The sequence below is a fragment of the Burkholderia gladioli genome, from assembly GCF_000959725.1.
Lineage (GTDB): Bacteria > Pseudomonadota > Gammaproteobacteria > Burkholderiales > Burkholderiaceae > Burkholderia > Burkholderia gladioli.
Map to the genome: position 1 here is coordinate 3,780,007 of NZ_CP009322.1, position 114,091 is coordinate 3,894,097.

General features: G+C 68.5%; 93 protein-coding genes, 2 tRNA genes and 3 rRNA genes (2 of these 98 running past the window's edge). 65 read left to right on the forward strand and 33 right to left on the reverse strand.

The annotated features are described in order from the left end of the window. A protein-coding gene (locus tag BM43_RS16250; protein ID WP_017919684.1) for an aminotransferase-like domain-containing protein crosses the window boundary here: on the reverse strand, positions 1-1,188 show its 5' portion. It extends 225 nt beyond the left edge of the window; only the first 1,188 of its 1,413 coding nucleotides appear in the window; it begins with the start codon at positions 1,186-1,188; the stop codon falls past the left edge of the window. A 168-nt stretch (positions 1,189-1,356) separates the two neighbouring features. On the opposite strand from BM43_RS16250, the gene BM43_RS16255 reads away from it, so the two are divergent. The 3 genes from BM43_RS16255 to BM43_RS16265 all read left to right on the forward strand — a co-directional run bounded on the left by BM43_RS16255 (position 1,357) and on the right by BM43_RS16265 (position 4,665). Further along, positions 1,357-2,640 carry a hydroxymethylglutaryl-CoA reductase, degradative gene (locus tag BM43_RS16255; RefSeq protein ID WP_013689226.1) on the forward strand — a complete coding sequence of 428 codons (1,284 nt, stop codon included), beginning with the start codon at positions 1,357-1,359 and terminating at the stop codon, positions 2,638-2,640. A gap of 97 nt (positions 2,641-2,737) precedes the next feature. Continuing rightward, positions 2,738-3,289, forward strand: coding sequence for a hypothetical protein (locus BM43_RS16260; protein WP_230676366.1), 552 nt, complete (start codon positions 2,738-2,740; stop codon positions 3,287-3,289). Continuing rightward, positions 3,286-4,665, forward strand: coding sequence for a tripartite tricarboxylate transporter permease (locus BM43_RS16265; RefSeq protein WP_036054660.1), 1,380 nt, complete (start codon positions 3,286-3,288; stop codon positions 4,663-4,665). The genes BM43_RS16260 and BM43_RS16265 overlap by 4 nt, the downstream gene beginning before the upstream one ends. Before the next feature lie 113 nt (positions 4,666-4,778). On the opposite strand, the gene BM43_RS16270 is transcribed toward BM43_RS16265, so the two are convergent. Both BM43_RS16270 and BM43_RS16275 read right to left on the reverse strand, forming a co-directional pair. Next, positions 4,779-5,771: an alpha/beta fold hydrolase gene (locus BM43_RS16270; protein ID WP_036054658.1), complete on the reverse strand. Its 993-nt coding sequence runs from the start codon at positions 5,769-5,771 to the stop codon at positions 4,779-4,781. 351 nt (positions 5,772-6,122) lie between these two features. Next, positions 6,123-6,728: a TonB C-terminal domain-containing protein gene (locus tag BM43_RS16275; protein WP_036054656.1), complete on the reverse strand. Its 606-nt coding sequence runs from the start codon at positions 6,726-6,728 to the stop codon at positions 6,123-6,125. Between the two features lie 192 nt (positions 6,729-6,920). On the opposite strand from BM43_RS16275, the gene BM43_RS16280 reads away from it, so the two are divergent. From BM43_RS16280 to BM43_RS16300, 5 genes are all read left to right on the forward strand, one after another. Further along, positions 6,921-7,823, forward strand: coding sequence for a LysR substrate-binding domain-containing protein (locus tag BM43_RS16280; RefSeq protein WP_036054654.1), 903 nt, complete (start codon positions 6,921-6,923; stop codon positions 7,821-7,823). Positions 7,824-8,049: 226 nt separating this feature from the next. Continuing rightward, positions 8,050-9,363 (forward strand): dicarboxylate/amino acid:cation symporter, encoded by a 1,314-nt coding sequence (locus BM43_RS16285; protein ID WP_036054652.1) that lies wholly within the window; start codon positions 8,050-8,052, stop codon positions 9,361-9,363. After that, positions 9,360-10,862, forward strand: a complete 1,503-nt coding sequence (cuyB, locus tag BM43_RS16290) for a cysteate racemase (protein WP_036054650.1) — start codon at positions 9,360-9,362, stop codon at positions 10,860-10,862. Before BM43_RS16285 ends, cuyB begins: the two co-directional genes overlap by 4 nt. Positions 10,863-11,004: 142 nt before the next feature. Next, positions 11,005-11,439 (forward strand): VOC family protein, encoded by a 435-nt coding sequence (locus tag BM43_RS16295; RefSeq protein ID WP_013689232.1) that lies wholly within the window; start codon positions 11,005-11,007, stop codon positions 11,437-11,439. A 47-nt stretch (positions 11,440-11,486) separates the two neighbouring features. Further along, positions 11,487-12,500 (forward strand): homoserine dehydrogenase, encoded by a 1,014-nt coding sequence (locus BM43_RS16300; protein WP_036054648.1) that lies wholly within the window; start codon positions 11,487-11,489, stop codon positions 12,498-12,500. A 60-nt stretch (positions 12,501-12,560) separates the two neighbouring features. Here BM43_RS16300 and BM43_RS16305 read toward each other — a convergent pair whose 3' ends face one another. The 3 genes from BM43_RS16305 to BM43_RS16320 all read right to left on the reverse strand — a co-directional run bounded on the left by BM43_RS16305 (position 12,561) and on the right by BM43_RS16320 (position 17,128). Continuing rightward, the gene (locus BM43_RS16305) at positions 12,561-13,670 is read right to left on the reverse strand and encodes an aromatic ring-hydroxylating oxygenase subunit alpha (RefSeq protein ID WP_013689234.1); all 1,110 of its coding nucleotides are present in this window, start codon (positions 13,668-13,670) and stop codon (positions 12,561-12,563) included. Between the two features lie 586 nt (positions 13,671-14,256). Further along, a complete protein-coding gene (locus BM43_RS16315; RefSeq protein WP_036054645.1) occupies positions 14,257-15,558 on the reverse strand; it encodes an MFS transporter in 1,302 nt (433 codons plus the stop codon). 97 nt (positions 15,559-15,655) lie between these two features. Next, the gene (locus tag BM43_RS16320) at positions 15,656-17,128 is read right to left on the reverse strand and encodes a M20 family metallopeptidase (protein ID WP_080742048.1); all 1,473 of its coding nucleotides are present in this window, start codon (positions 17,126-17,128) and stop codon (positions 15,656-15,658) included. Positions 17,129-17,265: 137 nt separating this feature from the next. Here BM43_RS16320 and BM43_RS16325 point away from each other — a divergent pair, with 137 nt between their 5' ends. Further along, complete coding sequence (locus BM43_RS16325; protein ID WP_036054643.1) at positions 17,266-18,162, forward strand: LysR family transcriptional regulator; 897 nt, start codon at positions 17,266-17,268, stop codon at positions 18,160-18,162. A 54-nt stretch (positions 18,163-18,216) separates the two neighbouring features. Here BM43_RS16325 and BM43_RS16330 read toward each other — a convergent pair whose 3' ends face one another. Next, positions 18,217-19,566, reverse strand: coding sequence for an MFS transporter (locus BM43_RS16330; protein ID WP_036054640.1), 1,350 nt, complete (start codon positions 19,564-19,566; stop codon positions 18,217-18,219). Between the two features lie 89 nt (positions 19,567-19,655). Continuing rightward, positions 19,656-20,597, reverse strand: coding sequence for a 2-hydroxyacid dehydrogenase (locus tag BM43_RS16335; RefSeq protein WP_036054638.1), 942 nt, complete (start codon positions 20,595-20,597; stop codon positions 19,656-19,658). A gap of 209 nt (positions 20,598-20,806) precedes the next feature. On the opposite strand from BM43_RS16335, the gene BM43_RS16340 reads away from it, so the two are divergent. Both BM43_RS16340 and BM43_RS16345 read left to right on the forward strand, forming a co-directional pair. Beyond that, complete coding sequence (locus BM43_RS16340; RefSeq protein WP_036054637.1) at positions 20,807-21,709, forward strand: LysR family transcriptional regulator; 903 nt, start codon at positions 20,807-20,809, stop codon at positions 21,707-21,709. A 194-nt stretch (positions 21,710-21,903) separates the two neighbouring features. Continuing rightward, positions 21,904-22,458 carry a hypothetical protein gene (locus tag BM43_RS16345; RefSeq protein WP_036054635.1) on the forward strand — a complete coding sequence of 185 codons (555 nt, stop codon included), beginning with the start codon at positions 21,904-21,906 and terminating at the stop codon, positions 22,456-22,458. 145 nt (positions 22,459-22,603) lie between these two features. Here the strand turns inward: BM43_RS16345 and BM43_RS16350 are convergent, their stop codons facing one another. Beyond that, positions 22,604-23,995 carry an aminotransferase-like domain-containing protein gene (locus BM43_RS16350; RefSeq protein ID WP_042286645.1) on the reverse strand — a complete coding sequence of 464 codons (1,392 nt, stop codon included), beginning with the start codon at positions 23,993-23,995 and terminating at the stop codon, positions 22,604-22,606. A gap of 175 nt (positions 23,996-24,170) precedes the next feature. On the opposite strand from BM43_RS16350, the gene cyoA reads away from it, so the two are divergent. From cyoA to cyoD, 4 genes are read left to right on the forward strand one after another with little or no spacing between them, the layout of a single operon-like run. Beyond that, entirely contained in the window at positions 24,171-25,262 is a 1,092-nt protein-coding gene (gene cyoA, locus BM43_RS16355; RefSeq protein WP_013689244.1) for a ubiquinol oxidase subunit II, read from the forward strand. A gap of 5 nt (positions 25,263-25,267) precedes the next feature. Continuing rightward, positions 25,268-27,277: a cytochrome o ubiquinol oxidase subunit I gene (cyoB, locus tag BM43_RS16360; RefSeq protein WP_036054634.1), complete on the forward strand. Its 2,010-nt coding sequence runs from the start codon at positions 25,268-25,270 to the stop codon at positions 27,275-27,277. Continuing rightward, positions 27,274-27,879 (forward strand): cytochrome o ubiquinol oxidase subunit III, encoded by a 606-nt coding sequence (gene cyoC / locus BM43_RS16365; protein ID WP_013689246.1) that lies wholly within the window; start codon positions 27,274-27,276, stop codon positions 27,877-27,879. The genes cyoB and cyoC overlap by 4 nt, the downstream gene beginning before the upstream one ends. Continuing rightward, complete coding sequence (cyoD, locus tag BM43_RS16370) at positions 27,876-28,256, forward strand: cytochrome o ubiquinol oxidase subunit IV (protein WP_036054633.1); 381 nt, start codon at positions 27,876-27,878, stop codon at positions 28,254-28,256. The genes cyoC and cyoD overlap by 4 nt, the downstream gene beginning before the upstream one ends. A 78-nt stretch (positions 28,257-28,334) precedes the next feature. On the opposite strand, the gene BM43_RS16375 is transcribed toward cyoD, so the two are convergent. Further along, positions 28,335-29,726 carry an aminotransferase-like domain-containing protein gene (locus BM43_RS16375; protein ID WP_036054631.1) on the reverse strand — a complete coding sequence of 464 codons (1,392 nt, stop codon included), beginning with the start codon at positions 29,724-29,726 and terminating at the stop codon, positions 28,335-28,337. Between the two features lie 381 nt (positions 29,727-30,107). Between BM43_RS16375 and BM43_RS16380 the strand changes: the two genes are divergently transcribed. The 9 genes from BM43_RS16380 (at position 30,108) to BM43_RS16420 (ending at position 38,377) form a co-directional block, all read left to right on the forward strand. Next, on the forward strand, positions 30,108-30,590 hold the full coding sequence (locus BM43_RS16380) for an MSMEG_0572/Sll0783 family nitrogen starvation response protein (RefSeq protein WP_013689249.1): 483 nt from the start codon (positions 30,108-30,110) through the stop codon (positions 30,588-30,590). Positions 30,591-30,609: 19 nt separating this feature from the next. Next, positions 30,610-31,623, forward strand: coding sequence for a Nit6803 family nitrilase (locus BM43_RS16385; RefSeq protein WP_036033006.1), 1,014 nt, complete (start codon positions 30,610-30,612; stop codon positions 31,621-31,623). Beyond that, positions 31,574-32,686, forward strand: a complete 1,113-nt coding sequence (locus BM43_RS16390) for an MSMEG_0568 family radical SAM protein (RefSeq protein WP_017921106.1) — start codon at positions 31,574-31,576, stop codon at positions 32,684-32,686. Before BM43_RS16385 ends, BM43_RS16390 begins: the two co-directional genes overlap by 50 nt. Positions 32,687-32,688: 2 nt before the next feature. After that, positions 32,689-33,249, forward strand: a complete 561-nt coding sequence (locus BM43_RS16395; RefSeq protein WP_013689252.1) for an MSMEG_0567/Sll0786 family nitrogen starvation N-acetyltransferase — start codon at positions 32,689-32,691, stop codon at positions 33,247-33,249. Then, complete coding sequence (locus BM43_RS16400; protein WP_036054630.1) at positions 33,246-34,232, forward strand: sll0787 family AIR synthase-like protein; 987 nt, start codon at positions 33,246-33,248, stop codon at positions 34,230-34,232. Before BM43_RS16395 ends, BM43_RS16400 begins: the two co-directional genes overlap by 4 nt. Next, entirely contained in the window at positions 34,229-35,467 is a 1,239-nt protein-coding gene (locus BM43_RS16405) for an MSMEG_0565 family glycosyltransferase (protein ID WP_036054628.1), read from the forward strand. Before BM43_RS16400 ends, BM43_RS16405 begins: the two co-directional genes overlap by 4 nt. A 2-nt stretch (positions 35,468-35,469) precedes the next feature. Then, positions 35,470-35,754 carry an MSMEG_0570 family nitrogen starvation response protein gene (locus BM43_RS16410; protein ID WP_013689255.1) on the forward strand — a complete coding sequence of 95 codons (285 nt, stop codon included), beginning with the start codon at positions 35,470-35,472 and terminating at the stop codon, positions 35,752-35,754. Positions 35,755-35,805: 51 nt separating this feature from the next. Continuing rightward, positions 35,806-37,128: an MSMEG_0569 family flavin-dependent oxidoreductase gene (locus BM43_RS16415; RefSeq protein WP_036054625.1), complete on the forward strand. Its 1,323-nt coding sequence runs from the start codon at positions 35,806-35,808 to the stop codon at positions 37,126-37,128. Positions 37,129-37,276: 148 nt separating this feature from the next. Next, the gene (locus BM43_RS16420) at positions 37,277-38,377 is read left to right on the forward strand and encodes an alpha/beta hydrolase family protein (RefSeq protein ID WP_036054623.1); all 1,101 of its coding nucleotides are present in this window, start codon (positions 37,277-37,279) and stop codon (positions 38,375-38,377) included. A gap of 34 nt (positions 38,378-38,411) precedes the next feature. On the opposite strand, the gene BM43_RS16425 is transcribed toward BM43_RS16420, so the two are convergent. Next, on the reverse strand, positions 38,412-38,858 hold the full coding sequence (locus BM43_RS16425; RefSeq protein ID WP_036054622.1) for a DUF934 domain-containing protein: 447 nt from the start codon (positions 38,856-38,858) through the stop codon (positions 38,412-38,414). Then, positions 38,855-40,663, reverse strand: a complete 1,809-nt coding sequence (locus BM43_RS16430) for a nitrite/sulfite reductase (protein WP_036054621.1) — start codon at positions 40,661-40,663, stop codon at positions 38,855-38,857. Before BM43_RS16430 ends, BM43_RS16425 begins: the two co-directional genes overlap by 4 nt. Positions 40,664-41,199: 536 nt before the next feature. Here BM43_RS16430 and BM43_RS16435 point away from each other — a divergent pair. Further along, complete coding sequence (locus BM43_RS16435; protein ID WP_036054618.1) at positions 41,200-42,075, forward strand: alpha/beta fold hydrolase; 876 nt, start codon at positions 41,200-41,202, stop codon at positions 42,073-42,075. A 175-nt stretch (positions 42,076-42,250) separates the two neighbouring features. Here BM43_RS16435 and BM43_RS16440 read toward each other — a convergent pair whose 3' ends face one another. Further along, positions 42,251-43,192, reverse strand: coding sequence for a LysR substrate-binding domain-containing protein (locus BM43_RS16440; protein ID WP_036054616.1), 942 nt, complete (start codon positions 43,190-43,192; stop codon positions 42,251-42,253). A 180-nt stretch (positions 43,193-43,372) separates the two neighbouring features. Here BM43_RS16440 and BM43_RS16445 point away from each other — a divergent pair, with 180 nt between their 5' ends. From BM43_RS16445 to BM43_RS16455, 3 genes are all read left to right on the forward strand, one after another. After that, positions 43,373-44,575 carry a branched-chain amino acid ABC transporter substrate-binding protein gene (locus BM43_RS16445; protein ID WP_036054615.1) on the forward strand — a complete coding sequence of 401 codons (1,203 nt, stop codon included), beginning with the start codon at positions 43,373-43,375 and terminating at the stop codon, positions 44,573-44,575. A 193-nt stretch (positions 44,576-44,768) separates the two neighbouring features. Beyond that, positions 44,769-45,317, forward strand: coding sequence for an L-2-amino-thiazoline-4-carboxylic acid hydrolase (locus BM43_RS16450; protein ID WP_036032993.1), 549 nt, complete (start codon positions 44,769-44,771; stop codon positions 45,315-45,317). Then, on the forward strand, positions 45,307-46,569 hold the full coding sequence (locus tag BM43_RS16455) for a Zn-dependent hydrolase (RefSeq protein ID WP_036054614.1): 1,263 nt from the start codon (positions 45,307-45,309) through the stop codon (positions 46,567-46,569). The genes BM43_RS16450 and BM43_RS16455 overlap by 11 nt, the downstream gene beginning before the upstream one ends. A 148-nt stretch (positions 46,570-46,717) precedes the next feature. Here BM43_RS16455 and BM43_RS16460 read toward each other — a convergent pair whose 3' ends face one another. The 3 genes from BM43_RS16460 to BM43_RS16470 all read right to left on the reverse strand — a co-directional run bounded on the left by BM43_RS16460 (position 46,718) and on the right by BM43_RS16470 (position 50,407). Beyond that, positions 46,718-47,002, reverse strand: coding sequence for a hypothetical protein (locus BM43_RS16460; RefSeq protein ID WP_013689265.1), 285 nt, complete (start codon positions 47,000-47,002; stop codon positions 46,718-46,720). Between the two features lie 406 nt (positions 47,003-47,408). After that, complete coding sequence (locus BM43_RS16465) at positions 47,409-49,211, reverse strand: cobaltochelatase CobT-related protein (protein ID WP_036054611.1); 1,803 nt, start codon at positions 49,209-49,211, stop codon at positions 47,409-47,411. Next, entirely contained in the window at positions 49,208-50,407 is a 1,200-nt protein-coding gene (locus tag BM43_RS16470; protein ID WP_036054610.1) for an AAA family ATPase, read from the reverse strand. The genes BM43_RS16465 and BM43_RS16470 overlap by 4 nt, the downstream gene beginning before the upstream one ends. Positions 50,408-50,618: 211 nt before the next feature. Here BM43_RS16470 and BM43_RS16475 point away from each other — a divergent pair, with 211 nt between their 5' ends. Then, positions 50,619-51,293, forward strand: a complete 675-nt coding sequence (locus BM43_RS16475; protein ID WP_036054608.1) for an alpha/beta hydrolase — start codon at positions 50,619-50,621, stop codon at positions 51,291-51,293. A gap of 92 nt (positions 51,294-51,385) precedes the next feature. After that, complete coding sequence (locus BM43_RS16480) at positions 51,386-52,147, forward strand: 3-oxoacyl-ACP reductase (protein ID WP_013689269.1); 762 nt, start codon at positions 51,386-51,388, stop codon at positions 52,145-52,147. Between the two features lie 75 nt (positions 52,148-52,222). On the opposite strand, the gene BM43_RS16485 is transcribed toward BM43_RS16480, so the two are convergent. Together BM43_RS16485 and BM43_RS16490 are read right to left on the reverse strand one after the other, a co-directional pair. Continuing rightward, positions 52,223-53,893, reverse strand: coding sequence for a lectin (locus BM43_RS16485; RefSeq protein ID WP_036054605.1), 1,671 nt, complete (start codon positions 53,891-53,893; stop codon positions 52,223-52,225). A gap of 279 nt (positions 53,894-54,172) precedes the next feature. Beyond that, positions 54,173-55,162: a LysR family transcriptional regulator gene (locus BM43_RS16490; RefSeq protein ID WP_036054602.1), complete on the reverse strand. Its 990-nt coding sequence runs from the start codon at positions 55,160-55,162 to the stop codon at positions 54,173-54,175. 102 nt (positions 55,163-55,264) lie between these two features. Between BM43_RS16490 and BM43_RS16495 the strand changes: the two genes are divergently transcribed. From BM43_RS16495 to rrf, 7 genes are all read left to right on the forward strand, one after another. Continuing rightward, a complete protein-coding gene (locus tag BM43_RS16495; RefSeq protein ID WP_230676365.1) occupies positions 55,265-56,554 on the forward strand; it encodes an MFS transporter in 1,290 nt (429 codons plus the stop codon). A gap of 143 nt (positions 56,555-56,697) precedes the next feature. Beyond that, positions 56,698-58,392, forward strand: a complete 1,695-nt coding sequence (locus tag BM43_RS16500) for a S10 family peptidase (RefSeq protein WP_036054600.1) — start codon at positions 56,698-56,700, stop codon at positions 58,390-58,392. Between the two features lie 566 nt (positions 58,393-58,958). After that, positions 58,959-60,491, forward strand: a 16S ribosomal RNA gene (locus tag BM43_RS16505). A gap of 64 nt (positions 60,492-60,555) precedes the next feature. Next, positions 60,556-60,632, forward strand: a tRNA-Ile gene (locus tag BM43_RS16510). Between the two features lie 36 nt (positions 60,633-60,668). After that, positions 60,669-60,744: transfer RNA gene (locus BM43_RS16515), tRNA-Ala, on the forward strand. Between the two features lie 295 nt (positions 60,745-61,039). Continuing rightward, positions 61,040-63,919: ribosomal RNA gene (locus tag BM43_RS16520) — 23S ribosomal RNA — on the forward strand. A 185-nt stretch (positions 63,920-64,104) separates the two neighbouring features. Further along, positions 64,105-64,218 (forward strand): 5S ribosomal RNA (gene rrf / locus BM43_RS16525). The 16S, 23S and 5S rRNA genes sit together here with 2 tRNA genes alongside, the layout of an rRNA operon. 67 nt (positions 64,219-64,285) lie before the next feature. Here rrf and BM43_RS16530 read toward each other — a convergent pair. Beyond that, a complete protein-coding gene (locus BM43_RS16530) occupies positions 64,286-65,164 on the reverse strand; it encodes a LysR family transcriptional regulator (RefSeq protein WP_042287191.1) in 879 nt (292 codons plus the stop codon). Positions 65,165-65,274: 110 nt separating this feature from the next. On the opposite strand from BM43_RS16530, the gene BM43_RS16535 reads away from it, so the two are divergent. Beyond that, complete coding sequence (locus tag BM43_RS16535; protein ID WP_036054596.1) at positions 65,275-66,129, forward strand: alpha/beta fold hydrolase; 855 nt, start codon at positions 65,275-65,277, stop codon at positions 66,127-66,129. A gap of 90 nt (positions 66,130-66,219) precedes the next feature. Here BM43_RS16535 and BM43_RS16540 read toward each other — a convergent pair whose 3' ends face one another. Together BM43_RS16540 and BM43_RS16545 are read right to left on the reverse strand one after the other, a co-directional pair. Then, positions 66,220-67,539 carry a PQQ-dependent sugar dehydrogenase gene (locus BM43_RS16540; RefSeq protein WP_036054594.1) on the reverse strand — a complete coding sequence of 440 codons (1,320 nt, stop codon included), beginning with the start codon at positions 67,537-67,539 and terminating at the stop codon, positions 66,220-66,222. Beyond that, entirely contained in the window at positions 67,532-67,975 is a 444-nt protein-coding gene (locus tag BM43_RS16545; protein ID WP_025101974.1) for a DUF2231 domain-containing protein, read from the reverse strand. Before BM43_RS16545 ends, BM43_RS16540 begins: the two co-directional genes overlap by 8 nt. A 569-nt stretch (positions 67,976-68,544) precedes the next feature. Between BM43_RS16545 and BM43_RS16550 the strand changes: the two genes are divergently transcribed. From BM43_RS16550 to BM43_RS16570, 5 genes are read left to right on the forward strand one after another with little or no spacing between them, the layout of a single operon-like run. Then, positions 68,545-69,546: a LysR family transcriptional regulator gene (locus BM43_RS16550; RefSeq protein ID WP_036054591.1), complete on the forward strand. Its 1,002-nt coding sequence runs from the start codon at positions 68,545-68,547 to the stop codon at positions 69,544-69,546. Positions 69,547-69,599: 53 nt separating this feature from the next. After that, positions 69,600-70,055 carry a (2Fe-2S)-binding protein gene (locus BM43_RS16555; protein ID WP_013689279.1) on the forward strand — a complete coding sequence of 152 codons (456 nt, stop codon included), beginning with the start codon at positions 69,600-69,602 and terminating at the stop codon, positions 70,053-70,055. Positions 70,056-70,057: 2 nt separating this feature from the next. Beyond that, positions 70,058-72,313, forward strand: a complete 2,256-nt coding sequence (locus BM43_RS16560; protein ID WP_036054588.1) for a xanthine dehydrogenase family protein molybdopterin-binding subunit — start codon at positions 70,058-70,060, stop codon at positions 72,311-72,313. Next, positions 72,310-73,638 carry a c-type cytochrome gene (locus BM43_RS16565; protein WP_036054586.1) on the forward strand — a complete coding sequence of 443 codons (1,329 nt, stop codon included), beginning with the start codon at positions 72,310-72,312 and terminating at the stop codon, positions 73,636-73,638. The genes BM43_RS16560 and BM43_RS16565 overlap by 4 nt, the downstream gene beginning before the upstream one ends. Beyond that, positions 73,638-74,633, forward strand: coding sequence for an XdhC family protein (locus tag BM43_RS16570; RefSeq protein ID WP_036054584.1), 996 nt, complete (start codon positions 73,638-73,640; stop codon positions 74,631-74,633). Before BM43_RS16565 ends, BM43_RS16570 begins: the two co-directional genes overlap by 1 nt. Positions 74,634-74,732: 99 nt before the next feature. Here the strand turns inward: BM43_RS16570 and BM43_RS16575 are convergent, their stop codons facing one another. Continuing rightward, on the reverse strand, positions 74,733-75,626 hold the full coding sequence (locus BM43_RS16575) for a LysR family transcriptional regulator (protein WP_013689283.1): 894 nt from the start codon (positions 75,624-75,626) through the stop codon (positions 74,733-74,735). 477 nt (positions 75,627-76,103) lie between these two features. Here BM43_RS16575 and BM43_RS16580 point away from each other — a divergent pair, with 477 nt between their 5' ends. From BM43_RS16580 to BM43_RS37565, 6 genes are all read left to right on the forward strand, one after another. Further along, positions 76,104-76,373 (forward strand): DUF4148 domain-containing protein, encoded by a 270-nt coding sequence (locus tag BM43_RS16580; RefSeq protein WP_036054581.1) that lies wholly within the window; start codon positions 76,104-76,106, stop codon positions 76,371-76,373. A gap of 401 nt (positions 76,374-76,774) precedes the next feature. Then, positions 76,775-78,028, forward strand: a complete 1,254-nt coding sequence (locus BM43_RS16585) for an efflux RND transporter periplasmic adaptor subunit (protein ID WP_036054578.1) — start codon at positions 76,775-76,777, stop codon at positions 78,026-78,028. Positions 78,029-78,041: 13 nt separating this feature from the next. Continuing rightward, positions 78,042-81,227: an efflux RND transporter permease subunit gene (locus BM43_RS16590; RefSeq protein ID WP_036054576.1), complete on the forward strand. Its 3,186-nt coding sequence runs from the start codon at positions 78,042-78,044 to the stop codon at positions 81,225-81,227. Between the two features lie 5 nt (positions 81,228-81,232). Then, complete coding sequence (locus tag BM43_RS16595) at positions 81,233-82,756, forward strand: efflux transporter outer membrane subunit (protein WP_036056979.1); 1,524 nt, start codon at positions 81,233-81,235, stop codon at positions 82,754-82,756. A 350-nt stretch (positions 82,757-83,106) separates the two neighbouring features. After that, a complete protein-coding gene (glyA, locus tag BM43_RS16600) occupies positions 83,107-84,363 on the forward strand; it encodes a serine hydroxymethyltransferase (RefSeq protein ID WP_036054574.1) in 1,257 nt (418 codons plus the stop codon). 211 nt (positions 84,364-84,574) lie between these two features. Then, positions 84,575-85,189, forward strand: coding sequence for a dimethylsulfonioproprionate lyase family protein (locus BM43_RS37565; protein ID WP_157693243.1), 615 nt, complete (start codon positions 84,575-84,577; stop codon positions 85,187-85,189). 16 nt (positions 85,190-85,205) lie between these two features. Here BM43_RS37565 and BM43_RS16610 read toward each other — a convergent pair whose 3' ends face one another. Continuing rightward, complete coding sequence (locus tag BM43_RS16610) at positions 85,206-86,111, reverse strand: LysR family transcriptional regulator (protein ID WP_013689290.1); 906 nt, start codon at positions 86,109-86,111, stop codon at positions 85,206-85,208. A gap of 94 nt (positions 86,112-86,205) precedes the next feature. Here BM43_RS16610 and BM43_RS16615 point away from each other — a divergent pair, with 94 nt between their 5' ends. The 4 genes from BM43_RS16615 to BM43_RS37570 all read left to right on the forward strand — a co-directional run bounded on the left by BM43_RS16615 (position 86,206) and on the right by BM43_RS37570 (position 91,006). After that, positions 86,206-87,078 carry an aldo/keto reductase family oxidoreductase gene (locus BM43_RS16615; RefSeq protein WP_036054573.1) on the forward strand — a complete coding sequence of 291 codons (873 nt, stop codon included), beginning with the start codon at positions 86,206-86,208 and terminating at the stop codon, positions 87,076-87,078. Positions 87,079-87,388: 310 nt separating this feature from the next. Then, on the forward strand, positions 87,389-88,489 hold the full coding sequence (locus BM43_RS16620) for a branched-chain amino acid aminotransferase (protein WP_036054572.1): 1,101 nt from the start codon (positions 87,389-87,391) through the stop codon (positions 88,487-88,489). A 292-nt stretch (positions 88,490-88,781) separates the two neighbouring features. Continuing rightward, positions 88,782-89,453, forward strand: a complete 672-nt coding sequence (locus BM43_RS16625; protein ID WP_036054571.1) for a hypothetical protein — start codon at positions 88,782-88,784, stop codon at positions 89,451-89,453. Beyond that, entirely contained in the window at positions 89,450-91,006 is a 1,557-nt protein-coding gene (locus BM43_RS37570; RefSeq protein WP_052409265.1) for a lysozyme inhibitor LprI family protein, read from the forward strand. Before BM43_RS16625 ends, BM43_RS37570 begins: the two co-directional genes overlap by 4 nt. A gap of 53 nt (positions 91,007-91,059) precedes the next feature. Here BM43_RS37570 and BM43_RS16635 read toward each other — a convergent pair whose 3' ends face one another. Continuing rightward, on the reverse strand, positions 91,060-91,848 hold the full coding sequence (locus tag BM43_RS16635) for an IclR family transcriptional regulator (RefSeq protein WP_036054569.1): 789 nt from the start codon (positions 91,846-91,848) through the stop codon (positions 91,060-91,062). A 223-nt stretch (positions 91,849-92,071) separates the two neighbouring features. On the opposite strand from BM43_RS16635, the gene pcaF reads away from it, so the two are divergent. After that, positions 92,072-93,274, forward strand: a complete 1,203-nt coding sequence (gene pcaF / locus BM43_RS16640; RefSeq protein WP_013689294.1) for a 3-oxoadipyl-CoA thiolase — start codon at positions 92,072-92,074, stop codon at positions 93,272-93,274. 64 nt (positions 93,275-93,338) lie between these two features. On the opposite strand, the gene BM43_RS16645 is transcribed toward pcaF, so the two are convergent. Both BM43_RS16645 and BM43_RS16650 read right to left on the reverse strand, forming a co-directional pair. Beyond that, positions 93,339-93,911, reverse strand: coding sequence for a GNAT family N-acetyltransferase (locus BM43_RS16645; RefSeq protein ID WP_036054566.1), 573 nt, complete (start codon positions 93,909-93,911; stop codon positions 93,339-93,341). Next, complete coding sequence (locus BM43_RS16650) at positions 93,908-94,765, reverse strand: class I SAM-dependent methyltransferase (RefSeq protein WP_036054565.1); 858 nt, start codon at positions 94,763-94,765, stop codon at positions 93,908-93,910. The genes BM43_RS16645 and BM43_RS16650 overlap by 4 nt, the downstream gene beginning before the upstream one ends. A gap of 294 nt (positions 94,766-95,059) precedes the next feature. On the opposite strand from BM43_RS16650, the gene BM43_RS16655 reads away from it, so the two are divergent. Both BM43_RS16655 and BM43_RS16660 read left to right on the forward strand, forming a co-directional pair. Then, positions 95,060-96,604 (forward strand): methyl-accepting chemotaxis protein, encoded by a 1,545-nt coding sequence (locus BM43_RS16655; RefSeq protein WP_036054564.1) that lies wholly within the window; start codon positions 95,060-95,062, stop codon positions 96,602-96,604. Between the two features lie 91 nt (positions 96,605-96,695). Beyond that, positions 96,696-96,896: a hypothetical protein gene (locus BM43_RS16660; RefSeq protein ID WP_025101906.1), complete on the forward strand. Its 201-nt coding sequence runs from the start codon at positions 96,696-96,698 to the stop codon at positions 96,894-96,896. 109 nt (positions 96,897-97,005) lie between these two features. Here BM43_RS16660 and gabD read toward each other — a convergent pair whose 3' ends face one another. Both gabD and gabT read right to left on the reverse strand, forming a co-directional pair. Continuing rightward, entirely contained in the window at positions 97,006-98,472 is a 1,467-nt protein-coding gene (gabD, locus tag BM43_RS16665) for an NADP-dependent succinate-semialdehyde dehydrogenase (protein ID WP_036054562.1), read from the reverse strand. 95 nt (positions 98,473-98,567) lie between these two features. After that, positions 98,568-99,851 carry a 4-aminobutyrate--2-oxoglutarate transaminase gene (gabT, locus tag BM43_RS16670; RefSeq protein ID WP_013689299.1) on the reverse strand — a complete coding sequence of 428 codons (1,284 nt, stop codon included), beginning with the start codon at positions 99,849-99,851 and terminating at the stop codon, positions 98,568-98,570. 135 nt (positions 99,852-99,986) lie between these two features. Here gabT and pdxR point away from each other — a divergent pair, with 135 nt between their 5' ends. The 3 genes from pdxR (at position 99,987) to BM43_RS16685 (ending at position 103,412) form a co-directional block, all read left to right on the forward strand. After that, positions 99,987-101,624, forward strand: coding sequence for a MocR-like pyridoxine biosynthesis transcription factor PdxR (gene pdxR / locus BM43_RS16675; RefSeq protein ID WP_036054559.1), 1,638 nt, complete (start codon positions 99,987-99,989; stop codon positions 101,622-101,624). A gap of 185 nt (positions 101,625-101,809) precedes the next feature. Further along, the gene (locus BM43_RS16680; protein WP_167547494.1) at positions 101,810-102,937 is read left to right on the forward strand and encodes an ABC transporter substrate-binding protein; all 1,128 of its coding nucleotides are present in this window, start codon (positions 101,810-101,812) and stop codon (positions 102,935-102,937) included. Between the two features lie 148 nt (positions 102,938-103,085). Continuing rightward, positions 103,086-103,412 carry a hypothetical protein gene (locus BM43_RS16685; RefSeq protein WP_036054555.1) on the forward strand — a complete coding sequence of 109 codons (327 nt, stop codon included), beginning with the start codon at positions 103,086-103,088 and terminating at the stop codon, positions 103,410-103,412. Between the two features lie 57 nt (positions 103,413-103,469). Here the strand turns inward: BM43_RS16685 and BM43_RS16690 are convergent, their stop codons facing one another. From BM43_RS16690 to BM43_RS16700, 3 genes are all read right to left on the reverse strand, one after another. Then, positions 103,470-103,754, reverse strand: coding sequence for an addiction module antidote protein (locus BM43_RS16690; protein ID WP_036030606.1), 285 nt, complete (start codon positions 103,752-103,754; stop codon positions 103,470-103,472). 3 nt (positions 103,755-103,757) lie between these two features. After that, the gene (locus BM43_RS16695; RefSeq protein ID WP_036054553.1) at positions 103,758-104,045 is read right to left on the reverse strand and encodes a type II toxin-antitoxin system RelE/ParE family toxin; all 288 of its coding nucleotides are present in this window, start codon (positions 104,043-104,045) and stop codon (positions 103,758-103,760) included. A gap of 132 nt (positions 104,046-104,177) precedes the next feature. Further along, positions 104,178-105,116: a ketopantoate reductase family protein gene (locus tag BM43_RS16700; RefSeq protein WP_036054551.1), complete on the reverse strand. Its 939-nt coding sequence runs from the start codon at positions 105,114-105,116 to the stop codon at positions 104,178-104,180. Positions 105,117-105,272: 156 nt separating this feature from the next. On the opposite strand from BM43_RS16700, the gene BM43_RS16705 reads away from it, so the two are divergent. After that, positions 105,273-105,743: an Lrp/AsnC family transcriptional regulator gene (locus tag BM43_RS16705; RefSeq protein ID WP_013689305.1), complete on the forward strand. Its 471-nt coding sequence runs from the start codon at positions 105,273-105,275 to the stop codon at positions 105,741-105,743. Between the two features lie 43 nt (positions 105,744-105,786). Here BM43_RS16705 and BM43_RS16710 read toward each other — a convergent pair whose 3' ends face one another. Continuing rightward, on the reverse strand, positions 105,787-106,623 hold the full coding sequence (locus tag BM43_RS16710) for a DMT family transporter (RefSeq protein ID WP_036054549.1): 837 nt from the start codon (positions 106,621-106,623) through the stop codon (positions 105,787-105,789). 244 nt (positions 106,624-106,867) lie between these two features. Between BM43_RS16710 and selD the strand changes: the two genes are divergently transcribed. Both selD and BM43_RS16720 read left to right on the forward strand, forming a co-directional pair. After that, complete coding sequence (selD, locus tag BM43_RS16715; RefSeq protein WP_013689307.1) at positions 106,868-107,929, forward strand: selenide, water dikinase SelD; 1,062 nt, start codon at positions 106,868-106,870, stop codon at positions 107,927-107,929. A 392-nt stretch (positions 107,930-108,321) separates the two neighbouring features. Then, positions 108,322-109,398, forward strand: coding sequence for a purine-nucleoside phosphorylase (locus BM43_RS16720; protein WP_036054547.1), 1,077 nt, complete (start codon positions 108,322-108,324; stop codon positions 109,396-109,398). Positions 109,399-109,723: 325 nt separating this feature from the next. On the opposite strand, the gene BM43_RS16725 is transcribed toward BM43_RS16720, so the two are convergent. Continuing rightward, the gene (locus tag BM43_RS16725) at positions 109,724-110,032 is read right to left on the reverse strand and encodes a DUF4148 domain-containing protein (protein WP_036054544.1); all 309 of its coding nucleotides are present in this window, start codon (positions 110,030-110,032) and stop codon (positions 109,724-109,726) included. Positions 110,033-110,607: 575 nt separating this feature from the next. Between BM43_RS16725 and BM43_RS16730 the strand changes: the two genes are divergently transcribed. The 3 genes from BM43_RS16730 to BM43_RS16740 form a co-directional block, all read left to right on the forward strand. Continuing rightward, positions 110,608-111,528: a dihydrodipicolinate synthase family protein gene (locus tag BM43_RS16730; RefSeq protein ID WP_013689310.1), complete on the forward strand. Its 921-nt coding sequence runs from the start codon at positions 110,608-110,610 to the stop codon at positions 111,526-111,528. 268 nt (positions 111,529-111,796) lie between these two features. Continuing rightward, positions 111,797-113,359 carry an APC family permease gene (locus BM43_RS16735; RefSeq protein ID WP_036054541.1) on the forward strand — a complete coding sequence of 521 codons (1,563 nt, stop codon included), beginning with the start codon at positions 111,797-111,799 and terminating at the stop codon, positions 113,357-113,359. A gap of 166 nt (positions 113,360-113,525) precedes the next feature. After that, a protein-coding gene (locus BM43_RS16740; RefSeq protein WP_036054539.1) for an Ldh family oxidoreductase crosses the window boundary here: on the forward strand, positions 113,526-114,091 show its 5' portion. 457 nt of this gene lie beyond the right edge of the window; 566 of the gene's 1,023 nt are visible here — the first part of the coding sequence; its start codon is at positions 113,526-113,528; the stop codon falls past the right edge of the window.

The following is a 114,091-nucleotide window of genomic DNA, read 5'->3' on the forward strand; positions in this document are numbered from 1 at the left end:
GCCCAGCCGGCGCAGCGCCAGGATGCCGGCCTCGGTGGCGCGCCGCAGCTTGTCCTGCAGGAAATTCGTATGACGAAGGAAATGGCCGTCGCTGACGATCGCGTCGAGCGTGCGCTCGCAGTATTCCGAGCTGCTCACGTGCATCAGCATCTTGACGTCGGCCAGGTCGCTGGCGAGGCCCGCCTCGCAGGCCAGGAAGCCCACCCGCAGCGCGGCCGACACCGATTTCGCGAAGCTGCCCACGTAGATGGTGCGGCGCAACTGGTCCAGCGTGGCGATGCGCGTGAGCGTGCGCGGCTTCAGGTCGGCCAGCGCGTCGTCCTCCACCAGCATCAGGTCGTGCGCCTCGGCCAGTTGCAGGATGCGATGCGCCTTGGCGGCGCTGGTGTCGGTGGCGGTGGGGTTGTGGCCCACCGACTGCGTGAAGAACAGCCGCGGGCGATGCTCGGCGAGCGCCGCTTCGAGCGCGGCGATCGAGGGGCCGTCGGTCTCGCGCGGGATCCCGACGATGCGTGCGCCGCTCAGCTTGAGCTTGCCGAACAATGGGTAGTAGCCGGGATCGTCGACCAGCACCGCATCGCCGGGCCGCACGAAGTAGCGCAGCACGATGTCGATGGCCTGGTTGGCGCCGTGCGTCAGCACGATCTGCGCGGGCTGCGCGTCGATCTCGTAGCCGGCCAGCTTCTGCTGCAGCGACTGGCGCAGCGGCAGGTAGCCGTAGCGGCTGCCGTAGCGGAACAGCGAGGCCACGCCGGTGCGCACCACGCGCTGGTGGTAAAGGTCCAGGCGCGTCTTGGCGAGCCAGTCGACGGGCGGGAAACCCTCGCCCAGGTTCAGCACGTTGGCGCTCTCGTGCAACTGCTCGCGCATCAGCCAGACCACGTCCATCGCGCGGTCCAGGGTGGTGGCGCCGCCCTCGCTCTCGGCGATGGCCGCGGCCGCAGCGCCGCTGCCGCCGCCGGGCCGCCGGCAGACGAAGAAGCCCGAGCCGCGCCGCGGTTCGATCAGGCCGTTGGCGGTCAGGATGTCGAAGGCGCTGACCACCGTGTTCTTCGAGCAGCCCGAGGCATCGGCGTATTCCCTGATCGAGGGCAGCTTGCTGCCGGCCGGCAGGATGCCTTCCTCGATCTGTCTGGCGAGATTGTCCGCGATCCCCTCGGACAAGGTGGTTCCTGCACGCCGTATCATCGCGTCCGCTCCATCGGGCCGGCGCACTGTGCCAGGTACAGTGCATCGAGTGTTGTGGGGAACTGTACCTTTCATTAAGGTACAGCGCGCCTATTATTCGTCCATTCGAAGCGGCCCCGCAACACCGGAAAACGCGAGGCCGCGCCACCCGACATGGAGACGCCCGCGATGCCCATCGATTCCGCCCTGCCCGATTTCCGTTCCCTGACTCCCGCCGAGCGCCTGGCTCGCATCGCCGCGGCCGCCGGCCTCGACGACGCGCAGCACGCGCTGCTGGCCAAGCCCGGCGCGCTGCCGATCGAGGTGGCCAACGGCATGATCGAGAACGTGATCGGCACCTTCGAGCTGCCGCTGGCGGTGGCCGGTTACTTCCGCATCAACGGCGAGGACGTGCTGGTGCCGATGGCGGTGGAGGAGCCCTCGATCGTCGCGGCCGCCTCCTTCATGGCCAAGCTGGCGCGCGAGGCGGGCGGTTTCCGCACCTCCAGCACCGGGCCGCTGATGCGCGCCCAGGTGCAGGTGCTCGGCATCGACGATCCCTATGGCGCGCGCCAGACCATCCTGGCCGCCAGGGACGAGCTGATCGAGCTGGCCAATGCGCGCGACGCGGTGCTGGTGAAGCTCGGCGGCGGCTGCCGCGACATCGAGGTGCAGGTGTTCCCCGACACGCCGCGCGGCGCGATGGTGGTCGCGCACCTGATCGTCGACGTGCGCGACGCGATGGGCGCCAATACCGTCAACACCATGGCCGAGGCGGTGGCGGGGCGCATCGAGGCGCTCACCGGCGGCACCGTGCGGCTGCGCATCCTGTCGAACCTGGCCGACCTGCGGCTGGCCCGCGCGCACGTGCGCTACTCGGCGGCCACGCTGGCCACGCGCGAGTATTCGGGCGAGGCGGTGATCGACGGCGTGATCGACGCCTACCTGCTGGCCGCCGTCGATCCCTATCGCGCGGCCACCCACAACAAGGGCATCATGAACGGCATCGATCCGGTGATCGTCGCCACCGGCAACGACTGGCGCGCGGTGGAGGCGGGCGCGCATGCCTATGCCAGCCGCGGCGGACGCTACACCTCGCTGACCACCTGGGAGAAGGCGGCCAACGGCGACCTGGTCGGCACCATCGAGCTGCCGATGCCGGTCGGGCTGGTGGGCGGCGCCACGCGCACCCATCCGCTGGCGCGCGCGGCGCTGCGGATCCTCGGCGTGCAGAGCGCGCAGCGGCTCGGCGAGATCGCCGCGGCGGTCGGCCTGGCGCAGAACATGGGCGCGCTGCGCGCGCTCGCCACCGAAGGCATCCAGCGCGGCCACATGGCGCTGCACGCGCGCAATATCGCGATCGCGGCCGGCGCGAGCGGCGCCGACATCGACTGGGTCGCGCGCAAGATGGCGGCCGCCAGGGACGTGCGCACCGATCGCGCGCTGGAGTTGCTGGCCGGCCCGCGCGACTGAGCGGCGGCCCGTCGTCGGAAGGCGCGGGCACATAACCAGGCGGACCGGGGATCCACCCCGGCCGCGACGGCAGCTTGCCTGCCGAAGGAGGAGACGCATGAACGAGATGGGTGGCAATTCCGCCGCGCTGGCGGCCGTGTCCGCGCGGCGCGGGGTGGCGGCCGAGACGGCGGCCGCGGCGCCGCTGGCCGAGGTGTGGGGCGACACGGTCGACCTGCGCCATCTGGGCTGGTCGGTGGCGATCGGCGTGGGCGTGGCGCTGGGCGCCTTCCTCGCGGGACGCGCGCTGTTGGCGCCGCTGGTCGCCGATCCGCAGATCGCGCGCGCCTACGCGATGCTGGTCGGCCTGGGCGGCTGCCTGGCGGCCGGCGTGATCTGCGCGAAGCTGTTCGCGCCCAAGCGCGTGGTGGTCGAGCAGGTGGTGGACGAGGCGGCGCGCCTGCGCGTGCTGGCCCAGCTCGATGCCGAATCGGGCGGCCTCGGCTCGCTCGAGGACCTGAGCCCGGCCGCGCGCGCCGAGATGGACGAGCTGGGCCTGACTGCCGTGTTCGCCGCCTACGAGCGAGGCGCGGGCCGCGTCGCCGCCGAGGCGGGCGCCGCAGCCGCCGGCGATGCCGCTGCCACCGTCGAGCCGGGAGCCCGCTCATGACCCCGCTGCTGTCCGACTTCTCCGTGGCGCTGGCGATGGGCCTGCTCGGCGCGATCGCCTTTGCCGCGATCGGTCTGGTCTCCGGCACCGACGAGACCACCACCATCGCGCCGCTGACCCTGCTGGTGGCCCTGCTCGGCGTGCCGCCGGCGGGCGTGTTCACCTTCTTCCTGGCCGGCGCGGTGGCCAAGCACATGACGCACGCGATCCCCACCGCGCTGCTCGGCATTCCCGGCGACACCATGGCCGCGCCGCTGCTGCAGCAGGCCACCGCCTTGCGCGCGCTCGGCGTGCCGCATATCGCGCTGCGCAAGATGATCTCGGGCGCGATCGTTGCGGCCTGCGTGGCGGTACCGCTGGCGGTGCTGTTCGCGGTGCTGCTGGCGCCGTTCGGCGGCGCGATCGCGAAGGCCGCGCCCTGGGTGTTCCTGGCCGCCGCCTGCGTGATCGCCTACGCCTCGGCCGGGCGCTGGGCCTGCGTGCTGCTGCTGGTGCCCTTCGTGCTGCTGATCGTGGCGCTGCAGACGCTGACCGGCAAGTACGGCGTGAAGCTCTCGGTCAGCTACTTCCTCGGCATCGCGATCGGCCCGCTGATCGCCGACCTGTTCGCGATCCTCTCGCCGCCGGCGCGCCGCGCAATGCGGCGCGAGGGGCTGGCCACCTTCTCGCTGGCGCCGGACCTGAAGGGCTGGCGCGGCTGGTTCCCGAACCCGCTGCGCATCCTCGATCGCAGCCAGGCCGGCTGGACGCTGGGCACCGCCGCGCTGTCGAGCGCGACCTTCGTGTTCAGCCCGGTGGCGATGACGGTGGTGGCCGGCGAGATCGTCGGCGCGCGCGTCAAGCATGCCTATCCGCGCCTGACCACGGTGATCGCCGCGCGCAACGGCGTGACCGAGGCCACCTATATCGCCGAGGCGCTGATCCCGCTGATCGCCTTCGGGCTGCCGCTGAGCCCGGTGGCGGCGGGGCCGGCCGCGCCGCTGTTCAATGCGCCGCCGCGCTTCTTCGTCGACACGGCCGGCGGGCAGGTCCACAACCTGCACACGCTGATGTCGGCCTGGGCCTTCCTCGGCTACGGGTTGCTCGCGGTGCTGCTGGCCGCGCTGATCGCCTATCCGCTGGCGATGAACTACGCGCATCGCGCGGCGTCGTTCGTGGCGCGCAAGCTCTCGCACGAGGCCATCATCGCCACCTTCTCGGGGCTGATCGTGGTGATCGGCGTGTGGGAGGGCGGCCTGGCGGGGCTGGCCGTGATCCTCACGGTGGGGCTGGTGGGCGGCGTGCTGTCGAGGCTGTTCGGCTTCAATACCGGCGTGCAGTTCATGGGCTACTACGCGGCCGTGCTCGGCGTGCCGGCCTTGATGAAGCTGGTGTAGGGCGCCGTGTCGCGTGCACGGCGCTGGGCGGTGGTGCCGCGCGCGCGGGATTCGCGGCGGCACCGTCGCCCGGAACATGCCGTCGCGGCCCGGTTTTGCCGGCGGCAAGCCGCTCAGCGCGTGGCGGGCACGTTGCGTTTGAGGAACGCGCGCATCAGCCGGCCGATCTCGGCGCCATCCTCCTCCAGCGCGAAATGGCCGGTATCGAACAGGTGCAGCTCCGCCTTGGGCAGGTCGCGCAGATAGGCGCGCGCGCCGACCGGCGGGAAGGCCTTGTCGTTCTTGCCCCAGACGATCAGCATCGGCGGCTGGTACTCGCGGAAATAGGCCTGCCATTGCGCGTATTGCGCCACGTTGCTGCCGTAGCTGTAGAACAGGTCCAGCTGGATCTCCTGGTTGCCGGGGCGATCGAGATAGGCCTGGTCGAGCGTCCAGGTGCCGGGATCCAGGTGGCTGAGCTCGCGCGTCCCGTCCACGTAGTGCCAGCGCGTCACCTTCAACTGCAGCAGTTGGCGCAGGCGCTCGGCATTGGCCTCCGAACGATCGGCCCAGTAGGCCTTCAGCGGCTTCCAGAAATCGCCGGCGATGCCCTCCTCGTAGGCGTTGCCGTTCTGCACGACGATCGCGGTGATGCGCTCGGGATGCGCCGCGGCGATCCGATAGCCGACCGGCGCGCCGTAATCCTGCACGTACAGCGCGTAGCGCGTCAGGCCGAGGGTTTCGGTGAACCCGTCGATCACCTTGGCGAGATTGTCGAAGGTATAGCTGAAGCGATCCGGCGCCGGCATGTCGCTCTGGCCGAAACCGGGGTAGTCCGGCGCGATCACGTGGTAGCGGTCGGCCAGCTGCGGCATCAGGTTGCGGAACATCTGCGACGAGGTCGGGAAGCCGTGGAGCAGCAGCACGGTGGGGGCGTTCTTCGGGCCGGCCTCGCGATAGAAGATCTTCACGCCGTTCACATCGACGGTGTGATAGCTGACGGCATCTGCGCTTGCCGCGGGGGCGCCGGTCGACGCGACGGTGCCGGCGGCCTGGGCGGCGGGCGAGAGCGTGGCGAACGTGAGGGCGCAAGCGGTAGCCAGGCCGGCGAGGGTCGGGAATTTCATCGTGAAGGCTCCAGGGGCGATGTGATGGAAAGAAAAGTCGTGTCGAGTTCGATTGGCATGACGAACTATTGATCCGTCATGCTGGCCGCTGAAGGTGGTCCGTATCAGCGTCGATCGTGTGCCCGATATCGTGCCGGCCATTAGGTCGTCACGAAAAATGGATGCGGGGACAACGAACGAGGCTGAAGCGCCATGATTTCCTCAGGACCGCGCGATCCAGGGATCGGATCGCATGGAGAGGAAGTCTAGGGGCGCGAAGGACTGGCAGGAATACGCCGGGGAGCGAATGGATCGTTCGCGAAACGCGAAGAATGGCGGCGGGGTGCCGATCACCCCGCGCGGGACCGGTGCTCAGTCGGCGGGGCCGGTGCAGCTTTTGGCGCCGGCGGCCATGACCGTGCAATGCTCCACGCTCCAGTGGCTGCTGCTCGACAGGCCGGCGCCGCCGGTCAGGCCCGCCAGCTTCCAGCGCGGGCTGAAATGCAGGTCGATGCGCGCGGTCTGGTTGGGCGTGCCCAGCGCGGGCAGCGGCGAGGCGCTCGCCAGCGCCTGCGTGACCGCGGCGTTCCAGGCCGGGTCGCCGCCCCCGTTGGCGGGCTGCAGCTCGGACGATTCGACCGCGCCGCTGCGGGAGAAATGCGTCGACAGCACCGCCTCGGGATAACCGTCGACGGCGGGACGCGCCACATACAGGCTGCCGCCGATCCGGCAGCCCACGTAACGCTGCCATTGCAGCGCGCTCAGGTGCGCCAGCGAGACAGGATCGCCGCCCTGCGCGGCCTGCTTCAGGCAGATCGAGGCGATCTGGTCGGGGGAGGGCATCGGTGGGTCGTTGGCGGCGCAGCCGGCCAGCGCCAGCGAGGCGATGAGCGCAAGCGGGGCGAGCGAGGTGAGCGAGGTGAGCGAGGTGAGGGCGCTCCCGGCAGCGCGATTCCTGCGCGGCGATCCGATGGTCATGGTCTCTCTCGATTTGTTGTTCGTTGTCGTAGGAATGAGCGCTATTCCAGCACCATCGCGATGCGGGGGCAAGCGCCGGCCGCGCCGGCGGTAACAGTCTGCGATTCGGTTTACCTGGCGGGCAGCGGCACCGCCGCGTCGTAGAATGCGCTCGATCGACTTCCCATCATCCCCAAGCCATCGGCGACGCGCATGGAAATCAAATGGATCGAGGACTTCATCGCCCTCGCGCAATACCAGAGCTTCTCGCGCGCGGCCGAGTTCCGCAACGTCACGCAATCGGGCTTCAGCCGCCGCATCCAGTCGCTGGAGCAGTGGGTCGGCGCGGAGCTGATCGACCGCAGCAGCTTCCCGCCGGTGCTGACGCCGGCCGGGCGCCTGTTCCGCGAGGCCGCCGACGACATCCTGCACAAGCTGCACGACACGCGCGCCATCATCCGCAACGAGCAGCGCATCGCCGGGCGCGGCCTGCAGATCGCGGCCGGCCACACCATCGCGCTGAACTTCCTGCCGGGCTGGCTGAAGGCCTTGTCGGGCCATTTCGGCGAGGTGCGCGCGCGGGTGGTGCCGGCCAATGTCCATGATTCGATCCTGTCGCTGGTGAACGGCAACTGCGAGCTGATGTTCGCCTACCACCATCCCGAGCTGCCGCTGCATCTCGATCCGGCGCGCTACGAGCACCTCACGGTCGGCCTCGATACGCTGCTGCCGGTCAGCCAGCCCACGCCGCGCGCCGCGCCGCGCTTTCGCCTGCCGGGCACCAGCAAGGCCGCGCTGCCGCTGATCTCGTACACGGAAACCAGCTATTTCGGGCGCTGCCAGGCGCTGCTGCTGTCGCGCGCGCCGGCCACGCCGATGCTGCGGCTGCACTTCGAGTCGGACATGGCCGAGGTGCTCAAGAAGCTGGTGGTCGAGGGCGAGGGCCTGGCCTGGCTGCCGCGCAGCGCGATCGCGCGCGAGCTCGCGGCCGGCGAGCTGGTGCCGGCGGGGCCGGCCGCCTGGCAGCTCGAGGTGGAGCTGCGTGTCTATCGCGATACCAGCAATCGCGGCGCCTTCGTCGATACGCTCTGGCAGCACCTGCGCGCCTCGATCTGAGGCTCCCTGCCGCGGCCGCCCCCGGGATTTCCCTGCCTATGCGAATCACGCATACGTGCATGCCGGACCCGCATCGCGGGTTTTTTGACCGTCCCTACCATTCGTCCTGACGGTCGAGGCAAGCCGCTTTCCGCTTTCGTCCGTCGCCCGCGTCGAACCCCGACGTTTCCTCATCGACACGCGCCGCAGGACCCTCCAGGTTCGCCCGGCGCCTCCAGGGACGGACATGAAATCACGCCTCACTCCATGGATCGCGGCCGGCATGCTGCTCGGCATCGCGGCCGGCGGCTACTGCCACGCGACGGCGGCCGATGCCGCGCAAGCCCGGGACATCGCCGGCTACTTCTCGATCCTCACCGACATCTTCCTGCGGCTGATCAAGATGATCATCGCGCCGCTGGTGTTCGCCACCCTGGTGTCGGGGCTCGCCGGCATGGACGGCGGCCGCGACGTGGGCCGGATCGGCCTGCGCACCGTGCTGTGGTTCCTGTGCGCCTCCTTCGTGTCGCTGCTGATCGGGCTGGCCTTCGCCAACGCGCTGCAGCCGGGCGCCGGCCTGCACCTGGCGGCGGGCGCCGGGGAAAGCGTCGCCGGGCTCAATACGGCGGGGCTCAACCTGAAGGACGTGCTCACGCACGCCTTCCCCACCAGCCTGCTTGATGCGATGGCGCGCAACGACATCCTGCAGATCCTGGTGTTCTCGCTGTTCTTCGGGCTCGGGCTCGGCGCGCTCAGGCAGGACCCGCGCGTGGCCCTGCTGGTCGGCGCGATCGACGGCCTGGTGCCGGTGATGCTGCGGCTGACCGGCTACGTGATGCGCGCCGCGCCGTTCGGCGTGTTCGGCGCGATCGCCTCGGCCGTCACGCTGCGCGGGCTCGACGTGGTGCTCACCTATGGCCGGCTGATCGGCGCCTTCTATGCGGCGCTGGTGGTGTTGTGGCTGCTGCTGGTGGGCGTCGGCTGGCTGTTCCTGGGGCGCGACGTCGGCCGCCTGCTGAAGGCGGTGCGCGAGCCGGCCATGCTGGCCTTCTCGACGGCCAGCAGCGAGGCCGCCTATCCGCGCCTGACCGAGCAGCTCGAACGTTTCGGCGTGCCGAAGAAGGTGGTGGGCTTCACGCTGCCGCTCGGCTACGCCTTCAACCTCGACGGCTCGATGATGTACCAGTCCTTCGCCGCGATCTTCATCGCCCAGGCTTTCGGCATCGACATGCCGGTCTCGCAGCAACTGCTGATGCTGCTGGTCCTGATGCTGAGCAGCAAGGGCATGGCCAGCGTGCCGCGCGGCTCGGTGGTGGTGGTTGCCGCGGTCGCGCCGCTGTTCCATCTGCCCGCCGCGGGCGTGGCGCTGGTGCTGGCGATCGACCAGATCCTCGACATGGGACGCACCATGACCAACGTGATCGGCAACAGCGTGGCCACCGCCGTGATCGCGAAGTGGGAAGCGCGGCGCGCGGCGGTCGAGGTGGCCGAAGCGAGGGAGCCGGGGCCGGTGTCGAGCGAGCTGTCGCGTCTCGAGCCGCTGGCGGGCGACGCGCGATGAGCGGCGCGAGCCTTCCGGCCGGCGCGCCGGCACGGCGCCTCGGCATCGTCGGCGGGCTCGGCCCGCTGGCCGGCGCCGACCTGTACGCCAAGCTGATGCGCGCGGCCGGCACCACGCCGATCGACGCGATCCTGGCCCAGCATCCCCTTCGCGGCGCGGCCCCGGATCGCGAGGCGAGCGCCGAGCGCAAGCTCCATGTGTTCGACCTGATCCGCGAGTTCGAGCAGCGCGGCGTGACCACCGTGGTGCTGCCCTGCTTCCTCAGCCACACCTTCCTCGACGAGCTGCGCGCGAACACCTCGCTGGCGATCGTCGACCTGGTCGAGGCGGTGCGCGAGCACGTGCGCCGCGCGTGGCCGGGCGTGCGACGCGTCGGCGTGCTCGCCTCGGCGGCGACGCGCGAGCGGCGCCTGTTCGAGCGCTACTTCGCGGCGCCGGAATTCAGTCTCTGCCATCCCGACGAGGTCGATGGCATCGATGCGGTGACGGAGGCGGTCTATGGCGTGGACGGCATTCGCGAGGGCGCGCTCGACGGGCGCCCGGTCGAGCTGCTGCGGCGTGCCTGCGCCTCGCTGATCGAGCAGGGCGCGGAGGTGATCGTGCCGGGCCTGACCGAAATCGCCCTGGTGCTGGACGCGCTCGGGCCGCTGCCGGTGCCGCTGGTCGACCCGAACCAGGTCTATGCGCGGCGCGTGCTTGCCGTCGACCACGAGGGCGCGCATGGCGGCCAGGCCGAGCCGTTCCGGATCGGCGTGGTCGGCGGCGTCGGGCCGGCGGCCACCGTCGACTTCCTGCGCAAGCTGGTGCAGCACACGCCGGCCGCGCGCGACCAGGACCACCTGAAGCTGATCGTCGAGCAGAATCCGCAGATCCCCGATCGCACCGCGCACCTGGTCGGCGAGGGCCCCGATCCGACCGTCTCGCTCTATGCCGCCTGCAAGCGCCTGGAGCAGGGCGGCGCGAAGCTGGTGGCGATCCCCTGCAATACCGCGCACGCCTTCGTCGAGCGAATCCAGCCGCGCCTGTCGATCCCGATCGTCAACATGCTGACGGTGACGGCGCGCCATCTGCGCGAGCGTTTTCCCGAGGCGCGCGAGATCGGCGTGCTGGCCACCTCGGGCACGCTCGCCAGCGGCGTCTATCGCGAGGCGCTGGCCGCCGAGGGTTTCGTGCAGCTCGTGCCGCCGCCAGCCTTGCAGGCGCGCGTGATGGCGGCGATCTACGGCGAGGCGGGCGTCAAGGCCGGGTTCGTGCAGGGCCGCTGCCGCGAGGACATCGAGGCCGCGCTCGATGCGCTGGTCGCGGCCGGCGCTCGCGTGGTGCTGCTCGGCTGCACCGAGCTGCCGCTGCTGCTGCCGGCAGGCGAGATCGCCGGCCCGGGCGGCGTGCGCGTGAACCTGGTCGACCCGACCGAGGTGCTGGCCAGGGCCTGCGTCGCGGCGGCGACCAAGGCGGCAAATGCGGCGGCGAACGAGGCGGAACCGCGGCGTTCCTTTTAATCGAATAAATCGATACTCAGATCGGAAAAATATCGTTTTTCATCGAAGATCGTAATCGGTAACATCGGTGTCACTGATCTGCCGCGCCGACGCGCGCGGCGGGCCGATGTCCCCTTGATACCTCGTTACGGAGTTTCGATCGATGAGCGCTTCCGCCGCCCCGCTGCTGCCTTTCCATATCGCCTTCCCGGTCCACAGCCTCGAGGCCGCGCGCGAATTCTACGGCGAGCTGCTCGGCTGCCCCGAAGGCCGCAGCTCGGCCGAATGGGTCGACTTCAACCTCTATGGCCACCAGATCGTCGCGCATCTCGCGCCGGACGAAACGGGCGTGGCGCGCACCAATGCCGTCGACGGCCATGGCGTGCCGGTCCGCCATTTCGGCGCGCTGCTGACGCTGGAGCAATGGCACCTGCTGGCCGACAAGCTGCGCGCGGCCGGCACGAAGTTCGTGATCGAGCCGTATGTCCGCTTCAAGGGCGAGCCCGGCGAGCAGGCCACCATGTTCTTCCTCGATCCGTCGGGCAACGCGCTCGAATTCAAGGCCTTCGCCGATCTCGGCAAGCTGTTCGCGAAGTAAGGCCGCTCAGTCCTCGCCCCGTTCCTCCTCATCGTCCTGGAGCGCCGATGTCACGCTGCCATGTCGCGATCTCGGGCTTCGGCCAGATCGGCCGGGCCGTCGCCGAACTACTGGCGGCGCGTCGCGCGCGTTATCGCGAGCGCTACGGGGTGGAGGTGCGGCTGGTCGGCATCAGCCGCTCGCGCGGCGCTCGCGTCGATCGCGAGGGCCTGCGCGATCCGCTCGCGGCCGATGCGCCGCTCGACGCGGCGCTGACGGGCGAGGCCTTCGTGGCTGCCGCGCGGCCCGACGTGCTGATCGAGGCCGGCCCGACCGACTACCTGAGCGGCGGCGCCGCGCTCGGCTACCTGCGCGCGGCGCTCGCGGCCGGCGCGCACGGCATCGCGATCTCGAAGGGCGCGCTGGTGCTCGATTACCCGGGCCTGCGCGCGCTGGCCGATGCGAACGGCGTGGAGCTGAAGATCAGCGGCGCGACCTCGGCCGCGCTGCCGACCATCGACCTGCTCGACTACAACGCGGCCGGCTGCGAGGTGCGCGTGATGGAAGGCATCTTCACGGCCACCACCAACTACGTGCTGGACCGGATGATGGCCGGCATCGCCTTCGCCGATGCGCTCGCCGAGGCGCAGCGCGCCGGCATGGCCGAGCCCGATCCGCGCTTCGATGTCGAGGGCTGGGACACGGCCTGCAAGGTCTGCATCCTGGCCAACGCGGGTTTCGGCGCGCGGCTGGCGCTCGATGAGATCGCGCGCGAGGGCATCGCGCCGATCGAGGCCGGGCAACTGGCGCGCTGGCGCGCGGATGGCCTGGTACCGAAGCTGGTCGGCCGCATCGAGCGGCGCGCGGGGGGCGAGGGGCGGGTGGAGGCTTCGGTGCGCCTGGCCACCTACGAGGCCGCGCATCCCTTCGCGGGGATCGGTGCGGGCATGAAGGCGGTGCGCATCGAGACCGATGCGATGGGCGAGCTGGTCGCGATCGGCCGCACCAGCCCGCTGGCCACGGCCGCCGCCGCGCTGAAGGATTTCGAGCACCTGCTGATGCTCGGCGTCGTCGGGCGCTGAGCCGCGCGCAATAAAAAAGGCAGGCGTTTCGCCTGCCTTCGCTTCGTTGCCGCCTGCCCGTCAGGCCGCCGGCCCCAGCTCGCGGATCGGGATCACGGTGCGCCCGCCGTTGTTGCGCAGCACGTCGCGCAGGTCGTTGATGACGGGGAACACCTCGTGGTTCCAGTCGGCGCCCTGCATGTCGTGCGCTTCCTGCTCGCGCTCGACGATCCAGCGGTCCTCCTTGAAGATCCGCTCGGTGAACCACACCAGCAGCGGCCAGGCCAGGTCCAGCGCGAAGGGCACCGAGGGCTTGCGGATCGACAGCAGCCCGAAGGTGCGGTTGGTGCGCTGCTGCTTGTCGAGCGGCACGTAGACGATCCACAGGTCCATCACCAGGGTGCCCTCGCTCGAGAGGATCTTGAGCGTCTGGTACGGGTACTCGGTGCGGATCGTCATCACGCTCTTGTCGCTCTGGTCCTGCGGCTTCTTGCTGGCGCCGAACACCAGCGCCTCGCCGATCGGCTGCTTGCCCTCGGCGCGCGAGAAGGTGTAGTCGACCTCGACCCAGCCCTCGCCGCGGCGGCGTCCCAGCGAGCGCGCCTTCATCTGGCCCATCTCGCGGCGATGCAGGAACTGATGGTTCATGTCCATCAGGTTCTCGTGCATGAACGAGTAATGGCACTTGACCGCGCGGCCGAAGCGGCGCGTCTTGTACTTCGGGTCGGCCACCGTGGGCAGCTCGGGCACCGGCTTCTCGTCGGCCAGGGCGGGATCGCCCGTGAACACGAAGATCAGCCCGCGCACCTCGCGGCACGGGTAGGCGCGCACGCCGTTGGGCAGGCGTTCCTTGCCCAGGTAGGGCACGTCCACGCATTTGCCGCTGCAATCGTAGGTCCAGCCGTGATAGCCGCAACGCAGCGCGTCGCCGTCGACCACGCCGGCGTGCAATGGCACCTGGCGGTGCGCGCAACGGTCTTCCAGCGCAAAAACCGTTCCCGACTCGCCGCGAAACAACACGATCGGGTCGCCCGCGAATTGCACGCCGAGAGTCTTGCCGCGCTTCAGTTCGCGCGACCAGGCCAGGGGATACCAGAAGTCGGGATGGATCGGCACGCGGCGCAGATCGCGCACTGGCTGCGTGGCGGTCGAGTCGATCACGTTCTGGGTCGGTAAAGGCACTGCGTGCATGCGTGACATCTCCTTGCATTCCGGATGCTTCGACCATCGCGTGGGGACGCGAGGGAGTGATCCGGCGCAGTTTACGCGAAACCGGCCGGGATGCGGGCGCCGTGTGAAAGGATGGTGACAAACCCCTAGGGGGAAATCGGTGCCGGGTCGGGGATGGATCGCTGCTTATGGAATGCCGGCGCCGGGCGGCCGGCGGCAAGCTTGCCGGGTGGTTCGGTGCATGCACATCGATCGAGGCGAAACGGTGCCGGGAAGGGCATGAAAGCCGTCCCGGTGTGTGGCGCAGGCCCGGATGCGGCTGCTCGGCGCCGGTGCTCGGCGCGGACGCCGGTGCCTGCGCCGGCTCAGGCTCAGGCTCAGGCTCAGGCTCAGGCTCAGGCTCAGGCTCAGGCTCAGGCTCAGGCTCAGGCTCAGGCTCAGGCTCAGGCTCAGGCTCAGGCTCAGGCTCAGGCTCAGGAGCAGGGGCAGGAGCAGGAGCAGGAGCAGGAGCAGGAGCAGGAGCAGGAGCAGGAGCAGGAGCAGGAGCAGGAGCAGGAGCAGGAGCAGGAGCAGGAGCAGGAGCAGGCAGCCCGAGGCTGCGGTCGCCTCAGGCCGCGGCGGGCCGCCGGCCCAGCGGCGTCGTCTTGCTGCCGGCCGAGGCGAGCGCGGCCAGGCTGATCATCGCGGTGAGGATCAGGTAGAAGCTGGGCGCGCTGCGATCGCCCGTGGCGCTGGTGAGCCAGGTGACGATCGCGGGCGTGAAGCCGCCGAACACGGTCACGCCGATGTTGTAGGCCACCGACATGCCGGTCGAGCGCGTCGCGGCCGGGAACAGCTCCGACATCAGCGCCGGCAGCGCGCCGAAGTAGATCGACTTGAGCAGGGCCAGCCAGCAGACCAGCGCGAACAGGGTCGGCACCGAGACGTGCGCGACCGTGTACGAGAAGGCCGGCCAGGCGGTGACGGCGAACAGGATGCCGACCACCGTCATCTGCCGGCGCCGGCCGATGCGGTCCGACAGATGGCCGGCCAGCGGCGTGACGAGGGTCAGGATCGCGCCGCCGGCCATGGTGGCCGCGAAGCCGGTGGCGGTGGGCAGGTGCAGTTGGCGGATCGCGAAGGTCGGCAGGTATTGCAGCAGGTAGTTGACGGCGGTCGACACGCTGAGTGCGCCGATCGCGACCAGCACCGCGCGCTTGTGGGTGGCGAGCAGGTCGCGCGCGGGCGACTCGGAGCGTTCGCCCTCGAGGAAGGCCGGCGCATCCTCCAGGAAGCGGCGCAGGTAGAGGCCGAGCGGGCCGATCAGGACGCCGAAGAAAAACGGCAGGCGCCAGCCCCAGTCGGCCAGCTCGGCCGGCGACAGCACCCGCGCCAGGCCGTAGCCGAACGAGGCGGCCAGCAGCAGCGCCAGGCCCTGGGTGGCGAACTGCCAGCTCGCCAGGAAACCGCGCCGGTGCGGCGCGTGCTCGATCAGCATCGCCGTGGAGGCGCCGAATTCGCCGCCGGCCGAGAAGCCCTGGATCAGGCGCGCGCCGAACACGCCGAGCGGCGCGGCGATGCCGATGCTCGCGTAACCCGGCATCACCGCGATCAGGCCGGTGCCGATCATCATCAGGGTGACCGTCAGCATCAGGGCGGCACGCCGGCCGCGCCGGTCGGCATAGGCGCCCAGCACCAAGCCGCCGAGCGGGCGCACCAGGTAGGAGGCGCCGAACGAGCCGAAGGTCAGCAGCATCGAGGCCGTTTCGTTGCGGGCCGGGAAGAAGTGCTGGCCGATATAGACGGCGAAGAAGGCGTAAACGGCGATGTCGAACCACTCGAGCGCATTGCCGGCTGAGGTCGCGACGACGATCTGCACCAGGCTGGGCGGCTTGCGCGCGGGGGCGGGGGAGGGGACGGGACGGTTCATGGGACGCTCGATCGGTTCGGGTACGACGGCGGAGTCCGGCGTCGCCGCGCGGGAGGGCGACGATGCCGGGCAGATGTGGCGCGAGGCGCGCCGGTCCTTATGCGCAGACGGCGGTTGGCGCGGCGCCGGTGCGCCGGGCGTCGCGCGCGCGCCGTTCGGCGACGATGCGCGCCGCGTCCTCGCCGAGGTCCCACCAGAGCCCGGCCATCACGGCCAGCGCCTCGCGTGCCACCGAGCCCAGCAGGTGCTCGTTCGGCGCATGCTGCGCGCAGGCCGGGTAGGAATGCGGCACCCACAGCGTCGGCAGCCCGAGCGTGTCGGCGAACACGTGGTTGGGCACCGTGCCGCCGAGATTGGGCAGCAGCGCCGGCGGCTTGCCGGTGGAGGCGCGCAGCGAGTCCAGCGCCCACTCGACCCAGGGATCGTCGGGGTCAAGCCGGGTGGCGGGCGAGCGCTGCGAGACCGTCACCCGCACCTCGTCGAAGCCGTGCCGGGCGAAGTGGGCCTCGAGATGCGCGAGCGCGTTCGCGGTGTCGGTGCCGACCACGTAGCGCAACTGGCAGATCGCCTTCGCGTCGGGCGGGATCGCGTTGACCGGCGCCTCGGGGTTGCCGGTGCGAAAGGCCAGCACCTCCAGCGTGTTCCAGGCGATCACGCGCTCGCTCGGCGTGAGGCCCGGCTCGCCCCAGTCGGGATCGATGGCGGGCGCGTTCTCGTCGCCGCCCAGCTCGATGTCGGACAGCGCGCGGCGCACCGCGTCGGGGATCGGCGGCGGGCGCAGGCCCTCCACCGCGATCGCGCCGCGCCGGTCGATCAGGCTCGCGATCGCATGCGCGAGCACCGTGCCGGGATTGCGCAGCACGCCGCCCCAGTTGCCCGAGTGATGGCCGCCCTCGCGCAGCGCCACGCTCAGCTCGATGTTCAGGCCGCCGCGCGAGCCGAGGAAGAGGGTCGGGCGCTCGGCGCTCACGCGCGGGCCGTCGGAGGCGAGGAACAGGTCGGCGGCCAGCGCCTCGCGCTCCCGCGCGCAGATCGCGTCGAGTCCGGGCGAGCTGATTTCCTCGCCGGTCTCGAAGATCAGCTTGAGGTTGTAGCCGAGCCGGCCGCCGCGCGCCTCGACCACGGCCGCCAGCGCGGCCAGGTTGATCGAGTGCTGGCCCTTGTTGTCGGCCGTGCCGCGTCCGTACCAGCGATCGCCCTCGACCGTCACGCGCCAGGGCGCGAGGCCGGCGCGCCATTGCGCGTCGTAGCCGCGCACCACGTCGCCGTGGCCGTAGCTGAGCACGGTGGGCAGGGCGGGATCCTCGATCCGCTCGGCGATCAGGAACGGTGCGCGCGCGCCGGCGGGGTTGTCGGCCAGTCGCGAGCGGAAGCCGAGCGCGGCCAGCGCCGGGGCGATCTCGTCGCTCAGGTAGGCATGCAGCGCCTCGGCCTGGGCGGGCTCCTGGCTTTCGGTGCGAAAGGCCACGCGGCGCGCGAGATCGGCCAGCAGCGCGCCGCCGTCGTGGGCGCGCACGGCGAGGTCGAGCGCCTGCTGGCGCGGGTTGCGGGCGGATTGGATGGTGGACATCGGGGGCGCTCCTGGCAAGGCGGAAGGCTGGAATGCCCCACTCTAGGAACGCCAAAAATTCGCAACAATTACAAAGATGTCGAATAGACTTGCCGAAATGGCAAGGCAGGGCGCGTTCGCGCCGGGGAGAAAGGGGCATGCTGCACGGCATCGCATTGCGGTATTTCGTCGAGGTGGCGCGCACCGGTTCGCTGGCGGGGGCCTCGGATACGCTGCACGTGGCCGTCTCCGCCATCAGCCGACAGATCAGCAAGCTCGAGCAGGATGTCGGCGCACCGCTGTTCGAGCGCATGCCGCGCGGCATGGTGCTGACCGAGGCGGGCGAGCTGCTGGCCGCGCATGCGCGGCGCGCGCTGCTGGAGGCCGAGGCGGTGATCGGCGAGATCTCGGCGGGGCGCGAGCAGGCGGGCGGGCTGGTGCGGCTGGGCTGCACCGAGGGTTTTACGCGTTCGTTCCTGCCCGAGGTGCTGGCGCGCCATCACGAGCGCGTGCCGCTGGCGCGCTACCAGTTGCGTTCGGGCACGCCGGCCCAGGTCGAGCACTGGGTGACGATCGGCGAGGTGGATCTGGGCATCGCCTTCTCGGGCGGCGGCACGCCCGCGGTCAGCATCGAATACGAGATCGGCATGCCGGTGCGCGCGCTGCTCGCGCCGACGCATCCGCTGGCCGCGAACCAGGCGCTGACGCTTGAGGACCTGCGCGCCTGGCCGCTGGCGCTGCTCGAACGCGGCAACACGGTGCGGCAGTTGTTCGACCTGTGCTGCGCGGCGCGCGGCGTGCGCATCGAGCCGCTGCTGTCGAGCAACAACTCGGCCGTGCTGCATGCCTTCGCGGCGCGCACCGGCGCCGTCACGCTCGGCAGCGCGGTGGCGCTCAAGGGGCTCGCGCAGGGCAGCACGCTGCTGGCGCGCGCGATCGACGAGCCCTTGCTGAACGAACGCCGGCTGCGGGTGATGAGCATGCGCGAGCGTCGCCTGCCGGCGGTGGCCAGGAGCCTGCTGGCCGAGTTGATCGCGCAGCTCGAGGAGGCGTGAGCGGGGGGCGGGCCGCGTGGCACGGCCCGTCTCGAGCCTCGTCCCGGGGCGCGTTCAGCCCGGCAACCGGACGCGCTCGAACTTGCCGGCCAGCAGCCCGTAGGCGAGGATCGCGACGATCCCGTGCGCGCCGACGAACCACAGCGCGATGTCGAAGGAGCCGGTGGCGGCCACCACGAAGCCGATCACCAGCGGCGTGACGATCCCGGCCGTGTTGCCGATGCCGTTGAAGATGCCGCCGCTCAGGCCGGTCATGTCGCGCGGCGCGACGTCGGCCAGCACGGCCCAGCCGATCGCGCCGAGCCCCTTGCCGAAGAAGGCCAGCGACACCAGCACCACCACCAGCGAGTCGGATCGCGCCCAGGGCGCCAGCATCAGCGAGGTGGCCAGCGTCATGCCGAGCAGGAAGGGCGTCTTGCGCGCCACCGAGTTGGAGCAGCCGCGGCGGATCAGGAAGTCCGACAGCAGCCCGCCCAGCACCCCGCCGCTGAAGCCGCAGATGGCCGGCAGCGCGGCCACCAGGCCCACCGTCATGATGTTCATGCCGCGCGCCTTGACCAGGTAGATCGGGAACCAGGTGATGAAGAAGTAGGTGAGCGCGGTGATGCAGTACTGGCCGATGTAGATGGCCCACAGCGTGCGGCTGGTGAACAGCGCGCCGATCTGTTGCGCGCTGAAGCGGCGACGGGTGCCGCCGCGGCTGCCGTCGAGGCCGACCAGGGCGCCGTTGGCGGCGATGTGCTCGAACTCGGCGCGGCTTATGCGCGGATGCGAGCCCGGCTCGCGCAGCGTCGCGAACCAGACCGCCGCCATCGCCAGCCCGAGCGCGCCCATGAAGAAGAACACCTGGTGCCAGCCCAGCGCGTGGGTGAGCCAGGCCATCAGCGGCGTGAAGATCACCACCGCCAGGTATTGCGCGGAATTGAACAGCGCGCTGGCGGTGCCGCGTTCGTTGGTCGGGAACCAGGTGGCGACGATCCGCGCGTTGCCGGGAAAGGCGGGCGACTCCACCAGGCCGAGCATGAAGCGCATCACGAACAGGGCGGCGGTGGCGCTGGCCGCGCCGCCGAACCAGGACACGCTGCCCTGCGCGATCGTGAACAGCGACCACAGCACGATGCTCGCGCCGTAGACGCGCCGCGCGCCGAAGCGGTCCAGCAGCCAGCCGCCGGGGATCTGGCCGATCGCGTAGGCCCAGCCGAAGGCCGAGAACACGATGCCGAGCGAGGCCGGCGTGAGGCCCAGGTCCTTGGCGACGAAGGTGCCGGCGATCGAGAGCGTGGCGCGGTCGGCGTAGTTGAGCACGGTGACCGTGAAGATCAGCGCGAGTATCCAGTAGCGGAAATGGCCGATGCGGCCGGCGGCGACGGCCGCCTTCGGCGTCGCGAGGTCGATGCTTTTCATCTCTGTCTCCTCCCTGTTCTGGCGGGATGGTTCTGGTGGGTGCTGCCTGCCGGGCGGGGCTTCATCGGGCGCCCGGGGCCCGCCAGCGCTCAGGGCGTGACGCTGGTGGCCGGCCGGCGGCCCGCGAAGCTGGCCGCGAGACTGTCGAGCACGATCGCGCCCATCGCCTCGCGCGTCTGCACGGTGGCGCTGGCGCGATGCGGTTGCAGTACCACGTTGGGCATCGAATACAGCTCGGCGGGCACGTTCGGCTCGTCGACGAACACGTCGAGCCCGGCGCCCGCGATCCTGCCTTCGGCCAGCGCGCGCACCAGCGCCGGCTCGTCCACCAGCCGGCCGCGCGCGACATTGATCAGGTAGCCATCGGGGCCCAGCGCGTCGAGCACGCGCGCGTCGACGATGCCCTCGGCCCGGTCGGCCGAGGCCGCCAGCACCAGCGCGTCGCTGTCGCGCGCGAGCGCGGCGAGATCGTCGACGAAGCGATAGGGCACGCCGTCGATCGCGCGCAGGTCCGTGTAGGCGATCGGGCAGCCGAAGGCGGCGGCGCGCGTGGCGATCGCGCGGCCCACCCGGCCCAGCCCGACGATGCCCACCCGCATGCCGCTGAACTTGCGCGCCAGCGGCAGGGCCGGCGCCTTGCCCCAGCCGCCCTCGCGCACCTGGCGGTCGCCGTTGCAGATGCCGCGGCAGGTCGCCAGCAGCAGGCCCAGCGCGAGGTCGGCGACGTCGTCGGTGAGCACGCCGGGCGTGGTCGAGACATGCAGGCCGCGCTCGCGGGCGTGGTCGAGATCGACCGCGTCGGTGCCGATGCCGTTGACCGCCACGATGCGCAGTTTCGGCAGGCGCGCCATCACCTCGCGGGCGATGCCCGAGGCGCCGCCGGTGACGACGCCGTCGATGCGCGCGCCGATCTCGCGCAGGTAGCCGGCCTTGTCGGCGTGCTCGTAGTAGCGGTGCAGGGTGTAGCGCTCGGCGAGCTGGCGCTCGAGCGAGGGCAGGACGGGATTGATCAGCAGGATTTCAAACGACATGCGGGGGAGCCTCGAACGATGAAGCGGCGGCGCCTGGCAGGCGCGCCGGGCGCGCGGGCCGCGAGGCCTCGCGCGCTGCCGCGAAGGCCGCCGTGACGCGGTGCGGCGGGGCCGGCGCGCCCTGCTCGGCGGCCGGGTGCGAACGAGTATAGGCAGGCGATCGATCGAGGTCTAAGCTATGTTTCGCATCGATCAATTCAAGAATTGGAATGAACGTCGAACTCAATCATCTGCGTTGTTTCATCGCCGTGGCCGAGGAACTGCACTTCGGGCGGGCCGCCGCGCGCCTGTTCATGACGCAGCCGCCGCTGAGCCGGCAGATCCAGTTGCTGGAGGAGTCGCTCGGGCTGCAACTGTTCGAGCGCAACAGCCGCAGCGTGAAGCTGACCGACGCGGGGCGGGCTTATTACCAGGACGCGCTGCGCATCCTGAGGCTGACCGAGCAGGCCGCCGATGCGGCGCGGCGCGTGGCGCGCGGCGATGCGGGGCAGGTCGCGATCGGTTTCACCGCGGTGGCCGGCTACCGGCTGGTGCCGGACCTGCTGGCGGCGGCGCGCGAGCAGTTGCCGGGAATCCGGCTGGTGCTCAAGGAGATGGTGTCGGTGGCGCAGCTCGAGGCGCTCAAGACGCGCGCGATCGATCTCGGCATCCTGCGCGCGCAGTCGCCCGACCCGCAGATCGGCATCGAGCTGCTGGCACGCGAGCCGCTGCTGGCGGTGCTGCCGGCCGCGCATCGGCTGGTGGCGCGCGACACGATCGCGGCCGCGGACCTGGCGGGCGAGCCCTTCGTGATGTATTCGGCCGACGGCGGCCGCTATTTCCACGACCGGATCGTCGCGCTGCTGACGGCGGCCGGCGTGCATGTGGACGTGGCCCAGCAGCTCGACCAGACGCACACGGTGCTGACCCTGGTGCGCGCCGGAATCGGCGTGTCGATCGTGCCGGCCTCGGCGCGCGAGCTTGGCATGCGCGACGTGGTGTTCCGGCCGTTGTGGACGCAGGAGGCGACCGCCGATCTCGACCTGGGTTGGCGCGTGGAGCGCGACAGCCCGGCGGTGGAGCGGTTCCGGGCGTTCGCGCTGGGGTATTTCGCAGGGCTGGGGGGCGGATGAGGCACGGCGTTGCAAGCAGGCAACGCAGGGTTCGGCCGCTGCTTTTTCACCAGTGGCACGGACAACTCGAGATGCGCCATCCCAGCTTGCATGCATGCCGTTTCTTAAGCCCCGTTTAAGCCTCCTCCAACAAGATTTCCGCGCGAGATTTTCGCCGCCCGTCCCGACGAGCGATAACGACAGGAGGAAAACCGATGCGACTTCATTCAGCGATCATGGCCGGCGCGCTGGTGCTGGCCCCGGTGTTGGCGTTCGCGGCGCAGCCCGTGTTCGTGCAGGTCGACGGCAGGACCGTGGCCGCCCAGGAAACATCCCGGATCGTGCAGACGGCCGACGGCCCGGCGCACGTGAAGACCTGGAGCTGGCACAGCCCGAACGGCGAGGCCAGCTTCGTGATGCAGTCGAGCACGGGCGGCATGCCGCCCGCGGATCTGCGCCGCATGCAGGCGCGGATGCAAATGCAGATGGTCCAGATGGCGGCGATGCAGGCCCGCATGCAGGCGCAGATGCAGGCGCTGCAGCAGGCGCTGCAGCAGGCAGCATTGGGCGGGATGCCGGCGTTTGCCGCCGGCGCGCCGCTCGACGCGATGTTCGCCGGGCCGCCCGTGGTCCTGATGCAGATGCCGCAGCCGGTGCTGTACCTGGTGCCGGTGGCGCCGCCCGCGAGGACGGTGGCCCCGGCCCGCACGCCGGCGCCGATGCCCGCCGCGCCGGGGCCGGCCACGCGCAAGCCCGGCCTCGAAGTCTGACTTATCGGCGTATCGAAGCCCGCCGCCGCCTGATCCGCGCGCGGCACCAAGCAAACAGCCCGGTCGAAGCGATCCTGCCTCGACCGGGCTGTTTCGTTTTCGTGACCTTGCTCGCCTTCGCGGCCGGCGGCGGCCGCCGTCCGGCTCAGACGATCAGGCCGCGCCCGCTCGAGATGTCGCTGGCCAGCAGCACCGACAGCCGGCGCAGCGCCGCGTGCAGCTGGGTGCGATCGGGCGTGGCACCCAGCGAGACGCGGATCGCGTTGGGCGCCTGGCCGCCGAGATGGAAGGCGGTGGACGGCGCCACCGCCAGCCCCTCGGCGCTGGCCGCCGCGGCCAGCTCGCCGGGCGCCCAGTAGCTCGGCAGCGGATACCAGAGATGGATGCCGGCGCCGTCGCCATGGCTCGCGCCGAGCACCTGGGCGGCGGCGCGCTGCCGCTCGCGCGCCTCGCCGAGCACGCCGCCCAGCACCTGCGCGGCCGAGCCGTCGTTGATCCATTGCGTGACCAGCGCGTTGGTGAGCGGCGGCGCCATCAGCGAGAACGAGCGCAGCGCGCTCAGGAAGGCGTTGCGCAGGCCCTCGTCGGGCAGTGCCACGAAGGCGGTGCGCAGCCCCGGCGACAGGCATTTCGACAGCGTCGACACATACACCACCTGGGCCGGCGCGATCCTCGCCAGCGGCGGCGGCGCGTCGGGTGCGAACAGCCAGTAGGGATCGTCCTCGACGATCAGCACGCCGTGCCGCAGCGCCACCTTCAGCAGCTCCTGGCGACGCGGCGCCGGCATGGTGGTGCCGGTCGGATTCTGCAGCGTCGGATTCAGGTAGATCAGCCGCACCCCGCCGGGCTCGCGACAGGCCGCCTCGAGCGCATCGGGCCGCATGCCCTGCGTGTCCACCGCGATCGGCCTGGCCACGCGCCCCAGTTGCGAGGCCGCCTGCGGCAGCCCCGGGTAGATGTCCGGCTCGCAGGCGATGGTGTCGCCGGCGGCCGTCATGGCGATGATCAGCGCGGCCAGCGTGGCCTGCGCGCCGGGGGCGACCACCACGCGCGCGCGCGCCGGTTCGCCCAGCATCGGGCGCAGCCAGCCGACGGCGGTTTCGCGATCGGCCTCGCTGCCGCCGCCGACGTGGTAGGTCATCAGGAGATCGATGTCGCTGCGCAGCAGCACCTGCGACATGCCGCGCCGCAGCAGCATCTCGAGGTCGACGCCGGCCGGCGGCGGCGGGATGTTCATGCTGAGGTCGACGCGCTGCGCCAGCTGGACCTTGGGCACCGCCACGAAGGTGCCGAGCGGCCCGCGCGCCTCCAGCAGGTGCCGCTGGCGCGCCTCGTTGAAGGCGCGCGTCACGGTGGTCAGGTCGACCCCGAGCCGGGCGGCCACCTGCCGTTGCGGCGGCACGCGATCGCCGGGCTGCAGGCGCCCGTCGGCGATCGCGTGCTCGATGAAGTTGGCGATCTGCAGGTAGCGCGGCCCTTGTCCGGCCACCAGCCCCGAGTTCCATACATCGATCGGATTCGCGTGTTTTTGCGTCATTCTGTCGCGGCTTGTATGCGTGATGTCTTACTCTACCATCCGACATCGAAGCGCGTAAATCCATACATGATGCGACTTGTATGCACGGCCTTGCCGGCCGCGCGTTCCGGGGCCGGCAGCGACGGGCAGCGATGCGGATGGACGGATTTGCGTGCACGGCCAACACGGACATTCCATGCGCACTCCATCCTCCAGAACCCGGCCCGATGTCGAATCGGGACCACCGCTGTCCCCCTCGTCCCCTTGCCATGATTCGCTCGCCCCGCCCTCGCGTGCCGCTGCCGGTCGCGGTCGCGGCGCGCTGAAGGCGCTGGCGCCGCTGGCGCGCCTCGCGCCGGCCGCGGGTCTGCTGCTGCTCGGCGGCTGCAGCAGCGTGCTGATGAACCCGAAGGGCGACATCGGCGTGCAGGAAAAGCAGCTGATCCTGATCGCGCTGGGCCTGATGCTGCTGGTCGTGATCCCGGTGATCGCGCTGACGCTGTGGTTCGCCTGGCGCTATCGCGCCTCGAACCGCAGCGCCACCTACGCGCCGCGCTGGTCGCATTCGACCGCGATCGAGGTGGTGGTGTGGTCGATCCCCTGCGTGATCGTGGTGATCCTCGCGGGGCTGATCTGGCGCACCACGCTGAGCCTCGATCCCTACAAGCCGATCGAGTCGGCCGAGAAGCCGGTGCGCGTCGAGGTGGTCGCGCTGAACTGGAAGTGGCTGTTCATCTATCCCGACTACGGCGTCGCCTCGGTCAACGAGCTGGCGGTGCCGGTCGGCACGCCGGTCGATTTCCGCCTGACCGCCGAATCGCTGATGAACTCCTTCTTCATCCCGCAGCTCGGCACCCAGGTCTACGCGATGCCGAGCATGCAGACGCGCCTGCACCTGATCGCCGACGAAGCCGGCACCTACCTGGGCCAGTCGGCGGCCTTCAGCGGCCCCGGCTTCTCGGACATGCACTTCAAGACCTACGCCACCAGCCGCGGCGAATTCGATGCCTGGATCGCGCGCGCCAGGGCCGCGAGCGTGTCGCTCGACGCGGCGGCCTACGCGCGGCTCGCGCAGCCCAGCGAGAAGAACGCGCCGACGCTCTACGCGAGCGTGGTGCCGGACCTGTTCGACAACATCGTCGCCACCGCGATGCGCGCCGGCTCGGCCAACCCGAGCTGCACGGCGGCCTCGCCGGGCGTGATCCCGGCCACCATCCAGTCGGCCGGTGCCGGCGCGATCTCCCTTTCCCCCGGCGCCGCCAAGGCGCCGATCCTGGCTACCCGGTAAACATCATGTTTGGAAAGCTCACACTCGATGCCGTTCCCTGGCACGAACCCATCATCATGGGCACCCTGGCCGTGGTGCTCGTGCTCGGCGCGGCCCTGCTCGGCGCGATCACCTACGCGGGCAAATGGACCTACCTGTGGCGCGAATGGTTCACCTCGGTCGACCACAAGAAGATCGGCGTGATGTACATCGTGATGGCGATCGTGATGCTGCTGCGCGGCTTCGCGGACGCGATCATGATGCGCGCGCAGCAGGCGATCGCCAACAACGACGCGGCCGGCTACCTGCCGCCGCATCACTACGACCAGATCTTCACCGCGCACGGCGTGATCATGATCTTCTTCGTGGCGACGCCGCTGATCATCGGCCTGATGAACGTGGTGGTGCCGCTGCAGATCGGCGCGCGCGACGTGGCCTATCCGTTCCTGAACTCGCTGAGCTTCTGGTTCGCGGTGGTGGGCGCGGGGCTGGTGATGGTCTCGATGTTCGTCGGCGATTTCGCGGCCACCGGCTGGGTGGCCTACCCGCCGCTCTCGGAGCTCGGCTACAGCCCGACGGTGGGGGTGGACTACTACATCTGGTCCCTGCAGATATCGGGGCTCGGCACCACGCTGACCGGCATCAACTTCATCGTCACGATCCTGCGCATGCGCGCGCCGACCCAGAAGCTGATGCAGATGCCGGTGTTCGTCTGGACCGCGCTGATCACCAACATCCTGATCGTCGCCGTGTTCCCGGTGCTGACCGGCACGCTCGCGCTGCTCACCGCCGACCGCTACCTGGGCATGCACTTCTTCACGAACGAGCTCGGCGGCAACGCGATGATGTACATCAACCTGATCTGGGTCTGGGGCCACCCCGAGGTGTACATCCTGATCCTGCCGGCCTTCGGCGCCTTCTCGGAGATCATCGCGACCTTCTCGGGCAAGCCGCTGTTCGGCTACAAGTCGATGGTCTATGCCACCGCCTCGATCGGCGTGCTGTCCTTCTTCGTCTGGCTGCACCACTTCTTCACGATGGGCTCGGGCGCGAACGTCAACGCCTTCTTCGGGATCATGACCACCATCATCTCGATCCCGACCGGCGTGAAGCTGTTCAACTGGCTGTTCACCATGTACCGCGGCCGGATCCGCTATCACAGCGCGACCCTGTGGACCATCGGCTTCATGATCACCTTCGCGGTGGGCGGCATGACCGGCGTGCTGCTGGCCGTGCCGGGCGCCGACTTCGTGCTGCACAACAGCCTGTTCCTGGTGGCGCACTTCCATAACGTGATCATCGGCGGTGTGGTGTTCGGCTGCCTGGCCGGCATCAGCTTCTGGTTCCCCAAGGTGTTCGGCTTCACGCTCGACGAGTTCTGGGGCAAGGTCTCGTTCTGGTGCTGGCTGATCGGCTACTGGCTGGCCTTCACGCCGCTCTACGTGCTCGGCTTCGAGGGCATGACGCGCCGCATGAACCACTACTCGGTGCCGGAATGGCACCCTTGGCTGGTGGTCGCGCTGGTCGGCGCGGTGTTCGTCGGCATGGGCATCCTGGCGATGCTGGTGCAGATCACCGTGAGCGTGCGCCGCCGCCACGAACTGCGCGACGAGACGGGCGATCCCTGGAACGGCCGCAGCCTCGAGTGGTCGACCTCCTCGCCCGCGCCGTTCTACAACTTCGCGATCGTGCCGACCATCACCTCGGTCGAGCAGCACTGGGACGACAAGGACAGCGGTCGCGCCTATCGCCAGCCGACGCAGTACGAGGACATCCACATGCCGCGCAATACCGGCGCGGGTGTGATCATCGCCGCGTTCAGCGCCGTGTTCGGCTTCGCCTTCGTCTGGCACATGTGGCCGTTCGTGGTGCTGGGCCTGATCGGCATGGTGGTCACCTTCATCGCGCGCAGCTACGACACCGACACCGACTACTACGTCCCCGCCGCCGAAGTCGAGCGGATCGAGAACGCGCGTTTCGCGCAACTGCGGCGTCACGTTCCCGTGGTGCCGCTCAACGAAACCGAGGTCGCATGATGAGCGCCCAGACCCTTGCGCACGGCCACGAGGATGGCCACCACGACGACGGCGGCAAGACCACCGTCGGCTTCTGGATCTACCTGATGAGCGACTGCCTGATCTTCGCGACGCTGTTCGCGACCTTCGGGGTGCTCGCCAACGCCACGGCCGGCGGCCCCACCGGGCAGGGCCTGTTCGAGCTCGACTACGTGCTCGGCGAAACCATGCTGCTGCTGGTCAGCAGCTTCACCTTCGGGCTGGCGATGCTGGCCATGAACGCCGGCCGGCGCGGCGCGGTGATCGCCTGGCTGGCGATCACCTTCGTGTTCGGCGCCGGCTTCATCGGCATGGAAGTGCACGAGTTCGCCAAGCTGGTGGCCGACGGCGCGGGCCCGCATACCAGCGCCTTCCTGTCGGCCTACTTCGGGCTGGTGGGCACCCACGGCCTGCACGTCACCTGCGGCCTGCTGTGGATCGGCGTGATGATGCACCAGGTCTGGAAGTTCGGCCTGAACGGCATGGTGCAGCGTCGCCTGGCCTGCCTCAGCATGTTCTGGCACTTCCTGGACCTGGTCTGGATCTGCGTGTTTACCTTCGTCTACCTGCGGGAGTTCGTATGAAGCCCACGTCCCACGCGCACGCCGCGCATCACGCGCACGATGCCTCGCACGGCACGCTCAGGGGTTATGTGATCGGCATGATCCTGTCGGTGCTGCTGACCTTCGTCTCGTTCGGCGCGGTGATGACCGACATCGTGCCGCGCGGCTGGGGCCTGGCCGCGATCGTGATCGCCTGCGTCGCGCAACTGATCGTGCAGTTGTTCTACTTCCTGCATATCGGCACGGCGCGCAGCCAGCGTGCCAATACGGGCATCTTCCTGTGCACGGGCTTTTTGATCGCCGTGATCGTCGGGCTCTCGCTGTGGGTGATCCACAATGCCAACGTCAACATGATGCCGACGCACATCACGATCGAGCGCGCGATGGCGAAGGACTGAGTTTTCGCCGCTGACACGGCGGTCGTTGCCAAGGCGCATTGCCCGCGGGCACTGCGCCTTTTTTCATGCGCGCGCCACTCAGATGGTCGGCGTGGCCAGGTGATGCGGATCGCCGAGCGCGTCGGCCACCAGGCGCAGCGCCTCGCGGCAGTCCTCGGGCGTCTGCGGGCCGCCCAGGCAGAGGCGCATCGCATTGGGCGGGTCGCCGTCGGTGGAGAAGGCCGCGCCCGCCACCGCCGCCACGCCGCGATTGCGCAACTGCTGGGCCAGCTCGGGCGCGAAGCGATGGCACTCGGCGGGGATCGGCAGCCACAGGTGGAAGCCGTTCGGATGCGCGTCGAAGCGCCAGTCGCGCAGCACCTGGGCGGCGATCGCCATGCGCGCGCTGCCCTCGGCGCGGATCGCCTCCAGCATCGCCAGCGCGGTGCCGTCGTTGACCCACTGGGTGGCCAGCAGCATCGTGTAGGGGCTCGGCATCACCGTGGTGGCGCGCAGCGCGCCGGCGATGCGCTGCGCCTGCCGCGCCGAGGGCGCGAGCAGATAGGCGATGCGCAGCCCCGCGCCGAAGTTCTTCGACATGCCCGTCACGTAGTAGGTCAGCTCGGGCGCGAGCAGCGCGAGCGGCGGCGGCGCGCCTTGCGGCAGCATCGCGTAGGCGTCGTCCTCGACGATCGGCACGTTGTAGCGCAACGCCACGTCGGCCAGCGCCTCGCGGCGGTGGAAGGGGAGGGTCAGCGTGCTGGGGTTCTGCAGGGTGGGATTGCAGTAGAACGCGGCCGGCTTGTGGCTCTTGCAGAGCGACTCGAAGGCATGCGGCAGCGGGCCGTCCTCGTCGCGCGGCAGCGCCTGCAGGCGCACGCCGAGCTGCGAGGCGATCGCCTTGATGCCGGGATAGGCCAGCGCGTCGAGCGCGAGCGTGTCGCCGGGGCGCGCCAGCAGCGAGACCAGGGCCACCAGCGCGCTGTGGATGCCGGGGCAGACCAGCACCGCGTCGCCGTTGCAGCCCGGCAGCCGGCGGCCCAGCCAGGCGCGGCCGGCGGCGCGATCGGCGGGCGCGCCGCCGAAATCCTGGTAGCGCAGCAACTGGTAGGGATCGGCGCGCGCATGCAGCGCGGCGGCCGATTCGGCCAGGCGCGGGGCCATCGCCGGCGGCTCGGGCGGCATGTTCATCGACATCTCGACGCTGCCGCCGCCCGACAGCGGCAAGGTCTGGGTCGGGCCGCGCACGAAGGTGCCGCTGCCGGCGCGGCTGTCGAGCAGGCCGCGCTTGCGCGCCTCGGCGTAGGCGCGTGCCACCGTGGTGTAGTTCAGGCGCAGCACGTCGGCCAGCTCGCGCAGGCCCGGCATGCGGTCGCGCGGCTTGAGCCGGCCCACCGCCACGTCCTCCTCGATCAGTTCCGGAATCAGCAGATAGGCGGGCTGGCGGCTTTCGGCCAGCCGTTTCGACCAATGGGCGAGCGAGTGATCCATGGCGGGCGTCCCTGCAGGCGGTTGACCTCGATGCGCCCGACGTTAACACGCGAATCCTCGCGAAAAAAAAATCGATCGGATGCCGAATCGAAATCGATCGCATTGATCGGGTGACAGATCGTTTTTGATGCAGGCATGCACGCACGAGGCGCATCGCGCTGCGCCAGCGCGGTGCGCGCCGGCGGCGCGGCGCGGGGCCGGGCACCGCGCCGGCGCACCCGGCACGGGGGACGATCGCGCGTTTTGCGGCCCCGCCTTCTCGATGATCGGATGGTGATCGCATCGCGGCGCGGCGCGGCGGCATGGCGGTTGCGTGAGCAATGGCGTGCGGGCGGCAGCCGCCCGAGCACCCGACACCCTCACCGACACATGGAGAACGCGATGCCCGCCGTCAACCACCCGCAACACCAGAAAGGCGATGTGCTGGTCGATTACGAAGAGAAGGTATTCGAGGACGTGAAGGCGGAGCCGGGCGAGAAGGCGCTGGTGACCTTCCACACGGTCGCCTTCGAAGGCTCGATCGGCTTCGTCAACCTGCTGCAGGCCACGCGGCTGCAGCGCAAGGGTTTCGAGACCTCGGTGCTGCTGTACGGCCCCGGCGTGACGCTGGGCCTGCAGCGCGGCTTCCCCACGCTCGGCGACGAGGCCTTCCCCGGCCACCTGAACTTCAACAAGCAGTTGCTGAAGTTCATGGAGGAAGGCGGCAAGGTCTATGCGTGCCGCTTCGCGCTGCAGGCCCTCTATGGCCACGGCGAGGCCTCGCTGATCGAGGGCATCCGCCCGATCAACCCGCTCGACGTGCTCGACCTGCAGCTGCTCCACCGCAAGGAAGACGCGCTGATCATCCACACCTGGACCGTCTGAGCCACGCGCGGGAGCCAGCATGAGCGACAAATCCGTGATTCGCGCGGCCGCCGCCCAGATCGCTCCCGATCTGGCGCGCGCCGCCGCGACGCTCGACAAGGTCTGCGCGGCGATCGACGAGGCCGCCGCCAAGGGCGTGCAGCTGATCGTGTTCCCGGAAACCTTCGTGCCGTATTACCCGTATTTCTCCTTCGTGCGCCCGCCGGTGGCTTCCGGCGCCGAGCACATGCGGCTCTACGAGGAGGCGGTGGTGGTGCCGGGGCCGGTCACCGAGGCGGTGGCCGAGCGCGCGCGGCGGCACGGCATGGTGGTGGTGCTCGGCGTCAACGAGCGCGACCACGGCAGCCTCTACAACACCCAGCTGGTGTTCGACGCCGACGGCAGCCTGCTGCTCAAGCGCCGCAAGCTCACGCCCACCTTCCACGAGCGGATGATCTGGGGGCAGGGCGACGCGGCCGGGCTCAGGGTGGTCGACACGGCGGTCGGCCGCGTCGGCGCGCTGGCCTGCTGGGAGCACTACAACCCGCTGGCGCGCTACGCGCTGATGGCGCAGCACGAGCAGATCCACTGCGCGCAGTTCCCGGGCTCGCTGGTCGGGCCGATCTTCGCCGAGCAGATCGACGTGACGATCCGCCATCACGCGCTCGAATCGGGCTGCTTCGTGGTCAATGCCACCGGCTGGCTCAGCGACGCGCAGATCGAGTCGATCACGCCCGACCCGGGCCTGCAGAAGGCGCTGCGCGGCGGCTGCCACAGCGCCATCGTCTCGCCCGAGGGCCAGCACCTGGCCGAGCCGCTGCGCGAGGGCGAGGGCCTGGTGATCGCCGACCTCGACCTGTCGCTGATCACCAAGCGCAAGCGGATGATGGATTCGGTCGGCCATTACGCGCGGCCCGAGCTGCTCAGTCTCGCCATCAACGACCGGCCCGCCATGCCCGTCACGGCCATGGCGCCGGCTTATCCCTTCCCCGCAGGAGCTGTCGATGAACGCCATCGCGAAACCGTCGGTGCAGAGCCGGCAACTGATCACTGAGCTGCAATCGGTCGGGCTGCGCCTGGTCGACCCGAAGGCCGGCGTCGCGAGCCGCCGCGGCGGCGCCGGGCCCTCGGACCACAAGGCCGTGACGGTCGACGGCGTGACCGTGATGGTGCCGGTGCATACCAGCACCGCCTGGGATTCGCCCTACGTGGCGGGCGCGCCCGACGCGCTCGGCGCCAGCACGCTCACGCGCGGCAGCATCCCGATCGCCGAGATCCGCTTTCCGGCGCAGCCGCGCTTCTACGCGCTGCAGACGCTCGACGGCGTGCCCTATTCGCAGATCGCCACGCTGCACGGCGCCGACGTGCTCGCCACCACGGTGCTGCAGACCTGCATCCGCTACGAGAGCCGCCGCAAGATGTGCCAGTTCTGCTCGATCGGGCAGTCGCTGGCGGCGGGCCGCACCATCGCGCGCAAGACGCCCGAGCAACTGGCGGAAGTGGCGCGCGCGGCGGTGCTGCTCGACGGCGTGAAGCACATGGTGCTGACCACCGGCACGCCGGCCGCGAGCGACCGCGGCGCCAGCATCCTGTGCGACAGCGCCTTCGCGATCCGCGCCGCCGTCGACCTGCCGATCCAGGGCCAGTGCGAGCCGCCCGACGACGACGCCTGGTTCGCGCGCATGAAGGCCAGCGGCATCGACACGCTCGGCATGCACCTGGAGGCCGTCACGCCGGCGGTGCGCGAGCGGATCATGCCGGGCAAGGCCAGCGTGCCGCTGTCGCGCTACCTCGACGCCTTCGACGCGGCGGTGGCGGTGTTCGGGCGCGGGCAGGTCAGCACCTACATCCTGGCCGGCCTCGGCGACACGCCCGAGGCGATCCTGGCGATGTCCGAGGACCTGATCGCGCGCGGCGTCTATCCCTTCGTGGTGCCCTTCGTGCCGATCAGCGGCACGCCGCTGGAGAGCCATCCCGCGCCGTCGCCGGCCTTCATGCGCGAGGTGCTGGCGCCGCTCGGCGCGATGCTGGGCGCGGCGGGGCTGCGCTCGGCCGACATCAAGGCCGGCTGCGGGAAATGCGGCGCCTGCTCGTCGCTGTCGACCTACGAGGCCTGAGCATGGATTGCGACGCGATGTGGGAGAGCGGCGCGGCGCTGGCCTACCGGCCCGCCGAATACCGGATCAAGTGGGCGGCGCTGCCCTGGGAGATCGGGGAGGCCTATCGGCTGCGCCGCGCGGTGTTCTGCGTCGAGCAGGGCGTGTTCGTCGGCGACGATCGCGACGAGGCCGACGACACGGCGCAGTTGCTGGTGGCCGTGAGTGGCTGCGCCGGCCTGCCCGACCAGGTGGTGGGCACGGTGCGCATCCACGAAACGGCGCCGGGCGTCTGGCTCGGCTCGCGGCTGGCGGTGCATGCCGCGTTCCGCAATCACGGCCGCATCGGCACCACCCTGATCGGGCTCGCGGTGAGCAGCGCGCACGCGCTGGGCTGTCGCGAATTCCACGCGCACGTGCAGGTGCAGAACGTGCCGCTGTTCGAGCGCCTGCACTGGCGCTCGCTCGGCGAGGAGATGCTGCACGGGCGCCTGCATCACCGCATGCTGGCCGATCTCGCTCACTACCCGCCCTGCGCCACGCCGTACGCGGGTTTCGTGATGCCGGCGGGAGGCGCGCGATGAGCCTCGCCGAGCGGATTGCCGGGCTGCGCGCCAGCCGCGGTTTCGCGCACAAGACCGATATCGCGGGCGTGGTCGGCGCGCTGGCGCGGGCCTTGCCGAACGGCGCGGCCGATCTCGCGCAGGCGGTGGCGGTGGGCGACGACTGCGCGGCGATCGCCGATGGCGACGGCTACCTGCTGTTCGCGATCGAGGGGCTGGTGGCCGACTTCGTCGAGGCCATGCCCTGGTTCGCCGGCTACAGCGGCGTGATGGTCAACCTCAGCGATATTTATGCGATGGGTGGCCGGCCGATCGCGGTGGTGGACGCGCTCTGGAGCGAAGGGCTCGACGCCGCGCGCGCCGTGCTCGACGGCATGGCCGCTGCCTCGACCGCCTACGGCGTGCCGATCGTCGGCGGCCACAGCAATGCGCGCGCCGGCAGCGCGCAGCTCGCGGTGGCGGTGCTCGGCCGCGCGCGCCGGCTGTTGTCGAGCTTCGCGGCGCGCCCCGGCGACCGGCTGTTGATGGCTGTCGACCTGCGCGGGCGCTTCGAGGATCCCTATCCGTTCTGGAACGCCTCGGTGGGCGCGCCGGGCGCGCGGCTGCGCGGCGATCTGGAACTGCTGCCGGCGCTGGCCGAGGACGGCCTGTGCGAGGCTGCCAAGGACATCAGCATGGCGGGCCTGCTGGGCACCGCGCTGATGCTGCTGGAGGCCTCGCAGGTCGGCGCGCGTATCGATCTGGACGCGGTGCCGCGTCCCGAGGGCGTCGATTTCGATCGCTGGCTCGGCGCCTTTCCCAGCTACGGCTTCCTGCTGTCGGTGCGCGAGGCGCGGGTGGCGCAGGTAGTCGAGCGCTTCGTCGCGCGCGGTCTGGCCTGCGCGCCGATCGGCGTGGTCGACGCGTCGCGCGAGCTGGTGCTTGCCGAAGGCAGCGAAACCGGGCGCCTGTGGGACCTGCGCGAGACGCCCTTCATCGGCGCCGCGCCGGGAGCGGCGCGATGAGCGCGGCGCGCCTGCGGATCGGGCTGTTCACGCATTCGGTGAATCCGCGCGGCGGCGTGGTTCATACGCTGGAACTGGCGCGCGCGCTCGGCGCGGCCGGGCACGAGGTCAGCGTGGTGGCGCCGGCCGGGCCGTGCGAGCGGATGTTCCGCCGCGACGGCGAAGGCGAGGCCTATCGCGTGGTGCTGGCGCACACGCGGGCGCAGGCTGCCGATACGGTGTCGATGGTGGCCACGCGGATCGCCGCGATCCGTGCCGCCTTCGATCGCCGCGAGCTGGCCGGCTTCGACGTGCTGCACGCGCAGGACAGCATCAGCGGCAACGCGCTGGCCGAATGGAAGGCCGAAGGCGCGATCCCGGGTTTCCTGCGCACCGTCCATCATCTCGATACCTTCGCCGATCCGCGCCTGGCCGCCTGGCAGCGGCGCGCCTGGCGCGATGCTGATCGCGTGCTGTGCGTGAGCGCGGCATGGACCGCGCGGATGCGCGACGAGCATGGCGTGGCGGTCTTGCAGGTGGCCAATGGCGTCGATGTCGAGCGCTTCGGCAGCGCCCGCGCGGCCGATATCGATGCGATACGCCGGCGCTTCGGACTGCGCGAGGCGGGGCCGATCGTGCTGGCGATCGGCGGCATCGAGGCGCGCAAGAACACGCGCGCCCTGCTCGAAGCCTTCGCGCTGCTGCGGCGCGCGCAACCGGGCATGCAACTGGTGATCGCCGGCGGCGCTAGCCTGCTCGACCACGATGCCTATACACGCGGCTTCGTCGCGCGCGCTGCCGAACTGGGTTTGAAGATCGGCGCCGGCGAGGCGGTGGTGGCGACGGGCACGCTCGACGACACGCAGGTCGTCGCGCTGCTGCATGCGGCCGACGTGGTGTCGATGGTCTCGCTGCGCGAGGGCTTCGGGCTGGTGGTGCTCGAGGCGCTGGCGGCGCGGCGGCCGGTGGTGGTGTCGCGCATCGCGCCCTTCACCGAGCATCTCGACGCGCGCACCGCCGTGTGGGCCGACCCTGGCGAGCCGGCCTCGATCGCCGCCGCGCTGCGCGACGCGCTCGACGGCCGGCGGCTGCCCGATTTCCGCGAGGCGGTGCCGGCGCTGCTGGCGCGCTTCGGCTGGGCCGCCAGCGCGGCCGCCCATCTGGCGATCTACCGGGACTGGCTGCGAGCGCGCGAGCGCGAGCCGGCCGTCGAACTCGCCGATCCTCCCCTCATCACCGCACCACAGGAAACCTGATCATGCCCGTCATGCACTTCCGGGTCCGCTGGCCCGATGCCACGGAAACGCGCTGTTATTCGCCGTCCACCGTCGTCGCCGACTACTTCACGCCCGGCAGCGAGTACCCGCTCGACGACTTCGTCGCGCGCTCGCGCGAATCGCTCGGGATCGCCTCGGAGCGGGTGCGCGCCAAGTTCGGCTTCGCCTGCTCGGCCGCGATGGACGAGCTCGCGCGCATCGAGGCGCTGGCCGAGCGCTTCGGCCAGCAGGCCGAGGCCAGCGTGACCGTGCTCGCGCTCGAATGAACCGGCCGCCCGTGCCCGGAACCCGGCCCGCCCATCTTCAGGAGCCCAAACATGTCGACTTCCGCGATTTCCGATAAATCCTCGTCCGCCCAGCCCGAGGCGATTCCGCATTACCCCGTGCTGGTCGTCGGCGGCGGTCAGGCGGGCTTGTCGATCAGCTACTACCTGAAGCAGGCCGGCATCGAGCACCTGGTGTTCGAGAAGGAAACCGTCACGCACGGCTGGCGGCGGCAGCGCTGGGACGCGTTCTGCCTGGTCACGCCGAACTGGCAGTGCCAATTGCCGGGCCATCCCTATCGCGGCGACGATCCGCACGGCTTCATGACCCGCGACGAGATCATCGACTACCTGGACGGCTTCGTCGCGATGGTCGACGCGCCGGTGCTGGAGCACACCGGCGTGCTGCGCGTGACGCGCGAGGAAGACGGCCGCTACCGGGTGCTCACCACGCGCGGCGCCTACACGGCCGACCAGGTGGTGGTGGCCTCGGGCGGCTATCACACGCCGATCGTGCCGCGCCTGGCCGAGCGCTTGCCGGCCTCGATCGCGCAGGTCCAGTCCTCGGCCTATCGCAACGCGGCGGCGCTGCCCGAGGGCGGGGTGCTGGTGGTCGGCTCGGGGCAGTCGGGCGCGCAGATCGCCGAGGACCTGCACCTGGCCGGGCGGCGCGTCACGCTCGCGGTGGGCGACGCGCCGCGCTGCGCGCGCTTCTATCGCGGCCGCGACGTGGTCGACTGGCTGGCCGACATGCACTACTACGAGATGCCGGTCGAGAAGCACCCGCTGCGCGAAGGCGTGCGCGACAACACCAATCACTACGTGACGGGGCGCGACGGCGGCCGGGATATCGACCTGCGCCGTTTCGCGGCCGAGGGCATGGAGCTGTATGGCCGCCTCGAGGACTACCGCGACGGCGCGCTGCGTTTCGCCACCAACCTGGGCGAGTGCCTGGATCGCGCCGACGAGACCTACAACGGCATCAACGCCAGCATCGACGCCTTCATCGCCAAGCAGGGCATCGCGGCGCCGCCGCCGACGCGCTACGAAGCGAGCTGGCGCCCGGCCGCCGAGCGCGCGGCGCTGCACCTGGCCGATAGCGGGATCGCCGCGATCGTCTGGTGTATCGGCTTCACGCCCGACTTCGGCTGGATCGACGTGCCGGTGTTCAACGGCCGCGGCTACCCGGCCCATCGGCGCGGCGTGACCGCGGCGCCGGGGCTCTACTTCGTCGGCCTGCCCTGGCTGCATACCTGGGGATCGGGACGCTTCTCGGGCATCGCGCGCGATGCGGAGTACCTGGTGGAGCGGATCGTCGGGATGACGGGCACGGCGGCCGACGCGGCGCGGGCGGCGGTCGAGGGCGTGACGGCCTGAGTTGGCGGCGCGGCGGGCGCGGCGGGCGAGGCGGGCGAGGCGGGCGAGGCGGGGCGGCGGACTGTAACGGAAGGAAATATTTTTCGGCGACGGGTTTCGCTTCGATCCGGTGTTCAATCCTCCAATCGCGCTCCCAGGGCCACCACCGATGCTCCGAACCTCCCCGTATCGTCTTCGTGCCGGCCTCGTCGTCGCTTTCGTGTCGGCCACGCTCGCCGCGCTGGCGCAGCCGCCCGGCGACGCGTCGGCGCGCCGGCAGGCCACCCGGCTCGATGCGCCGGTCAAGGCCGTCGCGCCGCAGCGGCTGCATATCGACACGGCCCAGGGCAGCGGCGAGCTGCCCGTGTATGCGAACCGCGATCTCGAGGCGCCCGCGCCCGACGTCACGCGCGTGCTGATCGTGCTGCACGGCACGCTCAGGAATGCCGACGTCTATGAGGCCACGGGGCAGCAGGTGATCGCGCAGGCGGGAGAGGCCGGCCAGCACGTGCTGGTGGTCGCGCCGCAGTTCCTGACGCGCGCGGATGCGCGGGCCTTCGACTTGCCGCCGCGGACGCTGGCCTGGTCCCAGCGCGGCTGGAAGGCCGGCGAGGCGGCGCGCCAGCCGGCGCCGCTCGGATCGATGGCGGTGCTCGACGCGTTGCTGGCGCGCTTCGCCGATCGCCGGCGCTATCCGGCGCTGGGCAGCGTGGTGGTGGCGGGGCATTCGGCCGGCGCGCAACTGCTGCAGCGCTACGCGGTGGTCGGCCATGGCGACGAGGCGCTCGCCAGGCTGGGCGTGGCGGTTCGCTACGTGGTGGCGAACCCGTCCAGCTACCTCTATTTCGACGGTCGGCGGCCGGCTGCCGCGTCGGCGCCGCCGGCGGATTGCGAAGGCGTGAACCGCTGGAAATACGGCTTCGACGGCGCGCCGCCCTATGTGACGGCGCAAGGCAAGGCCGATTTCGAGCGCCGCTACGTGGCGCGCGACGTGGTTTACCTGCTCGGCACGGCCGACACGGATCCCGCCACGCACTTCATCGATCGCTCCTGCGCGGCGATGACCCAGGGACCGAACCGGCTCGCGCGCGGGCTGGCTTATTTCGACTACCTGCGCGCGCGGCATCCTTCCGATTTCACGCAGACGCTGGTGGAGGTGCCCGGCGTCGGCCACGACAACCTGCGCATGTTCACCTCCGAATGCGGCACGGCGGTCCTGCTGGGGCAGCCGATTCCCGCTTCCTGCCCGGCGATGGGCGGGCAGGGTTGAAGCGCGATTGCCGGGACGGTCCTCCCGGCTTTCGTCAGGCGGATGGCGCCGTCGCGTCCGCCGCCGCGCCGTCTTCCCCCTCGCGCCGATAGGGCGCGTCCTGCCTGGCATCGCCCTGGTAGAAGGCCGGGAAGCGCGCCAACTGGCGCCGCGCGTCCTCGGGCGCGACGCCCTCGGCCAGCACCGCGCTGGAAAAACCGGTGCGCTGCATCAGCATCAACTGGTCGGCCAGCACCTCGCCGGTGGCGCGCAGGTCGCCGCGAAAGCCGAGCCGGCGCCGCAGCAGATAGGCCTGGCTGTAGGCGCGGCCATCGGTGAAGCTGGGGAAGTGCAGCTCCACGCGGCTCGCCTTGGCGATCGCCGTGGCCTGCTCGATCACGTCGGCATCGTTGGCCAGCGCCAGCACCTCGCCGTTCGCGTCGCCGCCCTGGGCCGCGTGTTCCGCTGCCGTCAGCAGCAGGAGTGGATCGGGTGCGTTCATGCGGCAGGTGCCTCCTCGACGATGCGCGCGGCCTCGGCCGCCGCCTTGAACGGTTCGAGGCCGACGCGGGCGACGGTCTCGACGAAGGTTTCGCGGCGGCCTTCATTGCCGGTGCCCGCCGCGCCTGGCAGGCGCAGCCCTAGATAGGCCGACAGCACCGCGTCGATCACGTCCGGCACCTCGCGCGCCGAGAACGACGGGCCGATCACCTTGCCGGCGCGCGCCTGGCCGCCGCGCGCGGAGCCATCGGCGCCGCCCAGCGTGAGCTGGTACCACTCGCGGCCGTCCTTGTCGACGCCGAGGATGCCGATATGGCCGCTGTGATGATGGCCGCAGGAGTTGATGCAGCCGCTGATATGCAGGTCGATCTCGCCGAGATCCTCCAGCTCGTCGAGATCCTGGTAGCGCTCGGCGATCGCGTCGGCGATCGGCAGCGAGCGCGCATTGGCCAGCGCGCAGAAATCGCCGCCGGGGCAGGCGATCATGTCGGTCAGCAGGTGCACGTTGGCGCTGGCCAGGCCCTCGGCGCGCGCCGCTTCCCACAGCGCCAGCAGGTCGTCGGCGTGCACCCAGGGCAGCACCACGTTCTGCGCGTGCGTCACGCGCGCCTCGCCGGCGGAGAAACGGTCGACCAGGCCGGCGACGCGCTCGAGCTGGTCGGCCGAGGCGTCGCCGGGCGCCTGCAGGGGGCGCTTGAAGGACAGCGTGACGATGCGCAGCGCCGGATCCCGATGCGCGGCGACGTTGCGCGCCAGCCAGCCGGCCAGCGCCGGCGTGCGCGCGGCCGCCTCGGCCAGCCGCTCGGCCGCGTCCGGATCGGCGGCGCGCCGCGCCAGCGAGGCGGGCGCGACGAACGAGGCCTGCACGCGCGCCAGCTCGGCCTCGGGAATCGTGTGCGGGCCGCCGTCGTGCTCGACGATCTGCCGGAACTCGGCTTCCACCTCGTCGATGAAGCGCTGCCCCTCGGCCTTCACCAGGATCTTGATGCGCGCCTTGTACTTGTTGTCGCGACGGCCGTATTGGTTGTACACGCGCACGATCGCCTCGATGTAGTTCATGATCTGCCGCCAGGGCAGGAATTCGCGCATCAGCGTGCCGATCAGCGGCGTGCGGCCCATGCCGCCGCCGGCCGTGACGCGAAAGCCCAGCTCGCCGCGCGCGTCGTGCACCAGCCGCAGCCCGACGTCGTGCCAGGCGGTGGCGGCGCGATCCTCGGCCGCGCCCGTGATGGCGATCTTGAACTTGCGCGGCAGGAAGGCGAACTCGGGATGCAGGGTGGTCCACTGCCGCATGATCTCGGCGAACGGGCGCGGATCGGCGATCTCGTCGGGCGCGACGCCGGCGCGCTCGTCGCAGGAGATGTTGCGGATGCAGTTGCCGCTGGTCTGGATGCCGTGCATGTCGACCGTGGCGAGCAGGTCCATCACGTCGGCGGCGCGCGCGAGCGGGATCCAGTTGAACTGCACGTTGGTGCGCGTGGTGAAGTGCGCATGGCGCGTCGGCAGGCGCGTGGTGCCGAGCGCGCGCTGCGCGTCGAGCGCTCGCCGGTAGACCTCGGGCTCGGGCACGTCGTAGTCGCGCGCGATGCGGGCCAGCACGCGCAGCTGGGCGCTCGACAGCTCGCCATAGGGCACGGCCACGCGCAGCATCGGCGCGTGGCGCTGCACGTACCAGCCGTTCTGCAGGCGCAGCGGGCGGAACGCTTCCTCGTCGAGCCGGCCGTCCTGCCAGCGTTCGAGCTGATCGCGGAATTGCGCGGCGCGGCTGCGCACGAAGGCGCGGTCGAATTCGGTGTATCGATACATGATGAGTGGGGGAGAGCGGGGCTGGCGCGCCCTGAAGCGCCGACCTTACGTGGCGCGCCGCGCCCGGACAAGCAGCAGATCGCGCGCGAAACGGCGCAGCAGTTGCGATCGCTGGCGGCGGTCCGAGCGCTCCCGAACTGCTGCGCTCGTTTTGGTTCCGGCTGCTGCTGTACGCGTGGCGCGGGGCACGCGATGATCCGTTCCAGAGCACGGCACCGTGTCGCCCCTTCGTCCGGTGCCGTGCCGGGATTACTGCGCGAGTGCCCGGGTCATCACCCCTAAACCCGCAGAGCTTGCGGCCGCATGCCTGTGGCGCGGCAGGCAACCGCTCCGACACCCGGGTGCCGGAGCCCTCATTGCCACGGACGATGGACACATCGCGCCGCTCGTGCCGCCCACGCATTGCATCGCATTCCTGAGCAGCCTCGGGGATGCGATGGCGCGACGAACATGTCCGTCTGCTGATATTTCGTGAGAGATGCCGGCCCATCCGCTCCTATAATGGTTTTCCCATTTCGAGCGCGAAACCTTCCGCCATGTCCCTCTTCCAGAACCGCAACTGGCTGCATCTGCAACGATTCGTCCTCGGCGCCGTCGCGGCCTTCACCCTCGCCCACGCGCAGGCGGCCGAGCCGCGCTGGCAGACGCTGCCTCCCACCCCGGCGCCGGTGGCGGGCGAGCAGCACGGCATCGCCGAGGTCAACGGCATCCGTCTCTACTACGCCACCATCGGCCATGGTTCGCCGGTGATCCTGGTGCATGGCGGCCTGTCGAATTCCGATTATTTCGGCTACCACGTCAAGTCGCTGATGAAGTACCACAAGGTGATCGTGCTCGACAGCCGCGGCCACGGCCGCAGCTCGCGCAACGAGCAGCCCTTCGGCTACGACCTGATGACGGACGACGTGGTCGCGCTGATGGACAAGCTCAAGCTGCCGCGCGCCGATATCGTGGGCTGGAGCGATGGCGCCATCATCGGCATCGACATGGCGATCCGCCATCCCGACCGGGTCGGCAAGGTGGTGGCCTTCGCGGCGAACACCAAGACCGACGGCGTGATGCCCGATGTCGAGAAGAACCCGACCTTCGCCGCCTTCATCAAGCGCGGCGGCGACGAATATCGCCGCCTGTCGCCCACGCCGAAGGAATACGACGCCTTCGTCGAGCAGATCAGCCACATGTGGGCCTCGCAGCCGAACTGGAGCGACGAGCAACTGAAGTCGATCAGGACGCCGGTGCTGGTGATGGACGGCGACCACGACGAGGCGATCAAGCGCGAGCACACCGAGTACATCGCCGCGACGATTCCCGGCGCGGGCCTGCAGATCCTGCCGAACACCAGCCACTTCGCGATGCTGCAGGACCCCGAGGCGTTCAACTTCGCGGTCGAGCACTTCCTCGGCGATCGCTGAGCCGGTCGCGAGCCGGTGCGCTCGATGGCCGGCCCGGGCTTCGGATCGGCCATCGATCCTGGCCGGCGCGATTGATCGCCGGGCCTGACCGGCCTAATGCACGACGGGCACGACGGCGGCGAGCGTCCAGCTCGCCGCCGTTTTCCTTTTCCCCTTCCCTGCCTGCCTTCGCCGCTCAGCGCTGCGTGGCCGCTGCCGCCGCCAGCCGCCGCATCGATTCGGCCGCCGTCACCCGCAGCCATTGCGCCAGCCGCCGCGCGCCGTCGGGCAGGTCCAGGTCGTCGCGCGTGCAGAGGTAGTAGTCGCGGCCGTCGTCGAGCGCGGTATCGAACAACTGCACCAGTTCGCCGCCGGCCAGTTCGGCCTCGATCAGCGGCGCGCGCATCAGCCCCGCGCCGAGCCCGGCGCGGATCGCGCTCAGCGTCAGTTGCCCGTCCTCGAACATCGGCCCCACCACCGGCGGCACGTTGCGCACGCCGGCATTGCGCAGCCAGTTGACCCAGGTGCTGCGGTCCTCGTCGTGCACCAGCGGCACCGTCGCCAGGTCGGCCGGCTTGCGCAAAGGCCCGAAGCGGCGTCGGAACGCCGGATGACAGACCGGTACCATCGCGCCGGGCAGCAGCTTCTCGCAGCGGTAGCTGGGCCAGTCGGCCGCGCCGGCGCCGAAGCGGATCGACAGGTCCGAGGCGTCGCTGCGATAGTTGCGGTGGTTCGCGTAGCGCACGTTGACGTCGACATCGGTGTTCTGGTCGAGGAAGCGATGCAGGCGCGGCACGAACCAGCCGATGCCGAACAGCGGGATCAGGCTGATGGTGATCTGCCGCAGCGAGGAGCGATCGCGCACGAAGCCGGTCGCGCTGCGCAGCACCGAGAACGCCGCGCTGATCGAGCGGTAGTAGTCGCGGCCCTCGTCGGTCAGCGCCAGCGTGCGGCCCTCGCGCACCGTGAGCGGCGTGAGGATGAAGGCGTCCAGCAGTTGCAGCTGGTGGCTGACCGCCGAGGGCGTGATGTCGAGCTCGGCCGCCGCCGCCGTGACCGAGCCCAGCCGCGCGAAGGCCTCGAAGGCGCGTACCGCGCGCAGCGGCGGATCGTTCGGCAATTGTTCGATATTTTTCATGTTTTGAATTCTATCGAATAATCCTGGATCCGGCAAAATGCTCTAATCCATTGTGGATAAAGAGTTTCAAGCGATATGGCGTGGTTCGCATAAGTATTCAATCAAAGGATATTTGCCGGGCAGGGTGTGACTATTTAGTATTTTTCATGTTTTAATCGTCCGCCACACGCTACCTTTCCCATGAAGAAAACCGTCCCCCTCGCCGGCGCAGCGTTCGCCGTCTCCGCCGCGGCGCTCGCGCTGTCGTTCTCCGCGCCGGCCGCCCGTGCCGCCCAGGCCGCCGATGCGCCGCAAACCGTGCTGATCGGCCTGGCCGCGCCGTTGACCGGCCCCTCGGCGCGGATCGGCAAGGATCTGCAGAACGGCGCGCAGCTCGCGCTCGACGATGCGAACCGCCGCCATCCCACCATCGACGGCAAGCCGGTGGTCTACAAGCTGGTGGCCGTCGACGATCAGTCGGATCCGCGCACGGCCGTGACGGTCGCGCAGGACCTGGTCGAGCAGCATGTGATCGGCGTGGTGGGCCACTGGAACACCGGCTGCAGCGTGCCGGCCGCGCGCGTCTATCGCGACGCCGGCATCCCCGAGATCGCGCCGGCCTCGACGGGGCACCAGTACACGCAGCAGGGTTACGCCACCGCTTTCCGCATCATGGGCCACGACGACACGGGCGGCGCCTATACCGGCGCCTACGCGGTGAAGACGCTGCACGCCAGGCGCATCGCCGTGCTCGACGATCGCACCTCGTTCGGCTCGGGGCTGGCCGACCAGTTCGTGAAGGGCGTCGAGGCGAACGGCGGCACGATCGTCGATCGCCAGTACGTGACCGACAAGACCACCGATTTCAGCGGCGTGCTGACCGCCATCAAGAGCAAGCGCCCGGACCTGGTGTTCTTCGGCGGGCTCGACGCGCAGGCCGCGCCGATCGCGCGCCGCATGCACCAGCTCGGCATCGACGCGACCCTGCTCGGCGCGGGCGGCTTCGTCAGCCAGACCTTCCTGTCGCTGGCCGGCAAGGATGGCGAGGGCGTGACCGCGCTCGAACCGGGCCGGCCGCTGGCGAAGATGCCGGGCGGCCCGGCCTTCGACGCGCAGTACCGCGCGCGCTACCACGCGCCGATCGAGCTGCACGCGCCGTTCGCCTACGACGCCGCCGCGACCCTGATCGCCGTGGCCGAGCAGAGCAAGTCGACCGATCCGGCCAAGCTGGTGGCGGCGCTGCACAAGGTCGACCGCCAGGGCGTGACGGGGCGCATCGCCTTCGACGAGCAGGGCAACCTGAAGGATCCGGCCTATACGATCTATCGCGTGCAGGGCGGCAAGTGGAGCGTGGTGGACGTGCTCGGCGGCGGTTCCGGCGCCGGCACGCAAGCCGCGCACTGAGCATGGCATGAAGGCGGCATGAAGGCGAACGGGCGGCGGCCGATCGAGGATCGGCGGCTGCCCGTTCGCGTTTGCCGAGCCGGATCGCAGTGGATTCGGGCGCGCCGTGTTCCCGGTGGCGCGCAGGCGGCACCCGCCATATCCGCATCAAACACGAATAACGAATCACGAATCACCCCAGTCAGGAGTCCCCATGACCGAGCCGAACCCATCGGCCGCGCCGAGCGACGCGGCCGACCATCGCCTGGGCATCCTCGCGCGACGCAGGATCGAGGCGGAAATCATCAAGCCGATCTACGAGATCATGAAGCGCGAGTTCGGCATCGAGCGCGCGCAGGCCGTGATCGCCGAGGCGATCCGCGGCGCGGCCGTCGATGCCGGCCAGTCCTTCGCCGCGCAGGAGCCCGGCGGCACCAGCATCGCCTCCTTCGTCGCCCTGCAGGTGCTGTGGGAGAAGGACGATGCGCTGGACGTCGAGGTGCGGCGCGAGGATGCCGGGCATTACGACTACGACGTGCATCGCTGCGCCTACGCGGAGATGTATCACGCGATGGGGCTCGGCGAGATCGGCCACCTGCTCAGTTGCGCGCGCGACGAGTACTTCATCCGCGGCTACGATCCGCGCGTGGCGCTGACGCGCACCAGCACCATCATGCAGGGCGGCAAGCGCTGCGATTTCCGTTATCGAATGCGCGACGGGAACCCGGCGGCCGTCGACCAGGAGAGCAAGCATGACGAATGATGTCGGGAGCCTGCGCGTCGACGGCGCGCGTCTGTGGGCTTCGCTCGACCGGATGGCCGAGATCGGCGCGACGCCCAAGGGCGGCGTCTGCCGGCTCGCGCTGAGCGAGCTCGATCGCGAATCGCGCGACCTGTTCGTGGCCTGGGCGCGCGAGGCGGGCTGCACGATCCGCGTCGATCGGATGGGCAACGTGTTCGCGCGCCGCGCCGGGCGCGTGGCCGACGCGGCACCGGTGATGACGGGCTCGCACGCCGACACGCAGCCGACCGGCGGCCGCTACGACGGCATCTACGGCGTGCTCGGCGGGCTGGAGGTGGTACGCGCGCTGAACGACGCCGGCATCGAGACCGAGCGGCCCGTCGAGGTGGTGCTCTGGACCAACGAGGAAGGTTCGCGCTTCGCGCCGGCGATGGTCGCCTCGGGCGTGTTCGCCGGCGTGTTCACGCTCGACTATGGGCTGTCGCGCGCGGACCGGCAGGGCACCACCCTCGGCGAGGCGCTGGCCGCGATCGGCTACGCCGGCGAGGCGCCCGTCGGCGGCCATGCCGTGCATGCCGCCTATGAACTGCACATCGAGCAGGGGCCGATCCTGGAGCGCGCCGGCACCACCATCGGCGTGGTCACGGCGGGGCAGGGGCAGCGCTGGTACGAGCTGAGCTTCAGCGGCGTCGACGCGCATGCGGGCACCACGCCGATGGACGCGCGCCGCGATGCGCTGGTCGGCGCGGCACGCGTGATCGGCTTCGTCGACGCGCTGGGCCGGCGCCGCGCGCCCGATGCGCGCGCCACGGTCGGCATGATCGAGGCGCGGCCGAACTCGCGCAACACGGTGCCGGGCGAATGCTTCTTCACGGTGGAATTCCGCCATCCCGACGCGGCGGTGCTGGCCGAGATGGATGCCGAGCTGCGCGCGGAAGTGGCGCGCCTCGCCAGCGAGAGCGGGCTGGGCGCGCGCATCGAGCAGATCTTCGACTACGCGCCGGTGCCGTTCGCGCCGCGCTGCATCGAGGCGGTTCGCGAGGCGGCGGCGGGGCTCGGCCTGTCGCACCAGGACATCGTCTCGGGCGCGGGGCACGATGCCTGTTACCTGGCGCGGGTGGCGCCGACCGGCATGATCTTCGTGCCCTGCATCGACGGGCTCAGCCACAACGAGGCCGAGGCGATCACGCCCGCCTGGGCCGAAGCCGGCGCGAACGTGCTGCTGCACGCGGTGCTGGCCAGCGCGATGGAGCCGGTGACGGACGGGGTGTGAAGCCGCCGGCTCGGGCGAGCCGGTCGATGCCTCGTGGATTGCCGCGATCCGGGCATCGAGCGGGAAACCTTGCCCGGGCGGGACCAGCGGCCAAGACAGCGAGCTTGAAACGAGGGGCCGGCACGCGCGAGCAGCCGGCCCTCGTCGTTTATAGCGTCGGATGGCACTCGAAGGTGAGCTTGGCCTCGCGCTCGGAGACGTGCTCGAAGCCGGGGCTGGCGCGCATGCCTTGCTGCGCGCAATAGGCGTCGGCGGTGCTGATCGCCTTGCGGTGGGCGGCGGCCCAGGACAGCACCGCGCCGTGGGCGCTGGTGTTGACGGTATAGACGTGCGGCTTGTCGGTCGCGCTGACTTCGGACACGCTCGAGCATGCGCCGAGCCATAGCGTCAGGCAGGCCGCGATCATGACGACGAACGGGGTTCTGGCAGACATGGCGGGTTCTTTGCTGGGTAGCGGCAGCGCGGGGCGCTGCCCGGGGAATGGCGGAAGTATCCGCGAATTCGTCGATCCGATCATCGCCGGCTTGCCGAACAGTTCGTTTCCGTTGTGTGAACAATGGGCGACGAAGCCGGGCGATCGGGATGGGCGGTGAAGCCCGCGATAGGTCCGACCGGCTTGGCTGGCCGGGGTTCCGCGCGGGTTTCGGGCGCGCGGGCTTGTCAACGAGCGTGACGCGATCGAGCGGGGAGTGTTCGAGGGTCGGGCACCGGATCGGCGCCATGTCGAGGCGGCTTGCCGCGAGATGGCCATGAGCGGCGCGTGCCGACATGCCGGCCCTGGGCGCGGCGACGGGGCTTCGTCGCGCCATGTCGTGCAGTCGCCTGGCACCGAAGTTCGCTCAGGCGAAGCCGGCCGACCAGGCGGCGCGCCCGCGTTCGCCGAGCAGCGCCCGCCCCAGCGTCTCGAAGGCGACCGCCGGCAGGTCCGGCAGCCGCTCGACCACGGTGCTGGTCGGGTAGAAGGTCTCGACCGCGTCGTCGAGGATGCCGACGCCGATCAATTCGACGCCGCGCGCGCCGAGCTCGGCGATGCGCGCGCGCAGGTCGGTGCGCAGCAGGGCGGGGTCGCCGTCGCCGGTGGCCGGGTAGCCGTCGGACAACACCATCAGGATGCGCCGCCGGGCGCGGCGGGCGAGCAGGCGCTCGGCGGCCCAGCCGAGCGCCTCGCCGTCGGGATTCTCGTGGCCGCAGTCGATGCGGGCCAGCCCGCTGGGATTGTCCGAATCGAAGCGCTTGTAGATCTCCAGCTCGAGCCGCTCGACGAAACGGTTGTAGCCGCGCGGCGAGTGGCCCTGCGCCAGCCAGCGGTCGCGCCAGGCGCGCATCGCGGGATCGTCGACCGAGCTGTAGCCCAGCGCCTCGCAGGCGAAGCCGAGCTGCATCAGCGCATCGCACAGCGCCGCCGCGCAGAGCCGCGCCAGCTCGATCTTGCGGCCGGCCATCGAGCCGCTGCGATCGATCAGCAGGGTGACCGCCGTGTCGCGTCCCGACATCACGCGCCGCGTCCGGAACGGCGTGCGGTAGCCCGGCAAGGTGGCCAGCCGCGCCAGCGCGCGCCGGTCGAGTTCGCCGCGCTCCTGCTCGGCGCGCCAGTGCAGGTGCTCGTCGGCCGCCAGCGCGCGTTCGAGCTGCGCCTTGAGGCGCGTGGTCTGCGCGCGTGCCGCGCCGCGCAGCTTGCGCCAGGCGGTGGCGTCGCCGGTGCCGGTGAGGTCGGTGACGGTATCGAAGGCGGTGGTGATCGGGATCGAGCGGCCCGGCGCGAGCTCGGCGCGCGGCCGGGGCGGCGGCGCGGCGCTGTCGCCGGCGGCCTGGTCGTCGGCCGAGGAGGCCGAATCGGCCAGCGTCGCCGCGCCGGAAGGCTCGGTGCTGCTGCTGCGCGCATCGGGCGGGCCGGCCGCGTCGAAGTCCCGGTCGGGATCGATCTCGGTGGCAGTGGCGGGCGCGTCCAGCGAGGTCTCGCGATCGACCGTGATCATCATGTTGTTGGCCTCGCCGCGCGCGAGCTGGCGCACGCGCTCGACGATGCGGCCGGCCGCGGCGATGCTCTCGGCCGTCGAGCGCGAGGCCCGCGCGGCCGCGATCAGCTCGGTGCTGGCGCCGAGCGTGGCCTCGATCGAGTCGACGCGTTCGGTGAGCGGCACCGCCTCGCCGCGCAGCGCGCGCCCGACGCGCCAGACGAAGCGTTCGCGCCAGTTCAGCTTCGGCCAGCGCCGGGCGATCTCGCGCGCGGCCGCCTCGCGCTGGCGCGCCAGCAGCGTCGCGGCGCCGGGCAACCGCGCGGCCAGCGCGAGGCTCGCGCGGTGGTCGTCGATGGTCTCGGCCAGCGCGCGGGTGGCGTCCGAGGCGAGGCGCGCATGCTGCGCGGGCTCGCCGAAGCGCAGGCGAGCGGCCAGCAGGTCGACCCAGCCGGCCAGTTCGTCGTCCGACAAGGCTTGCTCGCCGGCCGTGGCCGGCAGTACCAGCACGTCGGGCACGGCGCTGCCGTCGTGTTCGACCCATTCGATGCGCGGCCCGTCGCGCGCGATCCTCACCTGCAGCGCCGGCTGGTCCGTCAGCACGCGCGCCAGCTTGCCGAGCCGCTCGCCGGGATCGTCCCCGGCGCTCGGCGGCGCGGTGCCCGGGCGCGGGTTCGGCTGGCTCACGATGCGTCGAGGTCGATGTAGTGGCGGACGATGTCGCGGATCAGCGCGGCGTCCTCGTCGCCGACCTTGGCGTAGATGGTCGGCCCGGCGGCGATCTCGGGATCGCCGGTGCGCAGCATCAGCGCGGTCCAGTCGATCAGGCGGCGCGTCGAGAAGGCGCTGGCCAGGTCGTCGCGCTCGAAGGCGCGCCGGCAGGCCGCGGCGATCGCCGCCAGCGTCTCGGCCATCGCCGGGCTGACACGCGCGCCGAAGGTCCGGCGCAGCACCTCGGCCTCCTCGGCCGGCGACAGGTAGTCGATCTGGTAGACGCGCCAGCGGTCCAGGAAGGCGTCGTTCATCAGGTTGGCGCCCTGGTACAGGTGGCGGAAGCGGCTCATCGCGCCGGCCGCGTTGGCGGTCGCGAACAGGCGGAAGCCGGGATGGGGCGCCACGATCTCGTCGCCACGCTCCTTGAGCAGCAGGCGGCCGCCGGGCTCGAGCACGGCGGTCAGCACGGCGAGGATCGCCGGCTCGGCGAAGTCGATCTCGTCGACGATCAGCCAGAGCCCGGCGCGCATCGCGGTCGGCAGCACGCCGTCGACCCACAGGGTCTCGCCGCCCTTGACGGTCCAGAAGCCGACGAAGTCGCCCACCGTGGTCTGGCCGTTCATGTTCGCGCGCAGCACGCCGTGCGCGGAATGGGCCGCCGCCTGCTCGATCAGGCTGGTCTTGCCGGTGCCGGTATGGCCGATCAGCAGGATCCGGCGGTTCTCGGCGATGTCGCGCACGATATTGGCCGAGCGCTCGGCGAACAGGTAGGCGGGGTTGCGCTCCGGTACCAGCGGGCCGCCGGCGCCGAGCGGCAGGCGCGCGCCGGCCAGCGTGACGGCGGGTTCTTCATCGGCCTGCCCCGGCTGCGCCGCGTCGTGCATCGCCGCGCGCAGCTCGGCCAGGAAGCGCGCGCGATGCGGCGGCGGCACGCCCTCGCCGGCCTCGTCGCGGCGCGCGTAACCCTCGCGCTGCCACTTGCGCAGCTTCGCGTCGAGGTTGTCCAGGTCGATCACGGTGTCGATGTCGGTCGAGCCGTCGGCGCGGCGGTGCTGGATCCGGTACATGTGCGGCCGCTCGGAATGGCTGACCAGCCAGGCGTCGTCGTCGCGCGCGTAGACGCCGACGGGCGACGGTTCGGAGGGAAGCGGGGCGGGCTGGGTGCTCATCGGCGGGCAGGGGCGCAAGGGACGGCAGGGCCGGTCGGGAGCCTCATTGTGCGCCGTCGTCGCCCGGCCGTGCAAAAACGGGGCAAGGCGGCGATTGATTCCATTCGTGATGGAATGCATTTCCCGTGAGTGGTTTGTTGCTCGATCCGATTGATTCAGACTGAGGCTTTTTCTCGACGCGCGAGCCGCTCGCGCCATGGAGCCATCCCCGATGACCTCATCCCTGACCCAGGTGCCGGGCTCGCCGCTCGTCTTCCGACCGCGCCCGGCCGCCGGCGTGCCGCTGGCGCGGCTGTTGCTGCTGCATGGCGTGGGCGGCAACGAAACCAATCTGCTGGCGGTGGCCGAGGCGCTCGACCCGCGCCTCGAGATCGCCTTCGTGCGCGGGCCGCTGACGCTGGGCCCGGATCAATACGCGTGGTTCCACGTGCGCTTCGGGCCGAACGGCCCGTCGATCGACGCGGCCCAGGCCGAGGCGAGCCGGCAGCAGTTGATCGGCCTGGGCCGCGCGCTGCGCCAGGCCGACGGCGCGGCGCCGCTGCCGACGCTGATCGGCGGCTTCAGCCAGGGCGGCATCATGAGCGCGAGCGTCGGCCTGAGCGCGCCGGACGCGGTGCGCGGCTTCGCGATCCTGAGCGGGCGGATCCTGCCGGAGATCGCCGAGCACCTGGCGCCGCGCGAGGCGCTGGCGGGGCTCGACGCCTTCATCGCCCACGGCGAATACGACGACAAGCTGCCGGTATCGTGGGCGGAGCGCGCCGATGCGATGCTCGACGAGCTGGGCGTGCCGCATCGCGTGCATCGCTACCCGGTCGGCCATCAGCTCAGCGAGGCGATCGTCGACGATTTCGCGGCCTGGGTGGCGCAGCGCGGCGCGGCGGCCTGAGCGCCGCCGCCGATCGTCCCGGGCGGGCACGAGACGTCGCCGTTCGCGGCGGCGCGCCATAATCGCGCTTTTCCGATGCGGAGACGTCGCGAATGAAACTGTCCGAACAATGGGTGCTCGTCACCGGTGGCGCGCGCGGGCTCGGCGCCTCGATCTCCCGGGCGCTGGCGCGCGAGGGCGCGTCGGTGATCGTCAACTACCTGCATAGCGAATCGGCCGCGAATGCGCTGGTGGCCGAGCTCGGCCCGCAAGCGATCGCGCTGCGCGCCGATGTCACCGATGCGGGCGAGGTGGGCCGGATGTTCGAGGCGGCCCGGGCGCGCACCGGCCAGCCGGTGGCGTCGGTGATCAACAACGCGCTGGCCAGCTTCCGCTTCGACGGCGATGCGCGGCCGACGCTCGAGCAGCTTTCCTGGCAGCGCATGCAGCAGCAACTGGAGAGCGCGGTCAAGGGCGCGCTGAACACCATGCAGGCCGCCGTGCCCGGCATGCGCGAGCGAGGCTTCGGCCGCATCGTCAATGTCGGCACCAACCTGTTCCAGAACCCGGTGGTGCCCTATCACGACTACACGGCCTCGAAGGCCGCGCTGCTGTCGCTGACGCGCACGGCATCCAACGACCTGGGCCCGCACGGCATCACCGTCAACATGGTGTCGGGCGGCCTGCTGCGCACCACGGACGCGAGCCGCGCCACGCCCGAGACGGTGTTCGACATGATCGCCGGCTTCACGCCGCTGCGCCGCGTGACCACGCCCGAGGAATTCGCCGACGCGGTGCTGTTCTTCCTCTCGCCCTGGGCGCGTGCCGTGACGGGGCAGAACCTGATCGTCGACGGCGGGCTGGTGAAGGGCTGAGGCCCGCTTGCCGCGTATGCGCCGGGTCGGTGGCGCATACGCGGGCGGCTCGGCCTGGTCGAGCCGAGCGCGCGATCAGGACACCAGCAGGTCGAACTGCTCCCAGCCGCCGACCTGGGTGGCGGTGGCGATCAACTGGCCCTGGCCCGAGTTGGTGGCGCTCACGTACTTGCCGTTGGCATGCGCGCGCAGGGCCACCGCCGCGCCCGTGAAGGGCTGCACGATCAGGTCGAAGGTCTCCCAGGGGCCGACCGCGCTGCGGTTGGCGATCAGCGGCGCGGCGCCGGCATTGTCGGCCGTCACGTACAGGCCGTTGGCATGCGAGCGCAACGCCACCGCGCCGTTGCCGGCATTCACCAGGTCGAACTGCTCCCATTGGCCGACCGCCTGGCGGTTGGCGATCAGCGCCTGCGCGCCGGCGTTCTCGGCCGTCACATACAGGTTGTTGGTGCGCGAGCGCAGGCTGACCACGGTCGCGAGACCGACTGTGCTGTTCAGCACCGGCGCGGTCGGGCGCACCTGGGTCAGGCCGAGCGAGCCCTTCAGCATGCGGCCGCCGTCGCGCGTCAGACGCATGTAGTAGTCGGACGAGCAGGGCGTGCCGTCCTCGTCCAGGCTCAGGAAGCCCGAGCCGGCGGGCACGTCCTGCTGAGTGGCGGCGGTGTTGAGGATCTGGTTGCCCTCGTTGTACTCGTCGAACATCGAGATGTAGAGGCCCGCCACGCCGAGGTTCACCAGGTTGTAGAGCTGCCGCCACATGTAGTTGCCGTGCGCGCGCTGGCGGATCGACAGGTCGCCCGGCATCACGCAGGGCTGGTAGTCGATGCCGTGCGCGTCGCAGTCGGCCTTGTCGGCGGCCGCCACTTCCACCGCGAAGGCATTGGCCTCGGCGATCGAGCCGATCGCGCCGATCATCCACGGCGAGATCATGTCGAACTGGTGGAACACGTCGAGGAAGTTCGGCCGCACCGAATCGCCGGTGCGCCAGCGGGTCGGCACGCCGCCGATCACGTAGCAGCCCTGGGCCTTGAACCACTGGATCACGTCGGCGCAGGCGGCGGCGTCGAACGGGTGGTTCACGTCGTCGAAGCCGAAGCCCCAGATGCAGACCACCGGCTTGCCGTTCTGGCGCGCATAGGCCGGCGAGGCGATGTACTGCGACATCTTCGAGGTCCAGTCCTGCTTGATCTGGGTCTGCATGGCGGTCCAGCCGGACACGTCGTACATGATGTAGAACTTGCGGCCGTAGGTTTCGGCGGCCTGCCGCACATGCGCGGCCGCCACGTCGCGCGTGGCGCCCTCGCCCGAGAACGGGTTGAAGCGCTGCAGCGCGACCGTGTCGATCTCGTTGGCCTGCATCCAGCTGAACTGCCGGTTCACCGTGTCGAGGTCGTATTGCGAGAACAGCGTGGCCGGCGCGCCGCTGTTGAGCGGGCTGAAGGCGCTCTGGTAGCCGTGCGCGTAGCCGCGCATGTCGGGCCAGGCCTTGATCGCGTTGTTGCTCGGCGAGGGCGCTTGCGACCAGTTGCCGGCCCAGTGCCACCAGCCGTTGATCGGCGCGCCGTCGCCGATCGCCGCGAACCAGCCCTGGTAGCCGACCGTCACCTTGCCGACCACGTCGCCGGCGCCGCTGACGGCCGCGCGCTGCGTGGCGGCCAGCGCGCGCGTCAGGCCGCGCGCATCGAGCGCGCCGACGGCCGCTGCCGCAACGCCGGTTTTGAGAATCGAACGACGTGTGATGCCCATGAGATTCCTCGAGAAGTAGGGGGTGTGGCTGGCGGGGCCCGGCCGGCATGCTTGCATGCGCAACCGGTGGCGGGGATTGCATCATCGCGAGGGGCGATCGGTCTGCCGGACTGCCGAATCCCGGGCAGGGAATCCGAAGCGCCGCGATACGTGCCCGGCGGCGCGTGCAGCAATCGGAGGAATCGTTGCGGATTGGTGGGGGAGCGGCCTGGAGGTGGACTGGTCGGCATGCGGGGCACGCGGGAATGCGTGCCCGCGAGGTGGCCGGCGCGGGCTGGCCTAGCCGAATCGCAGCGGATCGCCGACCAGTTTCGGCACCGCTTCGCGCATGGTCGCCACGAAGCGCAGCAGCCGGGACGGGTAGAACTGCGCGTGCGGATAGACCAGGAATACCGGCAGCGGCGCGGCCTCCCAATCGGGCGCGACGCGCACCAGGCGGCCGGCCTCGAGTTCCTCGGCGAGCAGCCAGGACGAGCCGATGCCCACGCCCATGCCGTGCAGCGCCGCCGAGCGCAGCGCGAACAGGTTGTCGGTGCTCACGCGCGGCTGGATCGTGAAGCGCTGCGTCTCGCCGCTGCGCCGGTGCCGGAGCACCACCTCGTTGCGGTAGTAGGTGCGCAGCGAGAGCCAGTCGAGCGCGGCGAGTTCCTCGGGCGTGGCAGGGATCCTGCCGTCCTCGAACATCGAGGGCGCGGCGACCACGAAGCGCGCCACGTCGGCGATCCGGATCGCCACCACCGATGGATCGGTCACCTCGCCGATCTGGATCGCGCAGTCGATGCCGGTGCCGATGAAGTCGTGCACCTCGTCCTGCAGCAGCCATTCGACGCTCACGCGCGGGTGCTCGCGCAGGAAGCCGATCAGCGGCCCGACGAAGATCTGCTGGCCGAAGGCGTGCGGCACCGTCACGCGCAGATGGCCTTCCGGCTCCTGCTGCGCGCCGCGCAGGTCGGCCTCGAACGAGGCCCAGCTCGCCAGCAGCTCCTTGGCGCGCTTGAAGGCGCGTTCGCCGTCGACGGTCAGCCGCATCGAGTGGGTCGAGCGCTGCAGAAGGCGCACGCCGAGCGAACGCTCGAGCGCCTGCAGGCGACGGCTGACGGTGGGCTGGGTGGTCCGGAGCAGGGCCGCGGCGGCGGACAGGCTGCCCGATTCGACTATACGCACGAAGGTCTCCATAAGCTGGAAACGATAGCCGGCATCACCGGGAGATACTTCCGGAAGCCGGCGATTTCCGCCAGAGGCAGGCGTGGTGGGCAGTTTGGCGATCATGCGCAGAGCGTATAACAAATGTGCGGGCGGTGCCACTACCAGGCCCGCGCCGCTGCCTTCACACTCGCGGCTTGCTGATTCGATACCGATGGACACCGCAAGATGAGTTCGACCCCTGACTTCGACAATGCCGCGCGCGAGGCCGTGCTGGCCGATCCAGCGCCGCTCCATGGATCCCGGCCGGGCGCGGCTTCGGCTGCGCCCGCCGGTGCGCAGGCGCTGCATGCCCTGCTGACGCCGCGCCTGGTGCTGCTGCTGGCGGCCGCCGCCGGGCTCGGCGTGGCGCCGCTCTATTACAGCCAGCCGATGCTCGGCGTGCTGGGGCCGGACATCGGCGCCTCGGCCCGCATGGTCGGCCTGGTGCCGACGCTCACCCAGCTCGGTTATGCGATCGGCATCCTGCTGCTGGCGCCGCTCGGCGACCGCTTCGACCGGCGCCGCGTGATCCTGGTGAAGGCCGGCGTGCTGGTGGCCGCGCTGCTGCTGGCCGCGATCTCGCCGTCGATCGGCTTCCTGCTGGCGGCGAGCTTCGCGGTCGGGCTGGCGGCTACGCTCGCCCAGGACGTGGTGCCGGCGGCGGCCACGCTCGCGCCCGATGCGCATCGCGGCAAGGTGGTCGGCACCGTGATGACGGGCTTGCTGCTGGGGATCCTGTTGTCGCGGGTGGTGGCCGGCGTGGTGGCCGGCAGCCTCGGCTGGCGCGCCACCTTCGTGATCGCGGCGGCGAGCGTGGCCGCCATCGGTCTGGCTGCCGCGCGCGGGCTGCCGAGCTTCCGGCCCACCACGCAGATGCCGTATCGCGAGCTGATCGCCTCGCTCGGCGGCCTGTGGCGCCGGCACCCGGCGCTGCGCCGGGCGGCCTTCGCCCAGGGCATCCTGGCGCTCGGCTTCAGCGCGTTCTGGACCACGCTCGCGGTGATGCTGCATGGCGCGCCCTTCCATCTCGGCAGCGCCGTGGCCGGCGCCTTCGGCCTGGCCGGCGCGGCCGGGGCACTGGCCGCGCCGCTGGCCGGGCGGCTCGCGGACCGGCGCGGGCCGGAGTTCGTCACCCGGCTCGGAATCGCGATCGCCACCGTCTCGTTCGCGGCGATGTGGCTGGCGCCCTGGCTGTCGGTGTCGGCGCAGCTCGCCCTGATCGCGCTGGCCACGGTCGGTTTCGATCTCGGCTTCCAGTCGACCCTGATCGCGCACCAGACCATCGTCTACGGCATCGATCCGGCTTCGCGCAGCCGCCTCAATGCGGTGCTGTTCGTCGGCATGTTCATCGGCATGTCGACGGGCGCCGCGATCGGCACCCTGCTGTTCGCGCAGTGGGGCTGGACGGCGGTGGTCGCGATGGCGGTGCTGAGCTCGATCGGGGCGCTGCTGGTGCGGGTCTGGCGGCGCGGCTGAGCGGGGCGGCGGCTGGATCAGGAACGGGCGGGCCGGGTGGCTCGCCCGTTTTGTTTCGAGGGCGACGGCTTCGCGTTGACGCCCGGGCACGATCTGCCGACAATCCGCAGACCGTCACGCGCGCCGTCTCGATCGAGGATGTCATGCCGCTTCGTCTGAATGCATCGTTGTGCTGTCTGGGGTGGCTCGTCGCGATGTCGGCGGGAGGATGGGCGCGGGCGGCCGAGCCGGCCGCGGTGCCGGCCAGCGAGGTGCAGGCGCGGGCGGTGGCTTCTTCGAAGGGGGCGGCGTCTGCCTCGGTCGCTTCGGCTGTTTCACCTGCTTCGGCGACGACGGGCCGTCCGTCCGCCGACGACAGCGCGAACGCAGGCGCCGATGCGCATCGCGCGCCGAATGGCGGCGGCGAGTTCATTCCGGTGCCGCCCGAAACCAGCGCCGTGACGCGCCACTCGATCCGGCTCGATGGCCGCGCCATCGACTACACCGCGACGGCAGGCAACCTGCTGCTGCGCGACGATGCGGGGCAGGCCACGGCCAGCGTCTTCTATATTGCATACACGGCGAATGGCCGGCGCGCCTCGCAGCGGCCGGTCACCTTCCTGTTCAACGGCGGCCCCGGCGCCGGCACCATGTTCCTGATGATGGGCTCGTTCGGCCCGAAGCGCGCACGCACGGCCAGCCCCGATATCAGCGGACCCGCGCCCTACGATCTCGCCGACAATCCCGACAGCCTGCTGGCACAGACCGACCTGGTCTTCATCGACGCGGTGGGCGCCGGCTTCTCGCGCGCGGTCGGCCATGCGACCGGGAAGAATTTCTGGGGCGTCGACAGCGATCTCGATGCCTTCGATCATTTCATCGAGCGCTACCTGACGGTGTACCAGCGCTGGGATTCGCCGAAGTACCTGCTCGGCGAATCCTATGGCACGGCGCGCGCGGCGATGCTGGCGTATCGCCTGAACGATCGGAGCAACATCGCCTTGAACGGGGTGATCCTGATGTCGTCGGTGCTCGATTCGGCGGCGTTCTCGCCAGGTTCGGATTTCGAAAGCGAAAGCTATTTGCCGAGCTTCGCCGCTGTCGCCTGGTATCACGATCGCCTTTCGCCCAGGCCGCCGAACCTGCCCGCGTTTCTCGACGAAGTTCGTGCCTTCGCGCGCGGCCCTTATAAGCAGGCGCTCGCGCAGGGGGATGCCTTGCCCGATGCCGAGCGCGATGCGATCGCGGCGCGCATCGCCGCTTATACGGGACTCGACGTGTCATATATAAAGGAGGCGCGGCTGCGCATCGGGCCGTCGCGGTTCCGCAAGCAGTTGCTGCGCGGCGAGTCGCGTAATCTGGGGCGCTACGATGCGCGCTTCAAGGGTATCGACTACGACGATGCGGGTGAGCATGGCGATTTCGATGCATCGGCGACCAGCATCTCCAGCGTATTCGACGCGGCGCTGCATCGACATCTGGCGCAGGATCTCGACTACCGGCCGAACGACCGCTATCGCGTTTTCAACGATGCCGCCTTGCGGCAATGGGATTGGAAGCATCGCGAATGGTGGGGCGAGCAACTGGCGGTGCCCTATGCCGCCGGTGATCTCGCCGAGGCGATGCGGCAGAACCCGAAGCTGCGGGTGATGTCGCTGAACGGCTATTTCGATCTGGCGACGCCGTTCTATGCCACTGAATATGCGCTGTCGCATCTCGGGCTCGACAAGTCGCTGCGTCCGAACCTCGAACTGCGCTACTACCCTACGGGGCACATGATCTACCTCGACGATGCTGCCTTGCATGCGATGAAGAACGATCTCGCGCGCTTCTATGAGGGCGCGACGGCAGGTCGGTGAGGGTGATGTTGGTTGCGTGAGCAACCGAATTTCGCGTTTCTTCTTTTGGTATCAACGAGTTGCCATGAAGGACGCCGCGCGAGCGGCGCCCTTCATGCATTTTCTTTGCGAAAACGCTTGCAGGAAGGCGATGGGCTGCTTAGAATCACGCCTCTTTCGCGCTAACGGAAACGCGGTGCGAAAGAGGAAGCAAGGTTGGATGGGTTGAGCGCTAGGTTGGATCGGCAGCTGGCTCGTTTAGCTGAGAAGTGATCGACGCAGTGAGTTGATCGCGGCGCTGAAAAAAGTAGTTGACGCGCTGCGAAATGTTGATCATAATCTCGCTTCTCTGCTGCTGAAAACGCAGCGCTGCTGAAGAAACCAAGTTGCTTCGCAGATACGCTCTTTAAAAATCTACAGCCGATAAGTGTGGACGCTTGATGGCAGCGGTCCTGATCTCCGGATCAGGTCAGCAAAAGTATCAAGAGTCTCACACAAAAGTAAGTCAGGTTTGTGAAGCAATTCATTAACCTGTCAGCTTTGAGTGAGCGACCGGTTCATTAGAACCGAAAACAGTAACAGGTATTGAACTGAAGAGTTTGATCCTGGCTCAGATTGAACGCTGGCGGCATGCCTTACACATGCAAGTCGAACGGCAGCACGGGTGCTTGCACCTGGTGGCGAGTGGCGAACGGGTGAGTAATACATCGGAACATGTCCTGTAGTGGGGGATAGCCCGGCGAAAGCCGGATTAATACCGCATACGATCCACGGATGAAAGCGGGGGACCTTCGGGCCTCGCGCTATAGGGTTGGCCGATGGCTGATTAGCTAGTTGGTGGGGTAAAGGCCCACCAAGGCGACGATCAGTAGCTGGTCTGAGAGGACGACCAGCCACACTGGGACTGAGACACGGCCCAGACTCCTACGGGAGGCAGCAGTGGGGAATTTTGGACAATGGGCGAAAGCCTGATCCAGCAATGCCGCGTGTGTGAAGAAGGCCTTCGGGTTGTAAAGCACTTTTGTCCGGAAAGAAATCCTGAGGGCTAATATCCTTCGGGGATGACGGTACCGGAAGAATAAGCACCGGCTAACTACGTGCCAGCAGCCGCGGTAATACGTAGGGTGCGAGCGTTAATCGGAATTACTGGGCGTAAAGCGTGCGCAGGCGGTTTGTTAAGACCGATGTGAAATCCCCGGGCTCAACCTGGGAACTGCATTGGTGACTGGCAAGCTAGAGTATGGCAGAGGGGGGTAGAATTCCACGTGTAGCAGTGAAATGCGTAGAGATGTGGAGGAATACCGATGGCGAAGGCAGCCCCCTGGGCCAATACTGACGCTCATGCACGAAAGCGTGGGGAGCAAACAGGATTAGATACCCTGGTAGTCCACGCCCTAAACGATGTCAACTAGTTGTTGGGGATTCATTTCCTTAGTAACGTAGCTAACGCGTGAAGTTGACCGCCTGGGGAGTACGGTCGCAAGATTAAAACTCAAAGGAATTGACGGGGACCCGCACAAGCGGTGGATGATGTGGATTAATTCGATGCAACGCGAAAAACCTTACCTACCCTTGACATGGTCGGAATCCTAGAGAGATCTGGGAGTGCTCGAAAGAGAACCGATACACAGGTGCTGCATGGCTGTCGTCAGCTCGTGTCGTGAGATGTTGGGTTAAGTCCCGCAACGAGCGCAACCCTTGTCCTTAGTTGCTACGCAAGAGCACTCTAGGGAGACTGCCGGTGACAAACCGGAGGAAGGTGGGGATGACGTCAAGTCCTCATGGCCCTTATGGGTAGGGCTTCACACGTCATACAATGGTCGGAACAGAGGGTCGCCAACCCGCGAGGGGGAGCTAATCCCAGAAAACCGATCGTAGTCCGGATTGCACTCTGCAACTCGAGTGCATGAAGCTGGAATCGCTAGTAATCGCGGATCAGCATGCCGCGGTGAATACGTTCCCGGGTCTTGTACACACCGCCCGTCACACCATGGGAGTGGGTTTTACCAGAAGTGGCTAGTCTAACCGCAAGGAGGACGGTCACCACGGTAGGATTCATGACTGGGGTGAAGTCGTAACAAGGTAGCCGTATCGGAAGGTGCGGCTGGATCACCTCCTTTCTCGAGCTAATACCGCGAAAGTTGAGCGTTCACGCTTATCGGCTGTAAATCAAGACAGACTCAGGGGTCTGTAGCTCAGTCGGTTAGAGCACCGTCTTGATAAGGCGGGGGTCGTTGGTTCGAATCCAACCAGACCCACCAATTGTCTGGCGGTAGAAACCTGAGACGTCTCTGTATGGGGGCATAGCTCAGCTGGGAGAGCACCTGCTTTGCAAGCAGGGGGTCGTCGGTTCGATCCCGTCTGCCTCCACCAATCTTCAATGACAAACGTTCGGGTCAGTTGACTCGAGTCTTTGTCATTGGCGATTGAGCCAGTCAGAGGATATTGAAAGATATCGGCTGTCGTTCTTTAACAATCTAGAAGAAGTAGTAATTTGGATAGCGGAAGCGTCTATTGAGATGGGCGTGGAAACTATCCGGGTTGTGATTGTATCGATGTATCTCAAGATGATTCGAACTTCATGTTCGGCTCAATTGGAATACGGCACAAATGCGAGAACTCAACCTGTAGCGGCCTGTCAAGCGAAAGCGAGACAGACTCGTTATAGGGTCAAGCGAACAAGTGCATGTGGTGGATGCCTTGGCGATCACAGGCGATGAAGGACGCGGTAGCCTGCGAAAAGCTACGGGGAGCTGGCAAACGAGCTTTGATCCGTAGATGTCCGAATGGGGAAACCCACTCCTTTTGGAGTATCCATAGCTGAATACATAGGCTATGTGAAGCGAACGCGGTGAACTGAAACATCTAAGTAACCGCAGGAAAAGAAATCAACCGAGATTCCCAAAGTAGTGGCGAGCGAAATGGGAAGAGCCTGTACTCTTTATTTGTATTGTTAGTCGAACGCTCTGGAAAGTGCGGCCATAGCAGGTGATAGCCCTGTAGACGAAAACAGTATGAAAGAACTAGGTGTACGACAAGTAGGGCGGGACACGTGAAATCCTGTCTGAAGATGGGGGGACCATCCTCCAAGGCTAAATACTCGTGATCGACCGATAGTGAACCAGTACCGTGAGGGAAAGGCGAAAAGAACCCCGGGAGGGGAGTGAAATAGATCCTGAAACCGCATGCATACAAACAGTCGGAGCCTCGTAAGGGGTGACGGCGTACCTTTTGTATAATGGGTCAGCGACTTACGTTCAGTAGCAAGCTTAACCGAATAGGGCAGGCGTAGCGAAAGCGAGTCCGAATAGGGCGTTCAGTTGCTGGGCGTAGACCCGAAACCAAGTGATCTATCCATGGCCAGGATGAAGGTGCGGTAACACGTACTGGAGGTCCGAACCCACTAACGTTGAAAAGTTAGGGGATGAGCTGTGGATAGGGGTGAAAGGCTAAACAAACTTGGAAATAGCTGGTTCTCTCCGAAAACTATTTAGGTAGTGCCTCGTGTCTCACCTTCGGGGGTAGAGCACTGTCATGGTTGGGGGGTCCATTGCGGATTACCCCGCCATAGCAAACTCCGAATACCGAAGAGTGCAATCACGGGAGACAGACATCGGGTGCTAACGTCCGGTGTCAAGAGGGAAACAACCCAGACCGCCAGCTAAGGTCCCCAAATATAGCTAAGTGGGAAACGAAGTGGGAAGGCTAAAACAGTCAGGAGGTTGGCTTAGAAGCAGCCACCCTTTAAAGAAAGCGTAATAGCTCACTGATCGAGTCGTCCTGCGCGGAAGATGTAACGGGGCTAAGCTATATACCGAAGCTGCGGATGCATATTTATATGCATGGTAGGAGAGCGTTCCGTAAGCCTGCGAAGGTGCATTGTAAAGTGTGCTGGAGGTATCGGAAGTGCGAATGCTGACATGAGTAGCGATAAAGGGGGTGAAAGGCCCCCTCGCCGTAAGCCCAAGGTTTCCTACGCAACGTTCATCGGCGTAGGGTGAGTCGGCCCCTAAGGCGAGGCAGAAATGCGTAGCTGATGGGAAGCAGGTCAATATTCCTGCACCATTGTTAAATGCGATGGGGGGACGGATCGCGGAAGGTTGTCCGGGTGTTGGAAGTCCCGGTCGCTGCGTTGGAGAAGGCACTTAGGCAAATCCGGGTGCAGAATTCAAGGGCGTGGCGCGAGCTTCTTAGGAAGCGAAGCAATTGGAAGTGGTTCCAAGAAAAGCCTCTAAGCTTCAGTTTAACAGTGACCGTACCGCAAACCGACACAGGTGGGCGAGATGAGTATTCTAAGGCGCTTGAGAGAACTCGGGAGAAGGAACTCGGCAAATTGGTACCGTAACTTCGGGATAAGGTACGCCCCTGTAGCTTGACTGGCCTGCGCCAGAAGGGTGAAGGGGTTGCAATAAACTGGTGGCTGCGACTGTTTAATAAAAACACAGCACTCTGCAAACACGAAAGTGGACGTATAGGGTGTGACGCCTGCCCGGTGCCGGAAGATTAAATGATGGGGTGCAAGCTCTTGATTGAAGTCCCGGTAAACGGCGGCCGTAACTATAACGGTCCTAAGGTAGCGAAATTCCTTGTCGGGTAAGTTCCGACCTGCACGAATGGCGTAACGATGGCCACACTGTCTCCTCCCGAGACTCAGCGAAGTTGAAGTGTTTGTGATGATGCAATCTCCCCGCGGCTAGACGGAAAGACCCCATGAACCTTTACTGTAGCTTTGCATTGGACTTTGAACCGATCTGTGTAGGATAGGTGGGAGGCTATGAAACCGGAACGCTAGTTTCGGTGGAGCCGTCCTTGAAATACCACCCTGGTTTGTTTGAGGTTCTAACCTTGGCCCGTGATCCGGGTCGGGGACAGTGCATGGTAGGCAGTTTGACTGGGGCGGTCTCCTCCCAAAGTGTAACGGAGGAGTACGAAGGTACGCTAGGTACGGTCGGAAATCGTGCTGATAGTGCAATGGCATAAGCGTGCTTAACTGCGAGACCGACAAGTCGAGCAGGTGCGAAAGCAGGTCATAGTGATCCGGTGGTTCTGTATGGAAGGGCCATCGCTCAACGGATAAAAGGTACTCTGGGGATAACAGGCTGATACCGCCCAAGAGTTCATATCGACGGCGGTGTTTGGCACCTCGATGTCGGCTCATCTCATCCTGGGGCTGTAGCCGGTCCCAAGGGTATGGCTGTTCGCCATTTAAAGAGGTACGTGAGCTGGGTTTAAAACGTCGTGAGACAGTTTGGTCCCTATCTGCCGTGGGCGTTGGATATTTGAAGGGGGCTGCTCCTAGTACGAGAGGACCGGAGTGGACGAACCTCTGGTGTACCGGTTGTCACGCCAGTGGCATCGCCGGGTAGCTATGTTCGGAAGAGATAACCGCTGAAAGCATCTAAGCGGGAAACTCGCCTTAAGATGAGATATCCCTGGAGGCTTGACCTCCTTGAAGGGTCGTTCGAGACCAGGACGTTGATAGGTCAGGTGTGTAAGCGCAGTAATGCGTTCAGCTAACTGATACTAATTGCCCGTAAGGCTTGATCCTATAACCAGTCTGCGCCGATGTTCGCAGGTGCCAAGGCACCGCGGCCATCCCGTCCTGAGCCCAGCTCAGGATCTTGGAGCGCGACAGGTCATACAGATGGAGTCTCGTGTGCTGATACACACAACCCCATTACTACTTCTTCGAGATTGGTCGTGGCGCTCATAGCGACGCGACAACCCCTTTAGCCTGATGACCATAGCGAGTCGGTACCACCCCTTCCCATCCCGAACAGGACCGTGAAACGACTCCACGCCGATGATAGTGCGGATTGCCCGTGTGAAAGTAGGTAATCGTCAGGCTTCCCTTCATGACAACCCCCGTTGCCTCAAGGCAGCGGGGGTTTTGTCTTTTTCAGCCGCCAGAAAATCAAGCGGCAATACTTCCCAACATCCCCTGCAGCGCTTCGTGCAGTGCTCGTAATGCGGCATCGCGCGCCCGTTTCCCGTATCTCAATGCGTGGACAACGTCCGGCAGCGGAAAGCGACGCTCCAGTTCAGCTGCCGTCATCACATCGTTGCTGATCGCCCGGTCGTTCAGGATCCCGAAACCGAGCCCCGATCCGATCGCGCTCTGTATGCCGGCAAGCGATGGCGTTTCCGCCACGATGCGATGATCCATGCCGGCCTCGCGCAAGGTCGCCTGGGCCAGCCAGCCGTAATGGCATCCCGTGCCGAATGTCACCAGCGGAATCGACTTGGCGACTGCCAACGGTGTGGCCGCCGAGGTGCACCAATGCAGCGACTCCCGCCAAAGCGGCGTATCAGCGCTGGTGATGCGATCGAGATAATCCTGGTGCACGGCAAGATCGAGCGTGTCCTGCGCCAACGCGTCCCGTAGCGCCGGACTCTGCATCACGCTGAGCTGCACCGTGGTACGCGGATGTCGGCGCGAAAACTCCGCGAGCAAGGGAGCGACCCGATCCAGCCCGACCTGCTCCGGCACACCAAGACGAACACGCCCCTTCAGCCTCGACGGCGCGAAATAGGCGAGCGCATCGTCATGTGCGTCGAGAATGCGGCGAGCGTGGGCAAGCAGCGCCTCGCCATCGGCCGTCGCGACTAGTCGGCGCCCGTCCCTGCGCAGCAGCGTCCTGCCGAGCTGCGCCTCGAGGCGCTTGATCTTCCAGCTCACGGCGGATTGGCTCAGGTTCAGGCGATCCGCGGCGGCCGTCGCGCTGCCGGTATCCACCACAGTGCGCAAGGTCCGTAGCGTATCGATCGACAGACGCTGGTTCGGAGCACTCATCTCGACAGATCCATGACAAAAGTTGCGATTTATTCATAGTAGATGTCATTGGCGTCATTTGCAGAGGCTCCATAGACTGGATCGACAGTTGCCAATCAAGGAAATCCACGATGACATCCCCCTGGAACCTGGCCCGCGCCGATGTCCTGATCGACGGCCGTCGAATTGCCACCGGCCATGTCGGCGAAGGGCCGCCCCTGGTGCTGGTCCATGGCACGCCCGCGCATTCGATCGTCTGGCGCAACGTGATTCCCGCCTGTCGCGATGCGGGGTTCAGCGTCCACTGGTTCGACCTGCTTGGCTTCGGTGAATCCGAATGTCCGGTCGACGCGGACACGTCGGTGGCCGAGCAGGCACGCGTGCTCCAGCGCCTGCTCGAGCATTGGTCGCTCGACGCGGTGCATCTCGTCGGTCACGATATCGGCGGTGTCGCCGCGCTGCTGTATGCGATGAACGCCGGCGAGCGCTTACGCTCCCTGACGATCGCCGATGCGCCGGGCTACGATTCCTGGCCGTCGCCGACCTGGCGCGAGTTCCGCGATGATTACCAGCGTTTCGCGCGAGTCGATGCCGAGCGTCACCGCGAGCTGATGACACGGCAATTGAAGATGGCAGTGCACGACAAGTCGCGCATGACAGGTGAACTGCTGGCGTGCTACCTGAAGCCAATCAGCGGCGTGATCGGCCAGAGCGGGTTCTATCGCAACCAGGTCGCTCACTACGACTCCCGCTACACGGCGGATTTCGGCGAACGGCTGCCGAAGCTCGCCTTGCCCGTGCAGATCCTGTGGGGTGCGCAAGACGAATGGCAACCACTCGACTACGCCTATCGCCTGCAATCGGATATTCCGGGCGCGGTGCTGAACGTGCTCGACGCTTGCGGGCATTGCCTGATGGAGGACGACCCGTCGGGCGTGGCCCGGCATATCGTCGACTTCGCCAACTCGCATCGGCCGGGATCCTGACCGCGGTTCCGATTCTATCGACTCGCCAGCAGGGATGCGATGGCGGCGCAACCGCTCGCGCGCCATCGCATCGTGCCAGTGCTCAATCCCTCAATTGCCTGCCCGCGTCACACGCCAGACCGCGTCGCCGACATCGTCGGCGATGATCAAGCCGCCGTTGCCATCCTGCGTGACGCCCACCGGCGCGCCGTACAACTGCTTTTCGTCGTCGGACGCGAAGCCCGTGACCACCGGCTTCGGCGCGCCGCTCGGCTTGCCGTTCTCGAAGGGCACGTAGACGACCGCGTAACCGCTCAGCGGCGAGCGATCCCAACTGCCGTGCTCGCCGATGAAGGCGCCGCCGCGATACTCGGCCGGCAGGTTGTTGCCGGTATAGAACCACAAGCCGAGCGGGGCGACGTGCGAGCCAATCGCGTAGTCGGGGCTGATCGCTTTCGCGACCAGGTCCGGGCGCTGCTGCTTCACGCGCGAGTCGACGTGCTGCCCGTAATAGCTGTAGGGCCAGCCGTAGAACCCGCCGTCCTGGATCGAGGTCAGGTAATCCGGCACCAGGTCGGCACCGATTTCGTCGCGCTCGTTCGCAATCGCCCACAGCTTGCCGGTCTTCGGCTCCCATTGCAGGCCGGTCGGATTGCGCACGCCGGATGCGTAGATGCGGCTCGCGCCCGACGCGACATCGACCTCCAGGATCACCGCGCGCCGATATTCGACATCGAGCCCGTTCTCGCCGATATTGCTGTTCGAGCCGACGCCGACATAGAGCTTCTTGCCGTCGGGGCTCGCCAGCAGCGACTTGGTCCAGTGATGGTTGATGGTGCTGGGCAGATCGGCCAGTTCGACAGGAGGCGCGCTGATCCTGGTCTCGCCCGTCGCATACGGGAATTTCAGCAGCGCATCGGTATCGGCGACATAGAGCGTATCGCCGATCAACTGCACGCCGAACGGCGAATTGAGCTTGTCGATGAGCACGTACTGATCCCATTCGCCGCTGCCGTTCGCCTTCTTGCGCAGCAGCGTGACCCGGTTGCCGCCCTTGGCGCCCTTGCCCGAGCGGCTCGTCACCATCCCGGCGATCAACTGCTTCGGCGTGGTGACGGGCTCCGTCTTCGGGCTGCTCGACTCGACCACCAGCACATCCTGGTTCGGCAGCACATAGACCTGTCGCGGATGCTTGAGGCCCGAGGCGATCTTCTCGATCTTCAGCCCCGCCGCCACCTTGGGCGTCTGCCCGTCCTTCCAGCCCACGCCTTCGGGCACCTGCATCGGCGGCACCATGAAGTTCTGCGCGCTCGGCAGCGGCGGATTCGAGCCGGCCTGGTGCTCGGGATCGTACTTCGCCTTCTCGCTGCAGGCACTGAACAGCATCGCGACGGCGATCGTGAGGACGCCTCCCCAAACCGGCTTATTCATGGCTGCCTCCCTTCACGACGAACTTGTTGCCGGCGAGCATCAACTGGGCGATGCCGAGCAGCGCGACCGTGATCACCGAGAGGATCACGTTCTCGGGCACGATCGCGTAGGCGTCGCGGCTGTGCACGAAGGCATTGAGGATCGCCGCGACGATGCCGACCAGGTTCAGCCAGAAGTCGAGGCGCTCGACGGGCAGCACCGCCTGGCGCGAAGCGAACCACACATGGCCGAGGTTGAGAAGACGCGGAATGATCGCGATCACGAGCCCGATGGTGACGAGCCAGGCCGCGCTCTTTGCCCAAAGCACATTGGCGGTGTTGGCATAGAGGATGTCGAAGATCAGCGTACCGACGAACAGGCCATACGGTATGGGGTTGAGCAGATCGAAAAGCGCGGTCGCGAATCTCGATCGATATCTCGGGCTGGCTGGAGTCATGAATGGATCCTTGTTTCTGAGTGGAAAGATGCGGCTGGCAACACGCGGACGACATCGGGCGATGTGTCCGTCCCACCGGCGTCGCTGGCATCGCGGCGCCTTCAGCTCTCAGGCAATCAAACGGCAAGGCTGCAACTGCACCACCCGCCGCGCTGGTATTTCCTCATTGCAAGCCCGCTGGATTGGATATGCATAGAGGGATATAGCGCTTCGGTAAGACAAATATAGACGAGACTGCGCCATCGCGTATCGAGCCGAAGCGCGCCCGCTGGCGGATTTCGCCGGAAAAATCTTTTTGTGAGCAAGACTAAGGAACGCGCGACTGGCGAAATTCCACGTCTTCGATGCATACTGCTCAACAGACGAGTTTCGATGCGCGCGCAACGGTTTTGCCTAATCCTCGCCAGTCAAGGGCGAACGATTTTAATGAATATAGCGCTCGACCGTTTTCGGCATGCCCTTATGAAAACCATTCATCAATCTCTGTGCGATGATTGGCGGTCGAGTCGCAGCCCCTTGCGACATCGCCGGTGCGAGGGCATCGGCAGGCTTGATCGGAGCGACATCGAATGCCCACGCTCGAGAACATGCGCCTGTTCGTGAAGGTCGTCGAGACAGGCAGTTTCACCAAGGCCGCCCAGGCCACGCATGTCGCGACACCGCAGGTCTCACGCGCCATCTCGTCTCTCGAAACCCAGCTGCGGGTGCGATTGCTGAATCGCACCACGCGCCGCATCGCCGTGACCGAAGCGGGCGAGCGCTACGTCGCGCATTGCCGCGAGATTCTCGAGCTGGTCGATCATGCCGAAGCCGAAGCGTCCGGCGCTGCCCGGTGCCCCAGCGGCCGCCTGCGGATACACGCGAGTTCCGGCTTCGGCCGGCACTATCTGCTGCCGCGGCTGGCGCGTTATCGCGAGACCTATCCCGAGGTCACGATCGACCTCACGCTCGCACAACGCATGCCCGACCTGGTCGACGAAGGTTACGACCTCGCGGTGGTGGTCGCCAGCCAGCTCGACGATTCAGCGCTGATCGCCGAGCGCATCGGCAACACCTACAGCGTGCTGTGCGCCTCGCCCGCCTATCTGCGCCGCTCGGGGGCGCCCGCAACGGTTACCGACCTGCACGATCATGTGTGCCTGCAGTTGATGGTGCCGAATGCGTCGGCCGGAAGCTGGCAGCTCGAGGGCATGGCGTCCTCCGAATCGTTCACGCCACGTCGGCAATGGCCCTTCGTCGTCAACGTGGCCGACGCGATGGCCGATGCGCTGCGCTCGGGCATGGGCATCGGGCCGCTGCCGTTGTCGACCGCGCTCGACGGCCTGCGCGACGGCTCGCTGGTGCGCGTGCTGCCGGCCTGGCGCCTGCGCTCGCACGGCATCCATGCGCTGTATCCGTCGCGGCGCCATCTCGAGGCCAAGGTTCGCACCTTCATCGATTACCTGCGCGCGGTGGTGCCGCCGCTGCTCGAACTCGAGACGCATGCGCTGTCGACGCTGACCCAGCCGCGCGCCTCGCCCGCTTTACCTGATGACGCGCCGCGGCTCGACGCGATAGACTGCGACGCCTGATTTACCCGCTCCACGCTCCAAGCACAATCAACCCCACAAACCGGGAGCTTTCGATGACCACCCTCAATATCAATGGCGTGTCGCATACCGTCGACGCGCCCGACGACATGCCGTTGCTGTGGGTCCTGCGCGACCTGGTCGGCCTGACCGGCACCAAGTTCGGCTGCGGCATCGCTCAATGCGGCGCCTGCACGGTGCACCTCGACGGCGAGGCCGTGCGTTCCTGCGTACTGCCTGTCGCGGCCGTGGCCGGCCGCAACATCACCACCATCGAGGCGGTCGGCATGACGCCGGCCGGCGCCAAGGTCCAGGCGGCCTGGCGCAAGATCGACGTGGTCCAGTGCGGCTATTGCCAGTCGGGCCAGGTGATGGCGGCGGCCTCGCTGCTCGCCTCCAACCCGCATCCGAACGACGCCGACATCGACGCGGCGATGGCCGGCAACATCTGCCGCTGCGGCACCTACAACCGGATTCGCGCGGCGATCAAGCTGGCCGCTCAGGAGGCCTGACCATGTCCGAGGGAATCATCGAAGCGGGCCGCGCCTCCGACAAGACGGAGCAGGCGGCCGACAGCAGCGCCGGCATCTCGCGCCGGCGCTTCTTGCAGGCGGGCTTCACGCTGGGCGCCGCTGCCGGTGGCGGCCTGCTGCTCGGCTTCGCGGTGCCGGCCGCCGGCGAATCGGGCCGCCCATCCGTGATCGGCGGAGACGCGCCCGACCAGGCGCCGGCCGGCCTGTTCGCGCCGAACGCCTTCGTGCGGATCGATCGTGCCGGGCAGGTCACGCTGGTGATGCCGAAGGTCGAGATGGGGCAGGGCGTCTATACCTCGATCCCGATGCTGATCGCCGAGGAGCTGGAAGTGCCGCTCGACAGCGTGGTGCTCGACCACGCGCCGGCCGACGCCAAGGCCTATGGCGATCCGCTGCTGGGCGGCGGCCAGCTGACCGGCGGCTCGACCTCGATCCGCTACGCCTGGGAGCCGATGCGGCGCGCCGGCGCGACCGCGCGCAGCCTGCTGGTGACGGCCGCCGCGCAGCAATGGAAGGTCGATCCGGCCTCGTGCTCGGCCGCCAACGGCGCCGTGCACCACGCCGCGAGCGGCCGCCAGGCGCCTTACGGCTCGCTGGTCGACGCGGCGGCCAAGCTGCCGGTGCCGAGCCAGGTCGCGCTGAAGACGCCCGACAAGTTCACCCTGATCGGCAAGCCCGTGAAGCGGCTCGATTCGCCGGAGAAGGTCGACGGCAGCGCGCAGTTCGGGCTCGACGTGCGCCTGCCGGGCATGCTGTACGCCGCGATCGTCAACTGCCCCGTGTTCGGCGGCACCGTCGCCAGCGTCGACGACAGCGCGGCCAGGCGCGTGCCGGGCGTGCGCCAGGTGGTGCGCCTCGACAACGCGGTGGCAGTGGTCGGCGACCATACCTGGGCCGCCAAGCGCGGTGCCTCGGCGCTGGTGATCGAATGGCACGAAGGCGATGGCGCGAAGGTGTCGATGGCCGACATCGTCGGCGATCTGGCGCGTGCTTCCGAGCAGCCGGGCGCGGTGGCGCGCAACGACGGCGATGTCACCAAGGCCTTCGGCACGGCCGGCGCGCGCATCGACTCGATCTACCAGCAGCCCTTCCTCGCGCACGCCACCATGGAGCCGGTCAACTGCACCGTGCAGGTGACCGGCTCAAGTTGCGAGATCTGGGTCGGCACCCAGGTGCCGGGCTTCGCGATCGAGGCCGCGAAACGCGTGACGGGGCTCGACGCCAGCAAGATCACGCTGCACAACCACCTGCTCGGCGGCGGCTTCGGCCGGCGCCTCGAGACCGACATGATCGTGCAGGCGCTGAAGGTTGGCAAACAGGTGGATGCGCCCGTGAAGGTGGTGTGGACGCGCGAGGAGGACATCCGCCACGACATGTACCGGCCGTATTACTACGACCGCATCTCGGCCGGCGTCGACGCGAACGGCAAGCCGGTCGCCTGGCAGCATCGCATCGTCGGCTCCTCGATCATGGCGCGCTTCGTGCCCGGCTCGCTGAAGAACGGCGTCGATGCGGACGCTGTCGAGGTGGCCTCGGACCTGCCCTACGCGATTCCCAACCAGCGCATCGAATACGTGCGCCAGGAACCGCGCCACGTGCCGACCGCTTTCTGGCGCGGCGTGGGCCCGACGCGCAGCGCCTTCGTGGTCGAGAGCTTCATCGACGAGCTCGCGGTGCGCGCCAAGGCCGATCCGGTCGCCTATCGTCGCTCGCTGCTGGAGCCGACGCCGCGCGCGCGCAACGTGCTCGACATCGTCGCGCGCGAATCGGGCTGGGGGCAGTCGCTGCCGGCCGGCCAGGGCCGTGGCGTATCGGTGCTGCACGCGTTCGGCAGCTTCTTCAGCATGGTCGCCGACGTGAGCGTCGACAACGGCGAGGTGCGCGTGAACCGCGTGGTCTGCGTGGTCGATTGCGGGATGGTGGTCAATCCCGACACGGTCGAGGCGCAGATCCAGGGCGGCATCATCTTCGGCATCACGGCCGCGCTCTATGGCGAGATCACGATCCGCGACGGCCGCGTCGAGCAGAGCAACTTCACCGACTACCGGATGCTGCGCATCAACCAGACGCCGCGCATCGACGTGCATATCGTCAAGAGTGCGGAGGCGCCGGGAGGGATCGGCGAGCCGGGCACCTCGGCGATCGCGGCGGCCCTGTCGAACGCGATCCACGCGGCCACGGGACGACGGCTCTACCAGATGCCGGTCGGCAACCAACTGAAGCAGAAGACGGCATGAGGAGGCCAGCAATGAGGATTTCGAATCGACTGCGCCGCCTGTTCGGCGTCGCCGCGCTGGGCGGCCTGGGTCTGTGGGCCGGCGTCGCCGCGGCGGCCGATGCCCCAGCCAACGCCGGCAATGCCGACGCGGCCCTGGTCGCGCGCGGCGAATACCTGGCGCGCGCCGGCGACTGCATCGCCTGCCATACGGCGCCGCACGGCAAGCCGTTCGCGGGCGGACTGAAGATGACCACGCCGATGGGGGCGATCTACACCACCAACATCACGCCGGACGCGAACCACGGCATCGGCGGCTACAGCGAGGCCGACTTCGCGCGCGCCCTGCGCGAGGGCGTGGCCAAGGACGGCCACAACCTCTACCCGGCGATGCCGTATCCGTCCTACGCCAAGGTCAGCGACGACGACGTGCGCGCGATGTACGCCTACTTCATGCACGGCGTGGCGCCTGTCGCGCAGGCGAACCAGGCTTCCGACATCCCCTGGCCGCTCAACATGCGCTGGCCGCTCAAGCTCTGGAACCTGGTGTTCCTCGATACCGCGCGCTACCAGTCGAAGTCGGACAAGGATGCCGCCTGGAATCGCGGCGCCTACCTGGTGCAGGGGCTCGGCCATTGCGGCTCGTGCCACACGCCGCGCGGCGTCGGCTTCCAGGAGAAGGCGCTCGACGAGAGCGGCGGCGCGTACCTGACGGGCGGCCTGCTCGACAACTGGTTCGCCTCCAACCTGACCGGCGAGGGCAATACCGGCCTGGGCCGCTGGAGCGAGGCCGAGCTCACGCAGTTCCTGAAGACCGGGGCCAACGCGCACGCCAGCGCCTTCGGCGCGATGACGGACGTGATCAACCACAGCACGCAGTACCTCAGCGACGAGGACCTGGGGGCGATCTCGCGCTACCTGAAATCGCTGCCGGCGGCGGGCGGCACCGGCGCGCCGCCGTATCGCTACGATCCGCAGCGCACCGTGGACGCGCTCAAGCGGCCGGCGGGCGACCCGGGCGCGGCGGTCTACGCGGCCTACTGCATGCACTGCCACGGCACCGACGGCAAGGCCTTCGCCCCGTTGCTCGCGCCGCTGGCCGGCAACCCGAACCTGCTCGAGCACAATCCGGCCTCGCTGATCAACGTGACGCTGAACGGCACGGGCGACCTGGTGATCGCCGGCATCCCGGCCGCCTATCCGATGCCGCAGTTCGCCGACCAGCTCGACGACAAGCAGATCGCCGACGTGCTGACCTTCATCCGCGCGGGCTGGAACAACAACGCGCCGGCGGTGACGGCCGACGAGGTGGCCAAGCTGCGCGCCGCGACGGCGGGGGAGCACTGATGGACAGCGTCGATCTCGACGTGCTGCGCACCAGCACCCGCTGGCTCGCGGCCGGCCGGCGCGTGCTGCTGGCGACGGTGGTGCGCACGTGGGGATCGTCGCCGCGGCCGGTCGGCGCGCTGCTCGCGCTGCGCGACGACGGCCTCGCGGTCGGCTCGGTATCGGGCGGCTGCATCGAGGACGACCTGGTGGCGCGCGTGCGCGAGGCCGGCATCGCCCCCGATGCGCGCCCGGAGACGATCCGCTACGGCATCAGCGCCGACGAGGCGCATCGCTTCGGCCTGCCCTGCGGCGGCACGCTCGAGCTGGTGCTGGAGCCGTTGACACCAGCCAGCGGCATCGCCGAACTCTGCGAGGCGATCGACGCGGGCCGGCTGGTGGCGCGCACCCTGTCGCTGGCCAGCGGCGAGGCCACGCTCGACGAGGCGACGCCGGCCGACGGCCTGGTGTTCAACGGCACGCATCTGCGCACGGTGCATGGCCCGCGCTATCGGTTGCTGGTAATCGGCGCGGGGCAACTGTCGCGCTACCTGTGCCGGATCGCCACCGGCCTCGATTACCAGGTGATTGTCTGCGATCCGCGCGAGGAGCATGTCGATACCTGGGACGTGCCCGGCGTGCGCGTGGTGCGGACCATGCCCGACGACACGGTGCTGGCGATGCGGCTCGACGCGCGCTCGGCCGTGATCGCGCTGACCCACGATCCCAAGCTGGACGATCTCGCGCTGATGGAGGCGCTCAAGACGCCGGCCTTCTACGTGGGCGCGCTGGGTTCGCGGCGCAACAACGCGGCACGGCGCGAGCGGCTCGCGCAGTTCGATCTCGACGCGGCGCAGCTCGCCCGCTTGCACGGCCCGGCGGGCCTCTATATCGGCAGCCGCACGCCGCCCGAGATCGCGGTCTCGATCCTGGCCGAGATCACCGCGGTGAAGAACGGCGTGGCGATTCCACAGACCATGACGATTGCGGCCGCGAAGGACGAAGCGATGTCGTGAAAACCGAAGCACCGCCGCTTTGGAGGCACATGCAACCTTCAGGGTCCCCAAGCGATTGGCGGGCGCTCCGGTTGGCCGGGGCGCCTGTCCGGCCTCGATTCAATCGCGATGCCGCAAGGCGTCGATCACCAGCGACAGCGCCCGCGACGATTGCCGGCGGCTCGGGTAGTAGGCGTGGTAACCGGGGAAGGTCGCGCCCCATTCCTTCAGCACGCACTTGAGGCGCCCGGCGCGCACCTGCGGCATCAGCTGGTCCTCGGGCAGGTAGACCAGTCCATAACCTTCCAGCGCGGCGGCCAGCATCTGCGGCGTGCTGTTGAAGATCAACTGCCCGTCCACGCGCACCAGCAGGTCGTGCTTGCCTTTCCTGAGCTCCCACGCGTAGAGGCTGCCGCGCGTGGGCAGCCGCAGGTTGATGCAGGCATGATCGAGCAGGTCCTGCGGGGATTTCGGCGCCGGGTGGCGCGCGAAGTACTCGGGCGAGCCGGCGATCATCATGCGCACGTCGGGGCCGATCCGCACCGCGATCATGTCGTTGGCCACCTGGTCGCCGAAGCGCACCCCGATGTCGTAGCGCTGCGCCACGATGTCGGACAGGTTGTAGTCGATCGACATCTCGATCTTGAGGCCGGGATAATCCGCCAGCAGCGGCTTCAGGCGCGGCCAGAGGATGGTCTCGACCGGGTGGTCGGTGGCGGTGATGCGGATCAGGCCGACCGGCTTGTCGCGCAGTTCGGACAGCGCGTTGAGCTCCGATTCGATCTCGTCGAAGCGCGGCCCGGCCACCTGCATCAGCCGCTCGCCGGCCTCGGTGGTGGCGACGCTGCGCGTGGTGCGCGTCAGCAGCCGCACGCCGAGCCGCGTCTCCAGCCCGCGGATGGTGTGGCTCAATGCCGACTGCGAAACGCCGAGCTGCGAGGCCGCCTTGGTGAAGCTGCGTTCGCGCGCGACGGCGAGAAAGGCCAGGAGATCACTGAAATTGTCGCGTGCCATTGAATCCGCCGCGCAAGCGCGGACATCAAAACGAGATAAAGAAGGCGCATCCTATCATCGGCCGAAAATCCACGTGCGGCGTGGCTTCGGCCCGCGCTGGCGCGGTTTGGCGGGCTCGCGCGGCTAGCCGATTCATGAATGGCGTTCATAAGGCCATGCCGGCGTAGGCCGCTAATCAAACAATGGCGTGGCTGTTACATTGCGGTTCCCCGGCAGCGGAACGCGACTGCCGGCGCGCGGCGCAATCGGGCGCCGCCGATCCACGCAGCGTTCACCACCAAGATCGCGCGGTCCACGGACCGGCGATGTCCAGATCAGGAGCAAGCGCCGCAAGGCGCGGGAGACGGGGGCCATTCCCGGCCCCGGGCGGCAGGTTCGCAATACGACGCGGGCCGCCGTGACGGACCTGGCTGACGCCATCACGGACATTTACCTGTCCTGACAGCTGAGCCGATGCTTTCTGGAGTCGAAAAAACCATGAAGTCGAAATGGATAGCCGCCCTGGTCGCGGCCGGATGTGTCGTTCCCGCGGTGTCGTTCGCCCAGGACAATTCAGTGTTGTCGCGCGCGCAGGTGCGGGAGGAAATGGCGCGCTACGAACAGGCCGGTTTCAATCCGGCGCGCCAGAATCCGTCGCGCTGGGTCGAGGATCTGCAAGCCGCGGCGGCTCGTGTGCATGCCGAGCATGATGCGGTGCGCATGGCGAGCGGGGCGGCAGCTGTCGGTGGCGTCGGCGCGGGCAATTGATTTTTGCGTTTTGTTCAACGCAGCAATTCTTTGTTTGTGATAGTTTCCCGCACCGCCCATCAGTTTGGCGAGTCCGGATCCAGGGCAAACCGCTCGTCGCGATTCGGCAGAACGCCAGTTGAGGCCGCTCCGGGATGACGCATTCCGCTGCGAGGTCGGGCCGGGCTCCCCGGTTTCTCATGAAGTTTTTATGTCCGCGACGTGTGCTTGCGCCACATCGCGGATGTCGTCGTCGCGTCGTCTTGCCGTCACCGCCGGTGCGGGGTGGCGGACGGCCGGCGTGACGCGGGCCTCTGCCGTTATCGCGGCCGCAGGCGTCTGTCGTCCCCGTGTTTGCCATCGGACCCGGCATTGAATCGCCGGCCCGGTGTCGTTTCGTTGATTCTTATAGAGGTCGCTCCATGCGCGTCGAACGGGTTTCTTATCGCATTATTCCTGTCGCGGCAGCCGCCGCGCTGCTCGCCGCCTGCGGAAAGCAGGACGCGGCGCCGCCGCCGTCGGTGCCGGAAGTCGGCGTCGTGACGGTCCAGCCGCAATCGGTGCCGGTCGTCACCGAGCTGCCGGGCCGCACCAATGCCTTCCTGGTCGCCCAGGTCCGCGCGCGGGTGGACGGCATCGTGCTGCGTCGCGAATTCACCGAAGGCACCGACGTCAAGGCAGGGCAACGCCTGTACAAGATCGATCCGGCGCCCTATATCGCCGCGCTGAACAGCGCCAAGGCCACGCTCGCGCGCGCCGAGGCGAACCTCGCCTCGACCAACGCGCAGGCGGCGCGCTTCAAGGTGCTGGTGGCCGCGAACGCGGTCAGCAAGCAGGACTACGACAACGCCGTGGCCTCGGCCGGCCAGGCCGCGGCCGACGTGGCCTCGGGCAAGGCGGCGGTCGACACCGCGCAGATCAACCTCGGCTACACCGACGTGCTCTCGCCCATCACGGGCCGCATCGGCATCTCGCAGGTCACGCCGGGCGCCTACGTGCAGGCCAGCCAGGCGACGCTGATGTCGACCCTGCAGCAGCTCGACCCGATGTACGTCGACCTCACGCAATCGAGCCTGGACGGCCTCAAGCTGCGCCAGGACATCCAGAGCGGGCGCATCAAGACGAGCGGGCCGAACGCGGCCAAGGTCAAGCTGGTGCTGGAGGACGGCAAGACCTACCCGCTCGAGGGCAAGCTGCAGTTCACCGACGTGACGGTCGACCAGACCACCGGCTCGGTGACGATCCGCGCGCTGTTCCCGAACCCGAACCACGTGCTGCTGCCGGGCATGTTCGTGCGCGCGCGCATCGACGAAGGCAGCAACGACAACGCCTTCCTGGTGCCGCAGGTCGGCGTGCAGCACGATCCGAAGGGCCAGGCGACCGCGCTGGTGGTCGGCCAGGACAACAAGATCGCGCCGCGCGTGCTGCAGACCTCGGGCACCTACGGCCAGGACTGGATCGTCGAGGGCGGCCTGCAGTCGGGCGACCGCGTGATCGTGCAGGGCGTGGGCAAGGTCCAGCCGGGCATGACGGTCAAGCCGGTGGCGGCGCAACTGCCGCCCGATCCGAACGCCGCGCCGGACGCGGGTGCCTCGCAGGCACCGGCCGCGTCCGCCCCGGCATCCGGCGCGTCCGATTCCGCAGCTTCCGCATCGGGCGCGTCCGCAGCGAAGTAACCAGGGGTCCTAAATGGCAAAATTCTTTATTGATCGGCCAATCTTCGCGTGGGTGATCGCGATCGTGCTGATGCTGGTCGGCGTCGCCTCGATCTTCACGCTGCCGATTTCGCAGTACCCGACGATCGCGCCGCCCGCGGTGCAGATCACGGCCAACTATCCGGGCGCTTCGGCGAAGACGGTCGAGGATACGGTCACCCAGGTGATCGAGCAGCAGATGAGCGGCCTCGACAACTTCCTGTACATGTCGTCGACCAGCGACGATTCGGGCAACGCGACGATCACCATCTCGTTCGCGCCGGGCACCAATCCCGACATCGCGCAGGTGCAGGTGCAGAACAAGCTGTCGCTGGCCACGCCGATCCTGCCGCAGGTGGTGCAGCAGCTCGGCCTGAAGGTGACCAAGTCCAGCAGCAGCTACCTGCTCTGGATCGCGTTCAACTCCGAAGACGGCAGCATGGGCCGCAACGACCTGACGAACTACGTCGCGTCGCACGTGCTCGACCCGATCAGCCGCCTGAACGGCGTCGGCCAGACCCTGCTGCTCGGCTCGCAGTACGCGATGCGGATCTGGCTCGACCCGAACAAGCTGAACAACTTCAGCCTGACGCCGGCCGACGTGTCGAACGCGATCTCCGCGCAGAACGTGCAGATCGCGGGCGGCCAGATCGGCGGCACGCCGGCCAAGGCCGGCACGGTGCTGCAGGCGACCATCACCGAGCAGACCCTGCTGCAGACGCCGGAGCAGTTCGGCAACATCCTGCTGAAGGTGAACCAGGATGGCTCGCAGGTGCGCCTGAAGGATGTCGCGCAGATCGGCCTGGGCGCGGAGAACTACAACTTCGACACCAAGTACATGGGCCAGCCGACCGCCGGCCTGGGTATCCAGCTCGCCACGGGCGCCAACGCGCTGGCCACGGCGGATGCGATCAAGGCCAAGGTGAAGGAGCTCTCGAAGTACTTCCCGCACGGCATGGTGGTGCATTACCCGTATGACACGACGCCGTTCGTGCGCCTGTCGATCGAGGAAGTGGTCAAGACGCTGCTGGAAGGCATCGTGCTGGTGTTCCTGGTGATGTACCTGTTCCTGCAGAACCTGCGCGCCACCCTGATCCCGACCATCGCGGTGCCGGTGGTGCTGCTCGGGACCTTCGCGATCATGGGCCTGGCCGGGTTCACGATCAACACGCTGTCGATGTTCGGCCTGGTGCTGGCGATCGGCCTGCTGGTGGACGATGCGATCGTGGTGGTCGAGAACGTCGAGCGGGTGATGGTCGAGGAAGGCCTGCCGCCGAAGGAAGCGACCAAGAAGGCGATGGGCCAGATCACCAGCGCGCTGGTGGGCGTGGCCCTGGTGCTGTCGGCGGTGTTCGTGCCGGTGGCCTTCTCGGGCGGCTCGGTGGGCGCGATCTACCGCCAGTTCTCGCTGACCATCGTCTCGGCGATGGTGCTGTCGGTGCTGGTGGCCCTGATCCTGACTCCGGCGCTCTGCGCGACCATCCTCAAGCCGATCGAGAAGGGTCACCACGAGGAGAAGAAGGGTTTCTTCGGCTGGTTCAACCGCAACTTCGACAAGAGCCGCGAGAAGTACCACGTGGGCGTGCACCACGTGATCAAGCGCTCGGGCCGCTGGCTGGTGATCTACCTCGCGGTGATCGTCGGCGTCGGTTTCCTGTTCGTGCGCCTGCCGAAGTCCTTCCTGCCGGATGAGGACCAGGGCTACATGTTCATGATCGTCCAGACGCCCTCGGGCTCCACCCAGGAGACCACCGCGCGCACGCTGGCCGACATCACGGACTACATGGCCAAGGAAGAGAAGAACGTGGTCGACTCGGTGTTCACCGTGAACGGCTTCAGCTTCGCCGGCCGCGGGCAGAACGCCGGCCTGGTGTTCGTCAAGCTCAGGCCCTTCGAGGAGCGCCGCGCCGCCGATCGCAAGGTGCAGGCGCTGATCAAGCGGACCTTCGGGCACTATGCCGGCTATAAGGACGGCATCGTGATTCCGTTCAATCCGCCGTCGATTCCCGAACTGGGCACCGCCGCCGGTTTCGACTTCGAGCTGACCGACAACGGCGGCCTCGGCCACGATGCGCTGATGGCCGCGCGCAACCAGTTGCTCGGCATGGCCGCCAAGGATCCGACGCTCGCGCTGGTGCGTCCGAACGGCCTGAACGACACGCCGCAGTACAAGGTCGACATCGATCGCGAGAAGGCCAACGCGCTCGGCGTGACGGCTGCCGCGATCGACCAGACCTTCTCGATTGCCTGGGCCTCGCAGTACGTCAACAACTTCCTCGATACCGACGGTCGTATCAAGAAAGTGTACGTGCAGGCGGATTCGCCGTTCCGCGTCACGCCGGAAGACCTGGGCATCTGGTATGTGCGCAACAGCGCGGGCGGGATGGTGCCGTTCAGCGCCTTTGCCACCGGCCACTGGACCTATGGTTCGCCGAAGCTGGAGCGCTACAACGGCATCTCGGCGGTGGAAATCCAGGGCCAGGCCTCGACCGGCAACTCGACCGGCCAGGCGATGGCGGCCATGCAGCGTCTCGCGGCGCAACTGCCGACCGGCATCGGCTATTCGTGGACGGGCCTGTCGTTCCAGGAAATCCAGTCGGGCTCGCAGGCGCCTATCCTTTATGCGATCTCGATCCTGGTGGTGTTCCTGTGCCTGGCGGCGCTGTATGAAAGCTGGTCGATCCCGTTCTCGGTGATCATGGTGGTGCCGCTCGGCGTGATCGGGGCGCTGCTGGCCTCGACGCTGCGTGGCCTCGAGAACGACGTGTTCTTCCAGGTCGGCCTGCTGACGACGGTGGGCCTGTCGGCGAAGAACGCGATCCTGATCGTGGAATTCGCGCGCGAGCTGCAGGTCGGGGAGAAGATGGGGCCGGTCGAGGCGGCGCTGGAGGCGGCACGGCTGCGGCTGCGCCCGATCCTGATGACCTCGCTGGCCTTCATTCTCGGCGTGCTGCCGCTGGCGATCAGCAACGGCGCGGGTTCGGCCAGCCAGCACGCGATCGGCACCGGCGTGATCGGCGGGATGCTGACCGCGACCTTCCTCGCGATCTTCATGATCCCGATGTTCTTCGTGAAGGTGCGCGCGATCTTCGGCGGCGAGAAGGAAGATCCCGACGAAGCGCTGCGTCTCGCGCAGGAACACGCGCATCGCACCGATGGCGACGGCAACCAGGGACATTGATCATCATGCGTAAATTCGTTTTGTCTGCAATGGCCTTCGCGCTGGTCGCCACGGGCTGCACGATGGCGCCGCATTACCAGCGGCCCGCCGCACCCGTGTCGGGCAGCTTCCCGTCCGACGGCGTCTACGCGACGCAACCGGGCGCGGACGGCTCGCACAGCGCCAATGGCCAGGCCGCCGCCGACATCGGCTGGCGCAACTTCTTCGCCGATCCGCGCCTGCAGGCGCTGATCGAGATCGCGCTGAAGAACAATCGCGATCTGCGCGTCTCGGTGCTCAACATCGAGGCGGCGCGCGCGCAGTATCAGATCACGCGCGCGGGGCTGTTCCCGACGCTCGACGGCACCGGCACCGGCAATACGCAGCGGCTGCCGGCCGGCGTGTCGAACACGGGCTCGCCGTTCATCTCGCGTGACTACAACGTCGGCCTCTCCGCCTCGTGGGAGCTTGACCTGTTCGGCCGGATCCAGAGCCTGAAGGACCAGGCTTTGGCGCAATACCTGTCGACGGCTCAGGCTCGCAAGGCGGCGGAGATCTCGCTGATCTCGCAGGTGGCGGACCAGTACCTGACGCTGCAATCGACGGACGACCTGTTGAAGGTCACCGAGGACACGCTGAAGACGGCACAGGATTCGTACAACCTGACCAAGCTGCAGTTCGACAACGGCACCGGCTCGGAACTGGACCTGCGCCAGGCGCAGACGGTGGTCGAGCAGGCGCTGGCGAACCAGCAGGCCGAGGCGCGCGATCGCGCGCAAGCCGTGAACGCGCTGGTGCTGCTGATCGGCGAGCCGCTGCCCGACGATCTGCCGGCGGGCCTGCCGCTGGATTCGCAGGGCCTGCTGACCGATATCCCGGCCGGCTTGCCTTCGGACCTGCTGACGCGTCGTCCCGACATCATGGAAGCCGAGCAGACGCTGCTGGCGGCCAACGCGAACATCGGCGCGGCCCGCGCGGCCTTCTTCCCGAAGATCTCGCTGACGGCCGCGTTCGGCACGGCGAGCCCGACGCTGGGCGGCCTGTTCAAGGCCGGCACTGCGGCCTGGTCGTTCGCGCCGAATATCGCCCTGCCGATCTTCGAGGGCGGCTCGAACATCGCGAACCTCGACTTGGCGCACGTGCAGAAGCGCATCGAGATCGCGAACTACGAGAAGGCGATCCAGACGGCATTCCGCGAAGTGTCGGACGGGCTGGCGGCACGCGGCACGTATGACCAGCAGATTGCGGCGCTGGCGCGCAACGAAGAGGCGCAGCAGCGTCGCTACGATCTGTCGGACCTGCGCTACCGCAACGGCGTGGACAGCTACCTGACGGTGCTGACCGCGCAGACAGACCTGTACACGGCACAGACCACGCTGATCTCGGCGCGCCTGGCGCGCTGGACCAACCTGGTGGACTTGTATCGCGCGCTGGGCGGCGGCTGGATCGAGCACAACGGCGACCAGCCGCGCGAGGCCGATGCCCCGGTCGACTACAGCAAGCCGGCGGCGGCACCCGCACCCGCTTCACAGGCGGCCAAGGCAGGCTGAGCGGTCTCCATCGAACTCGCGGCCGCGGCGGCATCGAACTCAAGCCGCGGCCGTCGCGAGCAGGCACCGAGGAACGCGTGCCGATCCTCTTCACACCCCGGAAGCTTCACGGCTTCCGGGGTGTGTCTTTTCCGGGGCCGGAATATCCGTGATGCGTCATCGACCTGTCGCCGCGCGACATCGGCGGGCGCTGCCCCCGTCGCACGCCGATTCCATCCCACTGCCTTGTCGCAATTCTTCTAGATGCCCGGCCGCGCTTCCGATTGAATAGCGTTCCGAATCAGGCAATTCGTTCGAGGCGCGCCGGCTGGCGCGGACCAAGTCTATTGATCGAGGACGTCGGGAAAATCATGTTCAACTATTCCACCAGCACCATCGAAGCGGTCGATCCGGACCTCTGGCAGGCGATCCAGCAGGAAAACCAGCGCCAGGAAGATCACATCGAGCTGATCGCCTCCGAGAACTACACGAGCCCGGCCGTGATGGCCGCGCAGGGCTCGCAACTGACCAACAAGTACGCCGAGGGCTACCCCGGCAAGCGCTACTACGGCGGCTGCGAATACGTCGACGTGGTGGAGCAGCTGGCGATCGATCGCGTCAAGGCGCTGTTCGGCGCCGAGGCCGCGAACGTGCAGCCGAACTCGGGTTCGCAGGCGAACCAGGGCGTGTTCTTCGCGATGCTCAAGCCGGGCGACACCATCATGGGCATGAGCCTGGCGCATGGCGGCCACCTCACGCACGGCTCGCCGGTGAACATGTCGGGCAAGTGGTTCAACGTCGTCAGCTACGGCCTGAACGAAGGCGAGGACATCGACTACGAAGCGGCCGAGAAGCTGGCGCAGGAGCACAAGCCGAAGATGATCGTGGCGGGCGCCTCGGCGTTCGCGCTGAAGATCGACTTCGAGCGCCTGGCGAAGATCGCCAAGGCGGTGGGCGCCTACCTGATGGTGGACATGGCGCACTACGCGGGGCTGATCGCGGCGGGCGTGTACCCGAACCCGGTGCCGCACGCGGACTTCGTGACGACCACCACGCACAAGAGCCTGCGCGGCCCGCGCGGCGGCGTGATCCTGATGAAGGCCGAGTACGAGAAGCCGATCAACTCGGCGATCTTCCCGGGGATCCAGGGCGGCCCGCTGATGCACGTGATCGCGGCCAAGGCGGTGGCGTTCAAGGAAGCGGCCTCGCCGGAGTTCAAGACCTACCAGCAGCAGGTGGTGGAGAACGCGCGGGTGCTGGCGGAGACGCTGGTCAAGCGCGGTCTGCGCATCGTGTCGGGGCGCACGGAAAGCCACGTGATGCTGGTGGACCTGCAGGCCAAGAAGATCACGGGCAAGGCGGCGGAAGCGGCGCTGGGCGCGGCGCACATCACGGTGAACAAGAACGCGATCCCGAACGATCCGGAAAAGCCGTTCGTGACCTCGGGCATTCGCCTGGGTTCGCCGGCGATGACCACGCGCGGCTTTGGTGCGAAGGAAGCGGAGATCGTCGGCAACCTGATCGCCGACGTGCTGGAGGCGCCGGAGGACGCGGCGACGCTGGAACGCGTGCGTGGGCAGGTGGCCGAGCTGACCCGGCGCTTCCCGGTTTACAGCGGTCGTTCGTAATCCTCTGCCAAACAGGCATGTCGCCGCGATTGACGGCGATATGCACGAGATCGCGCGCCGCCCCGGCCTTTATCGGCCGGGGCGGCGCGCCTGCGTTTGACGATGGACGGGCCGCGAGGACCCTGCCGCGAGCCGATCCGGACGACGCGCGGCGGCATCGATCGATCCGGATTCGACGAGGCGGCGAATGCACGGCAGGAACCCGTTCGACATGCATCAGCTCCGTACCTGGCTGGATGATCTGGTGGCCTATCTCGATGCCGCGCACCGCGGTCGTGACGATCTCGACGCGGTGCGCGACGCGCTGGGCTGCGAAATCGTGCCGGCGCAGCCGCCCGTCGAGGCGGCCGGCTTGCCGAGCGCCGATGCCTGGCTGGCCGAAGCGGTTGCGCGCGCAACCTCCGCCGACACGCGGCTGGCCGCCATCGCGCAGGGCATCGCGCGGCTCGCGCCGTCGTTGCGCTGGTATCGACGACCCACCGAGGCGCCCGATGCCGCGTTCGAGCACGGGCACGCCAATGCGATCGTGATCGGCGGCGCGGGGCTCGCGACGCTCGGCGGCCTGATCGTCGGAATCTCGCTGATGGCGCCCGGGGTGGTCTATCCCGTGCATCGCCATCCGCCAGACGAGGTCTATGTGGTGCTGTCCGACGGGCAATGGTGGCGCGATGGCGCCGGCTGGTGGACGCCCGGCGCCGGTCAACTGGTGCTCAACGACGGCGGCGTGCTGCATTCGATGCGCGCCGGCGACGTGCCCTTGCTGGCCGTATGGTTCCTGAGCGGCGCGACCGCCGGCGGCGTGCCGGGCCCGCTCGACGAGGCCTGAGCCCCGCGCTGACGCCTCAAGCCGCCGATTCGGCGCGGATGAAGTCGATGAAGGCCCGCAGCGGCGCCGGCACGAGCCGCCGCCCCGGGTAGTAGAGAAACGGCCCCGGGAACGAATCCCACCAAGGCTCGAGCACGCGCTCCAGCGCGCCGCTGTCGAAATGCGGCCGAAGCCAGTCCTCGAACAGATAAACCAGGCCGGTGCCGGCTATGGCCGCGTCGACGCCGAGGTCGAAGGCCGCGCCCAGCTCCACCAGCAATTGCCCGGCTGGCTCGATGCGCAGCTTCTCGCCGTCGCGCACGAAATCCCAGGGCACCGTCGCGCGGCCCGGAAAGCGGCCGAGGATGCATTCGTGATGCAGCAGCTCGCGCGGATGCGCCGGTCGCCCACGGCGATCGAGATAGGCCGGCGAGGCGCCCAGCGCCATGCGCTGCACGCGCGGGCCGATCGGCACCGCGATCATGTCCTGTTCGAGCCGTTCCTCGTAGCGGATGCCGGCGTCGCAGCCGACTGCCAGCACGTCGACGAAGCTCTCGTCGGCGGCCACTTCCAGGCGGATCTCGGGATAGGCGGCCAGGAAACGCGGCACGATCGCGGGCAGCACCAGGCGCGCGGCACTGAGCGGCACGTTCAGGCGCAGCGTGCCGGCTGGCCGGTCGCGAAAGCCGTTGACCACGTCGAGCGCGGACTGCACCTCGTCGAGCGCCGGCGCGAGCCGCGACAGCAAGCGCGCGCCGGCCTCGGTCGGGGCCACGCTGCGCGTGGTGCGGTTCAGCAGACGCACGCCGAGCCGCGTCTCCAGGCGCCGCACCGCCTCGCTGAGGCCCGAGGCGCTGATGCCGGTCGCCTGCGCTGCGCCGCGAAAGCCGTTCGCGCGCGCCACCGCGACGAAGGCATGCAGATCGGATAAATCGGCACTCATTGTGCGCTCCTTCGTACAACCCGTGCGAATTATGCTGTCTTATCGAGACAATCGCCAGCGCGTAAGCTCGGCTTTCCCTTCAAGGAGTAGCCAGATGAACGCCTCGTCCCAGACCCAGACCACCTACCAACTCGGCAGCCGCACGGTGCACCGGATCGGCTACGGCGCCATGCAGCTGGCCGGCCGCGCCGCCTTCGGGCCGCCCAAGGATCGCGCCGCGGCCATCGCGGTGCTGCGCGAGGCCGTCGAATCGGGCGTCGACCACATCGACACCAGCGATTATTACGGCCCCTATGTGACCAATGAATTGATCCGCGAGGCCCTGCATCCCTATCGCGACGAGCTGGTGATCGTCACCAAGATCGGCGCGCGGCGCGACGACCAGGGCGGCTGGTTGCCGGCCTATTCGGCCGCCGAGCTCGAGAGCGCCGTGCACGACAACCTGCGCCGCCTGAAGCTCGACGTCATCGACGTGGTCAACCTGCGCATCATGTTCTCGGCGCTCGCGCCGACCGAGGGTTCGATCGAGGCGCAGTTGAGTGCGGTTGCCGAACTGCAGCGCCAGGGGCTGGTGCGGCACATCGGGCTCAGCAACGTCACGCGCGCGCAAGTGGAGGAGGGCCGGCGGCTTTGCGAGATCGTCTGCGTGCAGAACCACTACAACCTCGTGCATCGCGCCGACGATGCCCTGGTCGACGCGCTGGCCGCCGACGGCGTCGCCTACGTGCCGTTCTTCCCGCTCGGCGGCTTCTCGCCGCTGCAATCCTCGGTGCTCTCGGGCGTGGCCGAGCGCCTGGGCGCCACGCAGATGCAGGTGGCGCTGGCCTGGCTGCTGCGGCGTTCGCCGAACCTGCTGCTGATTCCGGGCACGTCGTCGCTTGCGCATCTGCGCGAAAACCTCGCGGCGCGGCAGTTGGTGCTGGACGACGAGGCGATGAGCGAACTGGATGCCATCGCCGGCGCCTGAGCGATTTGCACCAATTGGTGAAAACCGTCGAAGTGCATTTTGACCCTGTATCCAGGCATCGAAATGCACTTTCGGCAGCGGTCGAGCGGTTTTTTCCACGTCTCGCGCAATGCTCGCGAGACGCGCCCGATGATGCGCCAAGCCCTTGTTTTCAGGGCTTTCGGTGATATCCCGGCCGATTTTCCCGTGGATTTCGCCGCGCCTGCCGGGCCATTCCCAGATGCGCGGAACGCTCAGGTCGATTACAGTGTTCGGTTATCACGGCGGCGGGACGTTCCCGCCGTTCCCAAGAACACCAGGAGTCGACCACATGAGCACCGGCAGCACCCCGACTTTCCCGATCGAACGCCACCCGAATCCCACCTCCGCGGAAAAGCGCGCCGAGCTGCTCGCCAATCCCGGTTTCGGCAAGATCTTCACCGACTACATGGTGACGATCCAATACACCGAAGGCCAGGGCTGGCATGACGCGCGCATCGAGCCGCGCAAGGCGCTCGAAGTCGATCCGGCCATGCTCGTGCTGCATTACGCGCAGGAAATCTTCGAGGGCATGAAGGCCTATCCGCTGCCGGACGGCAAGATCGCCCTGTTCCGCCCCGAGCAGAACGCCAAGCGTTTCCGCAATTCGGCCCGTCGCCTGGCGATGGCCGAGCTGCCCGAGGAGCTGTTCGTCAACGCGGTGCGCGAGCTGGTGCGCCTCGAGCGCGACTGGATCCCGTCGGCCGAGGGCAGCGCGCTGTACCTGCGTCCGTTCATGATCGCCAACGAGGTGGTGCTGGGCGTGAAGCCCTCGGCGCGCTACCTGTTCTGCGTGGTGGCCACGCCGGTGGGCGCCTACTTCAAGGGCGACGCGTCGAAGGGCGTGGCGATCTGGGTGTCGGATACCTACACGCGCGCGGCGCCCGGCGGCACCGGCGACGCGAAGTGCGGCGGCAACTACGCCGCGAGCCTGGCCGCGCAGGCCGAGGCCACGCGCGAGGGTTGCGACCAGGTGGTGTTCCTCGACGCGGTCGAGCGCAAGTGGATCGAGGAACTGGGCGGCATGAACGTGTTCTTCGTGTTCGAGGACGGCTCGCTGCAGACGCCGCCGCTGACCGGCACCATCCTGCCCGGCATCACGCGTGCGTCGCTGATCGATCTGGCGCGCGATCTCGGCTACACGGTGCGCGAGGAGCCGTATTCGATCGAGCAATGGGAAGCCGATGCGAAGAGCGGCAAGCTGGTCGAGGCGTTCGCCTGCGGCACGGCCGCCGTGGTGACCTCGATCGGGCAGGTGAAGGGCCGCAAGCACAACTTCACGATCGGCGACGGCAAGGCCGGCCCGGTGACCCAGCGCCTGAAGCAGAGCCTGGTCGGCATCCAGACCGGCCGCGAAGCGGACCAGCACGGCTGGGTGGACGTCATCGGCTGATGCCGTGCGGTGCCGCGTATTCGCCGGCACCCGAATGACGATCGAGCGAATTCCAAAACCCCGCGTCTGCAAAGACGCGGGGTTTTGTTTTGATGGGGGATTTTCTCCACTCGATTGTCGCGTGAAGCGGTTTATCGCATTCAATCGCGGCCGTTGTTTTATTCGCGCTTTAATCCGCCATTTCCGAATGACGCGCCTGGCCTCTCGTTATATGATTGCGCCGCGCATGACGAGCTCGATCGAATCGCATGCGCACTCGCTTCAGCAATCACACTAAAACCAAAGGAAGACCATGAGCGTTATCGAGGGGTTCGAGCGCAAGGCGCTATTCAATATCACGCGAGCCGTTGCCCTGGTTTGCGTCACCGTATTTCTGATCGGCATTGCCGGCGGTATTTTCTTCGGCATTTCAGTGTGGCAGGAACGTGTCGACACGCGTGTCTCCGCCAATGAGATCGTCGAGCCCTTGAAGCAGGCCGAGCAGCCCGCCGCCGACCAGGACGAGGCACCGAAGGACGCCCAGCAGCCGGCCGAGCCGGGCGCGCAGAAAAGCCCGCTGGCGGGTTTCAAGATCCCCTTCTCGCTGCAGAAGTACCTGGAGGGCGACAACGCCCGGATTATCCGCAAGCATCTCGACGAGATTCCCGCGGCCGATCGCCAGCCCTATCTCGACGAGCTGGGCGCGGTGGTGAGCGCGGCCGAGGCCGCCAAGATCGAGGTGTTCCCGGCCATCAATGCCTTCATGGAGACCAAGCGGGAACGCTACAAGGACGTGGCGGTCCAGGCCGCGCAAAAGATGGAAACGCTGAAGATCGTTGCGGGCGCAACGGCGAGCGGCCTGCTGCTGGTGGCGCTGTTCAGCCTGGTGCTGGTGCTGCTGGCGATCGAGCGGAACACGCGGCCCATGCGCCAGGCCGGCGCTCGGGCGCGGGTCGAGACGGCCGGCGAGATGAGCCAGGCATGAGCGCGCGCGACATGGTTTGGCGCAGGCTCCTGGTGTCGAGCCTCGCCGTCGCGGCGGCGCTGGGCATCGCGGCTTGCGGAAAGGGCAGCGGCGGTGATCAGGCCGCCGCCTCCGACCAGCGCTTCCCCGGCTATCAGCAGGTCGGCGGATCCGGCGACGCGGCGCAGCTCTGGTTCAATCCGACGGATATCACGCGAGACAGCGGCGCTTACCTGATCCACGCCCTGAAGTCCTTCCCGGACGGTTATGCGCGCTTCGACGTGGCCACCAACTGCCGCGACCTGACGCGCCGCATGCCCGGCGCGCAGTATCGCGCCGACGGCACCGCCGACAAGGACTACCCGGGCAACGACGCGGCCGTGCCGGCCAAATCCGAGCCGGGCATGGCCGAGCTGATGTCGAAGGCCTGCGGCGTGGCCATGGCGGCGCGCTCGATTCGCGGGGAGTTCAAGGTGCCGGCGGCGCTGGAACTGCTGTATGGCGCCTACGACGCGCAGTCGAAATCGGCGAGCTGGCAGGATGCCGAGATTCCGGCGGGGCTCCCGGGAAGCGACATGCTGCAGTGGTCGGCGGGCCGTGCCTTGCAGGTCACCGGCGTGGCGAACTTCGCGTTCAGCGAAGGCGGCCAGCGCAAGCAGGTGCTGGTGACGAATGCGGTTCCCGACGGCGGCGGCTGCCATGCCTGCACCGGCCTGCTCGGCGTGACGATCTTCAAGCAGGATGGCGATGCCTGGAAGGTTGAGGCCAGCAATCCCTACCTTGCTTCGATGGGCGCCTCGGGCAGTGTCGGCCAGGGCTTCGAATGGACCGCGGCGGGCGGCGACCAGTACGCGCTGATCGTCACCGGCGGCGACATGCACCAGGGTTACGAGACCGCCAGCAGCAGCGTGTTCCTGCGCGGCAAGAACGGCGGCTTCACCCGTGTCGTCGACGATGCCCAAACGGGCAGCTCGGACGCCGAGCGATTGTCCGTCAAGACCCGCTTCGTGAAGGGCAAGGATCCGGCTCACGACGACATCCGGCTGGCGTTCACGCACGAACTCGCTGGGCAGGCGGCCCGTGTCGCCGAGCATCTCTATGCCTACTCGGATGGAAAATACGAGCTGGTGAAGCAGGACGATGCCCCCGCTGTTGCCGCGACCGGCGAAGCGGCGAACAAGGCGGTCGAGCCGGGCGAGCCGTCCCGAAAGGACACGGCCAAGCAGGCGGCGGCGACACCGAAACCGAAGCCGGCGCGGGTGGCGGCAGCCCCGGCTCCAGTGCCCGCGCCGCAAGCGGCCAATGGCCCGAGCTTCGATTGTGGAAAAGCGCGATCGGACGCGGAGCGGTTGATCTGCGCGGACGGCGATCTCGCTGCGCAGGACGCCGCCGTGGCGAGGCTGCTCGGGCAGGCCAGGGCGGCCGTGGCCGACCGGGACGGTTTCCGGGACCGGGTTCGCCAGCAATGGGGATACCGCGACTCGGCATGCCATGACCGTCAATGCCTGACGCGCTGGTATGCCGCCCAGCGCGCCTATCTCGCCCAGGTGGCGCAGACCGGGCAACTCGACTGACGACGCGGCGGGGTGGGGCCAGGCATCATCGGCCCATGCCCCGCCGCGATGTCTCAACTACGCCGCGCCACCAGCGCCGATACCGTCTGCGCCGCTTCCTGCAGCGGCTCCAGGAACTCCTTCACCATCTGCCGAGCGGTATGCCGCTGGGCATTCCCGCTGATGTTCATCGCCGCGATCACGCGGCCGCGCCGGTTGCGGATCGGCGCCGACAGCGAGATCAGCCCCGCCTCGAGTTCCTGGTCCACGATCGCCCAGCCCTGCTTGCGCACCGTCGCGATCTCGTTCTTGAGCGCGGCCGGGTCGGTGATGGTCCTGGGCGTGTGCGCCTGGATCGGGCTCAGTGCCAGCACCTCGTCGAGCGCGGCCTCGTCGAGCGAGGACAGCAGCACGCGCCCCATCGACGTACAGTACGCGGGCAGGCGGCTGCCGATCGACAGGTTGATGGTCATGATCTTGTGGGTCGGCACGCGCAGCACGTAGACGATCTCGGTACGGTCCAGCACCGCGGCCGAGCAGCTTTCATGGATGCGCGCCGACAGTTGCTCCATCACCGGCTCGGCCAGGTTCCAGAACGGCATCGAGGTGAGATAGGCGAAGCCGAGATCGAGGATCTTCGGCGTGAGCCGGAACAGCCGGCCGTCGGCCTCCACGTAACCGAGCGTCTGCAGGGTCAGCAGGATCCGCCGCGCCCCGGCGCGCGTGAGCCCGGTGGTGGCGGCCACCTCGGTCAGGGTCTGCTCCGGCCGCTGCGCGTCGAAGGCGCGAATCACCGCCAGTCCGCGCGCGAACGACTGGACGTAGGAGTCACCGGGTTTGGCCTGAAGATCGTCTGTACTCATGGGCTGGGGGAGGTTCGATGCAAGTGCGAAGAGTAGCGCATGGGGTCGGTTCAAGCCAAGGACGAAAGCCGGCCGCGAACTTGACAGGCTTGCACCCCCTCCCTATGATCGCAAAACAGTTCGATATTCGATCTTATGTTCGTACATAGAACATCTTCGGAGCCAGGCCGCGAGTTTTCCGGCCTGGCTCCCGTTCCATCCGAACGAAGTTCCGGAGACAACCATGACCGATGCATTCCTCTGCGACGCGATCCGTACCCCGATCGGGCGATACGGCGGCTCGCTGTCCAGCGTTCGTGCCGACGATCTCGGCGCCGTGCCGATCAAGGCGCTGATCGAGCGTAACCGCGATGTCGACTGGAGCGCGATCGACGACGTGATCTACGGCTGCGCCAACCAGGCCGGCGAAGACAACCGCAACGTCGCGCGCATGTCGGCGCTGCTGGGCGGCCTGCCGCAATCCGTGCCGGGTTCGACGGTCAATCGCCTGTGCGGTTCCGGGATGGACGCGATCGGCATCGCCGCGCGCGCGATCAAGTCGGGCGAGGCGGGCCTGATGATCGCGGGCGGCGTGGAGAGCATGAGCCGCGCGCCCTTCGTGATGGGCAAGGCCAGCAGCGCCTTCTCGCGCCAGGCCGAGATCTTCGACACGACCATCGGCTGGCGCTTCGTCAATCCGCTGATGAAGCAGCAATACGGCGTCGATTCGATGCCGGAGACGGGCGAGAACGTCGCCACCGACTACGGCGTGAGCCGCGCCGACCAGGATGCCTTCGCGCTGCGCAGCCAGCAGAAGGCGGCGCGCGCGCAGCAGGACGGCTCGCTGGCGCAGGAAATCGTCGCGGTCACGATCGCGCAGAAGAAGGGCGATCCGCTGGTGATCTCGCGCGACGAGCATCCGCGCGAGACCTCGCTGGAGGCGCTCGCCAAGCTCAAGGGCGTGGTGCGCCCCGACGGCACGGTGACGGCCGGCAATGCCTCGGGCGTCAACGACGGCGCCTGCGCGCTGCTGGTCGCCAACGAGGAGAACGCCAAGCGCCATGGCCTGGTGCCGCGCGCGCGCATTCTCGGCATCGCCACCGCGGGCGTCGCGCCGCGCGTGATGGGCATCGGCCCGGCGCCGGCCTCGCAGAAGCTGCTGGCGCGCCTGGGCATGAGCATCGACCAGTTCGACGTGATCGAGCTGAACGAAGCCTTCGCTTCGCAGGGCCTGGCGGTGCTGCGCATGCTCGGCGTGGCCGACGACGATCCCCGCGTCAACCCGAACGGCGGCGCGATCGCGCTGGGCCACCCGCTCGGCGCCTCGGGCGCGCGCCTGGTGACCACCGCGATGTACCAGTTGCATCGCACCCAGGGCCGTTACGCGCTGTGCACGATGTGCATCGGCGTCGGCCAGGGCATCGCGCTGGCGATCGAGCGCGTCTGAGTCGCGCGAAGCCGATCCCGCCGAACGGCGGAACGCCCGGGGCATCCGGCGTTCCGCCGTTTTTTCAGGTGCGAGGCGAGAGCGCCGGCCCCTCCAGATGAAGATCTTCCGGTTCGAGCGCGTACAGCGCCGGATCGGGCGAGGCGCTGGGCGTGAAGCCCAGCCGCAGGTAGAAATCGATGGTGCCTTGCGAGGGCGTGGCCGACACATAGAGCCGCGCCGCGCCCATCGCGAGCGCCTGCGCGGCGGCCTCGCGATAGAGCTGCTCGCCCAGCCCGCAGCCGCGCCAGTCGTGGCTCACATGCAGGAACTTCAGTTGCCGCAGCTCGCCGTTCGCGCCAATCGGCCGGCTGTCGACGATCACCGCCGCGACCAGCCGCGCGCCGTCGAAGCTGCCCAGGCACCAGCCGCCGCGATCGTGGCAGTCGAGCAGGAGCGGCGTGTAGTGCTCGGCCTCGCCTTCAGGCCAGCCTTCGACATCGTGGAATTCCGGCACGCGCTGCAGCGCGCCGTCGCGCAGCACGTACATGTGGTGGATGATTTCGCGCCGGTCGATGGTCCAGACCAAGGGCAGCTCGTCGCGCGTCAGCACGCGCCCGGCCAGCGCGTCGCGCTCGGCGCGGCTTCGGCGGTTCACGCCGCCGCCCGATGCGCGGCGATCGCGTACATCAGCGGCAGCCGTGGCATGCCGGCGGGCGGCACCATGCGATGCCCGTCCAGTTCCTCCATGTCGTCGAAGCCCTTCCAGCCGTTCGCGTAGGGATACTCGTCGAGGCTGTCGATCGCGAGCCCGGCCGCGACCAGCGCATTCACCACCTCGCCGATTCCCCACATGAACTCGTAGCTCGGATGCGGGTTCGCGAAATCGACCACGCCCGGCTGGTCGTGCCGCGCGCCGAGCCCCGTGCCGGAAGCCGCCACGTAATCGCCGACGCCGGCCGCCTCCAGGTTCGCCTCGCGCTTGAAATAGTCGTAGCCGGGTTTCCAGTGCGGATCGAAGTACAGCGCGAAGGGATGGAATTCGACCATCGCGAAGCGCCCGCCCGGTGCCAGCAGGCCGGCGATGCCCTGGGCCCAGGCGCGCAGGTCCGAGAGCCAGCAGATCGCGCCGTAGGAGATGAACACGCGCTCGAAGCGCTCGCCGCGCGCGGCGGCCTCGGGCATCCAGTCGAGCACGTCGGCGCGCTCGAAGCGCGCGGGCAGGTTCGCGTCGGCCGACAGGCGCCGCGCGAAGTCGATCGCCTCGTCCGAGATATCGACGCCGGTCACCTGCGCGCCCAGGCGTGCCAGGCTCAGCGTGTCCTGCCCGGCATTGCATTGCAGGTGCAGCAGCCGCAAGCCGGCGATTTCACCCAGCAAGTCGAGTTCTTCCGGAAACAGCGTCGAGCCGCCATCGCGGAAAAAGGCCGCCTGGTCGCCTTTATGGCTGTTATGCGCGACGGTTGCCGTATTCCAGGACAGCCGATTCCGCTCGTGCAGTTCTTTTTTCATGGGAATGATTCTGTGCTTGAAGGGATCGGTCACGCCGCATCCTTGTTATGGTTTTCTCAGGTGCCGCCATCCTCGCATTATTTGATCGAGATCATGTGGAGAACAGAATCGAATAATTTATTCGTCTGATGGGTAAGGTTTTCCGCCTGGCTGCCGACAAAAAAGAGATGAGCCCGCGGCCGTCGCCGGGCCGCGTCGATCGGCGCGGCGCCCGGCGCGCGGCGCGGGCCGCCAGGACCAACCGACCCAGAAAGAAGCCGCGGCGCCACGAGCGCCGTGCGCCGGAGCCCGCGAATGCGCAATAACCAGCCGGTCACGCAGCACGAATACGAATTTCCCGAAGACTCGACCCTGATGTCGACCACGCGCGCCGACGGCACGATCACCTACGCGAACGCGACCTTCGTGCAGGTCAGCGGTTTCACGCCCGAGGAGCTGGTGGGTTCGCCGCACAACATCGTGCGTCACCCCGACATGCCGCGCGAGGCCTTCGCCGACATGTGGGCCACCATCCAGGGCGGCGAGCCGTGGATGGCGCTGGTCAAGAACCGCCGCAAGAACGGCGATCACTACTGGGTGCGCGCCAATGCCGTGCCGCTGATGCGCAACGGCGAGCCGCAGGGCTACATGTCGGTGCGCACCAAGGCCACGCCCGAGGACATCGCGGCGGCCGAGGCGCTGTACCGCGACTTCCGCGAGGGCCGCGCGCGCGGCCGGCGCTTCCACAAGGGCGTGGTGATCCGCGGCGGGATCGGGCGGCTCGGCTCGCTGCTGAAGACCATGTCGGTGCGCACCCGCATGTACCTGCCGATGGCGGCGCTGGTGCCGGTGGTGACGGGCGGTGCCTGGGCCTCGGGCGTGACGGGCTGGCCGCTGGCCGGCGTGGCGGCCAGCACCGCGGTGGCGGCGGGCCTGATCGTGGCCTGGCTCGATGCGCAGATCGCGCGGCCGCTGCGCGCGGTGCGCCGGCGCGCGCTACGGGTGGCCACCGGTGAGAGCCGCGACGGCCCGGCCGTCACGCGCGTCGACGAGATCGGCATGACCTTGCGCACCATCGACCAGCTCGGGCTGATGTTCCGCTGGCTGGTGGACGACGTCAGCGAGCAGGTGCTGAACGTGCAGCGCGCCAGCAGCGAGATCGCGCAGGGCAATAACGACCTGAGCGCGCGCACCGAGCAGGCCGCCACGGCGGTCCAGCAGACCGCGTCCTCGATGGCGCAGATGACGGCCACCGTCTCCAGCAATGCCGCCACCGCCTCGCAGGCGAACCAATTGGCGGTGTCGGCCAGCGACGCGGCCTCGCGCGGCGGCCACGCGGTCGGCGAGATCGTCGGCACCATGAACGAGATCACCGACAGCTCGCGTCGCATCTCCGACATCATCGGCGTGATCGACGGCATTGCCTTCCAGACCAATATCCTGGCGCTCAACGCCGCCGTCGAGGCGGCGCGCGCGGGCGAGCAGGGCCGCGGCTTCGCGGTGGTGGCGGGCGAGGTGCGTGCGCTCGCGCAGCGCAGCGCGAACGCGGCCAAGGAGATCAAGACCCTGATCGAGAACAGCGTCGAGCGTGTCGCCTCGGGCTCGCGCCGCGTCGACGACGCCGGCCGCACCATGGACGACCTGGTGGTGCAGGTCAAGCGCGTGGCTGACCTGATCGCCGAGATCAGCTCCTCGACCGCCGAGCAGAGCGTGGGCGTCGAGCAGGTCGACCGCGCCGTGGTCGACCTCGACAACATCACCCAGCAGAACGCGGCCCTGGTGGAGCAGAGCGCGGCCGCCTCGGAAAGCCTGCGCCAGCAGGCCACCTCGCTGGTCGACGCGGTCGGCGTGTTCCGCTGAGCGCCTGGGAGCCTCGCGCCCGGCATGCGCGGCCGGGCGCCTCCCTTTCTCGATCGACCGCGCGCATCGAAACGAATCAGGGCGGATCGCGATGGCGACCTATCGGGACATACAGACTTACGTGAAGGAGCGCTACGGCATCGTCGCGCAAAGCGGCTGGATCGCGCATGTGAAGGAGCTCAACGGCCTGCCGATCAAGAGCCTGCGCAAGACCACGCGGCTCAAGCAGTGCCCGCAGCAGTGGCGCGGCGCGATCGAGGAGGCGATGCGCCATTTCGGCTGGCTCGGCTGAGCCGATTCGAGGCGGCGCGCGCCCATGAAAAAACGCCTTCGCGGCGGCTGCCGCGAAGGCGTTTCGTCGTCCGGAGCACGACGGGCCCGTGCTCGGGCCCGGCCGTGCCTCACACCGCGAGACACAGATACTTGATCACCACGTAGTCGTCGATGCCGTAGTGCGAGCCCTCGCGGCCGAGGCCCGATTGCTTGACGCCGCCGAACGGCGCCACCTCGTTCGAGATCAGGCCGGTGTTGATGCCGACCATGCCGTATTCGAGCGCCTCGGCGACGCGCCAGACGCGGCCGATGTCGCGGCTGTAGAAGTAGGCGGCCAGGCCGAACTCGGTGTCGTTCGCGAAGCCGATCACTTCCTCGTCGGAGGCGAAGCGGAACAGCGGCGCGAGCGGGCCGAAGGTTTCCTCCTTCGCGACCTTCATGTCGGGCGTCACGCCCGTCAGCACGGTCGGCTCGAAGAAGCCGTGCCCGAGCGCGTGGCGCTTGCCGCCCGTGGCGATGCTGGCGCCCTTGGCGAGCGCGTCCTCGATATGCGCCTCGACCTTCAGCACGGCCGCCTCGTTGATCAGCGGGCCCTGCATCACGCCGGCCTCGGTGCCGCGTCCCACCTTGAGCTTCTCGACCGCGGCCGCGAGCTTGGCGGCGAACGCGTCATAGACCTTGTCGTGCACGTAGAACCGATTGGTGCACACGCAGGTCTGGCCGCTGTTGCGGTACTTCGAGGCGATCGCGCCCTCTACGGCCGCATCGAGATCGGCATCGTCGAACACGATGAAGGGCGCGTTGCCGCCCAGTTCGAGCGAGACCTTCTTGACGGTCGGCGCGCACTGCGCCATCAGCAGGCGGCCCACCGGCGTCGAGCCGGTGAACGAGAGCTTGCGCACCGTGGCGTTGCCGGTCAGCTCGCCGCCGATCGCCTTCGGGTCGCCGGTGACCACGCTGAACACGCCGGCCGGCACGCCCGCGCGCTCGGCCAGCACGGCCAGCGCGAGCGCCGAGAACGGCGTGGCCTCGGCCGGCTTGACCACGATCGGGCAGCCCGCCGCCAGCGCCGGGCCGACCTTGCGGGTGATCATCGCGGCCGGGAAATTCCACGGCGTGATCGCGGCGCAGACGCCCACCGGCTCCTTGGTGACGACGATGCGCTTGTCGCCGGCCGGGGTCGGGATGGTGTCGCCATAGACGCGCTTGCCTTCCTCGGCGAACCACTCGATGAAGGAGGCGGCGTAGAGGATCTCGCCGCGGGCCTCGGCCAGCGGCTTGCCCTGCTCGGTGGTGAGGATCAGCGCGAGATCGTCGGCGTGCGCGAGCATCAGCTCGTACCACTTGCGCAGGATGGCGGCGCGCTCCTTGGCGGTGCGGCGGCGCCAGGCCGGCCAGGCGGCGTTGGCCGCCTCGATGGCGCGGCGCGTCTCGGCCGCGCCGGCCAGCGGCACGCTGCCGAGCAGTTCGCCGTTGGCGGGGTTGCGGACTTCGAAGCTGGCGCCATTGGCGGCGCCTTGCCATTCGCCGGCCAGGTAGATCTGCTGGCGGAACAGCGAGGGATCCTTCAGTGCTGCGGTGAATTCGGTGCTCATGCCTTGCCTCTGGATGCGGATGCCGTTGCGATGCGGTGAACGTGACAAGCCGCGTTCACGGCGGAACGCGGCTTGGCGGGCGATGCCGGTGGACCTCAGGCGGCGACGCCGACGGTTTCCTTCAGCACTTCCTCCAGGATGCCGAGCGCCTCGTCGAACACGGCGTCCTGGATCGTCAGCGGGAACAGGAAGCGCACCACGTTCGAGTACACGCCGCACACCAGCAGCAACAGCCCGCGCTCGAGCGCGCGCGCCTGCACGCGCTTGGTGAAATCGGCATCGGGCTCCTGCGTGCCGGCCTTGAAGAACTCGACCGCCACCATCGCGCCCGGGCCGCGCACGTCGACGATCTGCGGCACCTCCGATTGCAGCGCCGAGAGCTTCGCCTTCAGCTTGTCGCCGAGCGCGGTGGCGCGCGCTTCCAGCTTTTCCTCGTCGATGATGTCGAGCACCGCGTGGGCCGCGGCCACCGCCAGCGGGTTGCCCGCGTAGGTGCCGCCCAGGCCGCCGGGCGCGGCCGCGTCCATCACGTCGGCGCGGCCGACCACGCCCGACAGCGGCATGCCGCCGGCCAGGCTCTTGGCCATGGTGGTGAGGTCCGGCAGCACGTCGTAGTGCTGCATCGCGAACAGCTTGCCGGTGCGCGCGAAGCCGGTCTGCACTTCGTCGGCGATCAGCACGATGCCGTGTTCGTCGCAGATCTTGCGCAGGCCGCGCACGAAATCGGCCGGCGCCGCGTAGAAGCCGCCTTCGCCCTGCACCGGTTCGAAGATGATCGCGGCGACGCGCTTCGGATCGATGTCGGCCTTGAACAGCATGTCGATCGCCTTCAGCGAGTCGGCCACGCTGATGCCGTGCAGCGCGTTCGGATAGGGGGCGTGGAACACGTCGCCCGGGAACGGGCCGAAGTTCAGCTTGTAGGGCGCGACCTTGCCGGTCAGCGCCATGCCCATCATGGTGCGGCCATGGAAGCCGCCGGCGAAGGCGATCACGCCCGGCCGGCCGGTGAAGGCGCGCGCCATCTTGACGGCGTTCTCGACGGCCTCGGCGCCGGTGGTGAAGAAGGCCGCCTTCTTGGCCTGGCTGCCCGGCGCGCGGGCGATGATCTTCTCGGCCAGCTCGACGTAGGACGCGTAGGGGACGATCTGGTAGGCGGTATGCGTGAAGCACTCGAGCTGCTCGGCGATCGCCTTGACCAGCTTCGGATGACGGTGGCCGGTGTTCATCACGGCGATGCCGGCGGCGAAGTCGATGAAGCGGCGGCCCTCGACGTCCCACAGTTCGGCGTTCTCGGCGCGCGCGGCGTAGAAATCGCACATCACGCCAACGCCACGCGGCGTGGCGGCGTTCTTGCGGGCTTGCAGGTCGGCATTCTTCACGGGGATCTCCTTCCAGTCGGTCGATTCGGTTCGGTCAAGCGATGAGGGCCGCGGGAGCGCGGCCGATGGAGACGACTATAATCAGATTTGGCTCTGAAAATCAGAGCCATTCCTGTAAATATCTAGGAGCCAATTTTGAGGGCGAGCGTTTTGTCGGATTGGCTGGCGCAGCGGCTGGTGCGCGGCGGCGGCGCGCAGCCGATCTATCGGCAACTGCATCGGCTGCTGCAGCAGGCGATCCTGTCGCGCGAGTTGCCGGCCGGCACGCGCGTGCCCTCGTCGCGGCTGCTCGCCACCGAGCTGGGGATCGCGCGCAATACGGTCACCCAGGTCTACGAGCAACTGGTGCTGGAGGGTTACGTGAGCTCGGCGACCGGGCGCGGCACCTTCGTGGCCGATACCTCGCCCGACGAGATCGTCGGCGCGGCCGAGCGCGATGGGGTCGAGGGGGGCCGCCGGGGCGCGGCGGCCGACGCAGGCTGGCCGGGCGAGGCGGCGAGGACGGCGCCGGCCGCCGCGCCCGAGCCGGACTTCGGCCCGTCGCCCAATCCGGCCGCCGAAGCCGGCATCTCGCCCGCCGCGGCGTTGCGGCGCCCGCTGGCGCGCACGCTGTCCGCGCGCGGCGCGCGGCTGGTGGCCGGCGCCGGCGTCTCCAAACGGCAGGGCGGCGCCTTCATGCCGGGCGTGCCCGACGTGTCGCGCTTCCCGGCCCGGATCTGGACCCGCCTGCACAACAAATACTGGCGCCGCCTGCGGCCCGACCTGCTGACCTACGCGCCGGGCGGCGGGCTCGCCTCGATGCGCGAGGCGCTGGCCGACTATCTGCGCACCTCGCGCTCGGTGCGCTGCTCGCCCGAGCAGATCGTGATCACCACCGGCATCCACCAGTCGATCGACCTGGCCACGCGCCTGCTGACCGATCCCGGCGACGTGATCTGGACCGAGGATCCCTGCTACTGGGGCGTGCGCAGCGTGCTGCACGTCTCGGGGCTGACCACGCGGCCGATCCCCGTCGACGAGGAAGGCATCGCGCCGAGCGCCGAGGATCTCGCCACGCCGCCCCGGCTGATGCTGGTCACCCCTTCGCACCAGTACCCGCTCGGCATGGTGATGAGCCTCGCGCGGCGGCGCATGCTGCTCGAATACGCGCGCCAGCACGGCGCCTGGATCATCGAGGACGACTACGACAGCGAATTCCGCTACGGCAGCCGGCCGCTGGCCTCGCTGCAGGGGCTCGACGGCAGCGGGCAGGTGATCTACGTGGGGAGCTTCGGCAAGACGCTGTTCCCGGGGCTGCGGGTGGGTTACCTGGTGGCGCCAGAGCCGCTGGCCGAAAGCTTTGCGACCGCCAGCGCCGAGCTGTATCGCGAGGGGCAACTGCTGCAGCAGGCGGTGCTGGCGGAATTCATCGCGGAAGGGCATTTCGTGTCGCACATCCGCAAGATGCGCGCGTTGTACGGCCTGCGGCGGCAGACGCTGCTCGACGTGCTGGCGCGCCGCTACGGCGACGCGCTGCCGGCGGTGGGCGGCGACGCGGGCCTGCACCTGGTGATGCGCCTGCCCGACGGCGCCGACGATCGCGCCGTGGCGCAGGCCGCGCTCGAGCGCAATATCGTGGTGCGCGCGCTGTCCGGCTATTACGCCGATCCCTCGCGCGCGGCGCCGGGGCTGCTGCTCGGTTACGCCTGCGTGCCCGAGGACGAGATCGGGCCGGCCTTCGAGACGCTGGCCGAGGCGATCGACGAGGTGGTGTTCGCGAAGCGCGGCGGCTAGCGCTGGCCGGCGCGGCTTTTTTCTTCCCGCATGGAATAGCCGGGCCGGGTCGAACGTTCAGTGGGGGCGCCGGTACCGCGTCGCGCGACGCCGGCCGGCATCCGTCCCGCCCATTCATTCGATACGAGCCTCCCAGCATGAAGCCCTTCCTGTCCGCGCTGAAACCGATCCACGCCGCCTGCCTGATGGCCGGCCTCGCCGGGCTCGTCAGCCTGCCGGCGCTGGCCGACGTGAAGATCGGCGTGACCGTCTCGGCCACCGGCCCGGCCGCCTCGCTCGGCATTGCGCAGAAGAATACGATCGCGCTGCTGCCCAGGGAGATCGCCGGGCAGAAGATCGACTACATCGTGCTCGACGACGCTTCCGATCCCTCGCACGCGGTGCAGAACGCACGCAAGCTCAGCAGCGAGGACCATGTCGACGCGCTGGTCGGCTCGACCATCGTGCCGAACTCGCTGGCGATGCTCGATATCGCCGCGCAGTCCGGCACGCCGATGATCGCGCTGGCCGCGGCCGCCTCGATCGTGGCGCCGATGGACGCCAAGCGCGGCTGGGTCTTCAAGACGCCGCAGAACGACGCGCTGATGGCCGGCGCGATCGCGCAGAACATGGTCGAGCATCATGTGAAGACGGTCGGCTTCATCGGCTTCGCGGATGCCTATGGCGAAAGCTGGCTCAACGAATTCGGCAAGGCGGCCGCGAAGGCCGGCATCCAGCTGGTCGCCAGCGAGCGCTACGCGCGCAACGACACCTCGGTCACCGGCCAGGTGCTGAAGATCGTCTCGCGCAATCCCGATGCGGTGCTGATCGCCGGCGCCGGCTCGCCGGCCGCGCTGCCGCAGAAGACGCTCAAGGAGCGCGGCTACAAGGGCCTCTACTACCAGACCCACGGCGTGGCGAACGGCGATTTCCTGCGCCTGTGCGGCAAGGATTGCGAAGGCACCTTCCTGCCGGCCGGCCCCTTGCTGGTGGCCGAGCAACTGCCCGATTCGAACCCCGTGAAGGCGAGCGCGCTGGTTTATCGGCGCGCCTATGACGGCGCCTATGGCGCGGGCAGCACCTCGACCTTCGGCGGCAATGCCTGGGATGCGGGCCTGTTGCTGCAGCAGGCGATTCCCGTCGCGCTGAAGCAGGGCCAGCCGGGTACCGCGGCGTTTCGCTCGGCGCTGCGCACCGCGCTCGAGAACACCAGGGATCTGCGGACCTCGCAGGGTGTCGTCAACATGACGCCGACCGATCACTCGGGCCTCGACGAGCGCGCGCGCGTGATGGTCGAGATCGTGGGCGGCGGCTGGCGACTGGTGCCGAACTGATCGCCGATGTGATCGGTCTGTATCGCCGGTGGCGGGCGCGCTTCCTCATTTTGTTTCGCCATCGCGCCTGCCGATGGAATAGCCCGGTAGCCTGGCGCGTTACCCAAGTGTCACCGCTTGGGTGTCGCGACTGGCTTACGGACTCCTCATGGATTTGCTTACCTTGTGGCTGGGCATGATCGCCGTGCTGCTGCTGTTCGGACTGCTCATGTGGCTCAGGCCCGAATGGTTCCTGTCGACCATCTGGGTGCATCCGCCGCATCATCTCTGCGACGAGGCGATTTCGCATTTGTATGGGGAAGGAAAGCGAGTGGAGGCGGCCGCGGAGAATGCGGCTCATCTATCGTCGACCGACAATACAGAAATCGAAGTGGCCGCGGCGCGAGAAGCTGTCGCGGCGAATGCCCTGGATAGGGAGCAGGTGTGTCCTTTGAACCAGGGCGCGATATCGCTGCGGAAGTCGCAGGTCGAGTAGCGTGCCTGGGTCACGGCTGAAGCAGGTTCATGGATCTCGCGCCGTGACGAACCAAAATCAGTGGGCGACGGTGAAGGTCATGCGAAGGCCCAGCGAGCGCAGGATCTTCTGCACGGTCTCATATCGAGGGTGAGCGCCAGGCGTCAGCGCCTTGTGCAAGGTGACCCGTCCAAGGCCGGCTTCCGACGCCACCTTGGTCATCCCGCGCGCGCGTGCGACAGCGGCCACGGCAGCAAGGAACACTGCGGGATCGGGATCCTCTGCCGCAACCGCGAGAAATTCCGCCACGGTTTCGTCATTGTCGAGATAGTCGGCCGCATCGAATTCGGCGTAATCGGGCATCGCTTACTCCTTCAGTTCGCGCGCCATCTGGAGCGCGCGCTTGATGTCTTTTTTCTGTGTAGATTTATCGCCACCGCAGAGAAGGACATAGACGATCTCGGCGCGACGGACATAGTAGATGCGATAACCCGGCCCGAAGTCGACCTTCATTTCGCGGACGCCTTCGCCTATCACGCGGTACTCGCCAAAATTGCCTAGCTGGGCACTGATCAGGCGTGCGGCGATTCGGGCTTTGCCGCGCTGATCACGCAGGCTGGAAAGCCAGTTTGTGAATTCACTGGAGCGCAGCAAAGTTACCGTGCCGAAGTGTACCCAATTGGGTACACTTCGGCACGTGACTAATCCTGTCGAGATTAGGACGAGCCGTTTTGCCGTTTGCTTGGGTAACAGCAGCAGACCGATTGGCTGTGTCTGACGCCGCCCTCAAGCCGCCACCGCCTCGCGCGTCCCCGCCGCTTCCCGCTCACCTCCCATCCGCGTCTCGACCAAGCCGATCAGCGCCACCAGCATCTGATTGACCGGCGTCGCCACCCCCAGCGCCGCGCCACGCCGCACGATCGCGCCGTTCAGATGCGCGATCTCGGTGGCGCGGCCGCGCGCGAAATCCTGTGCCATCGAGGAATACTGGCCGCCCGGGATAGTCCGACGAATGCGCGCGTACTGGCTGCCGGCATCGAGATCCATCCGCACGCCCTCGGCGCGGGCGACGGCCAGGCATTCGGCGAGCACGTCGCGCATCGCCTGCTCGGCCGCCGGCAGGGCGCTGACCGCGCCGAACGGCAGTTGCACCAGCGCCGAGATGGCGTTGTACGAGCAGTTCAACACCAGCTTGTCCCACAAGGCCGCGGCTATGTTTGCGGAGACCAGGGTCGGCACGCCGGCTTGCTCGAAGCACCGCGCCACCGCCTCGCTGCCGGCCGCGGTCCCGATGATCAGGTCGCCACGCCCGTGATGCCGGAGATGCCCGGCATCGGCCATCTCGCAGGCCACGTAGACAGCCGCGGCGATCGCGGGGCGGCTCAGCGCGGCCTCGAGGGTCGCCGCGTTGTCGATGCCGTTCTGCAGCGACACCACGATCGCCTCGCGTTTCAGGTGCGGGCGCAATGCCTCGGCCGCCTCGACGGTATCGTCCGATTTCACGCAGACCAGCACCAGGTCGGCCTCGGCGGCCACCGCCGGATCGGTGCTCGCCCGCACCGGGACGCGCTCGTCGAAATGCGCGGATTCGAAGCGCAGGCCCTGCGCGCCGATCGCCTCGACATGCCGCGCTCGCCCGATCAGCACCACGTCCTGGCCGGCCCGCGCCAGCATCCCGCCATAGAAGCACCCCACGGCGCCCGCGCCCATCACCACTACCTTCATCCTTGCTCTCCAGGTTCGCGTTCGCGTCCTCGCGGACCGAAACTGCTGGAATGGTAGCGGCGCAGCACTGTACAGTTCAGCCAAAAGCTGTGCGATTCGGTGCCGTACGTGGCTCGAAACGCCAATTTTTTCAGTTGAATCGAGGAATGGAGCCAAATGAAGCTCGACAAGACCGATGTGACGATCCTCAACGCGCTGCAGCGCAACGCGCACGTGAAGGCGGTCGAACTGGCCGAGGAACTGTCGATCTCGCCCTCGCCGCTGTACCGGCGCATCCGCCTGCTGGAGGAGGCGGGCGTGATCAAGGACTACGTCGCGGTGCTCGACCAGGACAAGGTGGGTTATCCCGTCAACGCCTACGTGTCGGTGGCGGTGGAGAAGTCGGCCGATACGCTGGCGGCTTTCGAACGCGTGATCCGCGGCTGCGACGAGGTGATGGAGTGCTACCTGATGACGGGCGCCTACGACTACATGATCCGCGTGGTCGCGAACGACATCCCGGGCATCGAGCGCTTCGTGATGTCGAGGCTGGCCACCATCGAGGGCGTGCGCGACGTCAGCACGGCGATCACGCTGCGCCGCGTGCAGTACAAGACGGGCTTGCCGGTGAAGGTGGTGGAGCGCTGAGCACGCTGAGCGCGCCGGGCCGCTGGATGGGCCGGCCTGCGCGCTACATCCGGATCAGCACGGCGCCCGCCACCACCATCGCGCAGGCCAGCAGGCGCCGCGGGGTGGGCTGCTCGCGCATGGCGAACCAGCCGATGCCGATCGCGAAGATCGAGCTGGTCTCGCGCAGCGCCGAGACGGTGGCCACCGGCAGGTAGCGGTAGGCCAGCGTGACGATCGCATAGGCGCCCAGCGCGCAGGTGCCGGCGGCCACGCCACGCCAGAGCGTGGCGCTCGGCGCCAGCAGCGCGCGCGGGCCGCCGCGCAGCGCGCAGACCAGCACGAACTGCGGCACGTTCCACAGCAGGTAGACCCAGCAGATATAAGACAGCGAATTGCCGGCCAGGCGCACGCCGATGCCGTCCACCACCGAATACGCGGCGATGAACACGCCGGTCAGCACCGCATAGGGCACGCTCTCGCCGGACAGGCGCAGGCCGCGCCGCAGCGCCAGCGAGATGATGCCGCCGGAAACCAGGGCGATGCCGGCCAGCGCGAAGGCCGAGGGCCGTTCGCCGAGCGCGGCAAAGGCGAACAGCGCGACCAGCAGCGGGGAGCTGCCGCGCGCGATCGGGTAGATCTGGCTGAATTCGCCGCTGCGATAGGCGCGCAGCAGGGCCACGCAATAGCCGATCTCGAGCAGGGCCGAGGCCGCGATGTAGGGCCACGCGGCCGCGGCCGGCGCCGGCAGCCACAGCGCGCCGGCCACCCCGGCGACGAGGTAGGGCACGGCCATCGTCCCGAGCTGGATCACGCGATCCTCGCTGACGTGCAGGAAGGCATTCCAGATCGCGTGCAGCAGCGCGGAGAACAGCACGAGGGCGACGAGCAGATGATCCATGACGGCGGGGAGCGCGAGAGGAGCCGGAAACGATGAGCCGGAGACGAGGAGCCGGTTTGCCGGCCCGCAGGCCTGGTTGGGATTGCGGCAATCGGAGGCAAAATGCGGCAAGCCGTGGATTATCGCAGCATGCTCCCGGTTTCGCCAAGTGTCCGTTTCGTGACGCCCGGCGCGGGTCGCGCCCGCGTTCGCCGCGGATTGTCGATAATGGCGCTTTCCCAACCACGACCACCACACCCTCGCCATGAACTCGAACCCGCAATCGAATCAGCCGCCGCGCCTGACCAGCCTGTCGCACGGCGGCGGCTGCGGCTGCAAGATCGCACCGGGCGTGCTGGCCGACCTGCTCAAGCGCAATGCGCCGCCCGCGCTGTTCCCCGACCTGTTGGTCGGCACCGAGACCGCCGACGATGCCGCCGTCTACCGGCTCAACGACGAGCAGGCGATCGTCGCCACCACCGACTTCTTCATGCCGATCGTCGACGATCCCTACGACTTCGGCCGGATCGCCGCCACCAATGCGCTGTCCGACGTCTACGCGATGGGCGGCAAGCCGATCCTGGCGCTGGCCCTGGTCGGCATGCCGATCAACGTGTTGCCGCACGAGACCATCGCGGCGGTGCTCAAGGGCGGCGAGGCGGTCTGCGCCGAGGCGGGCATTCCCGTCGCGGGTGGCCATTCGATCGACTCGGTCGAGCCGATCTACGGGCTGGCCGCGCTGGGCCTGGTGCATCCGTCGCGCGTCAAGCGCAACGCGGGCGCGCGCGCCGGCGACGTGCTGGTGCTCGGCAAGCCGCTCGGTGTCGGCGTGCTGTCGGCCGCGCTGAAGAAGAACCAGCTCGACGCCGCCGGCTACGCGGCGATGATCGCGGCCACCACCAAGCTGAACCGGCCCGGCGCGGAGTTGGCCGCGCTGCCGGGCGTGCACGCGATGACCGACGTGACCGGTTTCGGCCTGCTCGGCCATGGGCTCGAGGTGGCGCGCGGCGCGGGGCTGACGGCGCGCGTGCGTTATGCCGCGCTGCCCTGGCTGGCCGGCGCCGAGGCGTTCGCCGAGGCCGGCGTGGTGACCGGCGCGTCGGGGCGCAACTGGGCCGCCTATGGCGCCGAGGTGCGGCTCGGCGACGGTCTGCCCTCGATCGCGCAGGCCTTGCTGACCGATCCGCAAACCTCGGGCGGCCTGCTGGTGGCCTGCGCGCCCGACAGCGTCGACGAGGTGCTGGCCTGCTTCCACGCCGACGGTTTCGCGCAGGCGGCCGTGATCGGCGAACTGGTCGACGGCGCGCCGCGTATCGAGGTGAACTGAGGAGGTGAACTGAGGCGCTGAACTGAGCCGCCGGCACAGGTCGACGCCCATCGACGGGAGCCATCGCGGCTCCCGTTTTCATTGCGCCGGGCGCCCGGAAATTTGGCCGGCCGCGCGCGACCGATAGAATCGCAATCCTGTCGTACGAATTCGCGGCCGCTTCCGCCGGTTCCGCTCGCTCCGGCGTTCGCCGCTTCGGGCTTGCCGGCGGCGCGTGCCGCGTGTTCGCTACGCTTGCGGCCTGGCTGACGGCGACCTCGATCGCCGCGGGCCGCGTCGTGTCCCCGCGTCACGACGAAACCGACGCGCGCGCCATGCCGGAGGGCCCGGCGCGGTGCGCGCGCCTCGCATGTCGATAGCCGTTCTCACCACTCCATTCATAAGGAACGACGATGCTGACTCGCTCGATGATTTCCGCGGCCGTGTTCTCGCTGGCCGCCTGCGCCACGGTGCCTTCCGTCGCGCAGAACTCCGCCACCGCGCAGGACGCGCAGGACGGCGCCGCCCACGCGGGCGGCACGCGCGCCCCCAAGGTGATGATCATCACCATGTTCGGGCCGGAAGGGCAGGCCTGGACCGACCGGATCGGCCCCTGGACGCCGGTCAAGGTGGAAGGCCTCTCGCCCGATTATCCAAACGTGCAGTGCAACCGCCAGGACGTCTGCGTGGTGACCACCGGCATGGGTTACGCGAACGCGGCGGCCACCATCATGGCGCTGAGCTTCTCGCCGAAGTTCGACCTGCGCCGCACCTACTTCCTGGTCTCGGGCATCGCCGGCGTCGATCCGGCCCAGGGCACGGTCGGCACGGCGGCCTGGTCGCATTACCTGGTCGACTTCAGCCTGCAGTGGGAGCTCGACGCGCGCGAGATCCCGGCCGGCTGGAACACCGGTTACCTCGGCATCAATACCAAGAGCCCGAGCGACAAGCCGCCGCTCGACTACAAGACCGAGGTGTTCGAGCTGAATCCGAAGCTGACCGAGGCGGCCTATGCGCTGTCGCGCAACGTCACGCTGGCCGACAACGCGCAGGCCCAGGCCGCGCGCGCGAAGTTCGACGCGGCGCCGGCCAACCGGCCGCCGGCGGTGGTCCGCTGCGATACCTCGTCGGGCAATACCTGGTTCTCGGGCACGAAGCTCGGCGAGCGCGCGCGCCAGTGGACCAAGATCCTGACCGATGGCAAGGGTACGTACTGCATGACGGCCCAGGAAGACAACGCCACCTACGAGGCGCTAACGCGCGCGGCGGCCACCAGGCGGGTCGACCTCTCGCGCGTGGCGGTGCTGCGCACCGGCTCCGACTTCGATCGTCCGTACCCGGGCCAGACCAGCGTCGACAACCTGCTCAACTACGCGGACCAGGGCGGCTTCACGATCGCGACCGAGAACCTGTATCGCGCCGGCAATCCGCTGGTGCAGGACATCGTCACGCACTGGAACGAATGGCGCGACGGCGTGCCGGCACGCTGATCGAGGTGCTTCATCCGCGCTTGGCGCCTCGTTGAAAAGAATCGGGCCCAGCCTTCGCGCCTTCCCGAGGAGCGACGGCCGGGCCCGACGGGCACGAGGCGGTGAAACATCGACGGGCGGCCCGCGAAGGCCGCCCGTTTTTCATTGGCGTGTCACTTGCTCTCGTTGCCGCGCGGCTGCGCGCGGAACGGAATCCAGACCGGCGTGGTCTGGTCCCAGTGGTCGAGTTGCGACGGTTTCGGTTCGTTCGGGTTCATGATCGTGACCTCCTTCCGGTGACAGGGTTTGCCGGGGATGCGCGGCGCCTGGGCCGCGCGCGGCTGGTTTAGCGGTTGGCCGAGGCGAGTTCGCTCGACGGGGCACCCGATTCCGAATGGGCGGCGCGTTGTTGGGCGAGTTCGATGCCTTGCGGATACGAGGTGCTCTTGCGCAGCAGGGCCAGGGTGCCGTCGCGCTGGGCCTGGGCGAGTTCGGCGCGCACCTGGGCGCGGGTGAGCGGGGCTTGCGTGGTGTTCGCGTGCATGGCGGGCAGGTCGCCGTAGCTGCCGGCGCGGCCGATGCCGCCATCGGCAAAGGCGGAAGCGGCGGTGGCGGACAGCACGAGGGCGGCGGCGGTGAGGGCGAGGCGGTTCATGTTCAACTCCTTGGGGATTCGGGAGCGCTTCCGGTCCGGTTGCGCGATGGAGTGAAATTTAGGTGCGCGCGCAGCATCGATAAATAAGGCGGTCGCGAATTGAATTGTCGTCGTGCTGGAACAATCGATTTCCGTACTGCGAATAGGGTCAGGCAAAAGCCTTGTCCAGACTGGATTCTGGCGATTCCTGGCGAGCCGGCGCCGGCGGCCGTTTTCGAATTGATGCATTTGGAGCAATAGTGTGATGCTCCGAAGTTGACGATTCCATTGGGCGTGCTGCGTTGCAAAAATACATCGCATCCGAGAGGATCGTGCCCTCGAATGCGCGCCCGGCGCGGCCGCCGCAGGCGGTTTCCGGACGCGCGCCGTGTGTCCCGGCTGGTATCCGGTGCGCATGACGACCACTCGATACCGAACCGTCTCGCCCATTACGGGACAGCCCAGTCAGCCGATCGAAGGCATTGCCGGTTGTGCCGATTTCATCATCGTCGCCGGCAATTAGTCACAAGCCGCGAGGTTTTTGCGGGCGGATACTCGCTGCACCGATTCGACTTCCCCTTCGAGGAGACTGGAACATGACCCAATCCGCCAAGCACTGGAGCGGCGTATTCCCCGCCGTCAGCACGCAGTTCAAGCCCGATTTCTCGCTCGACCTCGAGGCCACGCATCGCGTGATGAGCAATCTCGTGAAGGACGGCGTGTCGGGGCTGGTGGTGTGCGGCACGGTGGGCGAGAACACCTCGATGACGGTGGCCGAGAAGATCTCGGTGATCGAGGCCGCGCGCGACGCCTCGGGCGGCCGCGTGCCGGTGATCGCCGGCGTGGCGGAATTCACCACCGAATTCGCCAGGCAGACCGTGCGCGCCGCGGCCAAGGCCGGCGTGGACGGCGTGATGGTGATGCCGGCGCTGGTCTACTCGGCCAAGACCCACGAGACGGCCGCGCATTTCCGCGCCGTCGCCACCAGCACCGACCTGCCGGTGATGGTCTACAACAATCCGCCGATCTACAAGAACGACGTCACGCCCGACGTGCTGATCGCGCTGCAGGATTGCGAGAACATCGTCTACTTCAAGGATTCCTCGGGCGATACGCGCCGCTTCATCGACATCCGCAACGCGGTCGGCGATCGCTTCGTGCTGTTCGCGGGCCTCGACGACGTGGTGGTCGAGAGCATCGCGGTGGGCGCCCAGGGCTGGGTGTCGGGCATGTCGAACGCGTTCCCGAAGGAAGGCGAGACGCTGTTCCGCCTGGCCATGCAGAAGCGCTTCGACGAGGCGCTCGCGCTGTATCGCTGGTTCATGCCGCTGCTGCACCTCGACGCGCGTCCCGACCTGGTCCAGTGCATCAAGCTGTGCGAGGAACTGCTGGGCCGCGGCAGCGCGATCACGCGTCCGCCGCGTCTCGCGCTCGAAGGCGAGGCGCTCGCGCACGTGAAGAAGATCGTCGCCGAGGCGCTCGCGAATCGCCCCGCGTTGCCCGACGTCGGCCTTTGAGCAGGACCTGAGCAGGACGGGGCGGCCCGCGCCGCGCGCGTGGCCCGCCTCGCCCGATCCGCCGCAGCCGGAACCGCTTCGACCGGCCGGGCCGCCACCCTGGCCCGGCTCTCTCCCTCCCGCGCCGCTTCGGCGCCCCGAGCACCGTGCGCATCGCCTGCGCGCGGCGCGGGCGCTCGTCCCTGCGTTTCGGTTGCGTGACCCGCCGTCCGGCGGGCGACGCGCCGGCGCGCACGACCGGACGGCCTACATGGCAGGAGACAGGCAGATGGCACAAGGCAAATTCCAGCGGCAACTCTCGCTGACCGACCTGACCTTCATCGGGCTCGGCGCGATCTTCGGCTCGGGCTGGCTGTTCGCGGCCAGCCACGTGGCCAGCATCGCCGGGCCGGCCGGCATCTTCTCGTGGGTACTCGGCGGCTTCGCGGTGCTGCTGCTCGGCATCGTCTACTGCGAGCTCGGCGCCGCGCTGCCGCGCGCGGGCGGCGTGGTGCGCTACCCGGTGTTCTCTCACGGCCCGCTGCTCGGCTACCTGATGGGCTTCATCACGCTGATCGCGTTCTCCAGCCTGATCGCGATCGAGGTGGTGGCGGCGCGCCAGTACGCGGCCGCCTGGTTCCCGGCGCTCACCGCGCCCGGCTCGAACGCGCCGACCCCCCTCGGCTGGCTGCTGCAGTTCGCGCTGCTGTGCCTGTTCTTCCGGCTCAATTACTCGAGCGTGAAGACCTTCGCGACGGCCAACAACATCATCAGCCTGTTCAAGTTCGTGGTGCCGCTGGCGGTGATCGTGGTGCTGTTCGTGTTCTTCAAGCCGCGCAACCTGCAGGCGGCCGGCTTCGCGCCGTTCGGGCTGTCCGGCGTCGAGATGGCGGTGTCGGCGGGCGGGGTGATCTTCGCCTATCTCGGGCTGACGCCGATCATCTCGGTGGCCAGCGAGGTGCGCGATCCGCAGCGCACGATTCCCATCGCGCTGATCCTCTCGGTGCTGCTCTCCACCCTGATCTACGTGCTGCTGCAACTGGCCTTCCTGGGCGGGATCCCGACCGACATGCTGGCTGGCGGCTGGGGCGGCATCGATCGCGCGTTCTCCTTGCCCTACCGCGATATCGCCACGGTGCTCGGGGTCGGCTGGCTGGCCTACATGGTGGTGGCCGACGCGATGATCTCGCCGAGCGGTTGCGGCAACATCTACATGAACGCGGCGCCGCGCGTGGTCTATGGCTGGGCCAAGACCGGCACCTTCTTCAGCGTCTTCACGCGCATCGACGAGGCCAGCGGGATCCCGCGCGCGGGGCTGTGGTTCACGCTCGCGCTCTCGGTGTTCTGGACCCTGCCGTTCCCTTCCTGGGACGTGCTGATCAACGTGGTGTCGGCGGCGCTGGTGCTCAGCTACGCGGTGGCGCCCGTCTCGGTGGCCGCGCTGCGCCGCACCGCGCCCGACTTGCCGCGGCCGTTTCGCGCCGGCGCCTTCGCGGTGCTGGGCCCGCTGTCCTTCATCGTCGCCGCGCTGATCGTCTACTGGTCGGGCTGGAGCACCGTCTCCTGGCTGCTCGGCCTGCAGATCCTGCTGTTCCTGGTCTACCTGGCCTGTCGCCGCTTCGTGCCGACCGAGCACATGAGCCTGGGCGAGCAGGTGCGTTCCTCGGCCTGGCTGATCGCGTTCTACGCGCTGATCATCCTCGCCTCCTACCTGGGCAGCTTCGGCGGCATCGGGGTGCTGGGCCACCCGGCCGATACGCTGGTGGTGGCGGCAATCGCGCTGCTGACCTACTACTGGGGCGCCGCCACCGGCGTGCCGGCCGCCAAGCTGCGGCTCGACAACGACGAGTGAGACGGGGCCCGTGTTCATGCCCGCCGCGTTCCCCCTCTTGCCGCGTCGGCGTTTCCGGCCGTCGCGGCGTTTCTTTTTCGAGCGTGCCGTGGCACTGGCACGCCGACAGTCCGCCGCGGCCGCCGCGGCACGCGAACAAGGCCGGCGCACGGCCTGGAGAGAGTCGATGAGTATTGCTGAGGAAGTGAGGTTGTCGCTCGACGAGGTCGATACGCTCGCGCGCCGGGTGCTGACGCGGCACGGCATGACCGAGCAGAACGCGCGCGCGATCGCCGCGGTGATCGTGCAGGGGCAGCGCGACGAATGCCATTCGCACGGGATCTACCGCCTGATCGTCTGCGTGCGCTCGCTGCGCACCGGGCGCGTCGATCCGCGCGCGGTGCCGAGCCTGCGCCGGCTGGCCGGCAGCGTGATCGAGGTCGACGCGCACGGCGGCTATTCGCTGCCGGCCTTCGAGCTGGGCTTGCCGGCGCTGGTCGAGGCGGCGCGCCAGCAGGGGTTGGCGGCGCTGAAGATCCGCCGCTGCTATCACTTCTCGGCGCTGTGGCCCGAGGTCGAGGCGATCGCCGCGCACGGCCTGGTCGGCATCGCGATGTGCCCGAGCCATGCCTGGGTCGCGCCCGCCGGCGGCACGCGGCCGGTGTTCGGCACCAACCCGATCGCCTTCGCCTGGCCGCGCCCGGACGGGCAACTGCCCTATGTGTTCGACTTCGCGACCAGCGCCATCGCGCG

Coding starts and splice junctions, on each gene's coding strand:
- BM43_RS16475 (WP_036054608.1), top strand. CDS start 50,619: ATGACCTCATCCCTGACCCAGGTGCCGGGCTCGCCGCTCGTCTTCCGA.
- BM43_RS16705 (WP_013689305.1), top strand. CDS start 105,273: ATGAAGCTCGACAAGACCGATGTGACGATCCTCAACGCGCTGCAGCGC.
- BM43_RS16565 (WP_036054586.1), top strand. CDS start 72,310: ATGAGGAGGCCAGCAATGAGGATTTCGAATCGACTGCGCCGCCTGTTC.
- BM43_RS16470 (WP_036054610.1), bottom strand. CDS start 50,407: ATGAGCACCCAGCCCGCCCCGCTTCCCTCCGAACCGTCGCCCGTCGGC.
- BM43_RS16545 (WP_025101974.1), bottom strand. CDS start 67,975: ATGACTCCAGCCAGCCCGAGATATCGATCGAGATTCGCGACCGCGCTT.
- BM43_RS16410 (WP_013689255.1), top strand. CDS start 35,470: ATGCCCGTCATGCACTTCCGGGTCCGCTGGCCCGATGCCACGGAAACG.
- BM43_RS16585 (WP_036054578.1), top strand. CDS start 76,775: ATGCGCGTCGAACGGGTTTCTTATCGCATTATTCCTGTCGCGGCAGCC.
- BM43_RS16720 (WP_036054547.1), top strand. CDS start 108,322: ATGCTGACTCGCTCGATGATTTCCGCGGCCGTGTTCTCGCTGGCCGCC.
- BM43_RS16450 (WP_036032993.1), top strand. CDS start 44,769: ATGACCGAGCCGAACCCATCGGCCGCGCCGAGCGACGCGGCCGACCAT.
- BM43_RS37565 (WP_157693243.1), top strand. CDS start 84,575: ATGCATCAGCTCCGTACCTGGCTGGATGATCTGGTGGCCTATCTCGAT.
- BM43_RS16260 (WP_230676366.1), top strand. CDS start 2,738: ATGAACGAGATGGGTGGCAATTCCGCCGCGCTGGCGGCCGTGTCCGCG.
- gabD (WP_036054562.1), bottom strand. CDS start 98,472: ATGAGCACCGAATTCACCGCAGCACTGAAGGATCCCTCGCTGTTCCGC.
- BM43_RS16275 (WP_036054656.1), bottom strand. CDS start 6,728: ATGACCATCGGATCGCCGCGCAGGAATCGCGCTGCCGGGAGCGCCCTC.
- BM43_RS16305 (WP_013689234.1), bottom strand. CDS start 13,670: ATGCACGCAGTGCCTTTACCGACCCAGAACGTGATCGACTCGACCGCC.
- BM43_RS16295 (WP_013689232.1), top strand. CDS start 11,005: ATGAGCGCTTCCGCCGCCCCGCTGCTGCCTTTCCATATCGCCTTCCCG.
- BM43_RS16350 (WP_042286645.1), bottom strand. CDS start 23,995: ATGACGCAAAAACACGCGAATCCGATCGATGTATGGAACTCGGGGCTG.
- BM43_RS16725 (WP_036054544.1), bottom strand. CDS start 110,032: ATGAACCGCCTCGCCCTCACCGCCGCCGCCCTCGTGCTGTCCGCCACC.
- BM43_RS16690 (WP_036030606.1), bottom strand. CDS start 103,754: ATGCCCGATTACGCCGAATTCGATGCGGCCGACTATCTCGACAATGAC.
- BM43_RS16685 (WP_036054555.1), top strand. CDS start 103,086: ATGGATTTGCTTACCTTGTGGCTGGGCATGATCGCCGTGCTGCTGCTG.
- BM43_RS16530 (WP_042287191.1), bottom strand. CDS start 65,164: ATGAGTGCTCCGAACCAGCGTCTGTCGATCGATACGCTACGGACCTTG.
- BM43_RS37570 (WP_052409265.1), top strand. CDS start 89,450: ATGAGCGCGCGCGACATGGTTTGGCGCAGGCTCCTGGTGTCGAGCCTC.
- BM43_RS16595 (WP_036056979.1), top strand. CDS start 81,233: ATGCGTAAATTCGTTTTGTCTGCAATGGCCTTCGCGCTGGTCGCCACG.
- BM43_RS16265 (WP_036054660.1), top strand. CDS start 3,286: ATGACCCCGCTGCTGTCCGACTTCTCCGTGGCGCTGGCGATGGGCCTG.
- BM43_RS16625 (WP_036054571.1), top strand. CDS start 88,782: ATGAGCGTTATCGAGGGGTTCGAGCGCAAGGCGCTATTCAATATCACG.
- BM43_RS16635 (WP_036054569.1), bottom strand. CDS start 91,848: ATGAGTACAGACGATCTTCAGGCCAAACCCGGTGACTCCTACGTCCAG.
- BM43_RS16535 (WP_036054596.1), top strand. CDS start 65,275: ATGACATCCCCCTGGAACCTGGCCCGCGCCGATGTCCTGATCGACGGC.
- BM43_RS16390 (WP_017921106.1), top strand. CDS start 31,574: ATGAACGCCATCGCGAAACCGTCGGTGCAGAGCCGGCAACTGATCACT.
- BM43_RS16435 (WP_036054618.1), top strand. CDS start 41,200: ATGTCCCTCTTCCAGAACCGCAACTGGCTGCATCTGCAACGATTCGTC.
- BM43_RS16335 (WP_036054638.1), bottom strand. CDS start 20,597: ATGTCGTTTGAAATCCTGCTGATCAATCCCGTCCTGCCCTCGCTCGAG.
- cyoB (WP_036054634.1), top strand. CDS start 25,268: ATGTTTGGAAAGCTCACACTCGATGCCGTTCCCTGGCACGAACCCATC.
- BM43_RS16560 (WP_036054588.1), top strand. CDS start 70,058: ATGTCCGAGGGAATCATCGAAGCGGGCCGCGCCTCCGACAAGACGGAG.
- BM43_RS16610 (WP_013689290.1), bottom strand. CDS start 86,111: ATGAGTGCCGATTTATCCGATCTGCATGCCTTCGTCGCGGTGGCGCGC.
- BM43_RS16555 (WP_013689279.1), top strand. CDS start 69,600: ATGACCACCCTCAATATCAATGGCGTGTCGCATACCGTCGACGCGCCC.
- cyoA (WP_013689244.1), top strand. CDS start 24,171: ATGCGCACTCCATCCTCCAGAACCCGGCCCGATGTCGAATCGGGACCA.
- BM43_RS16655 (WP_036054564.1), top strand. CDS start 95,060: ATGCGCAATAACCAGCCGGTCACGCAGCACGAATACGAATTTCCCGAA.
- BM43_RS16345 (WP_036054635.1), top strand. CDS start 21,904: ATGCGACTTCATTCAGCGATCATGGCCGGCGCGCTGGTGCTGGCCCCG.
- BM43_RS16425 (WP_036054622.1), bottom strand. CDS start 38,858: ATGAACGCACCCGATCCACTCCTGCTGCTGACGGCAGCGGAACACGCG.
- BM43_RS16320 (WP_080742048.1), bottom strand. CDS start 17,128: ATGTCCACCATCCAATCCGCCCGCAACCCGCGCCAGCAGGCGCTCGAC.
- BM43_RS16680 (WP_167547494.1), top strand. CDS start 101,810: ATGGCCGGCCTCGCCGGGCTCGTCAGCCTGCCGGCGCTGGCCGACGTG.
- BM43_RS16255 (WP_013689226.1), top strand. CDS start 1,357: ATGCCCATCGATTCCGCCCTGCCCGATTTCCGTTCCCTGACTCCCGCC.
- BM43_RS16405 (WP_036054628.1), top strand. CDS start 34,229: ATGAGCGCGGCGCGCCTGCGGATCGGGCTGTTCACGCATTCGGTGAAT.
- BM43_RS16385 (WP_036033006.1), top strand. CDS start 30,610: ATGAGCGACAAATCCGTGATTCGCGCGGCCGCCGCCCAGATCGCTCCC.
- BM43_RS16330 (WP_036054640.1), bottom strand. CDS start 19,566: ATGAAAAGCATCGACCTCGCGACGCCGAAGGCGGCCGTCGCCGCCGGC.
- BM43_RS16440 (WP_036054616.1), bottom strand. CDS start 43,192: ATGAAAAATATCGAACAATTGCCGAACGATCCGCCGCTGCGCGCGGTA.
- BM43_RS16420 (WP_036054623.1), top strand. CDS start 37,277: ATGCTCCGAACCTCCCCGTATCGTCTTCGTGCCGGCCTCGTCGTCGCT.
- BM43_RS16445 (WP_036054615.1), top strand. CDS start 43,373: ATGAAGAAAACCGTCCCCCTCGCCGGCGCAGCGTTCGCCGTCTCCGCC.
- BM43_RS16285 (WP_036054652.1), top strand. CDS start 8,050: ATGAAATCACGCCTCACTCCATGGATCGCGGCCGGCATGCTGCTCGGC.
- BM43_RS16660 (WP_025101906.1), top strand. CDS start 96,696: ATGGCGACCTATCGGGACATACAGACTTACGTGAAGGAGCGCTACGGC.
- BM43_RS16570 (WP_036054584.1), top strand. CDS start 73,638: ATGGACAGCGTCGATCTCGACGTGCTGCGCACCAGCACCCGCTGGCTC.
- BM43_RS16490 (WP_036054602.1), bottom strand. CDS start 55,162: ATGATCGCCAAACTGCCCACCACGCCTGCCTCTGGCGGAAATCGCCGG.
- BM43_RS16575 (WP_013689283.1), bottom strand. CDS start 75,626: ATGGCACGCGACAATTTCAGTGATCTCCTGGCCTTTCTCGCCGTCGCG.
- BM43_RS16590 (WP_036054576.1), top strand. CDS start 78,042: ATGGCAAAATTCTTTATTGATCGGCCAATCTTCGCGTGGGTGATCGCG.
- cyoD (WP_036054633.1), top strand. CDS start 27,876: ATGAAGCCCACGTCCCACGCGCACGCCGCGCATCACGCGCACGATGCC.
- BM43_RS16700 (WP_036054551.1), bottom strand. CDS start 105,116: ATGAAGGTAGTGGTGATGGGCGCGGGCGCCGTGGGGTGCTTCTATGGC.
- BM43_RS16455 (WP_036054614.1), top strand. CDS start 45,307: ATGACGAATGATGTCGGGAGCCTGCGCGTCGACGGCGCGCGTCTGTGG.
- BM43_RS16315 (WP_036054645.1), bottom strand. CDS start 15,558: ATGAACCGTCCCGTCCCCTCCCCCGCCCCCGCGCGCAAGCCGCCCAGC.
- selD (WP_013689307.1), top strand. CDS start 106,868: ATGAACTCGAACCCGCAATCGAATCAGCCGCCGCGCCTGACCAGCCTG.
- BM43_RS16650 (WP_036054565.1), bottom strand. CDS start 94,765: ATGAAAAAAGAACTGCACGAGCGGAATCGGCTGTCCTGGAATACGGCA.
- BM43_RS16300 (WP_036054648.1), top strand. CDS start 11,487: ATGTCACGCTGCCATGTCGCGATCTCGGGCTTCGGCCAGATCGGCCGG.
- BM43_RS16500 (WP_036054600.1), top strand. CDS start 56,698: ATGCCGCTTCGTCTGAATGCATCGTTGTGCTGTCTGGGGTGGCTCGTC.
- glyA (WP_036054574.1), top strand. CDS start 83,107: ATGTTCAACTATTCCACCAGCACCATCGAAGCGGTCGATCCGGACCTC.
- cuyB (WP_036054650.1), top strand. CDS start 9,360: ATGAGCGGCGCGAGCCTTCCGGCCGGCGCGCCGGCACGGCGCCTCGGC.
- BM43_RS16270 (WP_036054658.1), bottom strand. CDS start 5,771: ATGAAATTCCCGACCCTCGCCGGCCTGGCTACCGCTTGCGCCCTCACG.
- BM43_RS16395 (WP_013689252.1), top strand. CDS start 32,689: ATGGATTGCGACGCGATGTGGGAGAGCGGCGCGGCGCTGGCCTACCGG.
- BM43_RS16380 (WP_013689249.1), top strand. CDS start 30,108: ATGCCCGCCGTCAACCACCCGCAACACCAGAAAGGCGATGTGCTGGTC.
- BM43_RS16710 (WP_036054549.1), bottom strand. CDS start 106,623: ATGGATCATCTGCTCGTCGCCCTCGTGCTGTTCTCCGCGCTGCTGCAC.
- BM43_RS16340 (WP_036054637.1), top strand. CDS start 20,807: ATGAACGTCGAACTCAATCATCTGCGTTGTTTCATCGCCGTGGCCGAG.
- BM43_RS16615 (WP_036054573.1), top strand. CDS start 86,206: ATGAACGCCTCGTCCCAGACCCAGACCACCTACCAACTCGGCAGCCGC.
- BM43_RS16495 (WP_230676365.1), top strand. CDS start 55,265: ATGAGTTCGACCCCTGACTTCGACAATGCCGCGCGCGAGGCCGTGCTG.
- BM43_RS16540 (WP_036054594.1), bottom strand. CDS start 67,539: ATGAATAAGCCGGTTTGGGGAGGCGTCCTCACGATCGCCGTCGCGATG.
- BM43_RS16735 (WP_036054541.1), top strand. CDS start 111,797: ATGGCACAAGGCAAATTCCAGCGGCAACTCTCGCTGACCGACCTGACC.
- BM43_RS16620 (WP_036054572.1), top strand. CDS start 87,389: ATGAGCACCGGCAGCACCCCGACTTTCCCGATCGAACGCCACCCGAAT.
- BM43_RS16415 (WP_036054625.1), top strand. CDS start 35,806: ATGTCGACTTCCGCGATTTCCGATAAATCCTCGTCCGCCCAGCCCGAG.
- BM43_RS16400 (WP_036054630.1), top strand. CDS start 33,246: ATGAGCCTCGCCGAGCGGATTGCCGGGCTGCGCGCCAGCCGCGGTTTC.
- BM43_RS16485 (WP_036054605.1), bottom strand. CDS start 53,893: ATGGGCATCACACGTCGTTCGATTCTCAAAACCGGCGTTGCGGCAGCG.
- BM43_RS16280 (WP_036054654.1), top strand. CDS start 6,921: ATGGAAATCAAATGGATCGAGGACTTCATCGCCCTCGCGCAATACCAG.
- BM43_RS16325 (WP_036054643.1), top strand. CDS start 17,266: ATGCTGCACGGCATCGCATTGCGGTATTTCGTCGAGGTGGCGCGCACC.
- BM43_RS16375 (WP_036054631.1), bottom strand. CDS start 29,726: ATGGATCACTCGCTCGCCCATTGGTCGAAACGGCTGGCCGAAAGCCGC.
- pcaF (WP_013689294.1), top strand. CDS start 92,072: ATGACCGATGCATTCCTCTGCGACGCGATCCGTACCCCGATCGGGCGA.
- BM43_RS16480 (WP_013689269.1), top strand. CDS start 51,386: ATGAAACTGTCCGAACAATGGGTGCTCGTCACCGGTGGCGCGCGCGGG.
- BM43_RS16430 (WP_036054621.1), bottom strand. CDS start 40,663: ATGTATCGATACACCGAATTCGACCGCGCCTTCGTGCGCAGCCGCGCC.
- BM43_RS16730 (WP_013689310.1), top strand. CDS start 110,608: ATGACCCAATCCGCCAAGCACTGGAGCGGCGTATTCCCCGCCGTCAGC.
- BM43_RS16550 (WP_036054591.1), top strand. CDS start 68,545: ATGCCCACGCTCGAGAACATGCGCCTGTTCGTGAAGGTCGTCGAGACA.
- BM43_RS16460 (WP_013689265.1), bottom strand. CDS start 47,002: ATGTCTGCCAGAACCCCGTTCGTCGTCATGATCGCGGCCTGCCTGACG.
- cyoC (WP_013689246.1), top strand. CDS start 27,274: ATGATGAGCGCCCAGACCCTTGCGCACGGCCACGAGGATGGCCACCAC.
- BM43_RS16580 (WP_036054581.1), top strand. CDS start 76,104: ATGAAGTCGAAATGGATAGCCGCCCTGGTCGCGGCCGGATGTGTCGTT.